At 39.1% G+C, this 115,343-nt stretch carries 81 protein-coding genes and 2 pseudogenes (2 of these 83 only partly in view); 48 read left to right on the forward strand and 35 right to left on the reverse strand.

Annotated elements, in window-relative coordinates:
• Positions 1-815 carry the 3' portion of a relaxase/mobilization nuclease domain-containing protein gene (locus tag B9Y81_RS12585; RefSeq protein WP_085537262.1) on the forward strand. Its footprint begins 517 nt before the window's first position, so 815 of the gene's 1,332 nt are visible here — the last part of the coding sequence; its start codon lies off the left edge, out of view; it ends in the stop codon at positions 813-815.
• Between the two features lie 3 nt (positions 816-818).
• Positions 819-2,774, forward strand: coding sequence for a conjugal transfer protein MobC (gene mobC / locus B9Y81_RS12590; RefSeq protein ID WP_085537263.1), 1,956 nt, complete (start codon positions 819-821; stop codon positions 2,772-2,774).
• 44 nt (positions 2,775-2,818) lie between these two features.
• Here the strand turns inward: mobC and B9Y81_RS12595 are convergent, their stop codons facing one another.
• From B9Y81_RS12595 to B9Y81_RS12630, 7 genes are all read right to left on the reverse strand, one after another.
• Entirely contained in the window at positions 2,819-3,994 is a 1,176-nt protein-coding gene (locus B9Y81_RS12595) for a site-specific integrase (protein WP_085537264.1), read from the reverse strand.
• A 363-nt stretch (positions 3,995-4,357) separates the two neighbouring features.
• Positions 4,358-5,650 carry a tyrosine--tRNA ligase gene (gene tyrS / locus B9Y81_RS12605; protein ID WP_085537265.1) on the reverse strand — a complete coding sequence of 431 codons (1,293 nt, stop codon included), beginning with the start codon at positions 5,648-5,650 and terminating at the stop codon, positions 4,358-4,360.
• A 67-nt stretch (positions 5,651-5,717) separates the two neighbouring features.
• A complete protein-coding gene (locus B9Y81_RS12610; RefSeq protein ID WP_085537266.1) occupies positions 5,718-6,356 on the reverse strand; it encodes a TatD family hydrolase in 639 nt (212 codons plus the stop codon).
• Between the two features lie 2 nt (positions 6,357-6,358).
• Entirely contained in the window at positions 6,359-6,580 is a 222-nt protein-coding gene (yidD, locus tag B9Y81_RS12615) for a membrane protein insertion efficiency factor YidD (protein WP_085537267.1), read from the reverse strand.
• A complete protein-coding gene (gene rnpA, locus B9Y81_RS12620; RefSeq protein ID WP_085537268.1) occupies positions 6,577-6,966 on the reverse strand; it encodes a ribonuclease P protein component in 390 nt (129 codons plus the stop codon). Before rnpA ends, yidD begins: the two co-directional genes overlap by 4 nt.
• Positions 6,966-7,724: a uroporphyrinogen-III synthase gene (locus tag B9Y81_RS12625; RefSeq protein ID WP_176221511.1), complete on the reverse strand. Its 759-nt coding sequence runs from the start codon at positions 7,722-7,724 to the stop codon at positions 6,966-6,968. The genes rnpA and B9Y81_RS12625 overlap by 1 nt, the downstream gene beginning before the upstream one ends.
• Positions 7,721-8,452 (reverse strand): DUF4271 domain-containing protein, encoded by a 732-nt coding sequence (locus B9Y81_RS12630; protein WP_085537270.1) that lies wholly within the window; start codon positions 8,450-8,452, stop codon positions 7,721-7,723. The genes B9Y81_RS12625 and B9Y81_RS12630 overlap by 4 nt, the downstream gene beginning before the upstream one ends.
• A 119-nt stretch (positions 8,453-8,571) precedes the next feature.
• Here B9Y81_RS12630 and nadB point away from each other — a divergent pair, with 119 nt between their 5' ends.
• From nadB to B9Y81_RS12680, 10 genes are all read left to right on the forward strand, one after another.
• Complete coding sequence (gene nadB, locus B9Y81_RS12635) at positions 8,572-10,146, forward strand: L-aspartate oxidase (RefSeq protein ID WP_085537271.1); 1,575 nt, start codon at positions 8,572-8,574, stop codon at positions 10,144-10,146.
• 82 nt (positions 10,147-10,228) lie between these two features.
• Positions 10,229-11,446 (forward strand): GNAT family N-acetyltransferase, encoded by a 1,218-nt coding sequence (locus B9Y81_RS12640; protein WP_085537272.1) that lies wholly within the window; start codon positions 10,229-10,231, stop codon positions 11,444-11,446.
• 621 nt (positions 11,447-12,067) lie between these two features.
• Positions 12,068-13,504: a Gfo/Idh/MocA family oxidoreductase gene (locus tag B9Y81_RS12645; RefSeq protein ID WP_085537273.1), complete on the forward strand. Its 1,437-nt coding sequence runs from the start codon at positions 12,068-12,070 to the stop codon at positions 13,502-13,504.
• A 313-nt stretch (positions 13,505-13,817) separates the two neighbouring features.
• The gene (locus B9Y81_RS12650) at positions 13,818-15,392 is read left to right on the forward strand and encodes a sensor histidine kinase (protein ID WP_085537274.1); all 1,575 of its coding nucleotides are present in this window, start codon (positions 13,818-13,820) and stop codon (positions 15,390-15,392) included.
• A gap of 3 nt (positions 15,393-15,395) precedes the next feature.
• Entirely contained in the window at positions 15,396-16,127 is a 732-nt protein-coding gene (gene rprY, locus B9Y81_RS12655) for a response regulator transcription factor RprY (protein ID WP_085537275.1), read from the forward strand.
• Between the two features lie 326 nt (positions 16,128-16,453).
• Entirely contained in the window at positions 16,454-17,644 is a 1,191-nt protein-coding gene (locus B9Y81_RS12660; RefSeq protein ID WP_085537776.1) for an acyloxyacyl hydrolase, read from the forward strand.
• 38 nt (positions 17,645-17,682) lie between these two features.
• Positions 17,683-18,399, forward strand: a complete 717-nt coding sequence (locus B9Y81_RS12665; RefSeq protein ID WP_085537276.1) for a glycosyltransferase family 2 protein — start codon at positions 17,683-17,685, stop codon at positions 18,397-18,399.
• A 3-nt stretch (positions 18,400-18,402) separates the two neighbouring features.
• Positions 18,403-19,899 (forward strand): glycosyltransferase family A protein, encoded by a 1,497-nt coding sequence (locus B9Y81_RS12670; protein ID WP_085537277.1) that lies wholly within the window; start codon positions 18,403-18,405, stop codon positions 19,897-19,899.
• A 183-nt stretch (positions 19,900-20,082) separates the two neighbouring features.
• Positions 20,083-20,685 carry an RNA polymerase sigma-70 factor gene (locus B9Y81_RS12675; protein WP_095996282.1) on the forward strand — a complete coding sequence of 201 codons (603 nt, stop codon included), beginning with the start codon at positions 20,083-20,085 and terminating at the stop codon, positions 20,683-20,685.
• Between the two features lie 80 nt (positions 20,686-20,765).
• Positions 20,766-22,223: a SusD/RagB family nutrient-binding outer membrane lipoprotein gene (locus tag B9Y81_RS12680; protein ID WP_085537278.1), complete on the forward strand. Its 1,458-nt coding sequence runs from the start codon at positions 20,766-20,768 to the stop codon at positions 22,221-22,223.
• Positions 22,224-22,332: 109 nt separating this feature from the next.
• Here the strand turns inward: B9Y81_RS12680 and typA are convergent, their stop codons facing one another.
• Positions 22,333-24,132, reverse strand: coding sequence for a translational GTPase TypA (gene typA, locus B9Y81_RS12685; protein WP_085537279.1), 1,800 nt, complete (start codon positions 24,130-24,132; stop codon positions 22,333-22,335).
• Positions 24,133-24,279: 147 nt separating this feature from the next.
• Between typA and rpsO the strand changes: the two genes are divergently transcribed.
• Positions 24,280-24,549 carry a 30S ribosomal protein S15 gene (gene rpsO / locus B9Y81_RS12690; protein ID WP_085537280.1) on the forward strand — a complete coding sequence of 90 codons (270 nt, stop codon included), beginning with the start codon at positions 24,280-24,282 and terminating at the stop codon, positions 24,547-24,549.
• A 227-nt stretch (positions 24,550-24,776) separates the two neighbouring features.
• Here the strand turns inward: rpsO and B9Y81_RS12695 are convergent, their stop codons facing one another.
• Positions 24,777-24,968, reverse strand: coding sequence for a hypothetical protein (locus tag B9Y81_RS12695; protein WP_085537281.1), 192 nt, complete (start codon positions 24,966-24,968; stop codon positions 24,777-24,779).
• A 223-nt stretch (positions 24,969-25,191) separates the two neighbouring features.
• On the opposite strand from B9Y81_RS12695, the gene B9Y81_RS12700 reads away from it, so the two are divergent.
• The 8 genes from B9Y81_RS12700 (at position 25,192) to B9Y81_RS12740 (ending at position 32,959) form a co-directional block, all read left to right on the forward strand.
• Entirely contained in the window at positions 25,192-25,662 is a 471-nt protein-coding gene (locus tag B9Y81_RS12700; RefSeq protein WP_085537282.1) for a hypothetical protein, read from the forward strand.
• Between the two features lie 459 nt (positions 25,663-26,121).
• The gene (porX, locus tag B9Y81_RS12710) at positions 26,122-27,672 is read left to right on the forward strand and encodes a T9SS response regulator signal transducer PorX (protein WP_085537284.1); all 1,551 of its coding nucleotides are present in this window, start codon (positions 26,122-26,124) and stop codon (positions 27,670-27,672) included.
• A gap of 28 nt (positions 27,673-27,700) precedes the next feature.
• Entirely contained in the window at positions 27,701-28,120 is a 420-nt protein-coding gene (tsaE, locus tag B9Y81_RS12715; RefSeq protein WP_085537285.1) for a tRNA (adenosine(37)-N6)-threonylcarbamoyltransferase complex ATPase subunit type 1 TsaE, read from the forward strand.
• 7 nt (positions 28,121-28,127) lie between these two features.
• Positions 28,128-28,343, forward strand: coding sequence for an immunity 17 family protein (locus tag B9Y81_RS12720; protein WP_085537286.1), 216 nt, complete (start codon positions 28,128-28,130; stop codon positions 28,341-28,343).
• A 94-nt stretch (positions 28,344-28,437) separates the two neighbouring features.
• A complete protein-coding gene (locus B9Y81_RS12725) occupies positions 28,438-29,052 on the forward strand; it encodes an SIS domain-containing protein (protein ID WP_085537287.1) in 615 nt (204 codons plus the stop codon).
• Positions 29,049-29,978 carry a carbohydrate kinase family protein gene (locus B9Y81_RS12730; RefSeq protein WP_085537288.1) on the forward strand — a complete coding sequence of 310 codons (930 nt, stop codon included), beginning with the start codon at positions 29,049-29,051 and terminating at the stop codon, positions 29,976-29,978. Before B9Y81_RS12725 ends, B9Y81_RS12730 begins: the two co-directional genes overlap by 4 nt.
• 220 nt (positions 29,979-30,198) lie before the next feature.
• Complete coding sequence (locus B9Y81_RS12735) at positions 30,199-31,104, forward strand: tyrosine-protein phosphatase (RefSeq protein ID WP_245832451.1); 906 nt, start codon at positions 30,199-30,201, stop codon at positions 31,102-31,104.
• A 124-nt stretch (positions 31,105-31,228) separates the two neighbouring features.
• Complete coding sequence (locus tag B9Y81_RS12740; protein WP_085537778.1) at positions 31,229-32,959, forward strand: DEAD/DEAH box helicase; 1,731 nt, start codon at positions 31,229-31,231, stop codon at positions 32,957-32,959.
• 111 nt (positions 32,960-33,070) lie between these two features.
• Here B9Y81_RS12740 and B9Y81_RS12745 read toward each other — a convergent pair whose 3' ends face one another.
• The 3 genes and pseudogenes from B9Y81_RS12745 to B9Y81_RS15415 all read right to left on the reverse strand — a co-directional run.
• Positions 33,071-33,385, reverse strand: coding sequence for a cupin domain-containing protein (locus B9Y81_RS12745; protein WP_085537290.1), 315 nt, complete (start codon positions 33,383-33,385; stop codon positions 33,071-33,073).
• 97 nt (positions 33,386-33,482) lie between these two features.
• Positions 33,483-34,637, reverse strand: a pseudogene (locus B9Y81_RS12750) (carboxymuconolactone decarboxylase family protein); the annotation flags it as partial.
• Positions 34,621-34,953 (reverse strand): annotated as a pseudogene (locus B9Y81_RS15415) (alpha/beta hydrolase); the annotation flags it as partial. The pseudogenes B9Y81_RS12750 and B9Y81_RS15415, both read right to left, overlap by 17 nt.
• 269 nt (positions 34,954-35,222) lie before the next feature.
• On the opposite strand from B9Y81_RS15415, the gene B9Y81_RS12755 reads away from it, so the two are divergent.
• Positions 35,223-36,167 (forward strand): helix-turn-helix domain-containing protein, encoded by a 945-nt coding sequence (locus B9Y81_RS12755; protein WP_085537291.1) that lies wholly within the window; start codon positions 35,223-35,225, stop codon positions 36,165-36,167.
• Between the two features lie 188 nt (positions 36,168-36,355).
• On the opposite strand, the gene B9Y81_RS12760 is transcribed toward B9Y81_RS12755, so the two are convergent.
• The 8 genes from B9Y81_RS12760 to B9Y81_RS12795 form a co-directional block, all read right to left on the reverse strand.
• Positions 36,356-38,488 (reverse strand): dipeptidyl-peptidase Dpp7, encoded by a 2,133-nt coding sequence (locus B9Y81_RS12760; RefSeq protein WP_085537780.1) that lies wholly within the window; start codon positions 38,486-38,488, stop codon positions 36,356-36,358.
• 42 nt (positions 38,489-38,530) lie between these two features.
• Complete coding sequence (locus B9Y81_RS12765; protein ID WP_085537292.1) at positions 38,531-40,024, reverse strand: lipopolysaccharide biosynthesis protein; 1,494 nt, start codon at positions 40,022-40,024, stop codon at positions 38,531-38,533.
• Between the two features lie 3 nt (positions 40,025-40,027).
• On the reverse strand, positions 40,028-41,053 hold the full coding sequence (gene ruvB / locus B9Y81_RS12770; protein ID WP_085537293.1) for a Holliday junction branch migration DNA helicase RuvB: 1,026 nt from the start codon (positions 41,051-41,053) through the stop codon (positions 40,028-40,030).
• A 203-nt stretch (positions 41,054-41,256) separates the two neighbouring features.
• The gene (locus B9Y81_RS12775) at positions 41,257-41,892 is read right to left on the reverse strand and encodes a ribonuclease H1 domain-containing protein (protein WP_085537294.1); all 636 of its coding nucleotides are present in this window, start codon (positions 41,890-41,892) and stop codon (positions 41,257-41,259) included.
• Between the two features lie 263 nt (positions 41,893-42,155).
• The gene (locus tag B9Y81_RS12780; protein WP_085537295.1) at positions 42,156-43,355 is read right to left on the reverse strand and encodes a glycoside hydrolase family 88 protein; all 1,200 of its coding nucleotides are present in this window, start codon (positions 43,353-43,355) and stop codon (positions 42,156-42,158) included.
• Positions 43,356-43,362: 7 nt separating this feature from the next.
• Positions 43,363-45,291, reverse strand: a complete 1,929-nt coding sequence (locus tag B9Y81_RS12785) for a heparinase II/III family protein (protein WP_085537296.1) — start codon at positions 45,289-45,291, stop codon at positions 43,363-43,365.
• A 58-nt stretch (positions 45,292-45,349) separates the two neighbouring features.
• Positions 45,350-47,077: a RagB/SusD family nutrient uptake outer membrane protein gene (locus B9Y81_RS12790; protein ID WP_085537781.1), complete on the reverse strand. Its 1,728-nt coding sequence runs from the start codon at positions 47,075-47,077 to the stop codon at positions 45,350-45,352.
• Between the two features lie 13 nt (positions 47,078-47,090).
• Positions 47,091-50,267 (reverse strand): SusC/RagA family TonB-linked outer membrane protein, encoded by a 3,177-nt coding sequence (locus tag B9Y81_RS12795; protein ID WP_085537297.1) that lies wholly within the window; start codon positions 50,265-50,267, stop codon positions 47,091-47,093.
• Between the two features lie 746 nt (positions 50,268-51,013).
• Between B9Y81_RS12795 and B9Y81_RS12805 the strand changes: the two genes are divergently transcribed.
• The 7 genes from B9Y81_RS12805 (at position 51,014) to B9Y81_RS12835 (ending at position 66,774) form a co-directional block, all read left to right on the forward strand.
• Complete coding sequence (locus B9Y81_RS12805) at positions 51,014-55,030, forward strand: hybrid sensor histidine kinase/response regulator transcription factor (RefSeq protein ID WP_085537299.1); 4,017 nt, start codon at positions 51,014-51,016, stop codon at positions 55,028-55,030.
• A gap of 84 nt (positions 55,031-55,114) precedes the next feature.
• A complete protein-coding gene (locus B9Y81_RS12810) occupies positions 55,115-55,684 on the forward strand; it encodes an RNA polymerase sigma-70 factor (protein ID WP_245832452.1) in 570 nt (189 codons plus the stop codon).
• A gap of 67 nt (positions 55,685-55,751) precedes the next feature.
• Positions 55,752-56,720 (forward strand): FecR family protein, encoded by a 969-nt coding sequence (locus B9Y81_RS12815; RefSeq protein WP_085537301.1) that lies wholly within the window; start codon positions 55,752-55,754, stop codon positions 56,718-56,720.
• Positions 56,721-56,854: 134 nt separating this feature from the next.
• A complete protein-coding gene (locus B9Y81_RS12820) occupies positions 56,855-60,205 on the forward strand; it encodes a SusC/RagA family TonB-linked outer membrane protein (RefSeq protein WP_085537302.1) in 3,351 nt (1,116 codons plus the stop codon).
• A 23-nt stretch (positions 60,206-60,228) separates the two neighbouring features.
• Complete coding sequence (locus tag B9Y81_RS12825; protein WP_085537303.1) at positions 60,229-61,716, forward strand: RagB/SusD family nutrient uptake outer membrane protein; 1,488 nt, start codon at positions 60,229-60,231, stop codon at positions 61,714-61,716.
• Between the two features lie 88 nt (positions 61,717-61,804).
• The gene (locus B9Y81_RS12830; RefSeq protein WP_085537304.1) at positions 61,805-64,810 is read left to right on the forward strand and encodes a glycosyl hydrolase family 28-related protein; all 3,006 of its coding nucleotides are present in this window, start codon (positions 61,805-61,807) and stop codon (positions 64,808-64,810) included.
• An 8-nt stretch (positions 64,811-64,818) separates the two neighbouring features.
• Positions 64,819-66,774 (forward strand): hypothetical protein, encoded by a 1,956-nt coding sequence (locus B9Y81_RS12835; protein ID WP_085537305.1) that lies wholly within the window; start codon positions 64,819-64,821, stop codon positions 66,772-66,774.
• A 70-nt stretch (positions 66,775-66,844) separates the two neighbouring features.
• Here B9Y81_RS12835 and B9Y81_RS12840 read toward each other — a convergent pair whose 3' ends face one another.
• Positions 66,845-67,432, reverse strand: coding sequence for an RNA polymerase sigma-70 factor (locus B9Y81_RS12840; protein ID WP_085537306.1), 588 nt, complete (start codon positions 67,430-67,432; stop codon positions 66,845-66,847).
• 164 nt (positions 67,433-67,596) lie between these two features.
• Here B9Y81_RS12840 and B9Y81_RS12845 point away from each other — a divergent pair, with 164 nt between their 5' ends.
• The 14 genes from B9Y81_RS12845 to B9Y81_RS12910 all read left to right on the forward strand — a co-directional run bounded on the left by B9Y81_RS12845 (position 67,597) and on the right by B9Y81_RS12910 (position 83,572).
• Complete coding sequence (locus tag B9Y81_RS12845; protein ID WP_085537307.1) at positions 67,597-68,619, forward strand: FecR family protein; 1,023 nt, start codon at positions 67,597-67,599, stop codon at positions 68,617-68,619.
• A 177-nt stretch (positions 68,620-68,796) separates the two neighbouring features.
• Positions 68,797-72,090: a TonB-dependent receptor gene (locus B9Y81_RS12850; RefSeq protein WP_217809499.1), complete on the forward strand. Its 3,294-nt coding sequence runs from the start codon at positions 68,797-68,799 to the stop codon at positions 72,088-72,090.
• 34 nt (positions 72,091-72,124) lie between these two features.
• Positions 72,125-73,585, forward strand: coding sequence for a RagB/SusD family nutrient uptake outer membrane protein (locus tag B9Y81_RS12855; protein WP_085537308.1), 1,461 nt, complete (start codon positions 72,125-72,127; stop codon positions 73,583-73,585).
• A gap of 18 nt (positions 73,586-73,603) precedes the next feature.
• Positions 73,604-74,974: an FAD-dependent oxidoreductase gene (locus tag B9Y81_RS12860; RefSeq protein WP_085537309.1), complete on the forward strand. Its 1,371-nt coding sequence runs from the start codon at positions 73,604-73,606 to the stop codon at positions 74,972-74,974.
• 196 nt (positions 74,975-75,170) lie between these two features.
• Positions 75,171-76,712, forward strand: coding sequence for an IS1634 family transposase (locus B9Y81_RS12865; protein WP_085537310.1), 1,542 nt, complete (start codon positions 75,171-75,173; stop codon positions 76,710-76,712).
• A 39-nt stretch (positions 76,713-76,751) separates the two neighbouring features.
• Entirely contained in the window at positions 76,752-77,114 is a 363-nt protein-coding gene (locus B9Y81_RS12870; protein ID WP_139822925.1) for a hypothetical protein, read from the forward strand.
• Between the two features lie 193 nt (positions 77,115-77,307).
• Complete coding sequence (locus B9Y81_RS12875; RefSeq protein ID WP_085537312.1) at positions 77,308-78,588, forward strand: acetylxylan esterase; 1,281 nt, start codon at positions 77,308-77,310, stop codon at positions 78,586-78,588.
• A 66-nt stretch (positions 78,589-78,654) separates the two neighbouring features.
• Positions 78,655-79,857 (forward strand): glycoside hydrolase family 88 protein, encoded by a 1,203-nt coding sequence (locus tag B9Y81_RS12880; RefSeq protein ID WP_085537313.1) that lies wholly within the window; start codon positions 78,655-78,657, stop codon positions 79,855-79,857.
• A gap of 19 nt (positions 79,858-79,876) precedes the next feature.
• Positions 79,877-80,719 carry a 5-dehydro-4-deoxy-D-glucuronate isomerase gene (gene kduI, locus B9Y81_RS12885; RefSeq protein ID WP_085537314.1) on the forward strand — a complete coding sequence of 281 codons (843 nt, stop codon included), beginning with the start codon at positions 79,877-79,879 and terminating at the stop codon, positions 80,717-80,719.
• Between the two features lie 36 nt (positions 80,720-80,755).
• Positions 80,756-81,670 (forward strand): TolB family protein, encoded by a 915-nt coding sequence (locus B9Y81_RS12890; RefSeq protein ID WP_085537315.1) that lies wholly within the window; start codon positions 80,756-80,758, stop codon positions 81,668-81,670.
• 131 nt (positions 81,671-81,801) lie between these two features.
• A complete protein-coding gene (locus B9Y81_RS12895; protein WP_085537316.1) occupies positions 81,802-82,254 on the forward strand; it encodes a DUF4252 domain-containing protein in 453 nt (150 codons plus the stop codon).
• Positions 82,247-82,756, forward strand: a complete 510-nt coding sequence (locus tag B9Y81_RS12900; RefSeq protein WP_085537317.1) for an RNA polymerase sigma factor — start codon at positions 82,247-82,249, stop codon at positions 82,754-82,756. Before B9Y81_RS12895 ends, B9Y81_RS12900 begins: the two co-directional genes overlap by 8 nt.
• On the forward strand, positions 82,746-83,108 hold the full coding sequence (locus B9Y81_RS12905) for a hypothetical protein (protein ID WP_085537318.1): 363 nt from the start codon (positions 82,746-82,748) through the stop codon (positions 83,106-83,108). The genes B9Y81_RS12900 and B9Y81_RS12905 overlap by 11 nt, the downstream gene beginning before the upstream one ends.
• A 2-nt stretch (positions 83,109-83,110) precedes the next feature.
• Positions 83,111-83,572 (forward strand): DUF4252 domain-containing protein, encoded by a 462-nt coding sequence (locus B9Y81_RS12910; protein WP_085537319.1) that lies wholly within the window; start codon positions 83,111-83,113, stop codon positions 83,570-83,572.
• A 116-nt stretch (positions 83,573-83,688) separates the two neighbouring features.
• On the opposite strand, the gene mutS is transcribed toward B9Y81_RS12910, so the two are convergent.
• Positions 83,689-86,292, reverse strand: a complete 2,604-nt coding sequence (mutS, locus tag B9Y81_RS12915) for a DNA mismatch repair protein MutS (RefSeq protein ID WP_394335451.1) — start codon at positions 86,290-86,292, stop codon at positions 83,689-83,691.
• A gap of 174 nt (positions 86,293-86,466) precedes the next feature.
• Between mutS and B9Y81_RS12920 the strand changes: the two genes are divergently transcribed.
• The gene (locus tag B9Y81_RS12920) at positions 86,467-88,365 is read left to right on the forward strand and encodes a RagB/SusD family nutrient uptake outer membrane protein (RefSeq protein ID WP_085537321.1); all 1,899 of its coding nucleotides are present in this window, start codon (positions 86,467-86,469) and stop codon (positions 88,363-88,365) included.
• A gap of 104 nt (positions 88,366-88,469) precedes the next feature.
• On the opposite strand, the gene B9Y81_RS12925 is transcribed toward B9Y81_RS12920, so the two are convergent.
• The 4 genes from B9Y81_RS12925 to B9Y81_RS12940 form a co-directional block, all read right to left on the reverse strand.
• Positions 88,470-90,716 (reverse strand): glycoside hydrolase family 3 N-terminal domain-containing protein, encoded by a 2,247-nt coding sequence (locus tag B9Y81_RS12925; protein ID WP_085537322.1) that lies wholly within the window; start codon positions 90,714-90,716, stop codon positions 88,470-88,472.
• A gap of 103 nt (positions 90,717-90,819) precedes the next feature.
• On the reverse strand, positions 90,820-92,400 hold the full coding sequence (locus tag B9Y81_RS12930) for a RagB/SusD family nutrient uptake outer membrane protein (RefSeq protein ID WP_085537323.1): 1,581 nt from the start codon (positions 92,398-92,400) through the stop codon (positions 90,820-90,822).
• Positions 92,401-92,420: 20 nt separating this feature from the next.
• Positions 92,421-95,567, reverse strand: a complete 3,147-nt coding sequence (locus tag B9Y81_RS12935; RefSeq protein ID WP_085537324.1) for a SusC/RagA family TonB-linked outer membrane protein — start codon at positions 95,565-95,567, stop codon at positions 92,421-92,423.
• Positions 95,568-95,718: 151 nt separating this feature from the next.
• Positions 95,719-98,604 carry a ligand-binding sensor domain-containing protein gene (locus tag B9Y81_RS12940; RefSeq protein WP_085537325.1) on the reverse strand — a complete coding sequence of 962 codons (2,886 nt, stop codon included), beginning with the start codon at positions 98,602-98,604 and terminating at the stop codon, positions 95,719-95,721.
• 436 nt (positions 98,605-99,040) lie between these two features.
• Between B9Y81_RS12940 and B9Y81_RS12950 the strand changes: the two genes are divergently transcribed.
• Both B9Y81_RS12950 and B9Y81_RS12955 read left to right on the forward strand, forming a co-directional pair.
• Entirely contained in the window at positions 99,041-99,613 is a 573-nt protein-coding gene (locus B9Y81_RS12950) for a pentapeptide repeat-containing protein (protein WP_085537327.1), read from the forward strand.
• A gap of 166 nt (positions 99,614-99,779) precedes the next feature.
• Entirely contained in the window at positions 99,780-101,441 is a 1,662-nt protein-coding gene (locus B9Y81_RS12955; protein WP_085537328.1) for an ATP-binding protein, read from the forward strand.
• Between the two features lie 239 nt (positions 101,442-101,680).
• Here the strand turns inward: B9Y81_RS12955 and B9Y81_RS12960 are convergent, their stop codons facing one another.
• Genes B9Y81_RS12960 through B9Y81_RS12970 form a run of 3 tightly spaced genes read right to left on the reverse strand, consistent with a single transcriptional unit; the run spans position 101,681 to position 105,405 of the window.
• Entirely contained in the window at positions 101,681-102,460 is a 780-nt protein-coding gene (locus B9Y81_RS12960) for a radical SAM protein (protein ID WP_085537329.1), read from the reverse strand.
• 59 nt (positions 102,461-102,519) lie between these two features.
• Positions 102,520-104,577 (reverse strand): ComEA family DNA-binding protein, encoded by a 2,058-nt coding sequence (locus B9Y81_RS12965; protein WP_085537330.1) that lies wholly within the window; start codon positions 104,575-104,577, stop codon positions 102,520-102,522.
• Positions 104,578-104,592: 15 nt separating this feature from the next.
• Positions 104,593-105,405: a PorV/PorQ family protein gene (locus tag B9Y81_RS12970; RefSeq protein ID WP_139822926.1), complete on the reverse strand. Its 813-nt coding sequence runs from the start codon at positions 105,403-105,405 to the stop codon at positions 104,593-104,595.
• A gap of 95 nt (positions 105,406-105,500) precedes the next feature.
• Here B9Y81_RS12970 and B9Y81_RS12975 point away from each other — a divergent pair, with 95 nt between their 5' ends.
• Positions 105,501-106,106 (forward strand): DUF4294 domain-containing protein, encoded by a 606-nt coding sequence (locus B9Y81_RS12975; RefSeq protein WP_085537332.1) that lies wholly within the window; start codon positions 105,501-105,503, stop codon positions 106,104-106,106.
• Here the strand turns inward: B9Y81_RS12975 and B9Y81_RS12980 are convergent.
• A complete protein-coding gene (locus tag B9Y81_RS12980; RefSeq protein WP_085537333.1) occupies positions 106,098-106,628 on the reverse strand; it encodes an RNA methyltransferase in 531 nt (176 codons plus the stop codon). The two genes, B9Y81_RS12975 and B9Y81_RS12980, sit on opposite strands and share 9 nt — an antisense overlap.
• 570 nt (positions 106,629-107,198) lie before the next feature.
• Here B9Y81_RS12980 and nadA point away from each other — a divergent pair.
• Positions 107,199-108,185 (forward strand): quinolinate synthase NadA, encoded by a 987-nt coding sequence (gene nadA, locus B9Y81_RS12985; RefSeq protein WP_085537334.1) that lies wholly within the window; start codon positions 107,199-107,201, stop codon positions 108,183-108,185.
• 147 nt (positions 108,186-108,332) lie between these two features.
• On the opposite strand, the gene porZ is transcribed toward nadA, so the two are convergent.
• From porZ to B9Y81_RS13010, 5 genes are all read right to left on the reverse strand, one after another.
• Positions 108,333-110,672, reverse strand: a complete 2,340-nt coding sequence (porZ, locus tag B9Y81_RS12990) for a type IX secretion system anionic LPS delivery protein PorZ (RefSeq protein ID WP_176221496.1) — start codon at positions 110,670-110,672, stop codon at positions 108,333-108,335.
• Between the two features lie 10 nt (positions 110,673-110,682).
• Positions 110,683-111,258: a non-canonical purine NTP diphosphatase gene (locus tag B9Y81_RS12995; RefSeq protein ID WP_085537336.1), complete on the reverse strand. Its 576-nt coding sequence runs from the start codon at positions 111,256-111,258 to the stop codon at positions 110,683-110,685.
• A 77-nt stretch (positions 111,259-111,335) separates the two neighbouring features.
• Positions 111,336-112,211 (reverse strand): YitT family protein, encoded by an 876-nt coding sequence (locus tag B9Y81_RS13000; protein WP_085537337.1) that lies wholly within the window; start codon positions 112,209-112,211, stop codon positions 111,336-111,338.
• Entirely contained in the window at positions 112,211-115,057 is a 2,847-nt protein-coding gene (gene leuS / locus B9Y81_RS13005; RefSeq protein WP_085537338.1) for a leucine--tRNA ligase, read from the reverse strand. The genes B9Y81_RS13000 and leuS overlap by 1 nt, the downstream gene beginning before the upstream one ends.
• Positions 115,058-115,295: 238 nt before the next feature.
• Positions 115,296-115,343, reverse strand: partial view of a TonB-dependent receptor gene (locus B9Y81_RS13010; protein ID WP_245832453.1) — the 3' end only. Its footprint extends 2,268 nt past the window's final position; 48 of the gene's 2,316 nt are visible here — the last part of the coding sequence; its start codon lies off the right edge, out of view; the stop codon is at positions 115,296-115,298.

Genomic DNA, 115,343 nt, shown 5'->3' on the forward strand with positions numbered 1-115,343 from the left:
GTGACCTCGCCCAACAGATAAAAAATTCAGTTGGAGCACTGATACAATCCTATAACTTCACGAGTTTTGCGGAATATAAAACACTCCTGGAACAGTTCGGATGCACTTATACTCATGTAGATGGAAGAATACCGGTTAAGGATACTGACAAATTCAAACCTATTCATGGAATATTCTATTCGGCTATCGATGAAAACAAGGGAAAAAACAGCAGGCAACTAAAATCATCCATCTTCGGAAAAGAATTCGGTTATGAAGCATTGCAGAAGAAAATCAAATCTAATGAGAAGAAATACGAAGAAGTGAAAATTAAGGAAGATAGACCTATTGAAGAACTGACTGAGAAAGAACAAAAAGAACTTAAATGGAAAAAACATCTCCAAAAACAGCAACAACAGCAAAAAAAAAGTACAGATTTCACAAGGCGGGTTATTGTTCAATGCATGTATCAATGCAAAAACAGGAGTACGGATGAATTATCAGAACTGCTAAAAAAACGAGGTGTTGACATGATACTGTTTAGAAACAAGGACAATCTGTTATATGGAGTAACCTTCATTGATCATAATACACGTTCAGTCCTTAAAGGTTCCAGACTTGGTGACGTTTTTTCAGCAAACAGATTGGCTAATTTTTTTGACAATCCGCATTTTATTATTCCTTTTCCAAACGAGAATAAAGGAAATGAATATACCCCAACAAAAGAAAAAGAAAGTCAAGAATCTATATTTGACTTTTTCTCTATGCCTGAATATGCAGACCCGGACGAAACAATTAAGCGAAAAAAGAAGAAAAAAAACAAACCTAAATTTTAAATTATGGCACAAGAAGACGACCTAAAAGCACTTGGTAAAATAGTTGATATGGCTAGGGCAGCAAGTATTATCCTACTTGTTCTGCATTGTTATTTCTATTGTTATGAATTCTTCTTATCAATCGGATTTACAAATCAGATAGTCGATTACTGTATTCGGATAATTGGGAATGTTGGATTATTTGAGAATTTCTATATCTCGAAAATCGGAAGTATATTATTTCTTATTATGACCTGTATCGCAGATCAGGGAATGAGAAGTGAAGATATAAAATGGAGTAAAATAATATCGCTATTTCTTCTCGGAATATTATTGTATTTCGGTAATGATTTTCTTCTTAGTGGTAATGATGTTAATACAGCCGGAATACTATACATGATCTCTATCGTTATAGGATATATCTTTATTCTGACTGCAGGAACATGGGCTAAAAGAATTCTGAATAATAACCTGATGAAAGATGTCTTCAACGAAGAGAACGAATCTTTTATGCAGGAAACCCGACTTATGGAAAATGAGTATTCAATCAATCTGAAAACTCATTTTACCTATCAAGGGAAAAAACTATCTGGTTGGATAAATGTTGTAAACCCTTTTCGGGCAACGATGGTTTTGGGAACACCAGGATCAGGGAAATCTTATGCCGTAATCAATCAATTCATCAAACAACAAATCGAAAAAGGGTATGCCATGTACCTGTATGATTATAAACAACCCGATCTGACGGAGATAGCATATAACCACCTGCTACAGCATGTTGATAAGTACAAGGTCAAACCGAAATTCTATATTATCAACTTTGATGATCCTTCAAAAAGCCATCGATGCAATCCGATCAATCCGACATTCATGACAGATATTTCTGATGCTTACGAAGCTGCATATATTATTTTATTAAACCTAAATAAAAGCTGGATACAGAAACAGGGAGATTTCTTTGTTGAATCTCCAATCATTCTGCTTGCAGCAATAATCTGGTATCTAAAAATCTATGATAACGGACGGTATTGTACCTTTCCGCATGCGATTGAGTTCCTGAACAAACCATACGAAGAAATATTTCCAATACTCACTTCATATCCAGAATTAGAGAATTATTTAAGTCCTTTCATGGATGCATGGAAAGGAAATGCGCAAGACCAGTTGCAGGGGCAAATCGCTTCGGCTAAAATACCATTGTCAAGGATGATAAGTCCGGCATTATACTGGGTAATGACAGGTGATGATTTTACGCTGGATATAAACAACCCGGACGAACCGAAGATACTTTGTGTCGGCAATAATCCCGACCGTCAAAATATCTATTCGGCAGCACTGGGATTGTACAACAGTAGAATTGTCAAGATGATTAATAAGAAAGGTAAACTAAAATGTGCTGTGATAGTTGACGAGCTACCAACCATCTTTTTTCGTGGGCTTGACAACCTGATCGCTACGGCCAGAAGTAATTGGGTCAGTATTTGTCTCAGTTGTCAGGATTTTAGTCAACTTATACGCGATTACGGCGACAAAGAAGCAAAAGTAATCATCAATACAATTGGCAACATTTTCTCTGGTCAGGTGATAGGAGAGACTGCTAAGATGTTGTCTGAAAGATTTGGAAAGATCCTACAGCGTAGGCAATCGATCAGCATTAATAAGAATGATAAATCAACATCAATTTCGACTCAAATGGACTCAATCATACCAGCATCTAAGATAGCAGGATTGTCACAAGGAAAATTTGTGGGAGCTGTAGCAGATAACTTTGGAGAAATCATCGAACAGAAGATTTTCCATGCTGAAATAGTTATCGATATTGAGAAAGTAAAAGCCGAAACCAAACAATATATGAAAATCCCAACAATTATTGACTTTAAGGATCAGGAAACGATGAACAATGAAATCCAAAATAATTATAGACGCGTAAAGAATGATATTTCTGATTTAGTTGAAATGGAATTTGAACGAATCAAATAATCTCTACCCTTACCTTACCCCAATAAAAGAAAAACACACAAGTTCTATTTTTCTTTTGCTGGGAATTTTTTTTCTATTAATTTGTTTCTCATCTCATTGATTGCTGTTACGCCCAACATTCGGGCGTAAAGTAGAGATTGTGTCATATTTGTATGTCCCATTATCTTAGGTATAGCCTCAATGCTTATTCCTTTATTAATCAAATACGTTCCAAATGTATGTCTTGCTGTGTGTGTGGTGACATCTTTATCTAGGCCGACTCGTTCAATTAATGTGTTTAAATAGGTATTGTATTTTTGATTACTAATAACCGGAAGATTGTAATTGTATCGCTCAGCAATCTCTTCAGCGATAGGAAGCAATAAAACGATAAAAGGAACTCCTGTTTTGTTTCTTACACCATGAATTTCTTTTTGTCCGTTGATTATTCGTATATTTCCTCTACTAAAAGAATCTAAATCGGTGTATGATAATCCTGTGAAGCATTGAAATAAAAATAAGTCTTTTACTTTTGAAAGACTTTCTTTGGTTGACCCCTTGGGGTTATATTTGATGATTTTCTGAACTTCTGATTCAATAAGATAGACTGGATCTTCAGATTTTCCCCGACGAACAGTAAAATTATCATAAGGATTTACGTCAATATATCCTATTTTAATCGCTTTATTTATATAACTCTTGAATAGAGTATGTCTCTTATATAAAGTTGGTTGAGACTTTATCGTTTTTTTTAAATGAAAATCAAATCCCTCTATATTTACATAGCTCAAATCTGAAAATGACTTGATTTTTCCAAATTCTTCTAAACGTTTAATTAATGCATAACTATGTTTTATCGAAGAGGAAGATGCATTTCGTTTTGTAAGATCGGCTTTAATAAACTCCACAATGCTCGGAGTGGAAAGATCATCTTCTTTGTTCCATTTGTCTACGTCTTCTAGAAACTGACATTTGTCCGAATAGACGAATGCTTGAATCTTGGAAAAGGTTTTATCAATACGGTTTTTTATTATCGATGCATTGCTATGTTTTATGATTGATAGCCCACCAGTACCGACAGGGGAGTATTGGCTTCTTAGAATGTATTCACCAGTACTGATGTATTTTTTCTTTCTTGAAATTTTGTCATATACTTCAATTTGTATGAGCGCTTCTTTCTTAGGTTCTCTTTTAGTAACCCCTTTCCTATCGAATATAAAACGTAAAACAAGACTGTCCATTGGTGTAGATTTTAAGATTTCTACCTCAAAAGTAGCAAAATTTTCTACCCGATTTTCTACCGAAGCCGTTTTGGGTAGAAATGAGCGTCAATATTGCCATATATTGTCATTTTCACCCATACATTGCCATACCTTTAAAACATCGTAAAAAAGGCTTATAAACAAGCGTAAAACAAGAAAAGGCAGCCTTTTGGGCTACCTTTTAACTTTATCTGTTGTTGTCTCACCAGGATTCGAACCTAGACAGACAGAACCAAAAACTGTAGTGCTACCATTACACCATGAGACAATCCGATGCTTCCTGTAAAGCGATGCAAAGGTAAGAACTATATTTTAACTTTGCAAGCATTACTATTGTTTTTCTTATTTAGCTATCAGCAGATAATAGTTTTTCTTACCGCGCTGCACCAATAAATACTTCTCGTCAAGCAGTGATTCTGCAGTAATTACAACGTCTGCTTCCGTTAGCTTCTCTTTATTTACACTTACGCCTCCGCTTTGAACAAGCTTACGCATTTCACCTTTTGATGGGAAAATTGCGGCTTTCTCGGTAAATAAATCTGATGCTTTTACTCCGGCTTTCAATTCATCCAAAGACACTTCGAATTGGGGTACGCCGTCAAAAACAGCCAGAAGTGTGTCTTCGTCCAATTTCTTCAGGGCTTCAGATGTTGCGTTTCCAAACAGGATATTAGATGCTTCTACAGCCGCGTCATAGTCTTCTAACGAATGCACCATAACGGTTATTTCTTTCGCTAAGCGCTTTTGTAGCGGACGAAGATGCGGAGCAGCAGCCTGTTCTGATTCCAAAGCTGAAATCTCTTCCTGTGTAAGGTCTGTAAATATCTTGATGTACTTTGCGGCGTCATCGTCGCTTACGTTCAACCAGAACTGATAGAACTTATACGGAGAAGTATATCTGCGATCCAGCCACACATTGCCTGATTCTGTTTTCCCAAACTTACCGCCATCTGCTTTCGTGATTAACGGACAAGTCAAAGCAAAGGCTTCACCGCCAAGCTTACGACGGATCAATTCAGTTCCTGTAGTAATATTTCCCCATTGATCGGAACCACCCATTTGCAGACGGCATCCTTCGTGTTCATACAAGAAAAGGAAATCATATCCTTGCAGCAACTGATAAGAAAATTCGGTAAACGATAATCCAACGTTAGAATCACCACTCAAGCGTTTCTTTACAGAATCTTTTGCCATCATGTAGTTTACCGTTAGGTGTTTACCGATATCACGAATAAAATTAAGGAATGAATAGTCCTTCATCCAGTCATAATTGTTCACCAATTTAGCTGCATTAGGAGCGTCTGAATCGAAGTTCAGGAATTTAGCCAATTGCTTTTTGATGCTTTCCTGATTATGGCGCAAAGTCACTTCATCCAAAAGATTACGTTCTGCGGATTTCAATGAAGGGTCGCCAATCATGCCTGTTGCACCACCAACCAAAGCGATCGGGCGATGTCCTGCGCGTTGAAAATGTTTAAGCATCATTACACTCACCAAGTGACCGATATGCAACGAATCTGCTGTCGGGTCAATCCCTACATAGGCGGATGTCATTTCTTTTTGCAACTGTTCTTCTGTACCGGGCATCATATCGTGTATCATGCCTCTCCATCTTAATTCTTCTACAAAATTCATCGTTAATATGTATTCTATGTGTTTTTTTTCTTGATTTAAGGAGCAAATGTACGACTTATTTTCCGAATCAGACAGAAAAGACTGCCTTAACGTTCTTTCTTAATGTTAAGGCTAATAAGTCAATAGACATATCTAACGCATTGGCGATATCGGCATATACTTCTTCTATAGCGATGTCTGCCTCATCTGTTTCAGGCAATACATAATCAGGCCAGGCTATGCGAAGAGCCTTCGGGTTGAACTTCATGCCGAACGAAAGGTAGAGACCTTTCCGGATAAGCTGTTCGGCCAATATATCATTTCCACGAAAACCATGTATTACCCAAGGCATTTGCGGATTCAGGTCTTTTTTTACAGCCAACAGTTCATCCCATGCTTTTACACAATGTATCACCAGTGGCTTTCTAAACGCTTCGGAGAGCTTTACCTGCTCTGTAAACACCTCTGTTTGCAATGATAGCGGGGCATCGATACTTTTGTCTAATCCGGCTTCGCCCAAAGCAATTACAGACGGATCGAACAACGCCTCTGTCAGAAGCATCAATTGTTGCTCTTTATGCTCAATATGCCACGGATGGATTCCATAAGAATAATAACAGCCGGGTAAAAAACAAAAGGAATGCCGGGTATCTACCGTTTTACTAATAATACGGATATGCTCGGAGGCAGGCTTTGCCTGATGGGTATGTATATCACAATAAATCATAATCAGGGCACCGGATCATAACCGCTGCCTCCCCAAGGGTGACAGCTAAGAATACGTTTGGTTGCAAGATAGAGACCTTTTATGGGGCCATGCTTCTTCAATGCCTGTATAGCATACGCTGAACAAGTAGGCGTATATCTGCACGAAGGAGGAGTATAAGGAGAAATGCAATACTTATAGAAATAAACCGGAGCAAGCAGTATCGCTACAAAGAAACGTTTCATTCTATATTTTCCTTCAGTAAGGCAATTGTTTTGCGCATAGCCTTCTCAATGGTGGTATGAGGATGAATTTCTTTATCCAGATAGAGAAAGGCGATCAGCAAATTTTTATTTCTGTCCTTGAGATGGGTAATCAATTCCGGCTTTTGCAGGCGATAGGCCTCTCTTACCTGCCGTTTGATCTTATTCCGCTTCACGGCTCGCTTAAACTTCTTTTTCGACACACTGATCAGGATAGAAGATGCGGCCGGCATTTCTTGCTCAACAGATAAATAGATGACCCGTAATGGAAACGCTACAAACGACTGTCCTTTTTCAAACAACAAGTCAATGTAGCGTTTCCATGACAGGCGTTCCTCTTTGGTGAGAGTAAACCTATGATCTGTCATTATTTCTTATTATCACTCAACTCTTTTTTCAAGTACAATTCCAGCGCTGCCGTCATCGACGGAGCTTCAGGAGAGGGAGCTTCCACATCCAACCTTAGGCCGGCATCTTTAACGGCTTTGGCGGTGGTTGGTCCGAAACATCCTATTTTAATATTATCTTGCTGAAAACCGGGGAAGTTTTTCAATAAGGATGTGATTCCCGACGGACTGAAGAAAACAAGCATATCATAATCGAACACTTCGTCTTTTTCAAAATCATTACTTACCGTACGATACATAACCGCCTTAGTGAAATTTATTTTTTTTGCTCCCAGCAAAATCATCAGATCATCTTTATGAACATCCGATACGGGGATAAAATATTTCTCCTTAGCATGTTTTGCTATAACGGATACAAGATCATCCACTTTTCCTGTTTGTCCAAAAAAGATCTTCCTTTTACGATAAACGATATACTTCTGAAGATAGACGGCGATTGCCTCAGTCGTACAGAAATACTTCATTGTTTCAGGAATTGCCACTCTTAACTCTTCGCACAATTGAAAGAAGTGATCGATTGCGGTACGCGCCGTGAAAATCACAGCCGTATGATCCAAAATGGAAACCTTTTGCTGTCTGAACTCTTTTGAATTTAACGGCTCTACTTTAATAAAAGGACGAAAATCTATTTCTACTCCATATTTTTCAGCAATATCAAAATAGGGTGATTTCTCAGTCGTAGGTCGGGGCTGCGATATTAAAACTTTCTTTATACTCAATGCCATAAAGTACTCATCTTGATAAAGTTATACAAATAAACCATACCTTCGTACAAAAATACCAGAGGTAAAATTTCTTGGGCGCAAAGATACAAATTTATATGCAAAAACCCTGAATTTTTTCTATAAAATATACGCATTGTCTTATATATTATCGCAAAACGACACAAAATATACAAAAACACAAACAGAAGAAAGGATAAAGAAGGATACTTACCCCAAAGGGCAGACCAAGCTACCGGCACATAAAGAGACACGCCCCAAGCGCCCATGATGGCAACATAACTGCTCCGCCATATCTTGAACTTATTCACATCCGAAAAGATCATCCCAGTTAGTTCGTACAGCACCCATTTAAAAAGAAAGAACAATAAGATTATTACAAAAAGCCCCCCTATGCAAATTAAAATATTCGGGAGCGTTAGGTCGAAATCAAGATAACCTTTATTATAGAAGAAGGAAAAAGCAAACAAGGTGCAGAGAAATAACGCTTGAAGAATCATGAAAACCCGAAAATAAAAATCGGAAACCGCCCCTTGCTTAAAAAGGCTTTGACGCTCTTTGATGTAAATCACATCGTTAAACATTTTCAAGCAGGCGCGATAGTTGAAGCGAAACACGAAGGCAAAAAGAACCAGGGCAGACAGGATCAAGGTGAATAAAAAATCATTCAGCACCTGACCGTCCCACAAACGAATCCCTACGAATCCTTCAAATAAATCCTTCATGTTTTTATCGTTCTCTTTTTCAAGCGCAAAGATATGGAAAAAAACAAGGCCGAATTTACCTGCTCTATGACGCCGAATGGTTTTAATTTCTATTTTTGCGTATCTAAAGATAGTATGTGATGGTAAAAAGATACGATTTCTTAGTTATTGGATCGGGTATAGCAGGAATGAGTTTTGCACTTAAAGTAGCCGGAAAAGGGAAAGTAGCCTTAATCTCTAAAACAAATCTGGAAGAAGCAAACACCTATTTCGCACAGGGAGGGATAGCTTCTGTTACCAACCTGATTACCGATAATTTCGAGAAACACATTAAAGACACAATGATCGCGGGCGACCAACTCAGTGATTTGGCGGCCGTGGAAAAAGTGGTTCGGGAAGCTCCCGCACAGATTGAAGAACTGATTAGCTGGGGGGTCGACTTTGATAAAGACGAGAAGGGAAATTTCGATCTGCATCGCGAAGGTGGTCATTCCGAGTTCCGCATTCTGCACCACAAAGACAATACCGGAGCCGAAATACAAGACAGCCTCATCAAAGCTGTACAAAAACACACCAACATCGATATCTACGAGAATCATTTTACGATAGAAATACTTACGCAACACCATTTAGGAGCCACCGTAACCCGGCAAACGCCAAACATTGACTGCTACGGAGCTTATGTGATGGATATGGATACAGGCAGAATAGACACATTCCTCTCCAAAATCACCCTGATGGCTACCGGTGGCATTGGGGCGGTTTACCAAACAACAACCAATCCGATGGTAGCAACCGGAGATGGCATTGCCATGGTTTACCGCGCGAAGGGCACTGTTAAGGATATGGAATTTGTACAGTTCCACCCTACGGCGCTTTATCATCCGGGAGACAGACCGTCTTTTTTGATTACTGAAGCAATGAGGGGATACGGCGGTGTGTTACGCACAAAAGACGGAAAGGAGTTTATGCAGAAATACGACGAACGCCTTTCGCTTGCGCCACGCGATATTGTTGCACGTGCAATCGACAACGAAATGAAGAACAGGGGAGACGAGCATGTTTTTCTCGATGTTACACACAAGAACGCGGACGACACAAAGAAACATTTCCCCAACATCTATAAGAGATGCCTTGAAATAGGTATAGATATCACCCGTGAATACATTCCCGTTGCTCCTGCCGCTCATTATTTATGCGGAGGCATCAAGGTAGATATGAACGCCCGTTCGTCTATCAACCGGCTATATGCCGTAGGCGAATGTGCTTGTACCGGGCTTCATGGGGGAAATCGCTTGGCCTCCAATTCGTTGATAGAGGCCGTAGTTTATGCTGACGCAGCGGCAAAACACAGTTCCACGATTATTGGAACTCTTGCCTATCAGGAAAACATACCGGCATGGAACGACGAGGGAACAAGCTCGCCCGAAGAAATGGTACTTATCACACAAAGCATCAGAGAAGTAGGACAAATAATGAGTACTTATGTGGGTATCGTTCGTTCCGATCTTCGTCTGAAACGGGCCTGGAACAGACTCGACACGATATACGAAGAAACCGAAAGTTTGTTTAAACGTTCCGTCGCCTCAAAAGACATTTGCGAACTGCGCAATATGGTAAACACCGGCTACCTGATTATGAGGCAAGCCATCGAGCGAAAAGAAAGCCGCGGTTTACATTATACGTTAGACTACCCGCCGGTTTCTAATAAATAATAAAAGCAACAGGATAATTATACCGCACGAATGACAATGGTATCAAAATAATGATACATTTGCAGAGAATTTAAAAAAGATCATGCAAGGCCATAAATTACGGGAGCAATTAGTATTAAAACCGGTAAGTGTCAAATACCTGGATCAGTATAACGAACTGTTACGTTATGTATTTCAGGTAACCAACCAGGAACTGGTAGAGAGTGGTTACGAAGACGGCGAAATAATCCGGGCAAAACGTCCGGTACTACAAAAATCGGAAGTGCTGGGTTGGTTTAACGGAGAGCGACTTATTTCTCAGATTTGCATCTATCCCTGTGTAGTAAACATACATGGCAAGCTCTTCAAGATGGGAGGACTTACCGGAGTAGGCACGTATCCCGAATACACCAATATGGGTTTGATGAACGATCTCATCAAAGTGGGCCTCAGCAAAATGCGTGAAAAGAAACAATGGATCTCTTTCCTCTACCCCTACTCTATACCTTATTATAGGAGAAAGGGTTGGGAAATCATCAACGAACATCTTACATTTATATTAAAAGACACACAGATACCCAAGTATCCGGCATTGCCGGGCTATGTAGAGCGCGTACCTATAGACGACAAGGTACTTATGGACACTTACGACCTGTTCGCCAAGACCAACCACGGCGCCATGATTCGCGAAAAACTTGAATGGGACGAATACTGGCGCTGGGAAAACGAAGACGAACGTAATGCCGCGGTTTATTACAACGGAGACAATGAACCAATGGGCTATTTGATGTATTGGATAGAAGATGACGTTTTCCACATTAAAGAAATCATCTACCTGAACCAGGAGGCGCGTAAAGGCTTATGGAACTTCATCCATGCGCACGATTCCATGATCGACAAACTGGAAGGGCATGTTTACAAAAACGAGCCTATAGCCTACTTGCTTGAAGACAGCCAGATTATTGAGTCTATCGAGCCCTATTTCATGGGAAGAATTGTAGATGTCGCCGCATTTCTGAAAGAATATCCATTTGCTACGAAAGGACGTCCGTTTCATTTTGAAGTAACCGACCCCATAGCAGAATGGAACGAAGGCGTATTTGGCATAAGTTGGTCAAAAGACGGAGCCGTACAAGTTTGCCGGGAGAAAACAGGCAGGCCGGTAAAACTAAGTATACAAACACTGACCGCTATGATGATGAGCTTTCGTCGTCCATCCTATTTTCATAAAGTAGATCATCTTCACACCGACCTCAAAACATTGAAAATGCTTGAAAATATTATCCCAAGCGAACAACCCTATTTTTCAGACTATTTTTAAGCCTTTTTACCGCCTTTTTACTACCTTCTGCACCACATTGATTATCAACACATTAAACATACTCAAAAACATAAAGGTTATTTTTTGAAAAATAAAGGATATATTTTTTTTCATATAGTAATGCAAAAAAATGCCTCCGGATTATGAGTGAATTTGTTGGGGATAACAAGCAACAAACGGATAGGATAGAACCTTTATAAAAAAACGAAACGGCTAAATTCACACCCAGCCGTTTCCACATTTAACCGTTTTAAACAAAAAGAAAAAGTTAGTTAAGGTATGAATAGTGTTTCTTTTTATAAGGGAAATCTATTTGTCCTTAAATAAAATAGAAAAACAAAGATATAATAAAATTATTATTAAACCTCGCCAGTTAGTGTTTTTTGTGATTTCATGCCCATTCTCATGCCGTTTTAGCCATAATATTCATGGTGTTTACAGCAAATTCCCCTCCTGCATTAATAATAAAATAATTCTTTATCTGCAATAGCAAAAGCGGATTGTTTGCCTATAGCATACATTTTCTTTTTTAAGAAAGGTTGATTAAGGAAAAAAATACCTATTTTCGCAAGATAGATTTGTGTTTGCGCAAACAATAATTAATCTTAATACATAGATACCATGAAATCAAGTGAAATTTCAAGACGTTTATTCCTAAAACAAGCGTTAGCTGCTTCGGCTGCAACGGCCATTCCTGCTTTCTGGACGCCAACCCAGGCAAGAACAATGCCTTCCAATCCTTTTGTAAGCGCGAATGATCGTGTTAACCTGGCCATTATCGGAGCAGGATTCCGGGGTGGTGAAATCGCGAAAGATTTTTACAACACAGGATTGTGTAACATTGTGGCACTTTGCGATGTTGACATGGGTGCACCTCATACACAGGAAATTATGAATATGTTTCCTGACGCGCCGCGCTTTCAGGACTTCCGGAAAATGTTTGACAAAATGGGCAATCAGATCGACGCTGTAACAGTAGGTGTTCCCGATCATGCCCACTTCCCTATTACTATGGAAGCAATGGCACACGGAAAGCATGTTTATGTTGAAAAACCAATGGCACGCACCTTCAACGAAGTAGAAATAATGATGAAGGGTGAAAAAAAATACGGTGTGGTAACCCAAATGGGTAATCAAGGCCACTCGGAAGCAAACTATTTCCAGTTCAAAGCCTGGAAAGAAGCAGGTATCATTAAAGATGTAACCGCGATTACGGCCCACATGAACAACTCGCGTCGCTGGCACAAATGGGATCCGAAAATCACAAAATTCCCGGCTGCCGAACCCATTCCTTCAACAATGGACTGGGACACTTGGTTAGGCGTAGTGAAGCATCATGATTATAATAAAGATTTCGTAAACGGACAATGGCGCTGCTGGTTTGATTTTGGCATGGGCGCATTGGGCGACTGGGGAGCACACATCATCGATACGGCTCACGAATTCCTCGATTTAGGTTTGCCATACGAAATCAATCCTACGTATCTGAAAGATCATAACAAGTTCTTCTTCCCCATGTCTTCTACAATCGTATTCAAATTCCCGGAAAGAGGCAATATGCCGGCGTTGGATATTACTTGGCAAGATGGGCTCGACAATATTCCTGCCGTTCCTGAAGGATATGGTGTGTCCGAAATCGACCCGAACATTCCAACCGTTGCAGGAGGAAAAATACAGCCTGCTAAACTAAACCCGGGCAAGGAAATATACTCGAAAACACTTACGTTCAAAGGTGGTTCTCATGGAAGCACATTATCAATTATTCCGGAAGAAAGAGCGAAAGACATGGCATCCAAACTGCCTGAAGTACCAAAGAGTCCGTCTAACCACTTCGCGAACTTCCTGTTGGCTTGTATGGGAAAAGAGAAAACACGCTCTCCGTTCTCAATCGCAGGTCCGCTTAGTCAGGTGTTCTGCCTTGGCGTGCTCAGTCAGCAATTAGGCGAGAAACTACTGTTCGATAGAACAACCAAACAGATAACAAACAACGCGCTGGCCAATCAACTACTCGTTGGCGAGCCTCCCCGTAAAGGTTGGGAAGAGTACTATAAGATTTAAACTCCCCGACAGCCGTTATGATTGCGAACGTAAGCGAAAATGATCTTCCACAAAACAGATCATATCGCTTCGCTCGCATTTTTGTTTTAAAATTACCTATCATCCTGAATTAAAATTTAAGAAATTCGGTCGTTCTTTGCATATCAATATTGTTAAAACGCTAATACGCTGTTTTTCATACACTATTAAGCGTTTCCATAGTCGCATGATTAGATATATTAAGAATTGACACCCCTGATTTTCACTTTTTTTGTGTAAATATTAAACTAAAATGGGCGTTATTTGTTCCATAATTAGTAGGTGAATATAAAATATGAGGAAGTCGACAGTTTGGTTACTGGCCATAGTTATGGCATTCGCATTTGCAGGACTCTTATATCTGCAGGTGACGTATGTGACGACTATTCTGAAATCAAGCAGCGAGCAATTTAGCGAAACAGTGAAAAGAAGCTTGCATCAGGTTTCAAAGAATCTGGAATTAGACGAAACCAGCAAGTATCTGGAAGACGATATCAACCGGGAGGAAAGCAGTTATATGTATCAGGATAAGTCGGACTCGAAATCCTTGTCTCAGGTAATTACCCAGGAGCAATACCAACTGCAGATACGCGACTCGAACGGATCGACCATTAATCAGACCGTGCGCCGAACACAGTTATTGGATAATCGTAAGTTCGAGCCTTTTTCTTCTTTATCCTCTTCCGCGAAATCAAGCTCGTCGACCAACAGTATTGTGAATGCCTCCAGACAATTGCAAGATATCGTTACAACGCGATACCTGTATCAGAGGGGATTAATGCATGAGTTGCTTCTGAACATCATGAACACGGCAAACTTAAAACCGATTGAAGAAAGAGTCGATTTTAAGAAACTTGATTTTTATCTGCGAACAGAATTTCTGAATAATGGTTTAGACATTCCTTATGCTTTTTTTGTTATTAATAAAGATGGGCATACGGTTTTTCAGAGCAGCGATGTACAGCCGAATCCTGCTGATATAGTTACTCAGGTGCTTTTTCCGGGAGACCCTCCTTCCAAACAGAATTATCTGAAGGTGTATTTCCCTACCAAAAGCGACTATATCGCGCAGTCGGTAACTTTTTTAGTTCCTTCGGCTATTTTCTCATTGTTATTATTGGTTACATTCGTGTTTACTATATATATCGTATTCCGTCAGAAAAAGCTTTCGGAAATGAAGAACGACTTTATCAATAATATGACACACGAGTTGAAAACGCCTGTCTCCACCATATCATTGGCGGCACAGATGCTGAAAGACTCGGATATTACGAAAAGCCCCGATGTGTTCAAGCATATCTCAGGCGTAATTAACGATGAAACCAAACGTCTTGGCTTCCTTGTTGAGAAAGTATTGCAGATGTCACTTTTCGAAAAACAGAGGGCGGCATTAAAATTGAAAGAAGTCGACGCGAATGACCTGATTGCCGGTATAGCCAATACGTTTACGCTAAAAGTAGAAAAATACGGAGGCAGCATCGATATTGACCTGCAAGCAGAAGAATCGTCTATTTACGTAGATGAAATGCACGTTACAAATGTATTGTTCAACCTCCTCGACAATGCGGTAAAATACCGCAGACCGGAAACTCCGCTGACGCTTATGGCACGGACATCCAACGAGGGAGGAAAACTTCAGATATCGATCGAAGACAATGGAATAGGGATCAAGAAGGAGTACCAAAAGAAAGTATTCGACCGCTTCTTCCGCATCCCAACGGGAAATGTACACGATGTAAAAGGTTTCGGACTGGGATTAGCCTATGTACGGAAAATCGTGGAGGAACATGGCGGTACTATACGTGCCGAAAACGGAACGGGAAATATTGGAACGAAATTTATTATTACTTTACCTCTTATAAAAAGTTAGTTTATGGATGAAAAGCTAAAAATCTTCTTTTGTGAAGACGACGAGAATTTAGGAATGCTTTTAAGAGAATACTTACAAGCAAAAGGGTATGTAACAGATCTTTTCACCGATGGTGAAGCAGGCTATAAAGGATTTACTAAAGGCAAATATGACCTTTGCGTATTAGATGTGATGATGCCGAAAAAGGATGGTTTCACTTTAGCTCAGGAGATCCGCTCGATCAATCCTGAAATTCCGGTGATCTTCCTTACCGCCAAAACAATGAAAGAAGATATTCTGGAAGGTTTCAAGATTGGCGCGGATGATTATCTGACAAAACCATTCAGCATGGAAGAGCTTTTGCTTCGTATCGAAGCGATTCTTCGCCGTGTGAAAGGTAAGAAGATGAAGGATATTCCATTCTACAAATTGGGCAACTTCATGTTCGACACACAAAAACAAACGCTGGCAATCGGCGACAAAGTAACCAAGCTGACCACAAAAGAATGTGAATTGCTTAGCTTGCTTTGCTCTCATGCCAATGAGATTCTGGAACGTAACTATGCCCTGAAAACAATTTGGGTAGACGATAACTATTTCAACGCGCGTAGTATGGACGTGTATATCACCAAACTTCGTAAGTTGTTGAAAGACGATCCGGGAATCGAAATCATCAATATCCACGGAAAAGGATACAAACTGATCACTCCGTCAGGAGAAGAGCAGGTAAAAGATGATGGTGTACAGATCCTGTAAAAGCTAAATCGGAATAAAAGGCGTGTTCACAACCACGTCATTGCAAAAAAAGACGAAGTAACAAAGCAATCCATTGTTTACGCCATGGATTGCTTTACTTTGGTCGCGACAAAGCGTGTCACCAGGGTTACACACTCAACAACAAACAAACTCATTGAATATCCGGCTAACAGCGTCCGTACATGAACTGTGAGGGAGAATATATAAAAAACAGATCGGAAACATTTTTAGTAAGGGTTTACCTTATAAGCCTACTACTATTATTCAGCATACCTTTTACCATTGGGCAGACGATTGGTCAATTATTTGCCTTTAGAGCCAACGGTATGTTTCAACCGGGAGGAGACTTCTCTCCGATCGACAGCCTCACCTGCTATATGGACTCTTTCCCTGTGTCGCGCAAATTCATCCATCAGTTTGGAGCAGAGGTCAGACCCGGCTTTATTATCCAATCCAATTCCTTTCTGAAGGGTGATAATGTGACCGGAAAAATCATGCGCAACTCCTTAGCTTCACATTTAAGGTATTCATTCCAGTCTCAACCAAACACCTGTACCGACATTATTTACGGAGGTGTATATCAAGGTCTGGGGTTAGCTTATTTCAATTTCGGAGAACCGGAACAGCTGGGAAATCCTTTTGCATTCTATTTATTTCAAGGAGCCCGTATAGCAAAACTATCTCCGCGGGCTTCGATTAACTACGAATGGAATTTTGGTGTATCCTCCGGATGGAAACCGTATGATACCTACGAGAACTCCTACAATAAGGTGATCGGATCGAAAGTTAACGCCTATATGAACATCAACATTTACCTGAACTGGATACTTTCCCGTCAGTTCGATCTGACCACAGGCGTTGATTTAACACACTTTTCAAACGGAAACACGAAATTTCCCAACGCAGGATTAAACACCTCAGGATTCAAAATCGGCTTAGTGTATAATTTCAACAGAGAAACAGAAAAACTATCCTCTTCATTCAACTACCGCATCCCCGAATTCAACCGCCATATAAGCTATGACCTGGCTCTGTTTGGCTCCTGGCGTAGAAAAGGAGTAACATTCGGCGACGTACAAGTAGCATCGCCCCATGCCTATACTGTGTTAGGCTTTAACTTCTCCCCCATGTATAACGTAGGCTATAAATCCCGCGTAGGAGTCTCCTTAGATGGCGTTTACGATGGCAGTGCAAACGCATATACCGAAGATTACATATCCGGCACCGAACAAGAGTTTTTCACACCCTCACTTAGCAAACAATTAGCCTTAGGTCTTTCAGGAAGATTTGAATACGTAATGCCCTACTTTAGCGTAAACTTAGGCTTGGGAGTAAACGTTCTCCACAAAGGCAAAGACCTAAAAGGCCTATATCAGGTACTGGCACTCAAAACAGATATCACCCGAAACACATTCCTACACATAGGCTACTGCCTGCAAAACTTTCACGACCCCAACTACCTGATGTTAGGTATCGGAATCCGATTTAATAATAGATATCCGGTTTTACGGCATTAAGACCGAAAAAGTCTACCTTTGCCTAAAATGAGTAAAAGATGAAAGAAATACAAATTATTACTCCGGTAAAAAATTCAATTGAACTTACTTTGGAGACAATAAAGGCAATCATGTCCTCCGACATAAAATGCCCTTTTACCTATACTGTATATAATGATTTCAGCACGGAAGAGAATACCCTGATTCTTGAAAATGCCTCTAAAGAATTAGGTTTCACATTGGTTAATCTTTCAGACTTAACAACAAATCCTTCGCCGAATTATTTATTAATCCTTCAGATAGCCCAAGAAAAAGCAATTCAAAAAGAAGCCGGATTACTAATTATTGAGTCGGATGTAATCGTAAAAAAACATACTATACAAAGTTTGTTTGAAGGCGCTTTAAAATCAGACCAATGCGGTATAGCCGCAGCAGTGACAGTAGACGAGGGAGAAGAAATAAACTATCCATATCTTTATGCAAAGGGGAAAGAGAATAAAGTATTTAAAACGAGAAAGCACGTTAGTTTTTGTTGCTCATTACTTACTTTAAACTTCTTGAGATGTTTTGACTTTCACGAATTAGACCCGACAAAGTCGTGGCATGACGTAACTATCTCCCATCAGTCTCTGAGCCTAAAATTCAGCAACTATCTATTTACAACTCTGACTGTTTGGCACAGACCTCATGGAAGTCGTCCTTGGAAACAGTTGAAGTATACAAACCCAATAAAATATTATTGGCAAAAATTGATTCACAAGCGCGACAAAATTTAATAAATGAATAGACAAAAAAAACTTCCCCTCGTTTCAATAGTCATTCCTGTCTATAATATGGAAAAGTATTTGGAGGCAACTTTGCAATCTGTATTCGCATCTACTTATTCAAATTATGAGATAATACTTATTGATGATAGTTCTGAAGACAATTCTTATACAATATGTAAACAATATGAAAATGAGAACGAGAATGTATTCTGTTTTAGTCAACCAAACGGAGGACCTTCCGCTGCCAGAAACAATGCGATACGTCGGGCAAAAGGGAAATATATCCTACCAGTTGATGCTGATGATCTAATTGCTTCGGATTATATCGAATTAGCTGTAAATACAATAGAAAGTGACCCTGACATAAAAGTGGTTTATTCACAAGGCTGGTTTATTGGAGACAGAACTGGTGTTTGGAAAAGACCTGCTTTTTCGTTACAATTGTTGGCCCGTAAGAACATGATCGATATCTGCGCTTTATATCGGAAAATTGATTGGGAACGTGTTGGTGGATATAACGAAGAGATAAAAAGTCGTGAAGACTGGATGTTCTGGATAGCAATACTTAAAGATGGAGGTAAGGTTATTCAATTACAGAATACCGGAATTTATTATCGCATCCGGAAAAACTCAAAACGTATTACTGATCGTGAAAATAAAAATAAAGTTATTCGCTATCTGAATGAACAACATCCAGAATTCTTTAGAAAGCATCTAAAAGGACCTTTAAGAAACAGCCGAAGTTGGTCCAAAATAATCAACACATTCGTAAATATACTACATCCTCAGAAAACAGTTATTCACACCGATTACAAAGAATTAGAGAATTTCGTATATAGTATACCTACTCTTTTCAGAAAGGGAAATGGCGAACGTATTTATAAAGGACGCAATGAACTCCGACTATTTAAAGAGGGTAAATATGATTTGGTTGTAAAGTCATATAAAAGGCCTCATCTAATTAATCAAATTGTTTATGGGTTTCTACGCAGCTCTAAAGCCGAAAGATCCTATCGCTATGGATTAATTTTATTGAAAAATGAGATAAAAACTCCTCAACCTATTGCATTCTTAACACGACGTCGTTGGTTACTTTTTAATGATAGCTATTCAGTTTCTTTAAAGTCCGAACTACCATATATCTATAATGATTTAAAAAAACGACATTTTGAAAGACAGGATGAGATTGTGGAACAAATAGCCCGTACAGCTGCATATATGCATGAAAAAGGGTTTCTTCATAAGGACTTTTCAGGAGGTAATATTCTTTTTGATGATGACAAAAAAGACATAAATGTTGAGTTAGTTGATTTAAATCGTATTTGTTTTAAAAAAGTAGGGAAAGATGACGGTTGTAAAAATTTAGAACGTCTTTCAAGCACAAACGAAATAACTTCATTAATTGGAAAAACTTATGCTATTGAAAGAGGCTATGACCCGGATTCTTTTGTGAAAAGAATGAATATATATATTAAAGCAGAAGAAGAATCACGAAAAATATCCTATTAAAAATGGATTATAACCTAATCTTATCTAAACACATTGAAAAACATGTTCTATTTTAATTAAAGGGCTTATTGGTTGTCAAAATCATCTGAATTTGCGTAAAAAAGTAAACATTTTAACACTCAATCCTATATAATATAAGAAAAAACACATATATTGCATCTGTAAATCATAGTCACTCGCTTGATGAACATTGATTCTGATCTGATTGAAAACATAAAAAAAGGAGACCGTACTGCTTTTGATGAACTTTATAAGCAGTATTATTTTTCTCTTCGTGCTTATGCCCGTTTATTGCTTTATGAAAATGAGGCTGACGATGTGGTACAGGATGTTTTTTTTAAAATATGGATAAACAGGGAACAGTTAGAGCCCTCTCTTTCTGTACGTGGCTATTTGTTGCGCTCCGTATATAACACTTCTCTTAATATTATTAAAAGGAAAAACCTACAGGAAAACTACAACAATTCGTACAGACAGAAAATCGAACGAATTGGTCAAGATCATTATTACAATCCGGATATCAACGAAACTATTACAAATCTTTTTAATGATGAATTGCGTAAAGAACTGAATAAGGCGATTGAAACTCTTCCTCCTCGCTGTAAAGAAGTTTTTACGCTTAGCTTCCTTTACGAATTTTCAGGCAAAGAAATAAGTGAAAAATTAGGTATTTCCGTAAGCACGGTTGAAAATCACATCAATAACGCGCTTAAAATTTTAAGAACTAAATTAATAACACATAAGGATGAATTGTTGGTTTTACTCTTACTCTGGCATTTTTCATGAAATATTGTATTTTTGTTTAGGTGCTCCATTGGTTTTAATTGTATTTAAAATGTAATTGAAGTCGAAAGTAAAGATGTGAAATGAGCGAGAACATAGAACATATCATCTGTTTATACCTTACGGGGGAATCCAATCCTGAAGAGGAAAAGGTTTTATATGAATGGATTAACCTTTCCAAAGAGAATGAGCAGTTATTCTTTGAGCAGATGGCGTTGTGGCGAATGAAATCTGAACTGAAAAACAGTAATGTCGCGACTTTAAATTACTCGCTTAGCAAGCTTAACGCAAGAATAAAAAAGCAGGAGAAGAAGCGTAAATACTCTCTCAACCAACGCATTATTTGGAGTAGTATCGCCGCAGCTGTTTTTATCGGTGCTATTTTTATAACGTCGTTATTTTCTACCGACCGGTTTTCGCCTCCTCTTATTACTTATTCGAATACGATGGAAGATTCTATTATGACTATTACACTTGATGATCAAACCATCGTATGGCTAAACACAAATTCTTCATTATCTGTTTCGGCTGATTTTCTTGAAAACGAACGGAAGGTTAATTTATCCGGTTGTGCATTTTTTGAAGTAGCAAAAGATTCTTTACAACCATTTATTGTTTCATCCGATCAGTTCCAGATCCGTGTTTTAGGAACCTCTTTTGGTATCAGTACGGATTATGCCGAAAATCTGAGTGAAGCTATCCTACTTGAAGGTTCGGTGCAACTCGAAAACCGGCATGGAGACAAATTGGCCTCCCTCTTTCCGGGTCAGCAAGCCTTAATTTCAAAAAACTCAAATACTATTGAAATCAATAATGTTGATGCAAGAAAACTTGCCCCTCGCGCACCATCCATGTTCGTTCCTGCTATTGACGGTGGAGATTGGCGTGGTGTACCTCCCGGATTATCCAGAACAGAAGCTAACGCCGGCATCTACAAACGGGTTAACCTACCTGAATTAGGTATTCTCGTTAAAGGTGGAGCCGCTTACAAAAGCAGACCTTACGATGTGTTCTTGTATGAAGAAGTATGTTTCCTGAAAGCAGAAGCAGCATTGCGTGGCTTTGTTGCCGGAGATGCGAAAGCAGAATATGAGAAAGGTGTAAACGCTTCTTTCTCAACATGGGGAGTAAGTAGTCAGGCCGGAGAATATCTTGCCTCAACAGCAAAAAACGAAGCCGAAACAAGTGCTAATTTCGACGATATCTCAGGAGCAGGTAATACAGCCCTTGAAAAAATCATCACACAGAAATACCTCGCGCTATTCCCGGACATGTCAATGGAAGCATGGAACGACAAGCGCCGCCTGAATCTGCCTCGTATGGATGTAGCGGCGTTCAGACATGAGCTATTCTATGACAATAATAATAAGGATATCAAGGATCCGACGAACTTTATCCGACGCGTTCAATACCCTCAGAACGAAAAAACCATCAACAAAGATGAATACAGCAAAGGCGTAGCTCTGCTGGGAGGTGAAGACAACGTAACAACATCAATCTGGTGGGATAAGAAAGCAAATTATTGCACGTCGGCAAAATAAGAGAATGATGTAGTTTTTGAGTTAATGTGATTTAGTATTAGGAGGTCGGATAGAATTAAACTCTTTCTGACCTCCTATTTTTTTTAAAGAAATGTATTATAATCCTATCTTAACTTTTAGCCTGACGCTTACGGTCGTTCTCATCAAGGAGTATTTTACGCATACGCATGTAGTGTGGCGTTATTTCCACATACTCATCCACTTTGATGTATTCCAGTGCGTCTTCCAGACTGAAAATGATGGGAGGAGCCAACGATACCTTATCATCCGAACCGGATGCACGCATGTTGGTTAGTTTTTTCGACTTAGTTACGTTTACAACCAGATCGCCTTCCTTGGAATGTTCACCTACCACCTGTCCGGCATAGATATCTTCTTGTGGAGAGATAAAGAAACGTCCGCGTGATTGCAGGTTGTTCAATGCGTAAGCAAAGGCTGTTCCTGTTTCCATAGCTATGATAGAACCGTTGTTACGGCGTTCGATATCTCCTTTCCAGGGTTGGTATTCATGAAAACGGTGAGCCATAATTGCTTCACCTGCCGACGCTGTTAAAACAGCGTTGTTTAAACCGATAATACCACGAGATGGGATAATAAATTCAAGATGCACCCGATCGTTCTTTGTTTCCATCATCGTCATTTCTCCTTTACGCTTGGTTACCATATCAATTATACGGCTTGAGCACTCTTCAGGCAAGTTGATGGTCAATTGTTCCACCGGTTCACACTTTACGCCGTCTACTTCTTTAATGATTACCTGCGGCTGTCCTACCTGCAACTCATATCCTTCACGACGCATCGTTTCGACTAATACGGAAAGGTGAAGTACTCCACGTCCAAAAACCAACCAGGAATCAGCAGAATCCGTAGGCACAACACGAAGCGCCAGGTTCTTATCCAATTCCTTCTCCAAACGTTCAAAGATATGGCGGGAAGTAACAAACTTACCGTCTTTACCAAAGAAAGGAGAGTTGTTTATTGTAAACAACATCGACATTGTCGGCTCGTCGATGGCGATGGTTGGCAGCGGTTCCGGATTGGTAACGTCGCAAATGGATTCTCCGATCTCGAATCCTTCTATACCAATCAAAGCACAGATATCTCCGGATTTAACAGAGGCAGTTTTCGCACGCCCTAATCCTTCAAACACATTGACTTCTTTAATACGAGACTTAACCATAGAGCCGTCACGTTTACACAACATCACATCCTGACCTTCCCGTAGTTCGCCACGATGTACGCGTCCAACCGCGATACGTCCTAAATATTTAGAAAAGTCTAACGAAGTAATCAACAGCTGAGGTGTTCCTTCCAAAACTTCCGGTTCGGGGATGTGTTCAATAATCGCATCTAAAAGCGAATTAATATCTTCGGCCGGTTTCTTCCAGTCGAGCGACATCCAGCCTTGTTTTGCCGAGCCGTAAATAGTAGGAAAATCCAATTGGTTTTCGGTGGCGTCCAGACTGAACATCAGGTCGAACACCATCTCCTGCACTTCCGAAGGGCGACAGTTTGGTTTATCCACCTTGTTAATAACTACAATTGGTTTCAAACCAAGCTGGATTGCCTTTTGAAGCACAAAACGCGTTTGCGGCATAGGTCCTTCAAAAGCATCTACCAACAGCAAACAACCGTCTGCCATATTTAACACCCGTTCCACTTCGCCTCCAAAGTCGGCGTGTCCCGGAGTGTCAATAATATTGATCTTATAATCCTTATACTTTATCGAAACGTTTTTTGCAAGAATAGTGATGCCTCGTTCCCTTTCGAGGTCATTATTATCTAAAAACTGGTCCGGCTCCGCTTGTCCTTCTCGAAATAACTTACCGGCTAATAACATTTTGTCAACGAGCGTTGTCTTACCATGATCAACGTGCGCGATAATCGCGATGTTTCTAATCTTTTGCATTGAGACTAATTTATTGGCGACAAATTTACAACAAAAAATCCGCATCTATAAAAAAAGGATGTGAAAGTATTGTTACTCAGAAAGAATCATTACCTTTGCACCTGCTTAAAATAATATAGTATTAATTTATTAAAGTAACACAGAATCATGTATATCGATTCAGCAAAAAAACAAGAACTCTTTGAAAAGTACGGTAAATCAACAACTGATACCGGCTCGGCAGAAAGCCAAATTGCGCTATTCTCATTCCGTATTAACCACCTGACTGGTCACTTGAGAAAGAATCAGAAAGATTTCAACACGGAGAGAGCGCTTAAAATGTTAGTTGGTAAACGTCGTCGTTTATTAGACTATCTGATCAAGGTTGATATCACAAGATATCGTGCCATCATCAAAGAATTAGGAATCAGAAAATAAAATATTTTTTATTTTTACCTTAAAAAGGACATCGCCCACAGACGATGTCCTTTTTTTATACCTCCGAAGTTGCCGCTTCTCTTTACTTTCCGCTACTCATTACGCCGGAGTCGTTATCACTGTTGTGCAGTCTTTTTTGTACGGCATTGAATTTTCGTCCGAACGAGAAATTATACGAGAAATGCACCATCAATAAGCGTGAACTCTCATTAATATAGCCTACATGCTTATAAGAGGCAAAGCGCGACCGGTTTTGTTCCGACAATAAATACCGAGTCTGTTGTTTGAAGCACAACATTGGCAAACTCCATCGGTTCCTGATTTTTTCCATCCAGAACACACCCTTTAATGTCTATTTTTTGAGCAAAAGCACCCACCACCATGCTACCGAGCAACATGATTAAAATCATTCGTTTCATAATCACGTTGTATTTTTATTGAACACTTTGCAGGGTGGCCTTTCCTGCCTTCTATCTGTAAGACGCAATAGAAAGAAAAAACGTTACACTATTTTCTGTTTTTCTTTTTTTGTTAATAAAAGTTTTCTTATTAAACCTCGCACAAGATAAACAGTCTATTTATTCAAACCCGGGATAGTAGAGAGAAGATGAATAAAGTAAAACCAACAAAAAGGTAAAAAGGATGAAAACAAAAATCATGCTCATTATAACGCTGGTAGCTGCCATGTTGGCTACTTCGTATGCGGAAGGTAGAGATTGGAAAGGCAAACCCTACAGATACGAAACAAGATTTGAAAGATCGCTGAATTACCAACAGAGAGCCGCCATAAATCAAATTGAATTATGGAAGCAGAAGGCTTCAAAGCCATTGTTTTCCAAGCTCAATAAGTTGGAGTCACGGCATAATTCGTTAATTAACAAGAGAAAGCCTAACCTAAACAAGATTAACGCAAATATTTACGAAATAGAACAGGTAAAAAGTCAATTGGCAAGGATTGAGGCGAAATCACGTGTTGATATCTTGTCTCTGTTGGACAGAAATCAAAAACGACTGTTCGCGGAGTACGAGAAAACACACAGACAATCATTCTATTCGGACAGGAGACAAGGAAGGCAGGGAAGACATGCTCATATTGCAATATGTCCGATGTAATTTATCCGGAATGATATCGATTTCAATTTCAATGCGGGTGCGTGTCTAAGGTTCTGGACACGCACTCGTTTTTTTTACATTTTAAGTTAAAAAAGGGGGTGTTTTGAGCAAAAAATACGGTTTTCATAAAATCCTGATTTTCATTATTTTAGATATAGCTGAAAATACATCCTTTATTTTTGGAAAAATAAAGGATATGTTCGGAAAAATAAAGGTTATCTTTTTAAAAACAAAGGATGCAAAAAAATACCCCTCCAATTCGAAGCGAAACGGAAATGTTAATTTTATTCTGCCGATCAACTTCTTCCTTGCCGAATTTCCATATATAATTACGGTCAACAGCTATTAATAGTTGGTAAATGCCATACGCTTTAAAGAATAACTTCGTTATAACAAAACAGATAAGCATTATATTTGTATAAACAGATTACTTTTGTAGTCACAAAACAGCAACAGGATATGGCAACAAGAAAAGACAGAATACTTTGGGCGGATGACGAAATAGATTTGTTGAAGCCGCACATTTTATTTTTGCAGGATAAAGGGTATGAAATCGTACCGGTTGTCAGCGGCATGGACGCAATAGACTGCTGCAAAGAGGAATCTTTCGATATTATTTTTTTGGACGAGAATATGCCCGGACTTAGCGGACTGGAAACGCTTGCCCAGATCAAAGAGATCAATCCGAATGTACCGGTGGTGATGGTCACGAAAAGCGAGGAAGAGAGCATTATGAACCAGGCTATCGGAAATAAAATAGCCGATTACCTGATCAAGCCTGTAAACCCCAATCAGTTATTATTATCGATTAAGAAAAACGTACACAAACAGGTGATCATTTCCGAAACTACCACGGTTGGCTATCAGCAGGAGTTCGGACGCATCGGGATGCAAATAAATGAATCGTTGAGTGCGGACGAGTGGAAAGAGTTGTATAAAAAGCTGGTGTATTGGGAGTTGGAGTTGGAAAGCAACCAGGCGCAAATGGCCGAAATGCTTTCCATGCAGAAGAAAGAAGCAAACAACGCCTTCGGAAAGTTTATTAAAAAGAATTATACGAACTGGATACGTCATCCGGAAGACCGCCCGTTGATGAGTCCGGATTTATTCAAAAAGAAGGTATTCCCATTGCTGGATGAAGGCGAAAAGGTATTTTTTATTCTTATTGATAATTTCCGGCTGGATCAGTGGAGGGTAGTCAAAGATTTACTATCCAACTACTTTACATTTGATGAAAATCTGTATTACAGCATTTTACCCACGGCTACGCAATACGCCCGAAACGCTATATTTTCCGGATTAATGCCGGCACAGATAGAAAAAATGTTTCCGAATCTTTGGGTGGACGAAGAAAGCGAGGAGGGGAAAAACCTGAACGAATCGCCTTTGATTCAGACTCAGATTGAGCGTTTCCGCAAGAAATATTCGTTCTCTTATCATAAGATAAGCGACTCTACCTACGGCGAGAAATTGCTTTCCAACATTTCATCGTTAGACAATAACCAACTCAATGTGGTAGTGCTCAACTTTGTCGATATGCTTTCGCACGCGCGCACCGAAATGAAGATGATACGTGAACTGGCACAAAGCGAAGCAGCCTACAGAAGTCTGACGCGTTCGTGGTTTCAGCATTCTACCACATTGGAATTGTTCCGCCGAATTGCCGACAAGGGATACAAGGTGGTTCTTACAACAGACCACGGAACCATCCGTGTAACCGATCCGCAAAAAGTGATAGGCGATAAAAACACCAATACGAACCTGCGTTATAAAGTAGGTAAGAATCTCAATTACAACCCCAAGGAGGTGTTCGAGATACGGCATCCGGAGGAAATAGGTCTGCCTACGCCGAACCTCAGCAGCAAATATATTTTCGCCCTGAACGAATCGTTTCTTGCCTATCCTAACAATTATAATTATTACGTGTCTTATTATAAAAACACATTCCAACATGGAGGTATTTCCATGGAAGAGATGATGATTCCGTTTATTACAATGGATCCCAAATAATACTGATTAAAAAAAATATATTCCGAATATGAATACGATAAAAATTGATCGTTTAGATGAAATCCGCAACGCGGCAAAAGATTTTATCGCGCTAATGGACGATCGAACGGTGTTTGCTTTCCGGGGCGCGATGGGCGCGGGAAAAACTACTTTTATTAAAGCCATCTGCGAGGAACTGGGCGTAGAGGATGTAATAAACAGTCCTACTTTCGCCATTATTAATGAATACCGGAGCGAACAAACGGGAGAGCTGATCTATCATTTTGACTTTTATCGCATCAACAAGTTGAGCGAGGCTGAAGAGATAGGCACATCAGACTACTTCTACAGTGGTGCGCTTTGTTTTATTGAATGGCCGGAAAAGATTGAAGAACTCCTCCCCGGTGATGTGGTGGAAGTAACCATAAGGGAAGAGGCAGACGGCACACGAACGGTAGAGATTAACTAAAAAAGATATGGGAACTTCCGAAATTGTTATTTTCTGTATATTTATTTCGCTGGGTGTGTTCTCCCTGATCGCGGCGATACGTAATTACGATTGGTATTTTAATACGCATGGTGCGGCTATGTTCATCAAATGGTTCGGACGCACAGGCGCAAGGATCTTTTACGGAACACTTGGGCTGATCCTGATCTCGTGCGGTATAGTTGGTATTTTATCCGGCCTGTAACGAAATAAGCACAATACTGTTTCGATTCGGATTAATTTAAATAATTTTGCACCAAATGCTTAATTAAACTTTAATTAAACTTAGAATAAAAGAAATGAATAAAGATATCGAGCTGATCCTTAAACAGGAGGCTGAGGCCGTTTTGAACATTCCGGTTACTCCCGATTATGAAAAAGCGGTAGAACTAATCGTTCAGCGGGTTCATAACCTTGGTGGTACATTAATTACAAGTGGAATGGGAAAGGCCGGACAAATCGCCATGAATATAGCGACAACATTCAGCTCTACCGGAACTCCTGCCTTCTTTTTACACCCCAGCGAGGCACAACACGGCGATCTTGGAATTGTACGCAAGAACGATATTATGTTGCTGATCTCTAATTCAGGAAAAACGCGCGAACTGATTGAATTGGTCGACCTGACTTTAGGCCTGACACCGGACATGAAATTCATTGTAATTACCGGCAATCCGGATAGCGAATTAGCACAAAAGTCGGATGTTTGCTTACCTACAGGCGCTCCGAAAGAAGTATGTCCGTTAGGTTTGACACCAACCACGTCGACCACCGTAATGACAGTAATCGGAGATCTGTTGGTTGTTAGCACAATGAAACAAATTCAGTTTGCGTATAAAGACTATGCCGAACGTCATCATGGCGGATATCTTGGCACAAAAAGCCGCGAACATTGTATCAATACCAGTAAATGAGAAAGGTAATCGGTATTGGGGAAACAATCCTCGATATTATTTTCAAGAACGGACAGCCGCATAAGGCCGTTCCGGGAGGATCGGTGTTTAACGGACTTATCTCTCTGGGACGAACAGGTGTACCTGTAACTTTCATCAGCGAAATCGGTAACGACCGGGTAGGTGATATTATACAGGACTTTATGAAAGAAAACAACCTGTCTACCGAGTTTATCGACCGCTTTCCGGACGGGAAAAGCCCTGTTTCACTGGCTTTTCTGAACGAAAATAATGACGCGAATTATCTATTTTATAAAGACTATCCCCAACAACGATTAGAGGTGGCTTTTCCGCAAATTAATGAAAACGACATCTTTATATTCGGTTCTTATTACGCACTTAACCCCGTACTACGGGAGCGCATGGTGGAATTTTTACAATACGCGAAAGAAAGAAAAGCCATCATTTATTACGACATCAACTTTCGTAAGGCGCACGCGCATGAAGCCATACGCCTTATGCCTACAGTATTAGACAATCTGGAATACGCCGATATCGTTAGAGGATCCGACGAAGACCTACAGAATCTGTTCGGTGTATCGGATGTTGACACTATCTATAAGGACCGGATTCAGTTCTATTGTAAACATTTCATCGAAACACAGGGAGCAGGCGTGATCAACTTATTTGCCGGGCCTGTTCGCGAACAATATTCCGTTGCCCCGATTACCCCCGTAAGCACAATTGGAGCAGGAGATAATTTCAACGCCGGCATACTCTTCGGACTGCTTAAATACAATATCTCTTTCGACGATCTGGGATGTACAGACAAAAACGTATGGGCAAAAATCATCGAATGTGGCATCCATTTTGCAACAGAGTCATGCAAAAGCTATGACAACTACGTATCCCGTGAATTTGCGGAGAAGTACGCCGGGTTGTCTTAAAATTCATTAACCCTCGCAGATGAATTGTGATAATTATTATCTTTGGTAGTATAACTCAGAAGAAATATTGATGTTGGATAGGCTGTTTTTCTTATTCGTATTTTCACTCATCTTCTCCGGATGTTCCTCCGAAAGGCCAGATATCAGCGTTGTATGCCAGCGGGACGATATCGGTAATTATGTAATAAAATGGGAGACTTATCCTCAAATGACGGGAACGATGAAGCTGTATGTAACAGATAATCCGGATCATTTCCAGAAAAGTAATCCGGTAGTCATTACAGACATAAAAGAAGGTAGGGCAACGTATATCACGAATGATAACATCACCCGTAAATACTTCCGTTTATCTTTCAACGACAAGTACAAGAAAGACGTAAGCTCTCGTGCAGTTTCAACAGAAGGAATCCAAAACCTTCGTGATTTGGGTGGATATCAGTCAAAAAACAGCAAAACCACTCATTGGGGAATGGTTTATCGCTCAGGAAAGCTAACAGAATTAAGCGAATGGGATGGGTTAAGGCTTAATAGCCTCGGAATAAAAACAATTATCGATTTGCGTTCGGAGCATGAGGCAGAAAAGTTTCCTATCCAATACGCAAACGCGAATATCATAAATATCCCTATTTCAACGGGCGATATTAGCGTTATCTTTGAAAGAATCCGGGAAAAACGGCTTCGCAAGGGAGATGGTATAATCTTTATGCAGGATCTATACCTCCAATTCGTTAAACAGCAAAGCGCGCAGTTCGGCGAAGCGCTTCGTTTATTACTGAATGAAGAGAATTATCCGGTACTGTTCAGCAGCTCATTGGGAAAAGACAGAAGCGGTTTTTTGTCGGCCTTGTTACTTCTCGCCTTAGACATACCGGAATCCACAGTCATGCAGGATTATATAGCTTCAAACGATTTTCTGAACCTGAAAAAATTTGAAGACATGGTAAAAGGATTAGATACTGAAGCACAAGAAACGATCACTCTCCTACTTACGGCAAATGAAATGTATATGGATATTGCCCTGAATAAGATTAAAAAAGAGTATGGAACCTATCAGAAATTTCTTTCCAAAGAACTTAACCTAACTGAAAAAGAGCAAGCCGAATTAAAAGAAATCATGCTATATTGATGTGAATCCGAATTAATTACGTACCTTTGCAGCTCAAAAATTTCATATATACATATAACTTCGCACTTTGAAAACATTTGAAGAATTAGGGGTTGCTTTGCCTATTTTAAAAGCAATCCAAGAAATGGGTTACGAATCGCCCATGCCGGTACAGGAAGAAGTGATTCCTTTCTTGCTGGGAGAAGACAACGACGTAATCGCATTAGCACAAACCGGAACAGGCAAAACTGCCGCATTTGGACTACCTATATTACAGAAAATTGACGTCTCTAAATATCAACCTCAGGCACTTGTATTGTGCCCCACTCGCGAACTTTGTCTGCAAATAGCAGATGATTTGAGCGAATATTCGAAATACATTGACAACCTAAGAGTACTTCCGGTTTATGGAGGCTCCAGCATCGACAGTCAGATCAGAATGCTGAAAAAAGGTGTACATATCGTCGTGGCAACCCCGGGAAGGTTATTAGACCTTATGAATCGTAAAACAGTTAATCTGAATACGATCGGGAGCGTTATTCTTGATGAAGCAGATGAAATGCTGAACATGGGATTCACCGATAGCATCAATGCTATTTTGGCCGAAGTACCTGAGACGCGCAATATGCTTCTTTTCTCGGCAACTATGCCACAAGGTATCGCTTCGATCACCCGGAAGTACATGAAGAATCCAAAAGAGATTATCATCGGGAAGAAAAACGAAGGAAACAAGAACATCCGTCACACTTATTATATGGTGCAGGCGCGTGATAAATATCTTGCACTGAAACGTATCGCGGATTATTATCCCAATATTTACGGAATCATTTTCTGCCGCACCCGTAAAGAAACACAAGAGATAGCCGACAAACTAATTCAGGATGGATATAACGCGGATTCGCTGCATGGTGAATTAAGTCAGGCGCAACGCGACTATGTGATGCAAAAATTCCGCATCAAAAACCTCCAGCTACTCGTAGCAACCGATGTTGCCGCACGTGGATTGGATGTTGAAGATTTAACGCACGTGATAAACTACGGATTGCCGGATGATGTGGAATCATACACTCACCGAAGCGGACGTACGGGACGCGCCGGAAAAACGGGTATTTCCATCTCCATTTGCCACGTAAAGGAAAAAGGCAAAATCCGGGAGATAGAACGCATTATTAATAAGACTTTCGAGAAAGGCGAAATGCCAAATGGTAAGGCTATCTGCGAAAAGCAACTTTTCAACTTGGTTGACAAGATTGAGAAGGTAAAAGTTGATGAAGAGGAAATCGAATCATTGATGCCGGCCATCTTCCGTAAACTTGAATGGTTAGAGAAAGAAGACATACTTAAGCGAGTGATTTCACTTGAATTCAACCGTATGCTCGAATATTATAAAGATGCAGACGATTTACAGATTGTAGACGAAAGAAGCAGTCGCAGAGAGGAACGCGGATCAAGAGCTGATTCAGGCGGACGCCGCAGCTCAAGTTCTGAAGAAGGATATACTCGTTTCTTCCTTAACTTCGGTAAATCGGACGGACTCTTCCCTAATCAACTTATTGAACTGATCAACAAGTGTGTGCCGGGACGTGTAAGAGTAGGAAAGATCGATTTGCGTGATAGTTTTTCATTCTTCGAAGTAGAAGAAAGCGAAGCGAAACGGGTTATGAACGGCATGAATGGCTTCGAAGTAGACGGACGTCGTATTTCTGTAGAGTTCGCTCAGGAGAAGAAAGGCAGAGGAAGCTTCGGTGGTCGTGATAGCGGAGGGTTCAGAGCCAGAAAAAGAGACGATCAAAGAAGAAAAGAACGTTTTGATTCGCGCGAACGTAGCGGTGACAAACCTTGGAGAAAAAGAACAACAGATAAAAAAGGCAGATAAATACAACTGCCGATATAAAAGATAAGTGACGCTAACCGCGCACACCAAAAAACTGCTTTACGGACAACCCGTAAAGCAGTTTTTTTATTTGCCAACTTCTTTCAAAGTCGTCTATTTATTGTAACTGTTATATTCCTCATCGGTTACAGGTTCGAGCCATACCGTAGGACCATTCTCTCTTCCGGTGATTGCCACTTGTATAAATTCGCTATCCGGACTTGCTCCGTGCCAATGAGGTATGTTGTGCGGACATTTCACGACTTCTCCTTTGCGAACAATTTCGATCGGCTTTCCCTTTTCCTGATAATAGCCTATGCCATGCAGCGCGAGTATGATTTGACCTGCCGGATGTGCGTGCCAGCTTGTGCGAGCTCCCGGTGCGAAGGTTACGCTTCCTACTGCATTTTGGTTTTCATCGTCGGGCATAATGAGGTTATTAAGCCATGCATCACCGGTGAAATTAGGACTGTCTATTTTATCCCCTCTTTCGAAAACTAATTCAGGCTGCGTTTGATCACTAACCGGTTCGTTCTTCGCCTATCTCGTCCAGCGTCTTCATGCGCTGATCGTAGGTTATCACATCGCCTAATCCTTGACGACGGGCGCGCCCCATGTCGTACATGCTGATGGTTGCAACAGCTTTGATACGGTGGTCGATTTGCGCCGCGCTTACAGAATAGCCTCCGCCTCCACAAATGCCGATAACACCGATAGCCTGTGGATTCACTCGCGCATGATTGCTGAGAAAATCAACTGCCGCACTGAAGTCTTCCACACGTGTTTCGGGCGATTCTATATAGCGCGGATATCCACCGCTTTCGCCATAGTGTGTGGCGTCAAACGCAAGGGTTATATAACCCAGTTCCGCCATTTTCTGTGCGTGCAGTCCTGAGGTCTGCTCTTTTACGCCACCAAAAGGATGACCTACCACAATAGCCGGATATTTTTTATTCACGTCAAAATTAGCCGGAAAGTACAGATTGCCTGCCACGTTGTTGTTAAATCGGTTCGGGAAGGATATTTTTTCTACACGCACGCCATTAACCATTTCAGGAGCCTTTTTGCCGGAGCTTAACCCTCTTCTTTGCAATAATTCATCGAGTACGACTTTAGCAGCTTCCGCGTTTTCTTTGCTTACGTTTACTTCAACAACAGCAATCATCTGCTGTAATTGGGCAGGAGTTACCCCTACGTTGAGCGAGAGATTCATGTGTGAGTTTAGCATTGGTTCAGCACCGCCTATACCCATCAGTACCGCGACGGTTACCATTTCACGTTGAGCATACGTCAATACATCACGCTCGAAAACATCAGCGAAAAGATGTTCTTTCAGGAATGTTTCTATTTCCGGGCTGAAACCGGCATAGCCTGCCGTGGCCCGTCCCTCGGGCGGTGTAACACCCTGAAGTTCGGATAGAATATCTTTTCCACGCGTATACTTATCCCGGCTGTCGGTAATTGGCGACGCTTCACGCCCCATGTTATCGATAATACCCGATGCTTTTCGATTTTCCAGTACGGACATAAACGTTTGCAATCCGCGTAAACTACGGGGAAATCCGCTGTAAGCATACAAATGCACCAACACTTCCTTTATCTCGTTGACGGTTAATCCGGCTTCAAGTCCCGCGATGAGTTCCGGTTTCAACCTATCCAAATCTCCCTTTGCGGAGAAAGATAGTCTGAAACCCTTCACGTCCGTCGGGCGTTGTTTCCCAGGTTTTAGACGATTGCCCTGCCCCATGCAGGAAAACAAGCGGCAATTGCCTGGCTTTGTCGGGTATCTGGTAAAACACATAAGCATGATCGCCATGATAGCTTTGTCCTTCGGGGTAAGGCTTGAAGTTATCAAAGTTTTCACCGGTATACGTACCCTCATTTTGAATTACTTTTCCGCCAACGGCAAAACTACCCTGTTCTTTCACAATAAGTAGACCGTTTCCTGTTTCTTCTTGTTTTTGATTACTTGCCGAAAAAAAAAGGGCACCTGCCATAACTACCGTCATTATTACGCCATTCTTTTGCTTCATCTCCTACAATTTTAAAAGTTTAAATTTTCAAGTTACAAACTTAAGCTGAATAATACGCACTGTAAATAGACAGATTACGGATTCATCTACCTTTTTTACTGATTCGCATAGTATAGACAATCAGCGACATACACAAATTACGTTTTCTTCTACCTTTTTTACTGATTTACAACAGCAGATGAGAAACTTTAAACAAGAAGCCCTATTTTTGTTCTATCTAAAAATCAGAAAATATGAGCGAAATATTGAATTTTGATACGATACACGATTACAATAGTTTTCTCGGAATAGAAACATGGCATCCTTTGATCAGCTCCATCGACTTCACAACAGTCACCAAAGAGTTTCATCATATCCGCAAAAGATATGGTTTCTATTTTGTTTTTCTGAAAGATGTAAAATGCGGCGATTTGATCTATGGTCGGCATACCTACGATTACCAGGAAGGTACGCTTGTGTTCATTGCTCCGGGACAAGTGGCCGGTAAAGATGATACGGGCGAAACGTTCAAAATGCAGGGCTGGGGATTATGTTTTCATCCGGACTTGCTTCGGGGAGCATTGCTTGGGCAGAAGATGAATGATTATTCCTTCTTCTCTTATGAATCGAACGAGTCCTTACACATGTCTGAACGCGAGCGACAGATTATTGTGAATTGTTTTAAGGAAATAAAAGACGAACTGACTCATTCTATCGACAAACACAGCAAATCCATCATCACGGCAAACATCGAAGTTTTTCTAAATCATTGCATGCGCTTTTATGACCGTCAGTTTATAACACGTGAGAATGTGAATAAAGACGTACTTTCAAGGTTTGAAAAACTACTGAATGGTTACTACGATTCGGAAAAACCGCAACTGATCGGCTTACCTTCGGTACAATATTTCGCGGATGAATTGCATTTTTCGGCCAATTATTTTGGAGATCTGATAAAGAAAGAAACCGGAAAATCGGCTCAGGAGTATATTCAGATAAAGGTAATAGAAAAAGCAAAAAACAAATTGTACTATCCGGACAAGTCAATAAATGAAATTGCTTACGAATTAGGATTTAAATATCCGCATCATTTCAGCAGGATGTTTAAGAAACTTGTAGGCAATTCGCCAACCGATTACAGGCTGACAAAAAAGACCCGCGAGACTCAAAAATCCGGAAATAATTCCCGCTTTTTTTAGCTAAAAACCAAGGATAAAACCTCCATTTTAAGCCATCCTGTATAGTGCTGATAATCAGCACATAAAACACCGCTAAAAACATAAAGGTTATTTTTCCAAAAATAAAGGATATATTTTTTTCGTATAGTATTATAAAAAAAGGACGCCTATTTTTCGGACGTCCTTCGTTATTTTGAGGATTGAAATGTTTATTTCACCAATTTGAGTTCTTCAATAATGCGTGGGCATTTTCCCCATTTGTCGATGATGAACAATGCGTAACGGATATCAACGGCAATACAACGTTGAAGGTCCGGTTCGAAAGCGATGTCACCGCTCATTGCTTCCCAGTTTCCATCAAATGCCAAACCAATCACACAACCGTTTTTATCGAAAACAGGACTGCCTGAGTTTCCTCCGGTGATGTCGTTGTTTGACAGGAAGCAAAGATTCATTGTTCCGTCGGCATTACCATATTGTCCGAAGTCTTTCGAGCGGATCAGATCCAGAATATCTTTCTGCACCCAAAACTCTGTGCTGTTGGGGTCTTCTTTTTCAAGAATACCTTTGTCGGTAGCATAATAATCATACCATGCCGCGTCGTAAGGGCGGTATCCGCCAATCGAACCATAGCTCAAACGCATCGTGAAGTTGGCATCCGAAGAAAGCGCTTTTTCCGGATACATTTCTTTCAGTCCGGCAAAGTATAGGCGTTCACCTTTCGCGATATCAAACTGCGATTCACCCATGAACTGCTGAAGTTCAAACAGGGAGATCATAGAAGAAAGACTCAATTCTGCCGCAGGGTCATTTTTCAATTTAGCATATTGTTTCGGGTCTTTCAACATAGTCTCTACACTTTCGTAGGTTGAAAGTTTTGTTTTCTTGAATAAGTCTGCCGCATATTTAGCGTAGTTACCCTTATATTTTTTGTCAATTTTCGGGAATACATCCGGAAGATAACGAGCCGGAACACGGTTTTTTACCTCCTGCATCATCGCTGCTAATACATGCTGGTCCAGCGTAGGCTCATAATCCTTAAAGAAACCGCGAATACGGTCTTCTAAGAAAACATTCAGCTCTTCAAGTGTAGAACCCTTCATATCAAAGCTCTGAACCATACGAGCCAGGCGAACAATTTCCGCACCACTCATAAAGGCTTCAGAAAGGTAGGTATACACCTCGCGGTATTCGTTGGTAGAAGTATATCCTTTTTCCAACAGATTCATTACATCTCCATATTCGCCTTTGCGTTCGGCATTCTCGTTTGCCCATTTTGAAAAAGCGGCTTCTTCTTCTTGCTTACGACCAATCACGTTCAGGTTAGCCAATCCACGGTTCATACCGATTGAGTTTTTCCAATAGTTTGAGCTTCCGGCATATTTTGAAGCGTACTTGATACGTACGGCATCGCTTGCGTTCATCGCGTCTTTCCAGATGGCTTGTTTTACTTCACGCACATTGATACGAGGCACATTGCTGTGACTGATGCGTTGTTGCACACCCCATGAAGAAAGGTAGCGGTCTGTGCTTCCCGGAAAACCGATCGTCATCGCATAGTCTTTATCCTGGTATCCGGCAATAGAAACTTCGGCCACGAACTTCGGCGTGTATGGTTTATTATTCTTGTCATACCCAGCCGGTTTGTTTTCTGTATTGGCATATACACGGAACACCGAGAAGTCTCCCGTATGGCGTGGCCACATCCAGTTGTCTGTATCACCACCAAATTTACCCACGGAACTGGGAGGAGCGAATGTAAGACGAACATCACGGAACACATCATATACCACTAAAAAGTATTTATTGTTATTATAAAAGGGAATCACATCGGCCGTTAAAAACTCATTTTCACCGATTGAATCACAAATAGCCTTACCGATTGAATCGGCGGCTGCTAAGCGCAAATGTTCTTCGTCGATGGATGAGATCTGTGCAAGGATACGCTCAGAAACATCAACCGTTTCACGCAGATAACGCACGGAAAGTCCCGGAACAGGCAGTTCCTCTTCTTTCGTTTGAGACACAAAACCATCCTTCAGATAGTCATGATCCACACTACTTAATTGCTGTATCGCTCCGAATCCGCAATGATGGTTTGTAAACACCAATCCTTCTTCCGATACGGTAATTCCCGTACAACCTCCTCCAAATATCACCACCGCATCGGTTATGGAAGGACCTGTTTCGCTATACAGCTGCTCGTAAGAAGGAGTAAATCCCAATTCCTTCATACGATCCAGATTCTGTTTGTTTAATTCTTTAATTACCCACATACCCTCATCGGCATGTATCTGACCAATCCCGATTAACAGTAACACTACTGCCCACAACTTCTTCATAAACATCAATTCATTTTTATATTTATACAAATTCAATAATTCTTATTTCACGAAACGCCCGATATAAGGAAGTTCTTTCAATGGTAAATCCCTTTTTATAATAAAGCTTATATATAAGACGAGTAAAATCGTACGATACCCTAAACGCAACACCTCAGATTTAATATCCGGTAACATTCCCGCCGCGAAGAACACCGCCGCCACCAGTACATAAATCGCCGCGGATTTCAAATCATAGTTAACAGGATACTTCTTTTGCCCAACAAAATAGGATAAAAACATCATCACTAAGTTGCACACAAACGATGCCCAGGCACAAGCCATAAATCCATATACGGGAACGAAAGTAAAAATGATCGCGACCGTAATTACACAACCTATAAGGGAAAAATAGGCTCCCCATTGCGTCTGATCCGTCAGTTTATACCACAAGGAAAGATTAAAATAGATACCGAAAAACAATTCGCCAAGCATAATGATAGGCACTACCTTCAGGCCGGGGTAGTATTCCGGCACAACGAAATATTTCAATATATCTAAATAGAACATCACTCCCAGAAAAATCAATAAGGCGAAGATGATAAAATATTTCATCGCCTCGGAGTAGGCCTTACGGTTGTCTTCTCCCTTATTCTTAGAAAATATAAACGGCTCGTAAGCATACCTGAATGCCTGAATGAACATCACCATCACAACCGCTATCTTAAAGCACGCGCCATAAATACCCAATTGCTCGTTGGCATAGTCTCTGTCGTCAAACAGAAATGGGAATACTATTTTATCTATCGATTGATTCAATATCCCCGCTAATCCGAGAATCAGAATAGGGAATGAATAGTTCAGCATACGTTTCAGTAAAACAAAGTCCGGTTTTATACCGACGCAGACTTTTATCTCCGGAAGAAGCAGCAGGAATGTTACTACCGATGTCACCACGTTGGCCACAAAAATATAACCAACTCCGTAATCAGGCACATAACACCAACTGATTAACGCTGGAGCATGCGCCATTAACCACGGACAAACAACCAGAAAGAGCAGGTTAAGAAAGATATTCAGAAATATGCCGAGCAACTTGATTCCGGCAAAACGGAAAGGTCGCTTCTGATAGCGTAGGTAAGCAAAAGGAATACTACTGATCGCATCCAACACAAGAATAACACCAAACATAAGAATATATTCGGGTGTTTGTATGTAGCCCAGCCAATCGCTGATAGGCGTTAGGAAAAGAACTATTCCAAGAATGAATATAAGTGAGGTAGTAGTAATACTAAACAAGGTAGTCGCGTAAACCCCTGCGGGATTTTCGTCCTCTTTGTTGATGAAACGAAAAAAGCCCGTCTCCATTCCATAAGTAAGCAACACCAACACCAAAGCTACCCAGCCATACAGGTTCGTTACAATACCATAATCGGCCGGCTCAGCAAGGACACGAACATACATCGGAACAAGCAACCAGTTCAGAAACCGCCCGATAATACTGCTTAATCCATATACGGCGGTCTCTTTCGCGAGCCGCTTTATTCCTCCTGCCATAATCTAATCGAATAAAAAGCCTTGCTCGCCCTGTCTTTTACGTCCCAGATGGGTATAAGCAAGTTCCGTAACTTCTCGCCCCCGTGGTGTGCGTTTAATAAATCCTTCTTTAATCAAGAAGGGTTCATATACCTCTTCCAATGTTCCGGGGTCTTCTCCGAGTGCTGTCGCAATCGTGGTTAATCCTACCGGACCGCCACCAAACTTATCTATAATTGTTGTTAGTAGTTTGTTGTCTACCTGATCCAATCCGTAGCGATCGATATTCAGTGCTTCAAGCGAGAAACAGGCAATTGCTTTATCAATCTCTCCATTTCCTTTTACCTGAGCAAAGTCGCGTACACGACGCAACAAAGCATTCGCGATACGAGGCGTCCCTCTACTACGGGATGCGATTTCTTTTGCCGCGCTGAGTTCACATTTGACGTTCAATATTGCCGCACTGCGAAGTACAATCTTCGTCAGGGTTTCCATGTCGTAATACTCCAGGTGCATATTGATTCCAAAACGGGCCCGCAAAGGACTGGTAAGCAATCCGCTACGGGTAGTAGCTCCTACAAGTGTAAACGGAGACAGATCAATTTGAATAGAACGCGCACTTGGTCCTTTATCAATCATAATATCGATCCGGTAATCTTCCATCGCCGAATAAAGGTATTCCTCCACAATGGGACTTAGGCGGTGTATCTCGTCAATGAAAAGCACATCGTTCTCCTCCAGTGAAGTAAGCACACCGGCCAGATCTCCGGGTTTATCGAGTACCGGACCTGAGGTAACTTTAAAGCCTACGCCCAGTTCATTTGCAATAATATTGGATAGTGTAGTTTTTCCTAATCCGGGAGGACCATGCAGAAGAACATGATCCAACGCTTCCTTACGCATACGAGCAGCCATGACAAATACTTTCAGATTTTCAACCACCTTTAACTGTCCGCTAAAGTCGAAAAAAGAAAGCGGCCGAAGTGCATTTTCGTACTCCCGTTCATTTTCCATCACTTTAGGCTCTCTTATATCGAATTCGTCATCCATTCCTCAGTATTTAACTTGCAAAGTTAATAATATACGGGATAACGTAAACACCTTACTTCCAAATAATAAATAAACCTATTCAGGAAAATTAGGAATAAATTGATCATCCGGAGCGTGCCGAAAGATATCAATTTAGGCAGGCTAAGAACCATCGGCAGGATCAGGATGAACGAAAATACATCCTGTCGGATAAAGAAATACAATTACTTTCTTCCGAAATCCGCGGGTATCTCTCCCCAGAATTCAGTTTCCCATTTTATGATCCGGGTGGTGTAGGTATTTGTGTTAAGCCATTTCTCAGCCCGTTCGATAAGTTCAAAGATAGGCTCATTAGCGGGTTCGCGTTCGAGAAGCGTTTTGCACTTTTTCTTTTGTACCCATATAATCGCGTTACGACTATCGGAGTATATCGGGAGATCACTATTTTTTTGTTTCAGGAAAGCAAGTCCATGTACAAGCGCCAGAAACTCACCAATATTATTTGTTCCCTTTTTAAACGGACCTATACGAAAAATCTCCTGCTTGGTTGCGGTATAAACACCCCGGTATTCCATATCACCCGGATTACCACTGCATGCGGCATCAACAGATAAACTATGATTGATGGGTTTGCCAACAGAAAAACGATCGGGTTTGGATTGCGCGGATTTCTGATAAGGGCGGGATTTTACATATTCATCGTGTCCTCTTTCCAAAGCAGCCACAGCCTCTTCGCGGTTCTCGAAGGATTTATACTTGGCTCCATCCTGCCCCTCAACCTGCATCTTACATTCAGCCCAGTTATCATATATCCCCGGATTGAGCCCTTTCCAAACCACGTAATACTTCCCTTTTGCCATCTCTCTTTTTACTATTTAAATACAAACTTACAAGAAAAACATGGAAGATGGGTAAAATGAGATCAGTTAGAGGTAAATCGATCGGATTAAAAGAGGGCGAATTTTCAAACATATAGTATTGCAAAAAAACACCCTCCATTTCAGCATAGAATTTGAATTGTTAATTTGTTAGACGCAACATAAGGGTCAACCGGAAATTCCACTTGACCCTTAAGTTGGCTATATAAAAGTGTTTGACTTTTACTGCATATTGGTTAATTCAATTACTGTTCTTGTTCGTTTTTTCTCTTTAACGCCTCCATAAAATAGTAGTCGGCATAGTTCAAAGGCACATCGATTTCTGCGTTGTGGGGTATGCTGCCTACGGAATGCATTAATAGAAAATGTCCGTTCTCGCCTAACTTGGCACGGTAAGCCGGTGAGGCCAACGAAAGCATCATTTTGTCGGCATACGCTTTATACGTTGCGGCGTTATCTATATGCATTGTACTAAGTTCATACAATGCGGAAGCGATACAAGTTGCTGCGGAAACATCTCTAAGTTCGTTTGGAATCTCCGGTGCATCCATATCCCAATAGGGAATCAGGTCTTCCGGCATATCGGGATGATTCTTCATAAAGTCAAAAGCTTTGACGGCCATGTCGAGGTATTTACGATCTCCGGTTTCACGATAGCACAAGGTATATCCGTAGATAGCCCATGCCTGTCCCCTACTCCATGCCGATTCGTGCGCATATCCTTGCGCGGTATGGCGGTTGCGTACTTCACCGGTAGTCAGATCGTAGTCTATCACATGATAGCAGCTGCCGTCCGGGCGAAATTGTTCCTGCATGGTACGGTCGGCATGCGATACGGCAATTTTATAGAACGAAGAGTCGCCGGTTAATTTCGTTGCATGGAAAAGAAGTTCCAGGTTCATCATATTGTCTATAATAACAGGACACTCCCAACCTCGCTCCGATTGCCAGCCTTTGTCAACGTTCCAGGACTGAATAGTGCCCGATTGTTCGCGAAAACGAGTAGATAGAGTTTGAGCCGCTTCAACGATAACCTCTTCATAGCGTTTATTGTTCGTCAATCGAAGTGCATTACCAAAGCTGGCTTCAATAATAAAACCTATGTCGTGATGCCAAAAAAGCTTCTTAGCCTCTTCTAAAGCTTCCGTATATTTTATCGCAACCGGCAGGAGTGTTTCCTCTCCGGATAACTCATACAGATACCAGACACTACCCGGAAAGAAGCCACTTCTCCAATCAGAGTACGAGCAGTAATATACCGATCCGTCTTTTTTAAGGGTAACCGGATTTAATACTTTCCCACTATTCTCAATATATTCTATTTCTTGCCCTATCTGAGCCTGTGCGAATTCAACATTTTCACGTATAAAATCATTCTCAATACTTGTTTTCTTTACGCATCCTGTCAAAACAGAGATACATAAAAATGCAACTAACCCTTTCATGTCAAAATTATTTAATCTGTTTAATTGTATAATTGTAAACCCCGGTTCTTACGGCATCCTTTGCCTTCAGAGAAATACGGTAAATCTCTTTACCCCAAACGTTAGATAAACGTGGATCGTCTAGGGTGATAGTTTCCATTGAGGCTTCAAACCGGTTTTTATCATACACCAGCCGCGCTTTCTCTCCCTTCACATGGATATCTACTGTTCCTGCCTCATCAATCTTTACCTCTCCCCATGTCATAAAGTTTAGCACATTCGGATCGGTCGTCTTGTTCAACTCGAACTTGTCGGTCACTTTCAGCTCATTCTTTCCTAAAGCATAGGAGCGAATCCACGTTTTAATACCGGCCTCTTCAGGGTAAGCCCCTGCAATGTTCGCTGAGAAAACCATACGTTTGGAGTCAAACTTAACCTCGGAGGATCTATATTCCGTACCAAATTTCTGAGAAACACCATTGATCATCGGTAAATTGTGGTAATCGCCCTGCATCGTCCAGATCGTATACCTTTCACTACTGAACGTTTGGCGCGTATAGGTACCGACACCTGCATCTATTAGTATTGGCGTTGTGTTTAAGTAAAGGGAGAACGTACCGATATCGTTATGATTATGACTTTCATTGTTGTAACCACCCTTTGCAGCTACAAAGAAACCACTCTTGTTGGTCATGTAACAAAATTCAGTTTCCGGATACCAAGAATAAGCCGGAGCTTGCGGTGCACCCTGCAATGCATTTAGTTCCGGCGCATAAAGTAAAGACTGTAACATTCTGAAAATATCACGTCCGAACGAAAATTTCTTATCGTCTTGCTGATTAAAGAAAGCGGCGTGCTGCATCATCATATCGCTGTTCACAGCCTTGCCGTAACGGTAGATAATCGGCGCATCTCCACCTCCACGGGCAGAAGCATCCGCAAAATTAACTACCCAACCATTACCAACATACGACCGCACAATGTACTCTCCCATGTTACGGATCATTGGGTTATTGAAAACCGAAACCTTTCCCCCGGTACCGTCACTCAATAGCTGAAGATAGTCATACATCTTTCCGGCAGCGTGTCCCCAATACGATGGTCCTTCTTCACAACCTCCGTCGGCATGGGTGTAATTAATAAATTTATCGACAGACAGCATCGTTCTATATACCGCCTCAGCCAGTTTATCCGTATCATTTTCCAGCAAGAGGAAACACTGAAGAACATTGAAATTACACCAGGGATTCCAATTGTTTACCATCCCGCCCGGCTTTAGGTTAAATGCCATCCACCAAAAACGATCTTCTTTCATATATGTATCCAGAATACGCTCTTGCAGCTCTGCTCTCAAACGTTCGGCTATCACGGGATTCACTTTATCAAATTCCGCATGGAAGAAATAATACGTCCAGGCCAACAACGAGCCCATATCTCCGGAGGTAAGATCAATCACATGCTCTTTATAATCCGGAAGCGAACGACCTGAATGCTGCGCGCCCAAGTGAGCAGAAAGCACCCATGAAGTCATTTCACACGAATGAAAAACGCCATTAATCAATTGGTCGGTAAAGCGTCCTTTTCCTTCGGCCAACTCTCCCAACAGCAAGTCGGCAATCGCATTATTATTCCTTCCGAACGGATCTTCCATAATACGCCTGTTGCCCGAGCGTTCATATTCGAGATAATCAGTTGCCTTCACAACCTCCCAAGGATGCGACAAAGCTTTTTCGGCACGCTCAATCAGCAAAGCCTTATTGTCGCCCAATAACTTATCCCAACCTCCCCTATCCGCATAATCAGGATAAGGCACCCACTTTTGGTTGGTGATCAAGGCAGATTTTACTTGCTCTAAATTTGCAGTCTGCTGCAACAGGTTCTTTTCGGTGTAGGCATTTGCGTGAATTGAGAAAAGCAGAACAAGTCCTAAAATACATATAGTACGTTTAACTGGCATAGTATAGAAATTTAAAGTTACGGGGGAAATATAGTCATATTTCCCCTAACTGTGATTATTAATTCCATCCCGGGTTTTGAGTAAGTTTGTCGTTCTTCTCTATTTCGGCTGAAGGTATCGGCCACAAATAGTCGCGTTCGCTGACCACACGTGTAAATAAACGCGTTCCGGTAAAGGCCAACTCATCCTTGTTAGAAAGAGTCAAAAGAAGTTTCCAACGGCGGAGATCATGGAAACGGTGTCCCTCGCCGGCCAACTCTACCGCACGTTCTTGTTTAATGCGTTCAAAAACCTGCTCTTTCGAATTAGCTTGCAGCCAGGCAGGTCCGCTGTTTAATGCAGGAAGATTAACGGACGGACGCTGACGCACCTGATTTATCAACGCTACAGCTTCTGCTTGTTTTCCGGTTTCATTATAGCATTCTGCTAACATAAGCAAAACGTCGGCATAGCGAATCAAGGGGAAATTAATCGGTGTATGTGCGCGATCGTTAATTCCGCCATCCATATCGTATTCGGCCACAAACTTACGCCACAAATAAGTATCCCATTGTTTATTGTTACGAATAAAGCCATTTGTTTCGTTTGTTCCTATCGCTACAACAAATTCACAAAGATTAGCCTTATTTGCAGTCCAACCCTTGTACTCCGTATAAGGAAGAAGCAATGAAACAGCCATACGAGAATCGCGCTTTTCATACATTGCCAGTAATTTTTCTTTACTTTCCGGATAGGCAGTCACCGTCTTCTTATCGTCAGACAGTGTAGCTCTGAAGGTTTTGTCTTTAATTTCTGCATTTTCGTTAAATCCGGGCACTATATCGTTCCAATTAAATGGCTTTCCGTCTTTATATTCATACATATCGGCAAGTCCTGTTGAAGGCATTACATTGTTCCAGCAACTTCCGAACGAAGAGCGGGATCCCATATAAAATGTCATAGGCATTCCATAATCCAACCCTACACCTCCTGCGTTTTGAATCGCAAAGATCATTTCATCACTTTGGTCTCCCTCCGGTTTAAACAGGTTTTCATAACTATCGTACAATTTATATCCGTAACCTTTTCCTGAAGGATCGTTCACTATTTCTTCAAAGTTTTTTGCCGCATCGGCAAACTGATTATTGTACAAAAGAACTTTTCCCTTTAATGCATAAGCGGCCCCTTTTGTTGCCCTTCCGTAGTTTGCATTGTCCCATTTTGCCGGCAACGCATCAATCGCCACCTGAAGATCATTAAGAATAAACTCACGGGTCTGTTCCTCTGTTGATCTTGGCTCTTTCATATCATTAAAGCTCTTATCCACTTCCCAGCTTTCGTCGTATAAAGGAACCCCTCCGAAGAAGTTCATCAAAGAGAAATAATACAGTGCTCGCATAAATTTAGCCTCGCCGATGTATTGCGCTTTTAATTCATCCGATATTTCAACAGTCTGAATATTCTGCAACACGGTGTTTGAACGAATAACACCATCATACAGCATTTTCCATTTATTTAACACCTGTCCTGTTCTGCCTGTATATGTGCCCAGGTACATATTAATATAACTCGGGTCATCATATCCTACGCCAATATCCGAAAGACAATCCAGTCCGAATGTAATACCAAACGCATTTTGGTCTTTCATCGCATTGTAAACACCCATCATGGCTTGTTTGGCGTGTCCTTCATTTTTCCAGAAAGTGCCCGTACTTACCTGATCATACGGATATCGGTCCAAATCGTAGCAACTGTTTAAACCAAATAAAAATGCTACTACAACAAGAATTACTTTATATTTTTTCATAACGTTTATACTTTTAGAATGATACATTTAAACCGATAACAGCCTGTCTCATCGTTGGATAATTTGTTTTCTCCACTTCCGGGTCCATCCCCTTATAATCCGTGAAAGTAAAGAAGTTCTCCAAACTGCCGTATATTCTCACACGTTCAATGTCAAATTTAGACAACCAGTTTTTAGGCAATGTATAACCCAACTGGATGTTCTTTATTTTGAGGTACGATTTGTTTTGCACCCACAAATCACTGTTTTGCGTATTACGGGAATCCGACGTGTACAGTAAACGGGGATACGTAGCGTCTGTACGTCCTTCAACCCATCTTCCGTCGGCAATATCCTTATTGATCTGATACCCCAAACGTACTGTAGGAGTAAAATACGGGTCATTATAAATCATCTTAACTCCCTCTACACCCTGAAATAAAACGGAGAAATCAAAACCTTTATAGGCAGCGGATAAATTTAAACCATACGTAAAATTAGGATTAGGCCCTCTGCCTACAATCTCTCTGTCATCGTCATTAATAATACCATCTCCATTTACGTCTTTATACAATAAGTCTCCCTTTTCGGGCTTTCCGTAAGCGGCAAAAGGATTTTTCTTTTTACCTGTTTGTTCGTCAATCGGAGCTTTATCTATTAACTGCTGCACAAGCGCCAGGTCTTCATCTGTTTGGATAATGCGATCGACCAGCAATACATATTGAGCATTTATAGGCAAGCCCTCTTTAATAATTTTTGCTCCGTCAAGTGAGTATTCATCTCCTTTAAAACGGGTTACTTTATTCTTTAGAAACGTAATATTTCCGTTAACAGAATAAGAGAAATCACCAATCTGATCACGCCATCCTAAAGCAAGTTCTACCCCTTTATTAATCACAACCGCGCTGTTTTGCTTCGGAATGGAAGCGTTTCCATGAACAGCGGGCGCAGGAAGATCGATCAAAATACCGTCTGTTTTTTTATGAAAATAATCAGCCGTTCCTGATAGTCTATTATTCAAAAATCCAAAATCCAACCCGATATTGGCAATCTTGGTTGTTTCCCATGTTAATGCCGCATTTGCTATTGCCGTTTGAGACAATCCCATCGCCAATGCATTGTTAAGAATATAATTTGTAGTCGAGAAAGTTGATAATGCACTATAATTTCCTTTATTCTGATCTTCGCCTCCAACAGCATTGTTGCCTAAAGAACCATAAGAACCTCTTAGTTTTAAATTACTCAGCCATGTGGTGTATGAAGCCATAAATTCTTCCTGATCAATACGCCATGCAGCAGAAACAGAAGGGAAATATCCCCATCTCTGATCCGGCAAGAAACGAGAAGAAGCATCAGCACGCATATTAATTTCCAACAGGTATTTATTATCCCAGCCCAGATTAACGCGCCCGAAGAAAGACCGCATAGCCCATTCAACACGCGTACCGGTTGCAGAAGCATCCCCTACAGCACCATTAAGAACACCTAATCCCTGATCAATCAAATCCAGTTTAGTTGCGTTAAACCATTGCCAGCTGTATTGCTCCTGACTTGCACCAAGCATTACGTTTAAATCCAGTTTTCCCAGAATGTTATTTTCATAACGGGCAACAACATCCATGAAATTTCTTTCCTGCTTCGTGTTTTTATTCGCTAAAGACGTACGACCTTGACCTTCACGAACGATGGTATTATCCTGAAAATTCCACAAATCAATAAATACCGGTTTAGTTTCTTCCTGTTCGTCTACATGCTCATAGACATACGAACCTGTTAAAGAAAATCCTTTAAAAGGTAAAAGAGTTGCAAACATACGGGCTTTTGTGTTCTTCTTTGTGAACTTGCCATACACTGAATTCAGTCTGAACAGCGGGTTGTTATTTGCCGATTGCGCATCGTCTTCCAAGTTATTCATACCGCCATAGCGACCATCAGGTGCCTGAAACACCATGCCCGGCGTTGTTCCTTGTCCAAACTTAAACAGATCTTCAATTTTGTCTGTTCCGGGTTCTGTATAGGCAATATATCCACTTAGGTTAGTTCCTACTTTCAGCCAGCTTTTCACATCGACATCCAAGTTTCCACGCAAATTATATTTTGAGTAGCCCGAATTGTCCATTACGCCGGGATCATTCACATAACCGAAAGCAGTATAGAAACGTATTTTTTCTGTTCCTCCACTCATTGAAATGTTATGATTCGTCGAAACAGAAGTATCGAAGGTCTCGTCAATCCAGTCCGTGTTTGGGTATTTCACCTGATCTCCATTCTCGTTTGTTCTCCACAAAGCAATTGTTTCTTGTTTGAATGGCGCCGGTTGGTTTGAGTTCGTGTATCCTTCATTCATCAGCTCCATGTAATTGGCATAATTGCTAACAGGAGTCATTTTCTTATCAATAGACTCAAAGGAAACATAGCCACTGTATTCGATTTTTGTCTTTCCCGATTTTCCTTGTTTAGTTGTAATCAGGATAACGCCGTTGGCTGCTCTTGAACCATAGATTGCTGCAGATGCCGCGTCTTTTAGAACAGATAGATTTTCAATATCCTGCGGATTAACACTATTGATATTCCCCTCGGTTCCATCAATAATAACTAAAGGTGCTGAATTATTCAATGTTCCTTGACCGCGAACAAGAATAGAGGAGTTGTCGCTACCCGGACGATTACTGCCGGAAGTAACATGTACACCTGCCGCCATACCTGCCAAACCGTTTGAAATATTAGTAATTGGTCTACTATCGGTAAGCTCCGACATATTAACAGATGCAACCGAACCGGACAAGTTCACTTTCTTTTGTGTACCATACGCCACGACCACTACCTCTTCCAGGTTTTGCGAATCTTCTTTTAGCTGAATTGAAAAAGAAGATTGATTGCTTACCGAAATTTTTTGTTCGACGAAGCCTATGTAGGAAACTACAATAGTAGCATTGGGAGATACACTAAGATGGAAGTTTCCGTCCAGATCAGTGATTGTTCCATTTGTAGTACCTTGCTCAACCACATTTGCTCCGATTATAGGCTCTCCCGAAGCATCCAAAATGACTCCTGAAATTTCTTTTTTTGCTTGCTGTGTTGAAAGGATACCGGGATTTGCAGACGTTGGATTTTCTCCTGCCTTCAACATAACCCACGAAGAAGATAAAGTTAATAAAGCCAATAACCATACTGTCTTCTTCACCAAACAGCGAATAATGTTATCCATCATAATAACTAATAGATTAAAAGGTTAATAAACAGATTTTACAGACAGACCTTCATGCGATCTACCGCTAATCCGAAACAAATGTAGGGCGCAGGCGGCCGCTTAACCGGCATTTTTTGTCCAAAACAAGTGCACTAATTATCCATCACTCAATTTTTAACTACTTATCCTGTCCGTTCGGTATGTTTACGCGCACAGGAAATATACAACTGTTAATGAATCGCAATTTTATTAATTCCCCAAAATGCATAGCGTCTCGCAAATTGTTTTCTTTTGTTAACCAACCGGCAAAAACCGCTAATTTTATTTAAATTAAAATCAGAAAACACGTTTTTAATCGGTAAAACGCTTCGGTTCCCTTTGCCAAATTTGCTGATGTTGAAAAAACACATAGGTATATCTTTTTAAAAATATCCTTTACTTTTTCAGAAATAACCTTTATCTTCCAAAAGACATAGTATTATGTTTTTTCTCAGAAAAATGCCCTCTGCCCAAAAGGCATAAGATCAATTCTGAGCCGTTTTTTATAAAAAACAAACCCACCCCTGCCCGCCAAATCAAAACACAGTAAAATCGCCCCGCATTGAGTCGTCAATTAACTTAACAAATAAATAATTTCATTACTTAATTTTATATATTTACAAAATATATGTTTTTGTGGCTTTTTTCGGCCTGCGTTGTATGCCTTAGCGTGTATTACCCAAAAACATCATAAGAGAAGATACAGGTTTTTTTTATCTTTGGTGACTATGAAAAAACGTCTATGGCTATTTCTATTATCTTTCGTTACAACAGTAGCATATCCTGTTTATTTTAAACATATTGGGGTGAAGGAAGGATTATCTCAACTCTCCGTTATGGGTATTTATCAGGACGAATTAGGCAGAATGTGGTTTGGCACGGAGGAAGGGTTATGTGTTTATGATGGCAACCAAGTTGTTTCTTACAAACCATCCGACCTTACAGAAAAACAGAACTATACCCATACGAATCTTTTAGGCAATATTAATTTCCCCATCACGGGAGATGGGAATGGAAATTTATTCCTTGTTTCAGACAATAAATTGTTGAGATTTGATCTGCGTACCGAACGGTTCGAATCCTTAATTTCATCTAATGTGGGCACTGTTTCTTTTTGCGAGAATCGCATTTGGATAGGGAGTAACGACTCTGTTATGGTTTGGGATGATCAAAAAAAAGGCCCGCAACATATTCTAACTATACAGAATACGCGAATCCAGCAAATTCTGGTTGATACTAAAAACAACATTTGGGTGGGTACGTTAACCGGCTTGTATCATTATTCTCCCACAGGAGAATTAAAATTAGTGATCCCCGAGGAGGATATCTACACCTTGTTTAAAGACAGTAAAAGGAATCTTTGGGTGGGCACCAGGGAAAAAGGAATGTATCTGATAAACGACGATCAGGAGATTCGGAAATTTACGCATCAGCCGGGAAACCTTAACAGTTTGTCGAGCAACTTTATCAGGTGCTTTGTTGAAGATAATACCGGAAATATATTAATCGGAACATTTAACGGACTGAATAGCTATAATCCGGAAACCAAAAATTTTTCATTGCACACAAAAAACAATTTACCCGGAGGGTTGCTTAGATCGTCCATTTTTTCTATTCTTAAAGATAATCAGGGAACGATCTGGATAGGCACGTACTATGGCGGTGTTCATTATTACAATCCGGAAATGGATATATTCACCTACTATTCTGCAAACGCCAACAACAGCGACTGTCTGAGCGATCCTTTTGTTGGAAAAATGGTAGAAGATAATAATAACAATGTTTGGATTTGCACGGAAGGAGGCGGACTGAATTTCTTCGACAGGAAAACAAAAAAAATAACACATTACCTGAGTTCGAACACGAAAAACGCTATAGCTCACAACAACTTAAAAGGAATCTGTTTTAGTCCGTCGCGAGAAAAACTCTACATTGGCACACATACAGGTGGCTTATCGATCCTTGATGTTAATAAAATGACATTTAATAATATACCGGTTATTCAGGACGAAAAAGGAGCTTTTGCCAGCAATGTGATTAATCATGTGGAGTTACTTAACGATCAATACCTGGTTTTACTCACTCGCACAAGCATTTTAAAAATGCATTTAGACTCCGGAAAATTCACTACGTTGTTTGAAGACAATAAAAACATTTACTATCCTGCTTTCCATATAGATTCGAAGAATAATATCTGGCTAACGAATAATGACTATATCGTTCGGATAAACCTGTTGGATCAAACCGACATGACGCACTACAGCAGAGCGGATTACAAGTTGGGAAATTTTCCTGTCATTTCTATCTTTGAAGACAAAGAAGGGCGGGTTTACTTTGGAACACGCGGAGGCGGATTGTTTATGCTCTACCCGCAGCAGAATTACTTTGTTCACTTTAACGCGGAACAAAACCTTTTGTTGAGCAACTATTGCTACGCTATAACGCAAGCGATAGGAGGAGCCATTGTTGTTACCGGCGAAAAGGGTGTTAGTTTATTAAATCCGGATACCGGAACACTGCGTTCGGTTGAATTGGAAACGGCCTTGCCCCTCTCCGGATTCAATTACGGATGTGGCATACTGACCTGCCGTAACGGTGAAATATTTTTTGGCGGTGTGAATGGGTTAGCGACATGTTTCGAACACGAATTGCACCTCCCTCCCAAAGAATACAAATTATATTTCTCGTCGCTATGGGTAAATAACGAAGAGGTTGTTCCCAATGCGGAAGATGGCATTATGGATAAGGTATTGCCTTTTCTGGATTCTGTCAGGTTGAAGTATTACCAGAACAACCTGAGGTTCGCTTTTACCTCCAACAACTATATAGAGACCATTACCGAAACCAAACGTGAATACATGCTTGAAGGTTTCGATACGAAATGGCAGACTTGCTATGAAAACAGCATCTCTTACACAAACCTTGATCCCGGCGAATATACTTTGTACGTCAGAGAGGTTCACCCTGCGATTCATCAGGAAACCAATATCATCAAAATGGATATCGAAATTCAGTCTCCCATATACGCGACAACAGGGGCCTATATTTTTTATATCTGCCTGATAGTAGGAAGTCTATACCTGTTTATCCGCACAAAACAAACAAAGCTACTTTTAAGCACCTCGTTAGAATATGAACGAAAAGAGAATATTCGCATAGAGGAGCTGAATAAAGAGAAGCTGCAGTTTTTCTCTAATATATCGCATGAGTTTCGTACACCATTGACCCTAATTATCTCACAAATAGAGGTGCTAATACAGAATCAAAAATTAACACCTGCTGTTTATAACAAATTAGTGAAGATATATAAGCATTCTTTTCAGATGCGGGCGTTGATTAACGAGTTGCTCGATTTCCGGAAATTGGACCAAGGTCATAACCGGCTGCAAGTTTCTGAAAACGACCTGATTGGCTTTGCACATGAAATCTATCTTTCCTTTACCGAAATAGCGGCAAAGGAAAAAATAAACTATACCTTCTCTTCTTCTTCAGAAACACTCAGGTGTTGGTTTGATCCTATCCAGATGCAGAAAGTCATATTTAATCTCATCTCGAATGCCATTAAATTTACTAAGCCTAACGGTTCCATTGAAGTATCTATCGAAGAAGCAGAAACGGAAATACGGTTAAAAATAATCGACAATGGAATAGGTATCGAAAAGCATGAGCTCCAGAAAATATTCGACCGATTTTATCAGGGTTCAAATTCAATAAAGGAAAGGGTCATGATTGGCAGTGGACTCGGGCTAACCTTAGTCAAAACAATAGTAGATCTTCATCATGGAAGTATTACCGTAGAAAGTAAACCGGGGTATGGTAGTATATTCTTCGTTAAGCTGCTGAAAGGAAAAGACCATTTCAACGACGAGATCGTAAACGAACCAGCTCTCACCTTAGACCAAATGACCTCTCCTATCGAACAAGCCGGAAACTTCAACGAACAAATAGAAGAAGACACCTCAACTACAGATGAAAGCACGGAGAAAAACACCATTCTGATCATTGAAGACAACCCGGAATTGCTTCAGCTCCTATCCTCCCTGTTCGCTCCATCATACAATGTTTTACTCGCAACGAATGGACTCGATGGACTGAATAAGGCCTATACGGAAATGCCGGATATTATCCTGAGCGATATAATTATGCCCAAAATGAATGGAACGGAACTATGTTCGCGCATCAAAAACGACATTGAAGTATGCCATATACCCCTAATTCTTTTAACAGCCCTAAACTCACCCGAACAAAACATAGAAGGATTAAGTCGTGGCGCGGAAGCCTACATCTCCAAACCTTTTGACTCAAGAATACTATTAGCACGCTGTAATAGCATAATGAGAAATCGAACATTACTTCGAGAAAAGTTTTCCGAACAAAAAACCATAGACAGTTCAACATTAGCAATAAACCCCATTGACCAGGAATTCCTTCAGAAAATTCAGGATATCATCATAGAAAAAATAACCGATGAAGAATTCGAGATTAACGAAATAGCCAAACAAATGGGACTCAGCAGAAGCTCGTTTTACGCTAAATTCAAAACACTAACAGGAATGACCCCAAACGACTTTGTATTAGACTACAAACTAAAACAAGCAGCACTATACTTAGAAGAAAACCCCAAAATGCAAATCGCCGAAATAGCATCCAGAATGGGCTTCGGCTCCGCCCGATACTTCAGCCGCTGCTTCAAAACAAAATACGGAATGAGTCCTGCGGATTATAGGGTTAAGAATAGCCGGTAATTGGGTGGTATGAAAATGTTTTGAGGAACTATATAATGTTCTAATTTTTATTTCTAAGTTTGATCACACATTAAAAATGAAATTGTGAAAAACCTGCAAAGCAATAGAGATAAGGTTTTCGAACAAGTATACCTTCAGTATTATTCCCGTATGAAACGGTTTGCCTGTAGATATGTGCTCTTTGACGAAGACGCAGAAAATATTGTTCATGATATTTTTCTGGAATTACTCGAAAGAGCAGATATCCTTTCTACGCACATGAATCTGCTTGCATTTCTTTTTACTGCAGTGAAAAACAAATGTATAGACCATTTACGCAGTCAATCGGTTAAACAACGCACCTCAGAAGAACTAAAAGAAGAATACACGATTGCTTTACAAATGAGTTTAGACTCGTTAGAAGCATTTGATATGAATCTATTCTCAGAAAATGACATTGAAACAATATTACAGAATGCGATAAACTCCCTACCTGAAAAATGTCGTGAGATATTTATACTGAGTAAAATTGAAGGCAATAAACAAAAAGTAATTGCACAGAGACTAAACATTTCGGTCAACACCGTTGAAACACAAATGGGTGTCGCCTATAAAAAACTTCGCGAAGAATTAAAAAATTATCTCCCTATTCTCTTTTTTATACTCTCACTCTAAGAAATCTTATTTTCTTTTAGCGGATTCTAAAGTGTTGTTCGTTATCTTTAATATAACTCATTAAAAAATGGACGAACAAATACATAAATATTTCCTTGGAGAATTGAGTAGTTTAGAAAAGACTCAGCTTTTTCAACAGTTGAAAGAAGAGCCTTCTTTACGAAAAAAATTCTCTGAACAACAAAACACATATGCCTTATTAGATATTTTATCTCACCAAGATGATTTTACCAAAGGACAAAAAAGTTATTCGGATTTTATCTTGAAGAAACAAAAAACAAAATTGAAAAATATACTATTCCCTGCTTTTAAATACGCTGCAGCCATTGCCTTATTGATTATTTCAACTTGGTGGTTAACATATACAATCTATCAAGACAAGTATGACGCAGCAATTAATACACTCTACGTTCCTCCCGGACAAAGAGCCTGCTTGACGTTAGATGATGGAACTACTGTATGGTTAAACGCAAAATCAACTCTCACATACCCTTCTCGCTTCTCAAAAGAAAAACGAGAGGTATCTCTTGTGGGAGAAGCCTTTTTTGACGTGTCAAAAAATCCGGATGTACCATTCGCCGTTTCTGCAAAAAATGTTACTATAAAAGTATTTGGTACAGAATTTAATGTGCAAGCTTATCCGGAAGCCGAACATATACAAACAAGTCTATTGACTGGTTCTGTAGAAATTATAAATAAAACAACCAACCAAACCTTAATGCTTCGGCCCAATCAAGAAGCCTTTGTGAAAAATGATGAGATAGCAGTTTCAGAGATTAGACAGTTTGCATATTTCCTATGGAAAGACGGTGTTTATAGTTTCGAACAAGAAACATTTGCAAGTATCATCAAAAAATTGGAGCTTTATTATGATACAAAAATCATAGTCAACAACCCTAAGATATACGACTTCGTTTACACCGGAAAATTCCGTCAACAAGACGGTATTGACGAAATATTACGAATAATTCAGAAAATACATAATTTTAAAATTGAGAGAGACCGAAAAAAAAACACAATAACATTAAGTAAATAAAGAAACAGCCTATGAAACAAACCTGATTAGTTAGCCTTAAACAAAAGACCGGCAAATGCGGGAACATCTGCCGGCCAGTGTTAAAGTAAACACAAAACTCAATTTTTTAATATTCACTTAACATTAACAAAGATATGAAAAGAAAAACTTTGTTGCGATTTTCTATGGAATGGAAAACCTTTAAAGATTATTTCAGGATTATGAAAATAACCATTTTACTCCTTTTTGTCTGTATGTCTCAGCTTATGGCACATACAGGTAGTGCCCAAAACACGGTAATACATGTGAAAGCAAACACACTGTCCGTAAAAGAACTCTTTAATGAAATAGAGAAGCAAACGGACTACCTTCTTGTCTTTAGTAATAAAGAAATAGACACCAACAACACTGTTGCTGTTAAAAATAAATCAGCTCAGATCGGGTCAATACTAAACGAAGTCTTTAATGATACGGACATCGAGTTCTTATTCGAAAACAATTATATTGTCTTCAAGAAAAAAACGGATAATCCTGTAACTCTCAAACAAGCAACCCAACAGACGGGAAAGCATATTAAAGGAGTTATTACCGATGAAAGAGGCGAGCCTATAATCGGGGCCAATATCGTTGAGAAAGGAACAACAAACGGGACAGTTACTGATCTTGATGGGAATTTTTCATTAACGATTTCAGGTTCTATTCCTCTTATTGTTTCGTATATTGGTTATAAAGAGAAAGAGATCGCTATTGATAATCAAACAATATTCAACATCAGATTGGCAGAAGATCTGCAGGCTCTTGACGAAGTTGTCGTGATTGGATATGGAACTGCAAGAAAAAGTGACCTGACAGGATCATTAACACAGGTTACCAGCGAGTCTTTTGCCGAACAGAAGGTGACTCGCGTTGACCAGGCACTACAAGGTCGTGCATCAGGAGTACAAATTTCGAATACAGCAGGTGCTCCAGGTGGCGATGTAAGAATTCGAATAAGAGGAGCAAACTCAGTATTAGGAGACAATAGCCCTCTTTTTGTCATTGATGGATTTGTTGGTGGAGACTTTAACTTACTTAATCCAAATGATATTAAATCCATTGAGATTTTAAAAGATGCCTCTTCAACTGCTATTTATGGTTCTCGCGGAGCAAATGGAGTCATCCTCATTACCACTAAGAATGGTGCAAAAGATGGAAAAATAAAAGTCAACTACTCAGGAGATGTTTCATTCTCTTCAGCTCTTAAGCAATATGATATGCTTAGTGCCGGAGAATTTGCAGAAACGGTAAACCAGCATGATAAAGCAATGGGTATTGCAAAACAGACCTTCAGTGAAGAAGAAATACAGGGATACTATAAGAATGGCGGTTTTGACTATCTGGATGCTGTTTTTCGTAATGCTGTTTCCACTCAACATCAAGTAGCTGTTTCAGGAGGTAGTGAAAAAAACCAATTTCACGTTTCAGGCAACTATCTGGACGAACAAGGCATTGTGAAGAAAAGTGGATATAAAAGATATACATTACGCGCCAATCTGAATTCTCAGGTTAATGAGAAATTTTCTTTCCGCTTCAATATGAATGTAGCTTCTTCTACAGGAACCAATAACCATTCGCGTACCGGAGCCGGTAATCCCATTGTACAAGCAATGGCCTGGGCACCAACAACAAACCCTTATGACGCAGATGGTGGATTCACTTTATCTGATCCTGTAGGTTCTATTAAGACAAATCCTCTGTCTATGATCTATGATTCAGAATATATCCGTGAAAGAACATTAGTTAACCTGATGGGAGGAGCAAGATATGAATTTTTAGAAGGATTGGCAATTGACTTTCAAGCGGCGGCCGACTTAGGTTTTTATGATACAAAATCATGGAACGGAAAATTTGCATCTAACGGACAACCCAACGCATCAAAGAATAACAGTAAATCCCGTACAATACAGACCACAACTCAATTATCATATAATAAAACGTTCAATTCTATTCATCGAATCAGTGCTGTAGCAGCCATTGAAACCCAAGAGTATAATTGGGAGTCACTCTCCGGTAATGCCTCAAATCTAAAATTTCCGGAATTAAAATATGATAATCTTGCGCAAGCAGGAACTGTTAGTGCCGGATCTGATTACTCTATGTGGTCTTTATTATCTTATCTTGGTAGGGTTAACTATTCACTTATGGATAAGTATCTCCTATCTGTATCTGTGAGACGTGATGGTTCTTCAAAGTTTGCTAAAGGGAATCAATTCAGTACTTTCCCTGCTGCTGCTTTAGCCTGGAATCTGGCAAACGAAGAATTTATCAGTAATCTGGAATTGTTCAGCCGTTTAAAACTGAGATTGAGCTGGGGCCTTACAGGTAGCCAAGCCATTTCGCCTTACGCGACACTCTCTGCATATAACACAGGGATATACTACGCCTTTGACACAAACGACAGAACTAACGGAATACAAATTGGTAATCCGGGGAACAGTAGTCTTAAATGGGAAACAACAGAACAGAAAGACTTAGGTTTTGAAATCGGTCTTTTTAATGGACGATTGAATTTTGAATTTGATTACTTTACTAAAAAGACAAAAGATCTGTTGCTTAACCAATCAGTCGCCTACTACCAGGGAGGAGGAAATATCACCGCCAATGTTGGAGATATTGAGAACAAAGGTATCGAGCTAAGTCTTGGGGGAAGCATTATTTCCACAAAAGACTGGAGCTGGGATAGTAATGTCAATTTCTCTTCTGTAAGAAATAAAGTAACAAGCTTAGGAGATGAAACTGAAATATACGAACGTATTGATATCGCGGGTCTGAATGGACAACCGGAGTTCGTGTATAAGGTGGGACAACCTCTTGGAACATTCTGGGGATTGAAATACCTGGGACCATGGCAAACTGATCAGGTGGAAGAAGCTGCTAAATACGGAGCAATACCAGGGGATGCACGTTATGAAGACCTTGATGGTAATTATTCAATAGATGGATCTGATTATCAGATTATTGGTTCCGGTATGCCTAAGTATACTCTGGGATGGAATAATACAATAACGTATAAAAAATTTACGGTAAATGCTTTCTTCCAAGGAGTATTTGGGGTTGACAAACTGAACTATACACGTTGTTTACATATGATGGCTTCAAGAGATGCAAGGCAAGCGACTTTGTCGGAAATAAAAGATAGATATATCCCCGGATCACAAGAAGATGCTTTCTTGCCGGCATGGAGCCCTACAAGTAAATGGGAACCTTCGTCTACTCTATTTATGGAAAATGCAAGCTATTTGAGGTTGAAAAACTTAAGTGTCGCGTATAATTTCAATGTGAAGAAAATCGGAGATTTTAAGCTGTCTCTGAATGCTACAAACTTATTCACAATAACGAATTATAAAGGTCTTGATCCTGAATCAAGTAATATTGGTGGCGGTGGCTCTGATATTACTCAAGGTATCGACTATGGAGCATATCCTAACTCAAGAACCTATACTGTAGGATTAGATATCACTTTCTAAATAACTTAATATACAGAAGAAATATGAAACGAAATATATTGTATTCTTTAGTTATACTATTTTTAATAACGTTCACACACTCTGGTTGTTCTGGCTTTTTGGAAGAGAACACAAGAGGCAAGGTGTTTGATAACGTCTTAAGCACACAAAATGGACTTGAGGCTGCGTTAACCGGTGCATACAGAGGCTGGGCAAACTGTTGGACATATGGTTTTAATAATGGCTGGGCAACAGAAATGACCCTTGGGGGCGACGATTTAACTTGTCCTCCTGGTACAGGTAACACACAGGAATTTGACCGTTATGACGTAAAAAACACGAACTCAAGTTCTCCTACGGTATTCTGGGGCTGCTATAAAGCCATACAAGGAGCAAATAATATTATTGACAACTACGAAGCATGTACCGGAAGTGCAAATGTAATAACACAAATAGCAGGTGAAGCCTATTTCATACGTGCCTATAGTTACTATTGGCTGGTTAGATGTCATGGGGATATTCCTCTGATGTTAAAAGCAGCTTTTGATCTCAATGACCTGAATATCCAACCTTCCACAGTTAAAGAGGTTTATACGCAAATAGAGGCAGACTTAGCAAAAGCGATAGAAATGTTGGAAGACAACAGAAGGAATAGTGAAGCAGGACGTCCAAATAAAGGATCTGCTTTAGCATTATTAGCTGAAGTTTATTTGTCTGAAGCCGGGTGGCCGCTGAAAGAAACAGAAAAATATGCATTAGCAGCCTCTACTGCAAAAGAAGTGATTGATAATAAAGCTAAATATGGTTTTGATCTGGAAAGTTCTTATGCTGTTTTATATGAAAATGATGAGACCAACTCCGGCATAAACAAAGAAGATATTTTTACTATCCCTTGTAACCGGGCAAATGGAAATACGACAAATGCAATGTATGGTTACTGGGCTTATCCGGGAGAACTGGGAGGCTGGGATGTTGTATTTTCAGAGCTTACCTTCTATAAGGAGTTTCCGGAGGGAGTAAGAAAAGATGCGACATTCGCTACAACAGTCAAAACTCAGGACGGTAACGTTTTAACATGGCAGGAGCTCAAGAATCCACGTCCATATTATAAAAAGCTTATGAAGAATGAGAAAGCTCCGGACTATTACAATTTCGCATCTTCTGTTCCTATGCGTATGCTACGCTATACACAAACAGTGTTAACTTATGCGGAAGCAAAAGCCCGTTCAGGAGGCCCGGATCAATTAGCATATGACTGCTTAAATTCAATACGCACAAGAGCGGAATTATCGACATATTCAGGATTATCAGCAGAGGAGTTCGCAAATAAATGTATTGACGAACGCGTATGGGAGTTATGCGGCGAACGCGTAAGATGGTTTGACATGGTCAGACTGGAAATCATACAGCAAGTACTAAGCAAAAGAGATCCTTCGGATAATCAGCCACTACATGCGATTACGGAGAAAAGTTACACATTCCCTATACCTCAACACGATGAGCTATTGAATGTGAATCTGAACACAAAATAATAAACGATCTATTTATTGGCTTCACCTGATCAGGATAGTATACCCATAAAGGTGAAGCCAATATCTTATCGAATTAAACTAACTACTTATGAAGAAAACTCTTTTAATACTTTTCTTTATATCAGCTCTTATCAGTTCATCGTATGCCGGATCTGAAAGCCGTTCTATTTATACAGAGAAAATGAACGATCCTGAAGCAGTTTATTTTACTCCGGAGAATTTCGGAATAACAGCAGACGGGAAAGCAGATGTTAGCGAGCCATTACAAGCAGCCATAAATCAGGTGAAAGACAGATATAATTTCGGCATCGTCTTTATCCCTGAAGGTAAGTATAGAATCAATAAGACGATATATATCCCTAAAGCAGTCCGGGTAATCGGATATGGAGAAAAGCGCCCCCAGATTATCCTTTCAAAAAACTCTCCCGGCTATCAGCAAGAAGTTACCGAGGATAAGGGAAAAGCAAACTATATGTTTTGGTTTACGGATGCCGTTGTAAGAGAAGGAAGTACTCCCAAGGATGCTAATCCGGGAACATTTTATAGCGCAATATCAAATATTGACCTGAAGATAGAAGATGGCAATCCCTATGCTGTAGGCCTAAGAACCCATTTCGCACAACATTGTTTTGTGTCCAACATGGATATACATATCGGCAAAGGCAAAGCGGGACTGTATGATGTAGGAAACATGATGGAGAATGTTCGCTTTTTTGGAGGTGAGTATGGTATTTATACCACCAAAACATCTCCAAGTTGGCAAATGATGATGCTTGATCTCTATTTTGAAGGTCAGTCAAAAGCAGCAATCAAGACACAGGAAGGAGGATTAACGATCATTCGACTTCATGCGAAGAATACTCCTGTAGTGATAGAGGTCGAACCGGAACGTTCTGATAAAATCTACATGGAAGACTGTACTTTTGAACAGATCAGAAAAGCCGGTATTATTATCAGCAATGAAGATTATTCTCCGAATCAGCTAAGCATGCAAAATATTTATTGTAACCAGGTTCCTGTGTTTGTTGAGTTCAGAGAAAGCAGCAAACAAATTGCAGGAAAAGGAAACAACTATCACGTAAAAGAATTTTCACATGGACTGCATATAAAAGATATGGCAGCAAAAGCAGAACATAAGACAATTGTGGAGATTGTTCCTCTGAGTAAAAAACCGGAGTTACCCTTATGCGATATTCCGGCTTTACCCTCAATGAAACAATGGGTGAATATACGTGACTTAGGAGCAAAAGGAGATGGAGAATCAGATGACACAGAAATTTTTCAAAAAGCCATAGAAGAACATGAGGTGATTTACATTCCTCAAGGATGGTATATTATTTCAGAACCCCTGAAGTTAAAAGATAAGACCTGCCTGATAGGTTTAAGTCCTATTTCTACACAACTAAAGCTAAAAGAAAGCACCCCGGCTTTTAGCGGTTTTGGCACACCTCAACCTCTCGTAGAAAGCTCGGTAGGAGGAAATAATATCGTAACGGGAATAGGGCTAAATACAGGTGCATATAATTATCGTGCTGTTGGATGTAAATGGATGGCAGGAGAAGGTTCATATCTTGATGATATCAAGTTCTTAGGCGTACATGGAACAATGGATAAAATTCCTGTGAGGAATCAATCCGAAACAAGGTCAACACCTAAAATAAGCACCCCCGAAGAACCTATTACTTATATGGGCATGGATAAAGCCTGGGATAATCAATACTGGAGTCTTTGGGTAACCAATAACGGAGGAGGAACAATCAAGAATATCTGGTCTGCCAGCAGCTATTCAACGAACGGTTTGTATGTTAACAACACATCAACCCCCGGACGTATCTATGCCATGTCAGTGGAACATCATGTAAGAAATGAAGTCCGCATAAAAAATGTATCTAACTGGAAATTTTACGCTTTGCAGCTTGAGGAAGAAACGAGAGAAAGCCCCGATTGCCAGCCAATAGAGTTAGAAAATTGCAATAACCTCTTTTTTGCTAATCTTTACCTGTTTCGTGTTGTCTGGATCAAAACGCCCATGCCCTATGCAATACGAACTTGGAATTGTCGTAATATTGAGTTCTATAATGTTCATAACTTTACGCAAATGCGCTTCACTATTGATCTTGTAATGTATGACATTAACACAAAACAGGACGTTCGCCCATGGGAGTTTACCCGACTGACAATAACCGGTAATGAGCCCCAAAAAACAATCTGTGAGAACAAAGACGAGGTAAAAAAATTGGCTACCGGATTCGAATATGCAGAAGGAATTACCCGGGATAGTAAGGGAAACGTTTACTTCAGTGAACAACGAATGAGACGCATATATAAGTGGGATGTTGAGACAGAGAGGCTTTCATTAATTGCTGACTTCCCTTGGGAACCGTTGTCACTGGCATGTGATACTAAAGATCAACTATTGGTCATTTTTAGATACAATCCACAACCGGGCTATCTGATAGACGGAAAGCAGGAAACAGTGAAATCTCTACCCGACGCCTCAGGTACAACTTTTAGCCATTGGGGAAATACAGGGTTTTCAATGCGTGTTTACTCAATAGATCCAAACAACCCGGAAAAGAGTATACAAGAATTACAAAAGAGGCCGATGAGCTCAGTTAATAAGATTGCAAAAGCAATCTATCCAGCCCATCGTTGGAGAGACTTACATGATTTCAATACAGTATCGACATGGATCCCGAAATCATGCTTCATCGCCACAGATAGTGTGACACTCATTCCTGAATATTATGATTTCCTTCGCTCGTCATCTGCCTTAGAAGCAATTCCGGGGCAACCGCTCTACGCATCAGATGAATACAATCGAATTACATCAAAGATGGATGTACAGAATGACGGAACACTCACAAATATTTGCAGATTTACTAATCAAGGAGAATTTGGGTCTGCTGTTGATAAAAACGGGAATGTATATATTGCTGACGGCTATATATATGTTTATAACAAAAACGCAGAGAGAATCAGAGTCATTGATATTCCTGAAAGACCAACAGCAATGGTTATTGCAGGAAAAAACAATAATACATTATTTGTAGCCGCACGTTCATCATTATATATGTATAACATTTCTAAATAATAATACTCATGAAAAAGATTTATATCAGTTTTTTATGTGCATTAGCAGTCTTTTCTTCTGTACAATGCTCATCAAATCCAAAAGATTTTAAGGTTCAGTTTGACAGCAATAAAGAAATTTCAGGAGCAAAATTTGCTCTAAAGGATATCAATCCTGATTTACCGACAGATTGGGCCTCATATAATTATGTAGTACTTGAATATAAGATAACCACTGCCCAACGTTTTCAATTAGGCTTCACCACCAATACCGGTTATAATGAACTACGCATAATGAGTTATGTCCCTAACGCATGGAATAAACTTGCCATTCCTCTAAAATATTTTACCGAATTACCTGATGCTGCAGTAGATCTGGCTGCAACATTCAACCACGCACGCTATACAGGATGGGTCAATTTAGGAGGTAAGCGTGGTCCATTACAAGGTGTGGATTCAATAGGTATTCGTATGAGGAAACCAATTGATAATCCTAGTATTGAAATCCGTTCAATAAGCCTGTCTGTAGATGATCCGGGAGATACCTATATGGAGGATAAACCTGCAGTAGATGAGTTTGGTCAATCAAATTTAGTAGAATATAAAGGAAAAGTTAACTCATTAGAACAACTGAAACAGGAATGGGCTACGGAAGAAGCTGAAATTATTGACAAAGCAGCCTATAACTATTCAAAGTATGGAGGATATAAGCAAAAACAAATAAAAGCCACTGGTTTTTTCCGTACAGAAAAGATAGATGGACGCTGGTGGTTTGTTGATCCAGAAGGTTACTTATTCCTTTCAGTAGGGATTGACTGTGTGAATAATGGTGGTGGCGGTAATGTTGTCAATATTGACAAACGTGATGGAATGTTCAAAGAACTTCCTCCAAAAGAATTAATTGAGAAATATTATCCTACAAGATACAGAAAGGAAAATAGTACTTCATACGGCATGTGGAATTTATACCGTAGATATGGTGATGATTTCAATCAAAAGGCAATAGATATGGCTATCAAACGTATGGACAAATGGGGCTTAAATACAATTGCCAATTGGTCGAGCCGGGATGTTATAAACACAAACCAAAAAGCATTCTTATTACCATTGAGCGGATTAGGAATTGCTTCTGATCTTATGGGATTATGCGATGTTTACGAGCCGGGATTTGATGCTATGATAAATAAAAGTCTGAAAGAATTTGTAGAACCTTATAAAAATAATCCATGGCTTATTGGTTACTTTATCGGAAATGAACCCGCATGGCTGGATGAAGAAGGCCGTTTGTGTTCGTTAATCCTAGAAGGAAAAGAACGTCCTATCAAAGCAGCTCTTCAAGAACACCTGAAAGTGAATGGTGATACTCCGGACAGCAGAAAGAAATTTGTATTTAAAACATTCAGAACATTCCTTACTGAAACGAATAAAGTGCTTAAAAAATATGATCCGAATCACCTGAATCTGGGCATACGTTTTGGTAATATCCTTGTCCTGGATGAAGGAATCCTAAACATATGTCGTGATGCATTTGATGTGTTAAGCTTTAATTGCTATGACTTATATCCCAATACAGAAATGTTAGATCGCGCGTTATCAATTACCGATTTACCAATGATCATCGGTGAGTATCATTTTGGAACAGTAGACAGAGGTATGGCGCAATCATTATGGCAAGTAGATTCTCAAGAAGAACGTGGCGTTGCCTATCGCTATTATACAGAAAAAGCGTATGCTCATCCAGGGTTAATTGGCACAGGCTACTTTCAATGGTGCGATCAGGATTTAACCGGACGCGGACTGGATGGAGAGAATTATAACTGTGGTATCATTGATGTAACAGACCGTCCGTATAAAGAACAGGTCGAGGCCATGATGGAAACTGCAAAACGTTTATATGAGGTTCACTCCGGAACACTAAATCCATATAACCAAGCTCCTCAAAACGCAAGAGGACATGAAGCAATTCCTGATCTATGGAATGAATAAGATTTATTTTTAAGATAGATCATCTCCCGGTACAAAAGAGTTTTTCTTCCTTGTACCGGGAGATTTTTCTTTATAAGAAAGTAAGCAGCAATATTCCCAGGGGCAAATCCATACGTTTAGAAAAATAACCTTTGATAAAACGTAAAGATTCCGAAATATGTTCCTGTACGGTTGACACGGAAATGCCTAGCTGAGAGGCAATTTCTTTATGGGATTTATGTTCTATCCGGCTCATATTGAAAATTCGTTGACGTTGAGGTGGCAGATTTTCAATAGCATCTGTTAAAATTCTTTTGTATTCGGAAAATATAAGTTCAGATTCTACGGAGTCTGTTTCAACCGGAAGTTTAAGCGCAAAAGCTTTTTTTAATTGTGATTCCACATCCATATCCCGAAAATAATTCAGTATCCGGTTTTTAGCCATTGTATATAAAAATGAAGAAATGGATAACTCCGGATCAATAAATGCACGCATTTCCCAGAAACGTATAAAAACTTCTTGTACTATATCATCACTTTCCGCCTCTGATTTCAGAAAGGAAAAGGCATAATGCCACAATCTGTCTTTATATCGAATATAAAATTCCTTAAAAGCAGACTCACTATCCTTTACTAAGGCTAGCGCTAATTCTTTATCTGACTTTGCGAAATACGACATTGCGGCTCCTTTATAATACAAGTATAAGACAATAAATTAAATAAAGTAAGGATACAAATAATTACTCTCTTCGGTTGTTAATAAATCATAAATTTAAAAAACTAACCCCTAGTTCCACTACAAAACCGTGTATTAAAGGCAAACGTAAGAAGAAATACTATTATATGGACAGAATAGACCATCAAACACATATATTATCCCTTTTGCAAAAGTATATTGAAAACAGATGCGAAGAACATGAATTAAATCTTTTATTGCATTGGCTCAAGGCTCCGGACAATCTCGAAGATTTTAATTTGATTAGCTCTTCTTTATGGAATAAGCTGGGGGAAAAGTATACTTATCCAAATGATAAACGAATTTCAGAACTCAATAATGAAGTTGAAGCTCTTCTAACAAAAATCAAAACTGAGCAAGCGACATCAAAAAAACAAAATAGTATATCCAAAAAGTTCTTCTATCGTTCTGCTGCTGTTCTACTTCTCCTAATTAGCTTAAGCCTAGGATACCTTTGGTTGAATACTACAAAAATCACAGACGATATTACCTATACAGAAATAAGTGCAATTCGAGGTGAAATTAAAGAATATACGCTGGAAGACGGTACTCATATTGTTTTGAATTCGGAAAGTAAAATAAAAATACCATCTGATTATAACAAGGAGAATAGACATGTAGAAATGATAGGTGAAGGCTTTTTCAACGTAACCTCCAATCCGGAAAAACCATTTATCATTATGAGCGGACAAACTCAAGTTAAAGTTTTAGGAACTTCATTCAATGTGAAAGCCTATTCGGAAGATAAGGTCATAGGTATAACCGTTTCCACAGGAAAAGTATTAGTTAGCATTCCTGATATAGACTTACAACTAAGGGTGTTACCAATGGAACATTTACTCGTGAATAAAGAAACGAGTAATGTGAATAAACATACTTTAGTTGAAAACAATTACACAAAATGGATTGAAGGAGTTCTCTTTTTTGACAAAGAGCCACTTAGTGAAGTAATCAAAACAATATCCCGAAAATACGAACGGAATGTTTTGCTACGCTGTAAAAATTGTAATCCCTTGATTTCCGGAAGACATGACAATAAAAGTCTGGAAGCTGTTATTGATGCGATCTGTTTCACTACAGGACTAAAACAAAAGGAAGAGGAGGGAGGATCTATAATACTCTATGAATAACCCATTAAAAAAAATGCCTATGATATAATTTCAGAAAAGATCATAAAACTGAAGCAGCAGCGCACACGGCACTACTGCTTACTTTCTTACAGCAACCTCATACAGTATTGGACCACCGGAAGAGGCTTAAGCTGAAAGTCTTAATAAATACACTATTCATTAAAACATAACAAATATATGAACTATAATCTAATATTGAGGAAAGCAATCATGCGAACTTTTTTCTCTCTGTTAATTATCGCATTGTCCGTCCCTTTTGTTTGCGCAGAGAATGCCCACGGACAAGCACTGAAAGAGAATAATATCTATTATTCAATAAAAAACAAGCACATAGCCGATGTCTTCTCTGATCTGAATAAACAAACAGGCTTCAATTTTTTCTATGACGAATCCGTTATCGAAGAGTTGAACACAATAACTATTGATGTAAAAAACAGTTCAATCGATGTCGTATTAAGTGAGCTAGCCAAAAAAACAGGGTTATCTTTTAAGAAAATAGATAACACAATTTCGGTAAGTCGTAAGACAAATACACCTGTCAATCTTATTCAACAACAAGACAAACGAATTACAGGTATCGTAACAGACGAAAAAGGCGAACCCATTATTGGTGCGAATGTTGTTGAAAAAGGAACCACAAATGGAACAATAACTGATCTTGATGGAAATTTCAGTTTCGAGATTTCCGGATCGGTCCCGCTGATTATCTCTTACATAGGATATAAAGAAAAAGAAGTAGCTTTAGAAAACCAAACAATCTTTAATATCAAATTGATAGAAGACCTTCAGGCGCTTGAAGAAGTTGTTGTGATTGGATACGGAACGGTAAAAAAGAGCGACTTGACAGGTTCTGTAAGTTCTATAAAAGGAACAGATATAAACTCATACCCATCACCAAATGTTATGCAGGCATTGTCTGGTAAAAGTACAGGCGTACAAGTAAATCAAACAACAGGTGCTCCCGGTGCAGGAATAAGCATTCGAATAAGAGGAACAAACTCAATCCAAGGAAACAATGAACCATTATATGTAATTGATGGTTTCCCAATATCCGGAAACCCAACCAATCTAAATAATGCTGATATAGAAAGTCTCGAAATATTAAAAGATGCTTCAGCTACAGCAATATATGGATCAAGAGGAGCCAATGGAGTGGTTATGATAACTACAAAGAAAGGACAGTCTGGTAAAACAAGAATCGAGTTTGAATCAAGCTATGGAACACAAAGCTTAATAAAAAAACTAGATTTAATGAACGCGAATGAATATGCGAGTTTTTACAATATTCAGCAAAAAAAAGACTCTGGTAAAGAATTCTTCACTCAAGAACAGATCGACAACTTCGGGAAAGGTTTTGATTGGCAAGATCTGATTTTCAGGACTGCTCCAATCCTTACAACAGGTCTTACGGTCAGTGGTGGTACAGATAAAACACAATTCTCCATTGCTGCACACCTATATAATCAAGATGGCATTGTAAAAGGAAGTGACTACAATAGATATTCATTGCGTACAAACATAAACCACAAGTTTAATAAGCAGTTTAGTATTAACCTAACAAGTACGTTAAGCAGACTGGAAACAGAGAGAAAAGATAGTGGCGGTGGAAATAGGGGAAGTTCTATGATTTCTGCTGCAATTTCTGCTCCCCCAACTCTTTCTCCTTATAAAGAAGATGAAGGTTACACAATACTATCGACTGCTTATCCTTTTGTCGCCACAGATATAATTAATCCTATGAACTTTATTAATGAACAAAAAAATAGTATTAAAGCAAATGTTGTTTTAGCAAATGTTGCTTTAAATTATAATCCTATTCCAGAACTAACTATAAAAATAGCTGGTGGTATTGAGAATAGAGATGATACAGAAAATGCATATAAAACTCGTAATTATATCTACTCAAATGGGGCTGCTAGCTACAAAGCAAGTCAAGCGACCAGTCTCTTAAATGAAAATACAATTAGTTATTATAAGACCTTCAATGAAAAGCACAATGTTTCTGCAGTTGCAGGGTTTACTTATCAAGATTTCACTTCAACCTATGTTAGTGGAGGTGGAAGTGGTTTCTTAAGTGATATTTTTGAAGAATATAACTTAGGAGCAGCCATGACCCCCAATGTACCTTCGTCGGGATACTCTAAATCTGTACTTTTTTCTTATCTGGCTCGTGCTAACTATAGTTTTGATAATAAATACCTATTCACCGTAAGCATTAGACGTGATGGATCATCCAAATATAGCAAAGGTAATAAATGGGGTAACTTCCCTTCCGCAGCTTTCGCTTGGAGGATTTCAGAAGAAGGCTTCCTGAAAGATAATGCTCTAATTTCTAACTTAAAGCTAAGATTGAGTTGGGGTAAAACTGGAAGTCAGGCGATCAACGCATATGCAACCTTAAACACACTTTCAGCAGGTAGAACAATTTTTGATGATGCATATCATAATACATTTGCTCCAGGAACACGTTTGCCAGGAAATTTAAAATGGGAAACAACAGTACAAACCGATTTGGGTTTTGATTTAAGTCTATTAAATAATCGAATTAACTTCAATGTCGATTATTACGTAAAAAACACAAAGGATTTGCTTAACACTGTAAAACTGCCAACCTCAATGGGGTACAATAACACGATTCGGAATGTTGGAGAAATCCAGAACAGAGGGCTTGAAATAGGTCTTAATACTCCAATTTTCACAGGAGATTTTAAATGGGATATTACTGCAAACGTGTCCATAAACAGAAATAAGGTTGTTAAGTTATATGGAGGAGAAGATATTTTAGGAGGAAATATTAATGTTGTTGTTATAAATGACAATTCTAATATATTAAAAGAGGGCCGACCTGTTGGACAGTTCTGGGGATACATAGAAGATGGTTATGATGATCAAGGACGTATTGTTTTTAAAGATCTAGATCAAAACAATGCTATAACACAAGACGATAAAACCTATATTGGAAATCCTAATCCTGATTTCATTTATGGAATTAGCTCAAGTATGAAATACAAAGATTTTGAATTTTCATTCTTCTTACAGGGGGTACAGGGTAATGATTTATTGAATGTAAGTTCAATAAATAATACGATCGATTATGGGTTTGGATTAAATATGCCAAAAGAGGTTTATTACAACCATTGGTCACCAGAAAATCAGAATGCGAAATATCCAGCTATTAGCTATAATACAACAGCAAAACTCTCTAATAGATTTATAGAAGACGGCTCTTATCTTAGAATGAAAAATATTCAACTGAACTATAGCCTGCCGGTTAGAAGGTGGAATGTCAAATGGATAAGTGATGCCTTATTATATATCAGTGCACAAAATCTATTCACCATTACAAAATACTCATGGTGGGATCCTGAGGTGAATTCATATGGAAGCGGAAACTCAACCTCTTTAGGTATTGACCATAATAGTTATCCTTCTGCAAGATCATTTACTATTGGTGCAAAAATCGGATTTTAATTTTTTATTAACTTATTTAAAACTAAGGAGTAAAATGAAATTAATAAATAACACATCAAATCACGTCCTCTATACGATCAGTAGCCTTGTCGTTCTTTCTTCCGTTTTGTTTTTCTCATGTGATGATCTATTAGAAGAAAAGCCCAAAGCGATGGTTGAAGAAACCTTTTTTACTTCAGTAGAAGAAGTTGAAACTGCCGTGAATGCTATCTATACCCCTATTCGCTCAGGCGAAGGAATGAGTGTGTACGAAGCAACATTAGAATGTAGTGCGGACTATGCTTATGGTAGAGGAAGTTGGGCTCAAATAAGTGAATACTCTGTATTCAATGACACAAATATCAACCGGGTAGCCAGGATATGGCAACAATTTTATTTAAGCATAAGAAATGCCAATCTTGTTATAAAAAACTCCCCACAAGATAAAAAATATCAGAAACTTATAGTTGAGGCCAAATACCTAAGAGCTTTCTGTTATTTTCAGCTAGCAAGAAACTGGGGAGGGGTACCAATAAGGACTGAAAAGAATATGACAGATATAGATCTGAAGAAAAGCTCTATCAATGAAGTTTATGATTTTATTCTAAAAGATCTGGAAGAAGCGGAAACTAAATTACCGGAAAAACAATCTGTTGCCGGAAGACCTACGATCTGGGCGGCAAAAACATTGTTGGCAGATGTTTACCTTGAGCTAAAGAAATATCCGGAAGCAAGAGATAAAGCAAATGAAGTAATTGCGTCCAATCATTTTTCTTTAGTTCCTGTAAAAACAGTTGAAAACTTTCAGGAAAATGTATTTGGTCCTGCTCTAATTTCTACAACTGAAGAAATTTTTTACTTAAAATATGCTCGGTTAAGCGGACAACAGAATTATATGCTGTGGATAATAAATCATGCCTCAACTGGAGTGTATAATTACGGGGGGGCCTACGCTGTATATAGCGATCTCACAAATCCAGTTTATGCAAACTGGGACGAGAACGATTTAAGAAAGAAAATGTGGGAAAACACTGAATTCGGGCTAGGTAAGACTACATTGGTTAGTACAAAGTTTGGGGATAATGAAGCTATTGACAAAAATGGAGGTGGTAATGATGATCCCATATATGGATATTCTGATATTTTATTAATCTTTGCTGAAGCTTCAGTTAAAGCTGCAAATGCTCCAACCAAAGAAGCAATGGAAGCATTAAATCAAATACGACGAAGAGCCTACGGATATAACCCCAAAGAAACCTCCACTCTGGACTATAAACATGGAAACTATACCATAGAATCTTTCATTTCCTTAGTTATGAAAGAACGATCATACGAGTTTCAAATGGAAGGTAAAAGATGGTTAGAACTTAAAAGGACCGGCAAAGCAAAAGAAATTATCAAAAAGACAAAAGGTCTCGATGTTTCTGATCATTATTTCCTTTGGCCGATTCCAATATCAGAAATGAACTACAATAAGGCATTAGATCCCAATATTGATCAGAACCCCGGATATTAATATTAACTCTAAAACAAGATGAAAAGACGTTCAGCAATTAAAACACTAGGGGCTCTCTCTTTGTTGGGTACAATCCCTGTCGCTTTACACGCAAACAGTACAAGTCATTCTAACAATAAATTAAGTTCAATTAAAACAGATATTCTTGTTGTTGGTGGAGGAACTGCGGGAGCCATTGCAGCATTACAGGCTGCCAGACTTGGAAGTAAAACCGTTCTTATTGAAAATGGGAGTCAATTGGGCGGCACAACTACTACAGGTGGAGTTTGTTTTCCTGGGTTATTCCATGCCTGGGGAAAACAGGTTATTAACGGTATAGGTTGGGAACTTATCTCTGAAACTGTTGAATTAAATAGTAGTACATTACCCAATTTCAGTATCCCTTTTGGAAAAAGACATCCCCAGCATCAGATACTTATAAATCCGGCATTATATTCTCTGCTAACTGAAGAAAAATGTATTAAGGCCGGTGTTGAAATAAGATATTATGAGACTCCTCTAAGTATTTCACGAAAAGCCAATACATGGCAAGTTGAAATCGCAGGGAAGGGTACACATCATATAATATCTGCTAAACAAATTATTGATTGTACAGGTAATGCACTTATTACTTCAATGATCGGACATAAACTATTAAGAGAAGATGAAACACAGCCAGGTTCTCTAATTTTTGAATTAGATGGATTTGATATATCCTCTCTGGATAGAACATTAATAACGAATCTCTTCCAGAGTGCAATAAATGATGGAACTCTACTATCGAAAGACGCTTATGGAGGAGTAATGGGGCTTCTAACAATAAAAAATGGATTAGCAACTCAACACGTGATGGGGGCTGATTCTACAACATCAGTCCTGCATACTAAAGCCAACATTGAAGGCAGAGCTTCTATGCTACGCATTCTTCGATTCATAAGAACTTTACCCGGATGTGAAAACGCGTACATTAAAAAAATGCAACCAGAAACGGCAATACGTGAGACATATAGAATAGATGGATTGTATAAAATAACACACGAAGATTACATCAGTGGAAAAATCTGGTACGATTCACTTTCATATTCTTATTACCCGATAGATCTACATGTAGAAGAAGGAGTTAAGCCTAAACATCTACAAGAAGGTGTAGTTGCAACTATTCCATTACGTTCTTTAATTCCCAAAGAAAGCAATAATCTTATTGTAGCCGGTAGATGTGTCTGCAGTGATCGATTAGCAAATTCAGCACTGCGCGTACAAGCGTCTTGTATGGGAATGGGGCAAGTTGCTGGCGCTACTGCCGCATTAGCATGCAAACAGAATACAACTCCTCACAAGGTTCCTCTTGAACAAATCAAGTCAACCCTAAATAAACATGGAGCAATTATTCCTAATAAAAACTTCTATTAAATAGGGCTAGTTAAAAGAGGGTATCCCGCAAACATGTTATACTTGCAGGACCCCCTCTTTTACGAATACTTACTTCATTTCCTGACTTCATCACTTTTTTGCGCCACCATATAGCGCCTTTTGATTATCAGTAAGTTATCATTAGAAATATGGTGGCTCAGGGTGGCTCAAGCTAAAAAATGAGTAATTTTGCAGTATGTATGTGCGAACGAAAAAGAATCATTCGGGTAGTATCAGTGTTGTTGTGGTAAGCAAATCCTCCGGAAAATACAAGGAGGTAAAACGTTTTGGGGTTGCAGACTCAAGAGAAGGCGTAGAACTTTTGTGCGATACCGCTCAGAAATGGATTAAAACCTATGCCGGTCAACAAGAGCTTGATTTTGATGACAACAAGGGACGAGAATTGGAAGAAACCGAACGTGTAATCAACAACATGGATGCGGTACTAATTAACGGAACCCAACTGCTGCTTGATCGCATCTATGACGATGTCGGGTTTAACCGAATACCCGATAAGATACTACGCCATCTGGTAATTGCCAGAGTATCATATCCTGCGAGTAAACTTGCTACTACAGAGTATCTTAAATCGTACTATGACGAAGATATTGACCTGAATAACATCTATCGCTACATGGACAAACTGTACAATACCCAGCAAGAGTTGGTGCAGCAGATTAGCGTAGAGCATACCTGTAAAATTTGGGGCGGCAAGATTGGATTGATGTTCTACGATGTCACTACTTTGTACTTTGAGACTGCTAAAACAGATGATCTACGAGAACCGGGCTTCTCAAAAGACGGTAAAACAGCAGAGTCACAAGTCGTACTGGGATTGCTGGTTAGCGAAGGTGGCTACCCACTATCCTATTCACTGTTCAACGGAAGCCAATATGAAGACTACACTATGATTCCAATGATAGACGACTTCAAAGAGCGTTTCTCACTTGGAAAAGACTTTATTGTAGTTGCAGACTCAGGACTGATGAACAGAACAAATGTAGATCTGCTGCGCAAGGCAGGCTACAAATATGTCATCGGAGCACGTATTAAGAGCGAGGGTTCAGACGTAAAGAAGTGGATACTAGGACAGAACAAGGAAGACAACCATTATCCCGAATACAAACGTAGCAACTCAGAACGTCTTATCCTTAGTTACTCACAGGCAAGAGCAAAGAAAGATGCTTACAATAGAGAACGAGGCATTGTCCGTCTACGCAAGGCATATAAAAGCGGCAAGCTAACCAAGCAACAGGTAAATAGACGTGGCTACAATAAATTCCTTGAAATCAGCAAGGATGTTGAAGTTGCTATCAGTCAGCAGAAGATTGCAGAGGACAGCAAGTGGGATGGCCTGAAAGGATATATTACAAACACCAACCTGAATGCTGAGAAAGTCATTGCTGAGTATAACGGATTATGGGTCGTCGAAAGAGCCTTCCGTGTATCAAAAGGTTCACTCGAGATGCGACCTATGTTTCACTTTACAGAACATAGAATAGAGGCACATGTTTGTATATGCTTTGTCGCCTATAAAGTATATAAGGAATTGGAACGAATTATCAAAGAAAAGAATATTGGAATGAGCGTAACCAAAACGCTTGAGACCGCAAAAATCATCACTACTATCAGAGTCAAGATGCCTGAGAATGGGAAGTTCTATACAAAGACATTATTCCTTACTGACAAACATCGGGCAATACAGCAACTATTTGACATCACAGATGAAGTGAAGTAATTGGGGTGGCTCATTGACGAAGTCAGGAAATATGAGAACATGATAGAATCATTCCAAAAAGAAAAATGGTTGGGTGGATTTGTCGGACTTTCAGAAAAAAAGCCATTCACATCAAATACAAAAATGTATAACCTGGCAACAGAGAATTTCAATAACCAAAATGTGCCTTTACTCCTCCCTTCCGAAAGACGTTATATCAGGAGTGAAGAACCATTTTCTTTTCAGATGAAAAACGACACACTTTTTATTCTCTTAAATTATGACAAAGTGGATGTTGTCCAAACAGGGAAAAGTTTTAAAGATGCTTTTCTAAGTGCGGTACAGAAACATTTCCCAACAATAGGGACAATACTGGAGGAAATATTTTTCAGGAAACCTCAAGTTACGATTAGCTATGATTGAGCATCTATCTATAAGAGGAGAAGAGTTCGTTAAAAATGGACAACTCGTAACTCGAGAAACAACGCTAATTTATAGTCCAAACTATCCAAAGTCAGACATAACTAAGAAATGAGGCGGAAGTAAAGAGTATTAATAAGCTGAGTTTTCAAAAATTAAGTATCTTTATCTCCCAGTTTTAAATACTTAATACACAATGAAAAAACAAACTCTAAAACTTGTGCTGTTGCTTGCGATGGCATTTATCTGCAATGGGGCTTTTGCTCAGCTTATTAAGGTAGTTGTTGCTCCTAATCATACTGATTGGGTATATAAGACCGGCGAAAAGGTTTCTTTTGACGTCTCTGTGACAAAGAATAGTATTCCTCTGAAAGGGGTGGAAATTCGCTATGAGATATCTGAAGATATGATGGATCCTCTGAAAAGTGAAACAAAGACGTTAGACAAAGGGACGCTTACGGTTAATGCCGGTAGTATGAATAAGCCGGGATTCCTTCGCTGCCGTGTATGGGCCAAGTATGACGGCAAAGAATATCCGGGATTGGCTACGGCTGCAATTAATCCGGAGTTGATTCAACCAACGGCGAAGCTTCCTTCGGACTTTGTCCAGTTCTGGGATAACGCGAAAAAAGAAGCGGCTAAGATTCCAATGGATACGCGCATGACTTTAATGCCGGAAAGGTGTACTGAGAAAGTGGATGTTTATCAGGTAAGCGTACAAAATTATGAACCGGGAGCACGTCTTTATGGTATTGTTTGTATCCCTAAAGGAGAAGGGAAGTATCCAGCTGTATTGAAAGTTCCCGGAGCAGGCATTCGTCCTTATTCAGGCGATATCACTAATGCAGAGCGTGGTTATATTACTTTCGAAATTGGAATACACGGTATTCCGGTTAATTTACCAGCCGGTATCTACGATGATTTGAGAGCCGGAGCACTTAGAAACTACAATAACTTCAATCTGGAAGATAAAGATAAGTATTATTACAAACGGGTTTATCTGGGATGTGTTAGAGCGGTAGATTATATCTATTCACTACCTCAGTTCGACGGCAATAATCTGGTTGTACAAGGCGGAAGTCAAGGGGGAGCACTTTCTATCGTTGCTGCAGGGTTGGATAATCGTATTAAAGGGTTAGCGGCATTTTATCCGGCACTTTGCGACCTGACGGGTTATCTGCATGGTCGTGCCGGCGGATGGCCTCACATGTTCAAGGATAAGTCGAATAACATACCGGCAAAGATAGAGACATCTTATTATTATGATGTGGTGAACTTTGCCCGGCAGATTAAGGTTCCTGGATTCTATTCTTTAGGATATAATGATATGGTATGCCCTCCTACTTCCATGTATTCCGCGTTAAACATGATTTCAGCACCGAAGGAGTATCTTATCGTTGAGGAAATCGGTCATTATACTTACCCGGAACAATGGGAAAAAGCTTGGTTATGGATAGACAAACTTATTAAAAAGTAAGCAGATACGCTTTTCAGTATCGCAGAAATTAAGTATGTTTGCGAGAACACCTTTAAAGTACAGAAAATGAGAAAACAGTTCATTTTAGGATTATTCATTCCCGCTTTACTTTTGTCTTCCTGTAATGCAGATCAGCAGGAATCCATCTCAGCGGTTTTAGAACGAGGGTTAACTCGTTCTACCGAGCAAGCTTTGTTGATGGCCAAAGAATTGGAAGGACAGGAGGGAAAACTCCCTAAGACCATTAATAAGGAGGGGAATCTGGAAACCAGTACCTATAGTTGGTGGTGCAGCGGTTTTTTCCCCGGAGAACTTTGGTACTTATACGAAAATAATCCGACCGAAGAATTGAAGAAATATGCAGAGCTATTTACCGATCGCGTAGAGCCGGCTAAGAATCTGACCAATACACATGACTTGGGATTCATGATCAACTGTAGTTTTGGCAATGGCTATCGTATCACTAAAAACCCGGCTTATAAAGACATCATGATAACGGGAGCTAATTCATTAGCTACACGCTATAATCCGACAATCGGAGTTATCCGTTCCTGGGATTTCAATAAAGACGTTTGGCAATTTCCTGTTATTATTGACAATATGATGAATCTGGAATTCTTCACCTGGGCATCACGCGCCACCGGAGATTCCAGATTTAAAGAAATGGCGTTATCACACGCGGACAAGACCATCCAGCATCATTTCCGCAAAGATAATAGCTCTTATCATGTGGTTTCTTACGACACCATAACCGGTGTTCCGCACAAAAAACAAACACATCAGGGATTAGCCGATGAATCGGCATGGGCAAGAGGTCAGGCATGGGCCTTATATGGCTACACCATGATGTATCGTGAAACAGCTGAACCGATCTATCTGGAACAGGCTCGTTGCATTGCTCAGTTTATAATGAACCATCCGAATTTGCCGGAAGACAAAATTCCTTATTGGGATTTTGACGACCCTAAGATTCCGGATGTTCCCCGCGATGCTTCTGCTGCCGCGATCATAGCTTCCGCACTTATTGAGTTAAGTCAAATGGATAACGGACAATTCGGGAAAGATTGTCTTACGCTGGCTGAACAACAGCTACGATCATTAACTTCTCCGGATTATCTTGCCGAAAAGGGTACCAATCGATTCTTTGTTTTGATGCATTCTACCGGACATTTGCCGGGTAATTCTGAAGTGGATGTGCCGTTGAGTTATGCGGATTATTATTATGTAGAAGCTTTGCTTCGCATGAAAAAAGTAATTGGAGGTAAATAAATAAAAGAAAGGTATTAAGATGAAAACAAATTATGAATTACGTTATGCGGCTCATCCTGAAGACGCTAAATCATACGACACACAACGTCTGCGTAAAGATTTTTTAGTGGAAAAATTATTTAGTACAGACGAAGTGAATATGGTTTATTCCATGTACGACCGATTGGTTGTAGGTGGTGCTATGCCTGTAAAAGAAAAGCTGCATTTAGAAGCAATCGACCCGCTGAAACAACCCGTTTTCCTGTGCCGTCGCGAGTTAGGTATTTTCAATGTAGGTGGAGCAGGAACTGTATATATCGGTGATGAGAAATTTGAATTAAACTATAAGGAAGCCTTATATTTAGGTTCCGGCGAACGTGAAGTCTATTTTGAGAGTAAAGATGCTCAAAAACCAGCGTTATTCTACTTTAATTCGGCTTGTGCGCACCGCAATTATCCGGATAAAAAAGTGACAAAGGCAGACGCCGAAGTAATGGAATTGGGTACTTTAGAAACATCCAATCACCGAAACATCAATAAGATGATCGTGAACCAAGTGCTACCAACTTGCCAATTGCAAATGGGTATGACGGAGCTTGCCCCGGGAAGCGTATGGAACACAATGCCTGCACATATCCACTCACGCCGAATGGAGGCTTACTTCTATTTTGAAGTTCCCGAAGGTCAGGCCGTGTGTCACTTTATGGGCGAACCAACTGAAACACGCCATATCTGGATGAAAGGCAATCAGGCTGTTCTTTCACCCGAATGGTCTATACACTCAGCTGCCGCAACCTCAAACTATACCTTTATCTGGGGTATGGCCGGAGAAAATCTGGATTACGGCGATCAGGACTTCTTCAAAATTGACGAGTTGAGATAAGTAATTATAGTAATCACCATTTGTAATGATCCGGTAATGAGAACTTATTTATTTTTGATCATTATTCTTATAGGACAAGTACCTGTTTATGCACAAAATGAACAAGTTATAAGCGTACTTGAAGTACTGGACATTACAAATGGTGAACGTAAAATCATCAAAGAATTTCCGTTCCTGATAGAAGCACCTAATTGGACACAGGATGGCAAATGGTTAATTTATAACAGTAACGGGAAATTATACCGGGTATCTCCGGAAGGACCTTCTGAACAGGAAGTAATCAATACTGATTTTGCGACACGGTGTAACAACGACCATGTACTGTCGTTTGATGGAAAACAAATAGCGATCAGTCATGGAACAAAAGAAGATGGCAGATCTCGGATTTACACCCTACCGATTAATGGAGGAATTCCTCAGTTGATAACGCCTATGGGGCCAAGCTATCTACATGGATGGAGTCCGGATGGTAAATACCTCACCTATTGTGCCGAAAGAAACGGAAACTACGATATTTATATCATCCCTGCTACAGGAGGTGAAGAAATACGTCTTACCGCAGCCGAAGGTCTGGACGATGGTCCGGAATACTCTCCCTGCGGCAAGTATATCTGGTTTAACTCCGTAAGAAGCGGGCTCATGCAAATCTGGCGAATGAACGCGGAGGGAACAAACCAAACTCAAATGACTTTTGACGAAAACCGTAATGCCTGGTTTCCACACATCTCCCCTGATGGACGAACAGTCATCTTTCTTACCTATAACAAAGGTGATCTTGAGCCTCATCAACACCTCGCTAATAAGAACGTAGAACTTCGCGTCATGCCCGCAACTGGAGGCGAACCTCAGACAATAGCGACCCTCTTCGGCGGACAAGGAACTATCAACGTAAATTCCTGGGCACCGGATAGTAAACGGATTGCTTTTGTTAGTTATAAGCTTGTTAAGTAACCGTTGTTATATTTTTTCTAAAAATTATTGCTCTACTTTTGTAACAAACAAATATCCTGTTCCGTCTTGTAAATAGAACACAGTTAATAGCGCGATTAACAGACGGATTATTAATAAAAAAATGTACAGGAATGAAAACTAAATATGTAGTAATCATATTAATTGCTTTGTTTACACAAACAGGGCTTGCACAAGATCGGATCGATCAATTATTCAATGATTTTTCAAAAGAAAAGAATGTTAGCCGCGTATCATTAGGGAGCATAAGTATGAAACTGGCCAGCCTGGTTACAGATGTAATGGGCGTTGAAGGAATTGAGGTTTTGTCGTTAAATGAATGTAGTAATTCAGTCAAAGAGAACTTCCACTCAGCGTTGAAGAAATTCAAAGATTCAGGATATGAAACAATGGTTACGTCAAATGAAAACAATAGCCGGACACGTGTTCTGGTAAAGATGAAAGAAGACATCATTCAGGAACTTGTTGTTTTCACCTCTGGAGAGAGTAATGCCTTGATTCGAATTAAAGGAAAGATAAAAGCATCCGACATTGACGCATTGGTAAAAAAACACAAGAATGGATGACGAAAGCTTCAAACAGAAGTTCTTACCTCTGCATCCGAAACTATACCGGATCGCATTCGCCCTGACGAGTAATACGCAAGATGCGGAAGATATTCTACAGGAAGCGTATTGCAAACTCTGGGATAAACGAAAAGAGTTAATGAGCATAGAAAATCACGAAGCCTTTTGTGTTACCTTAGTACGGAATATGTGTCTTGATCTTCTTCGGTCTGCCGCTTATAAGAATAAGGGAGAGGATATAAATGAAACAACAAGTATTAATTGTACTTCTCCGGAAACAGAATTAATCGAACAAAATAGCATAGAGATTATAAACAAGATTATAAATAAGCTTCCGGAGAACCAACGACAAATCGTCAGATTACGTAGCATTGATAACTGCTCGTCTGAGGAAGTAGAACAAATTACCGGTCTAAGCGCCATAAACGTAAGAGTATTGCTTTCCCGAGCAAGGAAAACGATTCGTGAACAATTTGAAAAAGTAATGAGCTATGAACAATAAGAAAAAAGATAAATATTGGGGAGAGATTCCACTACCGGATGGTCTTGAGGCTCGACTGGAAAAATCTTTAGATATACACATTGCCAAAAGCAGAAAGATCAGCCTCAGGCGGACGCTCTATAAGGTATCCGGTATAGCTGCTGCGATATTGCTATGCATCGGAATCACATTCTATCAGAACCCATCGGGAACCACCACCGACACTTATAAAGATCCTCAGGAAGCGGCCCTTGTTGCAAGTGAGGCACTTGCCTTCCTTTCCTCTAACCTGAATATAGGAATGGAACAGGTTTCGGACGCCCAAAAAGATATTCAGGAGGTAAATGAAATACTAAACAATCAATTAAAATAAAGATGAAATCAAGATATATTTTTATACTCATCGCACTGCTCTATACGAGCTTTGCTTTCGCACAAAAAGCATTATTCGACAAGTTTGCGGATATGGACAACGTTCAATCCGTTTATATCTCAAAAGCCATGTTTCAGATGATGCCCAATATAGAAACAAACGGGCTTAACCTAATGAACATGAAGGGCAAGGTAGAATGTCTTCAGATACTCAACACGGAAAACAAAGAAAAAGCAGATATGATGCGCAAAGAATTTTCCAGTCTGATAAACAAACAACACGAGGAGTTGATGCGTGTGAAAGACGGAAAAACAAACGCTACGTTTTATGCGAAGCAAAAAGGAGACCTGATCAGTGAATTAATTATGCTTGCCAACACCGAACGGGGCTTCAGCGTTATACAGTTATTGGGCAACTTTACCCTGAAGGATATTCAGGATATTACCTCGGCAGTGGGCAAGTAACCCACTGCACTGATATTCAGCAGTATATACATGCCTAAAAACATAAAGGTTATTTTTCGAAAAATAAAGGATATTTTTTCAAAAATAAAGGTTATGTTTTTTTTTATATAGTAATGTTATTTTCCTGTGATGATTTTTCGTATTTCGTTCAGTTTATTCAGTGCTTCCAATGGCGTAAGATTATTCACATCTATGTTCTTTATCTCATCGCGTACAGCACTCAGAACGGGGTCGTCTAACTGGAAGAAATTTAGTTGATAGCCTTCTGCTCCCGAAGCAATATTTTTTACAGATTTGCTTTTTATACCCTCTTTACTTTTCACCCCTTCCTGGCGGTTATCCGTTTCCAATTGCTTGAGTATTTCATTAGAGCGTTTCACGATACTCTTCGGCATTCCGGCCATTTTAGCCACATGGATACCAAAGCTATGTTCGCTGCCGCCGGGAACCAACTTACGAAGGAAAATTACTTTATTACTGATCTCTTTTACAGAAACATTAAAATTCTTTATCCGTTTGAAGGATCGTTCCATCTCGTTCAACTCATGATAGTGTGTCGCGAAAAGCGTTTTCGCATGTAATCCCGGATGTTCGTGGATGTATTCAACAATCGCCCAGGCAATTGAAATACCATCATAAGTACTTGTTCCACGTCCTAATTCGTCAAACAGCACCAAACTACGCGCCGAAAGGTTATTAATAATGTCGGAGGCTTCGCTCATTTCAACCATAAATGTAGATTCGCCCACGGAAATATTATCCGATGCACCTACACGGGTGAATATCTTATCAACCAACCCGATTCGACAACTCTCCGCCGGAACAAAGCTACCGATCTGTGCCAACAAGGTGATCAGTGCGGTTTGACGGAGCAAGGCTGATTTACCGGCCATATTAGGACCTGTAATAATAATGATCTGTTGCTTTTCGGAATCTAAATAAACATCGTTATCAATATAGGGTTCGTCGAGTGGTAATTGTTTTTCTATCACCGGATGCCTTCCGGCCTTGATATCGATTATATCGGATTCATCTACTATGGGTCGTATGTATTTGTTAGACTGTGCTACCTTGGCAAATGAAAGCAGACAGTCTAACCGGGCAATCAGGTTCGCGTTCATCTGAATCGGAGAAATATATTCCATTAAACAAAGCACCAGTTCGTTAAATATCCGCGCTTCCAATGCCAGTATTTTCTCTTCCGCGCCAAGAATCTTTTCTTCGTATTCTTTTAGTTCTTCCGTAATGTAGCGCTCAGCGTTCACCAAGGTTTGCTTGCGTATCCATTCTGCCGGAACTTTATCTTTATGTGTGTTGCGCACTTCAATATAGTAGCCAAACACATTGTTAAACGCGATTTTCAAACTGGTAATTCCCGTACGTTCGCACTCCCGTTGTTGTATTTTAAGCAGGTAGTCTTTCCCTGAATAGGCAATTGCGCGAAGTTGGTCTAATTCCTCATTAACCCCCTTGGCAATCACACTACCTTTATTCAACAAGGTAGGCGGATCGGGTTTAAGCTCTCTTTCTATCCGATCGCGTATTGAGGCACAAATATTCAGTTGCTCGCCAATGCGTTCCAAACTTGGTTCGCTACTTGCCTCGCAAGCCGCTTTGATCGGTTCTATCGCTCTTAAGGCCACTTTGAGTTGCACCACTTCACGCGGCGAAACCCTTCCTACAGCTACCTTAGAAATAATGCGTTCCAAATCCCCGATCTGTCCTAATTGCGTATCCAGCAGTTCTTTCATTTCAGGATGGCGAAAGAAATACTCCACCACATCCTGCCGGTCATGGATCGGTTTTACATCTTTCAGCGGAAAGAGCATCCAACGCCTCAACATACGCGATCCCATGGGCGAAACCGTACGGTCAATTATATTCAGTAAACTCTTGCCATCTTCGTTCATCGTATCCACAATCTCAAGACTACGAACCGTAAACTTATCCAACCTCACATAACGATCTTCCTCAATACGCGAAAGAGCCGTAATATGTGATATATGATTGTGTTGTGTTAAATCCAGATAATGAAGGATTGCTCCGGAAGCGACAACACCCAGTTTGAGGTGCTGCACACCGAAGCCTTTCAGATTCTTTGTTTCAAAATGCTTTAATAAACGCTCTTCGGCTGTTTCGGAAGTAAAAACCCAATCCTCCAACTCGAATGTAAAAAAGCGAGAGCCAAAACACTCCTCAAAATGTTTCCGGTTTTTCCGTTCCACCAATACTTCTTTAGGAGAGAAATTATTTAACAGCTTATCAACATAGTCGGTTGTTCCCTCTGCCGTTAAAAATTCGCCCGTCGAGATATCCAGAAAAGCGATTCCGCAAGTATTTTTACCAAAATGAACAGAAGCAAGGAAATTATTTTCTTTGTGGTTCAGCACATTATCGTTGATGGAAACACCCGGCGTTACCAATTCGGTTACACCGCGTTTAACCAATTTCTTAGTCATCTTAGGATCTTCCAGCTGATCGCAGATGGCCACACGCTTACCGGCGCGAACCAACTTCGGCAGATAAGTATCCAAAGCATGATGCGGAAAACCGGCCATCTCCACGTATTGAGCAGCACCGTTGGCTCGTTTAGTTTGCGTAATGCCTAAAATCTCAGATCCGATAACAGCATCATCCCCATACAATTCATAGAAATCTCCTACCCGAAACAGCAATAACGCATCCGGATGCTTTGCCTTAATCTCAAAAAACTGCTTCATCAAAGGAGTCTCAACGATCTTTCCCACGTTCTTTTTCTTTTAGTATTTAGTAATACAAACTTAGCGAAAAATCACGAAGTAGTAAGATACTTACTATTATTCGATCCTATTTTCCTTATTCGAAAAACAATCTTATATTTGTTATAAATATCAAAATCTTCAAAATAATTATGTATGAAAGGTGCAATTTTTACTATTATTTTATTTATTTTCTTCATGTCTTGTGACAAAGATGAATCAAAGGATATAGTCAGACCGGTGTCAAAGGAAAATATTCAGGGAAAAACTGAAAAGGGACCATTTGTAACGGGCTCAAAAGTAACTCTCTACGAACTTGATGCTCAGTTAAGACAGACAGGAAAAAACATTTTCACGACCGAAACGACTGATGATATCGGAAGTTTCACTTTTGATAGTAAAATGGAGTTATCAAGTCAGTTTGTCGAAGTTGAGATAAATGGTTATTTCTTTAATGAATACAAGAATAGTTTATCTGATTCGCAGATAAAACTGAATGCTATTACAGATGTTTCGGGAAGAAACAAGATAAACGTCAACATCCTAACTCATCTGGAATATAAGCGAATTAAAAAACTTGTTGCAGGTGGTGTTAATTTTTCAAATGCAAAAAAACAGGCTAAGACCGAGCTTCTTAAAAGCTTTCGCATCAATGAAGAATTTCAAAATCCAGAAGATATCAGCTTCTTTGATGGGACAAATGCCTCAACGGCTCTTTTAGCAATTTCCGCAATACTTTTGGAAGGAAAGAAAGAGAGTGAATTTTCGCAGTTCATATCCATGATCAGTAATAATTTCTCAGAAAATGGAACTATAGATAATAAAGAGCTAATTGATGAGATAAAGTATAGTAGCAATAATGTGAATCAAACTGATGTCAAAAACAACCTCGTAAAGTATTACAAGGAAAAGGGACACACCCTAAATATTGGCGAATTATGGAAATACATAGATTATAACGGAGATGGCATTTTGGATGAAGATGACTTAAATATAAGTCCAAATGGTTCACTTACACCTGAATCATTCTTCGATAAAGAGGAAAATACCAACGCTATAATTACAAGTTTATATAGCAACGCATTCGCTTACTATCAATCAATTATATTTTTAGATGCTGTTCGGTCTAACAATAAAGATAGTGATATTAAGAACCTGATAAATCCATACAACGATAATATTTCTAAAGCATACGTAAACGGCTACCGAACAATTTCAGGATGTAATAATATAATAGAAGGATTGGAGAGTTTATCAAGTAATTATCCTCCTGATTACGATATAAATCCATATCTGGCAACAGCAAAGGGATTTAGAGCACTACTGTATGTAGATTTAGTTCAACATTGGGGAGATATGCCTTTTATTACACAAAGACCAACAATGGACAACTTGTATATACCTCGTATAGATAAAGAAACGATATATACTTTCTTAGAAAAAGACCTTAAAGGGGTAAAAGATCACCTTCCGAATGAAGTTTATAACTATGCCAATCCATTTCTCCCGGCCTCTTTGATTGATGCTATTTTAGCAACAATTGCTTTGGAAAGAGGTAAAGATGCTTCTGTCTATTTAGATAACATCATTAACTGTGGTATTTATAAATTAGAAAGTAAATCCGTCGATATCTATAACACACTAAACGCAGAAACAATCTTTGGATTAAGAACCGAACAAAGCGAAGTTCCTTTCTCTACAGATTTTAAGAAAGGCATATACCACCCTATTATTCGGTATTCCGGTGTTTTTTTGAAATATGCAGAAACAGCATTAAAAAAAGGAGATACATCGAACGCTATTGGATTTATTAATACAGTTCGCTCCGCGAAAGGATTAACAGTTATTTCTTCAGGGAGTGATGTCGCTAAAAGTATTGCAAATACATGGAAAGATATTTACGGCCAGGATTACGGCTATTTTGTACTACTGAAACGCCTGAATTTGGCCATAAAGGAATTGGGAATCTCTTCACATATGCAACTGCTTCCAATTCCGGGGAGAGAACTAAATCTTAACCCTGAGATGACCCAAAATCCTGGATATACATTTTAATAAGCAACTTGATTGCTTAGAATAAAAGGAAGATAATTTTAAAAAGCCGCCTCGATGAAGTTTATTCATCAAGGCGGCTTTATAACCCAAACAATAGAATAAGATTATTCTACAACGAAAGCTGTCTTCAAGCCTTCCTGACTATTTGGACCTACCCACAACTTAAATTCACCGGCCTCCACTACATAATTCATATCTAAATTATAATAAGCGAGTTTTTCCATAGGTAATGTGAAGGTCACGGTTTTTGTTTCTCCTGCCTTTAGAGGAACGCGAGTAAAATCTTTTAACTCTTTCACTGGACGAGTAACCGATCCGAAGCAATCCTGTACATAGAGTTGTGCAATTTCAGTGGCGTCATACTTTCCTGTATTCGTAATATCGGTCATTACAGTTAACGATTCCGTAGTTTTTAATTTATCTGCCGAAATACGAAGGTTCGTATAGCTGAACGTACTGTAAGATAGTCCGTATCCAAAAGGATAAAGCGGATCAAAACCTGCATCTAAGTGGAAAGAGGTATTACCCAGCGATGTTTGTCCTGCTTCTAAAGGAATATCTTGCAACATGGTTTCGTTGCCTTGGTAAGGTCTTCCTGTGTTATTGTGGCTATGATACATCGGTATCTGCCCTACTACTTTAGGGAATGTTACCGGAAGTTTTCCGCTTGGAACTGCTTTTCCAAACAACAGATCGGCAATAGCCGGTCCACCCATTGTTCCGGGATGAAAGTTATACAAAACGGCTTCAGACACCTCAGCATCACGTCCGATAGTTAACGGGCGACCCGCCATAACAACTGTCACTACCGGCTTGCCTGTTTTAGCTACAGCAGCGATCAACTCATTCTGAGCTCCCTGAAGATCCAGGTTTGTCAGTGAATGAGCTTCTCCGGAGAGGATAGACTCTTCACCGACAAAAGCCAGAACAACATCCGCATTGCGGGCTGCATTAACCGCGGCAGCTATACCTTCCGTACGCATATCGCGGCTGTATGCTGTTCCGGGAGCATAAAGTATGCGCACTTTGTCGCCATATTCCGCTTGCAAAGCTTTCAATGGTGTTTGGGTATAATTCTTATCGCCATCAAATATCCAGGTACCTAACTGGTCGTGTGGCGCATCGGCCATAGGACCGACTACCGCGATTGTTTTAATTGATTCATTAAGTGGTAAAATTTCGTTGTCGTTTTTAAGCAATATTGCTGATTGAACAGCCGCTTCTTTTGCCTTCAGCAAATGCTCTTCGGCATACAATACCGAAGAGGCTGAAATATCGACATAAGGATTTTCGAATAAACCCAATTTTATCTTGATACGCAGAATATTACGAACAGCATCGTCGATAGTCTGCATCGTGATCTTTTTCTCATTTAAAAGTTCTTTTACGTAAGCAACATACGTACCGCTAACCATATCCATATCTACTCCGGCATTGATCGCTTTCATGGCTGCTTCTTTTCCGTCCTTAGCAAAACCGTGATTTATCATTTCACTAACCGACGCCCAATCCGAAACAACAAAACCAGTAAAGCCCCATTCTTTACGGAGCACCTGATCCAGGATAAACCGGTTGCCGGTTGAAGGAACACCATCATTATCATTGAACGAAGTCATAAATGTAGCAGCACCGGCATCCACCGCCGCTTTGAATGGAGGAAGATATACATTGCGCAGTGTTCGCTCGGGAATAAAGGTAGAGTTATAGTCTTTTCCGCTTTCGGCAGCTCCATAACCCACAAAATGTTTCGGACAAGCCGCAATCGAAGTCGGGTCATTCAAATTATCCCCCTGAAAGCCGTCGATCATGGCAACTCCCAAAACAGAAGTCAGATAAGTATCTTCTCCCAGACTCTCGGCAATACGTCCCCAACGCGGATCACGGGCAATATCAATCATCGGAGCAAAAGTCCAACGTACGCCTTGCGAAGCAGCCTCAACAGCAGCTACACGGGCTCCTTCTTTTACTAATTCAGGATTAAAAGAGGCGGCTTGACCAAGCGGGATAGGAAATATGGTTTTAAACCCATGAATCACATCACGCCCTACAATCAAAGGAATCTTCATCCTTGTTTCTTCCATAGCGATTTGTTGAAGCGCGTTGATCGCCTCAGGATCTACCAGATTCAAAACCGAGCCTATTTCGCCCTTCTTCACTAAGTCAACAATTTGAGACAAATCTTCAGGAGGACTGATCTGGTTCATCTGACCGATTTTCTCCTCTAAAGTCATTTCTTTCAATAGAGTCTCTATGTTGCGATCTACATTCGATGATGCGTCTCCCGGTGTAGATTGGCAAGATACCAGAGGAAGCATAATCAAATACGCAGAAATTATCTTTATAAACTTCATATTATATATTGTATTAAGAACTTTCTTTAGAGAAAAAGACGGATATTTCACTGCTCAAATAACAAGTGTATTCAGCTTGTGAAATATCCTTTATATATAGAGATTAATACGAGTTCTGAACTAACGTACCATTTGCTGCCTCAATTTCACCTTGAGGAATCGGTAGGTATTTCTTACTTTCTGTCCATTGAATACGTTCGGGAATAGCTTGTCCACCATAAGTCAGTGTTTCTTTCTTTTGAAGAACCACACCGGCTCCCGGTTTAAGAACAGATGGTGCTTGTCCGGAACGAACAAGGTCAAAGTAACGTTTTCCTTCACCTACAAACTCCACACGGCGTTCTTTAATAAGATTATCCTTTGTTACAGCAACAGAAGGCAGTCCTGCACGTTCACGCACGCGATCAAAACAAGTTTTTGCATAACCTGCGTCACCGGTTTCTAATGCCAGTTCAGCAGCATTAAGTAACGTTTCCGCGAAACGATACAGGTGAAGATTATTTTCCCAGTTCAAAGCAGAAGCGGCAACACTTCCGTCTGTTCCTCCCGGACGAGGAAGGTATTTACGTAAAAAGAAACCTGTATTCTGATAACGACCTCCATAAGATACCGTAATTCCTTCAGCAGCCTTTTCTTTGATGTACTTATCCATGTTAAGAATAGCTACATCACGACGCAGGTCTCCAGCTTCAAAAGCATCATATCCTTCTTTCGAAACAGCACCAAAGCCCCAGCCTCCTACAAAGTCCGGACTTCCGGATAAACCATCCACTCCAATCATCTCAGGAAATACTGTACCTCCAGTAAGGATTGATTCAGCACTTCCCCAGTCACGCTTACCACCTTTTGATGTGTAATTAACATCTAAAATGATCTCTTCGTTCCATTCTTTGTCTGTCGAATAAAGATCATCGTAGTTAGTTACAAGATTATATTTATTCGAATCTATGATCTCTTTCATGTAGGCTAATGCTTTCGGATAACGGCTCTGATCTTTCTGATACATTACATAATCGGCATAGATCATAGCAACGGCAGCTTGCGTCATACGACCGGCCCATTCATCCGGTTGTTTCATCAGGAAGATTTTGCTGTCAAGCACTTCTTCCAACTCTACAACCATTTTGGCATATAGATCGTCGGCCTTCAATTGTTCGGCGATATAAGGGAATGTCAGGTTTTCTTCGTAGAATGGAATGTTGCCCCAAAATTTCCACAAAGTAAGATAATACCATGAACGCAAAGCGCGACCTTCAGCGATAAAAAGGTTTTTATCCGCTTCTGAAAGATCTGATGCTTTCGCATTATCGATTAAACGTATAGACCGGTTAATACCCGAATAACTTGCCGACCATGCACCGTCAATATTATTACGAGGATCGGCTTTGTATTGAGAAATCAGGTGAATCTGTGACTGGTCTGTAGTACTACCACCGCCTACATATAAGTCATCACCCATTACGTCGCAAACCAAACTCAGAGGAGCCCAGCCACTATAGTAATCATACCATTTCATAGGGTCGTAAGCAGCTACGGCAGATTCCATTATACGGGCTTTAGTGGTATAATATCCATCAATACCCAAACTGCTTGAGGGCTCAACGGACAGGAAATCGTCACCACAAGATGTCGCGCCAAGAATTAAAGCAAGAGCGCCGAGACTATATATTTTGAACTTTTTCATCGTCTATTAGAATTAAGTTTTTAGAAATTAAGATTCAGACCAACAGTAAACGTACGAGCTTGCGGATAATAACCACGGTCGATACCATTGGAGGCATCAGCATTTATTTCAGGATCAAAACCTTTGTATCCCGTCAGCGTAAGCAGATTTTCTGCAGATACATAGAAACGAAGTCGCTCTACAAAGAATTTCTGTGTAAGATTATTCGGTAATGTATACCCTAACTGAATGTTTTTGATACGGGCATACGATCCGTTATGTACATATAAATCTGAAATACGCCAGTTATCGTTATTGTTTGTCCATGAGAAACGAGGCAATGAATTAGATGTGCCTTCGCCATGCCAGCGATTCATAAATTCTTGTGGAAGATTAACATAACGAACGTCGAGGCGACGGGTTACATCTAATATTTCTTGTCCTAAAGCACCGGAGATCAACATACTGAAATCAAAACTCTTATAGGAAGCATTCAGGTTCAAACCAAATGTCCAGTCAGGAGTTCCTTTACCAATCATACCTTTATCATCATCACTTATCACGCCATCATTATTTGCATCTACAAAAATAACGTCGCCTTCTTGAGCATTAGGTTGTAGTTTTTCGCCTTTATCGTTTACGTAAGCGTCAACCTGAGCTTTATTTTGGAATACTCCGTTTGTTGTATACCCATAAAAGTAAGGGTATGGCAATCCGTTTTCCGCACGAGATACATTACCGATCTGGTGTACGTGGTCCTTCATTTCAAAACCATCAGAGTTTCCAAGATTTATCAGTTCGTTCTTTAGGTAACTTAAATTGCCGGATACGCCGAAAGTCCAGTCGTTTCTTTTCAATTTGTAACCCAGTTCGAATTCAACTCCTTCGTTTTTCATTGTTCCCACATTACCCCATGGTCTGGCTTCTCCTAAATAAGCAGGGATACTCATTTCTTTCAACATGCCGTTTGTTTTCTTATAGAAATAGTCAACAGAGAAAGTCAAGGAATTGCTAAGGAATCCAAAATCAAGACCTGCATTATATTGTTCGGATTCTTCCCATTTTAAATCAGGGTTAGGTGTGCCCGACGGTTTACTACCTAAGATAATAGATTGATGATCCGGATTACCGAACACATAATTATTATTCAGTGCTACATTCGCTGTATAACGGAATACACCAATGTTTTCATTCCCATTTTTACCCCACGACAAACGAACTTTTGTAGCCGTCAACCAATCCGGTCTGTTCTCCATAAAATTTTCATTCGTAAGATTCCATCCTAAAGAAACAGAGGGGAATGTTGCCCATTTGTTATTCGGACCAAAATTTGACGATCCATCTCTACGTACAGTAACCTGCAACATATAACGTTCGTCGTAGTTATAGCTTATACGACCAAAGTAAGACGCCAGTGTGGATGGGTCGAACGCGCTTCCCCAAGCATTACGTTTACCGTCTGATTGCAGACCGGTTGTAAAGTCAAGATTTGCTTTATCAGGATCATAAGCAACCAGATCTTGCGCGTTACCGCCCAGCCTACGTCCGGTGTATTCTTTAGCAGACTGTCCTAACACTACTGCAAAAGAGTGAGCTCCGATGTTTTTGTCATACGTCAACACATTTTCAATTTGCCAGGTATACCCACGGTTCATACGTGAAGTAACGGATGACTTATCATTATTCGCGTTTTTATTCAAATAGTAAGGGTGATTCCATTCGTCTTCTCCCCAGAAAGCAAGATCGGAACCCCAGGATATTTTATATCTCAGATTATCCCAAATACCCAACTCGGCAGATAATGTAGCGATTATTTTATCGGAATTATTCTTTTTTCCGGGCAAAGAAAGATCAGCCAGCGGATTTGCAAGCTCATTCATATCACCACTTGGGATAGTTAATAATTTACCTGTTCTTTTATCCCGTATAGGTTCGCCATATTTACTGTAATCATAACGGTCGGAATAATCCGTATTCTCATCAGCATAGACAGCCATTGTCGGATCCATGAAAACAGCACTTCCCAGAGGAGAACCGGTTAAACTACCTGCCGTAACACCAATGCTGTTTATACGTGAATAGGTAGCATTCATGGTTACCTTCATATCCTTTAACCAATTACGGTGTGCCGACTCGTCAAACAAAGTATAGATCGTATTGCTTCGAAGTGCAAATCGCTCATAGTTTGATTTGTCATAATTACCCCCGATAATACCATCCTGACTATAGTAGCCGGCAGATAGGTAGTAATTTATTTTTTCGGAAGCACCACTTATACTTAACTGATGATTCTGTACCGGAGCGTTGTCATTAAATAAAACATCTTGCCAGTTTGTACCGATCCCTAAAGAATTCACATTTGAATAGATTGGATTTTCACCCGCGTAAGCGGCGGCCTCATTCATTATTGTGCCGTACTGGGTAGCATTCAGCATATCACGCTTTTTCCATGGATTCTGTATACCATAAGAAAAGTCGTACGTTACTTTTGTTCTGCCAAGAGTTCCTCGCTTTGTTGTAACAATAACTACACCATTAGCCGCACGCGCACCATAAACAGCACCCGAGGCAGCATCTTTCAGCACTTCAATACTCGCGATATCATTCGGATTGATGTTGTCGATTCCACCATCAACCGGCATACCATCTACGATGTAAAGAGGATCTGTATTGTTAATAGTTCCCGTACCGCGGATACGCACTTTCGAGCTTGCGCCCGGTTGTCCGTTTGTTGTGGTTACTTGTACCCCTGCGGCAAGTCCTTTAAGCGCATCTTCTACACGAACAGGAGAAACCTTTTCCAGATCATCACCGGAAACTTTACTGATTGCAGCTGTTACTACGCTCTTTTTCTGCACACCGTAGCCAATCACTACAACTTCATCAAGTAACTCCGTATCTTCATGGAGAATAATCGCCATTGGCTTAGAAGCATCCGCCACTACTTCCAACGGTTTAAAGCCGATATAAGAAATTACCAAGACACTTTTATCCGGAGCGGATAAGAAGAACTGACCATCTATATCGGTCATCGTTCCGTTTGTGGTTCCTTTGACCACTACGTTTACTCCAGGTAACGGAAAATTATCCGACCCTGATAGTATCTCACCTTTAATCTGTACATTTTGCGCTTGCACAGTAAAAGCAGTACAAAGCAATGTAATTGCCACTAATAAGAGATTTCTCATAAATAATTAATTTAAGTATTGACATTTTGATACCATGCAAACATAGACCCATTGATGTCAAAATGGGAGAAATCTACTTATTCTCGGATACGCTAATTAAGAAATATTAATACGTCAAACATACGTCTTCAATTACTCAATGCGTTAGTTATTAAAGATTTATATTATTTAAATAGTCGATAAGATTATCTTCACGATTCAGATCCAGTTTCTTTCGTAACCTATAACGAAGAGTTTCTACGCCACGTACAGACAGGTTTAATAACGGGGCGATTTCTTTTGACGAGAGATCCATTTTCAAGTAAGTACACATTTTAAGTTCACTCACACTCAGATCCGGGTGTTTTATCCGTAGTTTGTTTATAAATTTATTATGAACCAGGTCGAACTGTTCTTCAAACTTTTTCAACATATCGTCTGACTGTATATTTGAGTCGATCTGATTATTCAGTGAAACAATCATACGTTTTGGCCTTACAAAAGCGTCTCCTTTCATCTCACCCATAACTTTATAAAGCTCATTTTTTATATCGATCAAAATCTCGTTCTTTCTTGAAAGATTGATCATCAGATTGGCCATTTCCTGACTTTTATGCTTCAGTTCCTGCTCCAGATTTTCATTTTTCAATTCCACAATTTCTTGTTCTTTCCGCAGATCTTCTTTCATAAACTGCTGTTCCATAAGCATTATCTCATGCTCTTTTTCGGCTAATTCTTTTTTCTTCCGGCGTATGATACGTTGCTCGTCCAACCGATAAAGCAACCAAACAAGTAAGAGGAATAGCAAACAATACACAACCCAGGCATAAATGGAGCGATACCAAGGAGGAAGAATTGTAAACGAGAATTTTGTGGTTGCTACGTTGCCGTTTGTATGAAAAGCCTCCACCTCAAACGTGTAGTTTCCTTCGCGAAGATGATTATATTCTTTTACCGTTGAAGAGGTATAAGCAGACCACAGTGGATCCGGTGTTAATCTATATCGAAACTTCACCGGTTTATCCTGTCCAAATGAACGTATATCGTAAGCAATTCTTAGCGCATTATTTTTATAACTGATCTCAGGAAAAATACTCTTGTTCAAATAACTGTCTTCATAAATCAACGAGTCATTCGGATAAGTAACAAATACATTCTTGATATACAGGTCATTTTTTTCTATTTGTGAGGGATAGGCCGTGTTAAGCAAGGCGAAACCATGTTCATTGGGAATGATAATAAGCGAATCGCTTATCACATCAATCGTTTCATAATGGCGGATAAAGTCCACCTTGGAACGAGAAAAAGAATAAGTAGCAGGATTGGATAAAACCCCCGACGCATTTAAAGCCGATGTTTGAATTCCCTTTAAAGACAGAGAATAGAGCCTATCTCCCCTTTCTGATAAAACGGTTGTTCCATCTATTAACACATCATTGAATTCTTTAGATTCAACAATTTTGTCTGTTTTACTATCATAAGAATAGAATCCGGAATCTGTTGTAAAATAAATATTGTTTTTAATCCGGTAAGCATAAAGGTTGGTTACAGAAGCAAAACCATCTTTTTTCATATACGTGCGAGACTCCTTAATTTTATATTTCAGCGTGTCCAGTACAATTCGCTCCATCCCGTCATTGAGTTTCCTAACCCATAAAACTTCAGGAGATTCAAAGACTACATTTTTCGGCCACATATTTATTTCCGGCAATTGTTGCATCACGCCCCATTTTCCATCCTTCTTTTGGAGTAAATAAAAGCTATCATAAGTACTTATCCAGCATTTATCCGGATCTGTTTCATGAGGAGTAAAATGAATAGCTCCCCTTAATCCGGGTATCTGGTCCGCTTTATTTCCAGTAATAATAAACAACCCTTTGTCATGCATACAAAAAATCTCATTATTATAGGTAACTAAGCTCCAAACTTGCCCGGTTAAATCGGAAATAAGCTTCAAATCAACACCTTTGTCGGTAAAACGCACAGGCCATTCAGCAGAAAACAGTCCCCTGTTTGTTCCCAGATATATTTTCCCGCCTTCAATCAAGGAAACATATCCTGCCCCTTTTGAATTCGGATAAGTATAAAGGTTAGACAGCGGTGAATCAATCGACACAAAATCAATCCCATTATCAAGTCCCAGCCAGATATTCTGCTGTTTATCGAAGAAAAGAGAAAGAACAGTATTGTTTTGCAGCCCATTATCTTCATTATAGTACTGCGCTGAAAAATCCTTCCTGTCCAACAATAAAAGCCCCTTATGAATGGTACCTATTCCCAGATAATCAGCTGAAACATCCATCGAGAAAAGCTCATTCTCCCTGATAAAAGCTTCATGCCCGGTTATTAACGGTTTGATTTCGTTGTCCTCAAAAAGAAAAAGACCATCTAATGCCGTTGCAAATAAAGTTCCTTTCCCATACGAAATAATACTTCGTATCGTTTTTTCTTTCAGCATATCTCCACCCGGAAGAGACAACAACGTATTGCCCACAAGTATTTTAATCCCATCAAACGTGCCTAAAAAAAGAACATTCTTCACCAACGCGGAACAATCAATTTTATAATCCGTTTCAATAAGTGTAAATTCATCCTCAATTTGCTTAATGATATGACGATCCGAAACATAATACATAATATTATCCACCTCATAAATTCCCCAGTATCCCCGGGATATACCATGCTCACGTGTAAACGCTTCAGAAAGTTCTTTATAAATCAGTTGCCCCTTGGCATCCGGTTCAAGATAACCAAATTCACTTTCACCACCAATATAGATTCGGTTTTGTTTTTTTGAGATATGAACAGAACGAACATCCGTTTGGTTGTTCAACTGAAAAAGCTTCCAATCACTTCCATTATACTCCAGCAAACCATTTTTATTGGCGAAATAAAAATAATCATCATCGTAACTACTTATCTGCCAGGTTTGTTGCCCTCGTCCATACAGTTCCTTCTTAAAATTAGTGATAAAATGATTCCACTGTCCACTTGCCTTAGTTGAAAACCAAAGACTAAACAGCAATAAAATAATAATTTTATAAAGAAAACGCGTCATTATTAATCAGGTTAAGAAACAAATATTAAGTATTTTTTGACATTTAATCTTTTTTCATTCCGGTACAAAACAAGGATTGAAAAGTCAACACTCAAAAATGCATACTATTATCAAAAAAAATATATCCTTTATTTTTTCAAAAATAACCTTTATTTTCGGAAAAATAACCTTTATGTTTTTACACCCTTTATATTCATTGATTTTCAACACATTTTAAAACGCCGTTTTTTAGCCTAAAAACGCTCCTCTTTGTCATTCCGGCCGAAGCGGAGAAATCTCTGCAAGGGGCACAATGATACCACTCAAAACGGCATGAGATTTTTCGACATACACTTCTTCCGGAAAATCGGCTGATTCCAAAATAAAAGATACATTTTTTGATTCTTACAAGTTATGTTGATACCTTTCCGGCCTATATCAAAACAAACAATTTAGCATGCCGGGAGCTTATATACATGACGAGATTTTTGAAAGAGAGGATTTTACGCTGACTGCGTTGGAAAAAGGAGAATATGAGAGCTGTGCTTTTAACGGCTGTAATTTTGCTGAATATAATCTTTCGGGCTTTAATTTTATAAACTGTGCGTTTACTGATTGCAATTTGAGTTTAGCAAAACTGGATAAAACGGCATTTCAGGATGTAGTATTCACAGGTTGCAAGATGTTAGGGCTTCAATTCGATATGTGTAACGAATTCAGCCTTTCTTTTTCATTTAATAACTGCTTATTGAATCATTCCGTTTTCTACAAAAGAAAAATAAAGAAAACCTCATTCCTGAACTCGCAATTAAGAGAAGTGGATTTCACTGAAGCCGACCTGAGCAATTCGGTTTTTGACAACTGCGACCTATTAGGAGCTACTTTTGAATTCACAAACCTTGAAAAAGCCGACCTCCGCACGGCCTATAATTTTACCCTTGATCCGGAAGGAAACCGCATCAAAAAAGCAGCCTTTTCACTCAGCGGACTCCCCGGACTCTTAAACAAATACGAACTGAATATTGATTAACTATATCGGATCATTAGTTTGTATTTTGTATAAATAACTATATTTTATGTGTTAGAGGTTTAAAATGAACATGTCTACTATTCCTATCTGGTCTTAAAAAAGATTTTTCCTATTGCTGGTTTTGTGAAAAATAAACATATTTGCATGAAATACACCAGAAAAAATTATGAATAATACTACATTAAAAGAGATACTCGATCATCTCCTGGCTATGGATGCCGAAACAGAACTTGTGGAATTCAAAGAAGCTAAAAACACATTCGATTTCAACAAATTAGGCCAATACTTTTCTGCTCTTTCCAACGAGGCTAACTTAAAAAGAAAGTCGACAGCATGGCTTGTTTTTGGTGTAGAAAATAAAGAACATGCAATTGTAGGAACTAAATTCCGTTCACAACGAAAAGATTTAGACCATTTGAAAGGTGAAATTGCGAACAAAACCACTAACCGAATTACATTTGTTGAAATACACGAAAAGGAAACCTTACAAGGACGCGTAATTTTATTTGAAATACCACCTGCCCCTAAAGGTATTCCTGTTGCTTTCAGCGGTCATTACTATGGAAGAGACGGGGAAGAGTTGGTCCCACTTAATTTGGAGGAAATTGAACGAATCCGTAGTCAAGCAAACCAAATTGACTGGAGTGCACAAATCATTGAAGATGCAACCATCAATGATTTAGATAAGAATGCAATTAAACTGGCCCGAAAGAACTACAAAAGTAAACATGCGGATAAAAAGGCGGAAGTAGATCAGTGGGATGATATTACTTTTTTAAACAAAGCAAAAATAACATTAAAAGGAAAGATAACCAGGACGGCTATTATACTTTTAGGTAAGGATGAATCTGAGCATTATATTAACCCGTCAGAAGCTAAAATCAGATGGATTTTGAAAGATGATAAGGGAATAGAGAAAGATTACCTGATTGTTAGCTGTCCTTTTTTATTAGCTGTTGACAAAGTATACAATAAGATACGAAACCTCAAATATAGATATCTACAGGAAGGAACGCTCTTTCCGGAAGAGATGGATCAGTATGAACCATTTTCTATCCGAGAAGCAATAAACAACTGCATTGCCCATCAAGATTATACAAAGCGCGGAAGAATTAACGTTGTGGAAATGCCTGATCAGCTGGTTTTTACTAATCTTGGAGAATTTATCCCAGGATCTATAGAAAGCGTTATACAGGAAGATGCACCAGAGGAACTTTATAGAAACCAATTTCTAGTAACTGCTATGTTGAATCTGAAAATGGTTGATACTATAGGAAGTGGTATCCGAAAAATGTTTAACTATCAAAGAGATCGTCTTTTCCCTATGCCAGAATACGATTTATCAAACGGACGGGTTTCGCTTACATTGATAGGAAAAGTAATAAACGAAAACTTTGCCCGACTTTTGACTCAACGCAAAGATTTATCCTTAAGTGATGTAATGTTATTAGACCGGATACAAAAGAAAAAAATGATTACCCGGGAAGACGAAAAAACACTTCGTCAAAAAAAGCTGATTGAAGGACGCCGTCCCAACTATTTTCTAAGTATTGATGCCGCACAGAAGCTGGAACATAAAGCTGATTATTCTAAGAATAAAGCATTTGATAAACAGTACTACCTTGATTTTATATTAAAAGCAATCAATGAACATAATAGTATGACCAGAGCGGAAATAGATGAGTTGCTATGGGATAAATTACCTCAATGGATGAACGACATACAACGGAAAAACAAAGTAATGAATTTGCTAACTGAACTAAGGAGTGATAAAAAAATTGAAAATATAGGAACAACTTTTAATTCAAATTGGATACTTAAAAAATAATTTAAGAGACCTCTAAGAGATATTTAAGAGAGTTTTAAGAAACCTCCTAAGAATAAATCCTCTGAGATAGGCTTTTACAAAATATTTTAAGAGACCTCTAAAAAGTTTTAGGATAAACAGAAAATATAAAATTACCTATACACCTCTCCATTTTGTTTAGGGTGCAGCAAAAATCCAATTGATTTAATTCTGTAAAATATTCTTGTAGAAGCCTTAAAAAACCACTATTTGTAAAGTTATCAATAAGACACCGAAACATCAAACCCTTCTTTTCGGGCACGATCGGCAATGGCATCTAATTCTTCTTTGGTTGCTTTTTTAAGTTCTTTTACAGGAGTCTCGCGCTCAACGGTATAAATCATAACCTGACGAGGTTTGATTTCTTTTAAGGCATTGATCCATCCGGATATCTCTTCTTCTGTCATGTTGCTTACGGATTCTCCTTTGTGTTCTCCGTTCAGGAACATGGTTTGTATAGTCAGGTTGCCTTCGAAAATTTTTAGGTTTTCTACTAACCATTCATAGGTGAATGAAGGTGAATAGGGGGCGTTCAGTTGTTGTATACGACTGTCGAGTACGGAGTCAAGCTTCAATATTCTGTCATCAACCTTGAGTAAGGCGTCGAATACAGATTTCCGTTTTATCATTGTGGCGTTCGACAAGACTGCTATTTTGGCTTTTGGAAAATAGTTGTTTCGCAGTTCAACCGTATCATCTATTATACCGGCAAATTGTGGGTGCATGGTGGGTTCACCGTTTCCGGCAAAAGTAATTACATCCGGAACTGTTCCTTCTGCTTGCATTGCCAATAAGGTTTCTTCTAATTGTTTTTTTGCCTCTTCTCGTGTTGGAAGGCGTGTGGTTGTTTTGCGTTCATCGTTTAATCCGCATTCACAATAAATGCAGTCAAACGAACAAAACTTTCCGTCGGGAGGAAGCAGATTCATACCTAAGGAAACACCAAGACGACGGCTTTTAACCGGACCAAATACTATTTTATCAAAAAGAATTGTAGACATATGCTGAGTTGTTTTACAATAATCGCTTGCAAATGTAACAATATCTCTGCCTTGTGTGTTTAGAATTTCCACCGAAGAACTAAATTAAGGTCTGTTTTATCACTACCTTCTATTTCTTCCAAATCAGTGCCAATCTTATCCCGATCGATATAATGAGTTGATGCTAACTTTAGCGCAAGCATTAGCCGGCGTGATATATCATACCGAAGTGAACAAGCCATTCGTAGGCCTTGTCCGTAGAAAGAGGGTTTGTAATAAACGTATAAAGGCGTCCGTTCAAACGAGCTAATTACAACGGATGAATTATCTGTATCGAAATAAGCGACATAAATATCCGCTTTTAACTTTCCTTTGTCCGGCTGAAAAGAAACAGCTTCTCCTATCATCCAGCCTTTATCCGTACCCGAAGATTCCTTGCTATACCCTACCCCATCCAATGAAGTTCGGAAACTCCAGTTATTAACCTTACGCGTAAACTGAAAACGAAGTCTATGCAATTCAAATTCTCCTATCCGTATATTTTTATCAACAGTTATATTCTTTTCCGTTTGCTTATAACGGTAGCGAAGCGAGAACGTATTATTCCTTCCGTTGTTATGCTCTATCTGAGTCATATATTCTTTTCCTGAAGACGGCGCATCAACGCCGTATCTAAGCCATGGAAAGCGAAATACATCCACGTATGCCGATAGTTTCCAGTAAGGAATAGGTGTTAATTGCATTCCAATATAAACACCTTCTTCATTTTGAACCGTTGAATTTTGCCCGAAGGCATTCCCATAAAATGCCTGATAGCTTTTACCGTAATTCCTGTACAACAATAGAAAAGAAGCATACGAAACCGGTTGTATCTGTACTCCATTTAAAGTAGCCATCGCCTTATTTGCAGAGATAGCTGTTTCACCATAAAATTTTACAGCTCCTTTTCTGAACATATAATCAACACTCATATTTGTATTCTCTTCACCCCGAAAATAATAAAGGTTGTAAGGTTTCACTTCCGGTTCATAACGTTTTCCTCCGAAAGAATGATGAAGAGCGGTAAAACCTATAGATATATTTTCAGACGCATAACGCAAATTACCTCCGAGCGTACGTATCTTTACTTGATTACGTTTATCCCAATCCCGTTGTAATCGATGTAGCCCGTCTGTTTTCAATGAAGTAATCAACAAGCTGTCTGCTGATCCGTCAACATTTCTATCCGAATAAAAAACACTCACTTCCACATCCTTCAAAGCAAGCGTTGCCCCTACCCCACGAAAAAAATCATATTCGTTTGTTGAATAATGTCTGCGGAATCCGTTATTTCTTCTTTCTGCCTGCGAAAGAATAGCACTGCGAGACGGAGAATAATCATGACTTGCTACTAATCCTTGTCCGAAAGCCATTTTATAATCTCCTACAACTAATGTTTTCAACCATTTCATCCCCTTTATCAACAAGTGAAAAGAGTAGTAATCATACCCTTTATGCATTTTATTCATAAAAGGTTCTCCCGCATCCTTCTCTGCTACTATCCCGAACTGAACACGTTCATCATACTGATAAGAATACCTAATTGAATTATAGAAGTCTTCACCTGCATATTTTCTATTCGGAAAATGCGACAAAATACTATCCGGAACAGGTTTATATCCTTTTTTTTGTTGAAAACATTTATCATACCTCATATACAATTCATTACGTCCGTACTTCAACAAGTTATCCACAGTTATTGAACGCTTATCAACACCTGAATCATGGATATAAACAAAAGGAAGTAGTAGTTCAAGTGTTTGAAAATCCAATCCTTCCACATTTTTAAGTTCATATACAGAAAGCATCTTTCCATACTTTTCCCGATAAGTTAATAAACTACTTATCTGCCTGTCTGTCAGGAATGGTAAACGTTTTAATTGAGCTTCTGTAAGTGTGTTTAGTTCAAACGGATTATCCGCAATTGCAGATAGTTCTTCATACAAGTTTTCCATCGATTCTTCGCTTAATTCTTCCTGTTGATTGTCAATATACTCCTTCCACTTATCAACAATAAAGGAAGACTGAGCAACAGCAACATAACAAGTTTTTAAACAGAATATAAACAGAATAAGAAAGGTTATTAACAAGTGCTTCATAGTTACAAGTATTAGTTAGAAAGAACAGGATAGTGCTACACCCGGACAAACGCCTAATTGGCTATGATAGTTTGCCGCTACATCAATACGAAAGGAAGCAACCATTACACCTGCTCCAAAGGCGGGAACTATAGGATTTGTTTGCAGACCTGTTCGAATATAAAATTGATCGTAAGCCGTATATTCCAGTCCCATGTTATAACGAAGATGCGAACGGTCATCATAACTTGTTGATACAGCTATTAACATGCTGTTAATAAACCTCCATTGAAAACCTGCCTGAACAGAATAATAATTAAAGTCTTCAATATGAATACTTTCATCATCAAGTCTTACAGACGGTAAATCTGTTATCGACAATCCTATCAACAGGTTTTCATCAGGTTTGAACAAGATACCAACATCCGTAGAAACCTTTTTAGCTTCTTCTTCATACAATTCTGTCTGCAATAGAGCGTATTGCGCGCTTATTCCGATGATCCATTTAGAAGACAACGCCTTAGATAAAGCCAGACGAAACATAGTTTCCCGGTATTTGTTATATCCAAAAGTAGAAATGTGAACAGCGAAAGGAAGGGGTAAATCCGGATTTCCATAAATAACGGAAGCAGATGACAATTCTTTTAACTGGTATTTGTTATAGTAGTTAATATCAATGAATTGTTTTGTTGATAAACTTAAACAAGCTGAGTTAAATACAACAGAATGGGTTACTCCGTTTCCGCCCATTCCTAAAGAGCGGATATCAGCAGACCGAAGATTGGACTGGGCAAAAGAAGAACAACTAAAAACACACAATACGACCATGCAGGCCATTAATTTCTTCATAAATTAAGGTATCTGGTAAAATAAGGCGCAAAAATAGTCAAATTATGTATTATTCATTATTTTAACAGGCAAATCCATTATTTTTGCTGCTTTCTATGATGAAGATAAGAGCATACATTACATTGTTTTTATTCATTTTATATTGTGCTTCATTATCAGCTCAATCTATTAAAATGAATGTACTCCCGAAAGATCACTACAAAGCTTATGTGGATGGTTCGGATACGGTGGCTGTTGTAAGTCTTCGAGACATATATGTTTTTCCGGAAATAAAATTTAAAAACAAAAAAGAACAGCAAAAATATACCAAATTGGTAAGAGACGTTAAACGAACACTCCCCTATGCAAAAATGGTTTACGAAACTTTAATCGAAACCTATGAGTATATGGAAACCTTACCTACTGAAAAAGAAAGACAGGATCATCTGAAAAGAATGGAAAAAGAACTATTCAAAGAATATAAACCGGAGCTTAAAAAACTTACTTTCTCTCAAGGCAAACTACTTATTAAACTGATAGACAGAGAATGCAATCAATCCAGTTATAATTTATTGAAAGCCTATCTGGGTAGCTTCAGAGCCGGATTCTGGAATATATTTGCCGGTATGTTCGGGGCAAGTCTCAAAACCGAATATAATCCACACGGAAGTGACGCTATGACGGAACGGGTTGTTGTATTGGTTGAAAACGGTTTAATCTGACAACTTACAGAAGAAATCCCAAATTACGATTCCGGCCGTAACCGATACATTCAGCGAATGCTTTGTACCAAACTGAGGTATTTCAATACAAAAATCAGCGTTATCAACAACTGCTTGCTGTACTCCTTTTACTTCGTTTCCTAAAATTACAGCATACTTTTTATCCTTGTTTATCTGTAGTTTATCAAGCATAATACTTCCTTTGGCCTGTTCTATAGTACATACCGTATAACCGGCATTCTTTAACTTATCAACAGCCTCTAATGTATCTTTAAAATAAAGCCAATCTACTGTTTCTTCCGCACCTAAAGCCGTTTTATGTATTTCCGCATGCGGAGGACATGCCGTGATGCCGCATAAATAAACTGCATTTACAATAAAAGCATCCGAAGTACGAAACACAGAACCCACATTGTTCAGGCTTCTAACATTATCGAGTACTACAATTAGCGGTATTTTAGCTGATTTTTTAAATTCTTCAGGTGAAAGACGATTTAATTCCGTTATTTTAAGCTTTCGCATAACCCGTTTATTTTTTATAGAACTGCAAAAATAAACCTTTATTTCCATTTAATCAGCAGTTAATAACCTATTGATAAAAGGTGAATAGAAATTGAAAAATACTTCTTGCTTTCTATTACTAAATCTATATATGAAACCGCTTATCATTTTTACAATAGAAAGAATAACTAATTTATCATTCTGTATTAACTGGGGTTTTGCACCATAAAAAAGAATAAACAGCCATCTGTTTATACAGTTTATATCTTATCAACAACAAAATCAAAACTAATACTAAAACACTTATTTACAGTAACTAAACACCATGATAACTTGTTTATATACTACTGATAAGTATATTCAAAATATTAATAAAGAAATAAACAACAGTATTGAAGTATATTTATCAATAGTATTAACCGTACATCATAATCATATTTTAATTTTTAAAGTTTTAATTAAATAAGAATATAAATATAAGATGTTGAAAACCGATGTATGAAGAATTTGTGGACGCAGGAAAGAAGTAAGAAAAGAAAGACTAACTTTGCGTTAGGTAATTCATCTAAGTATAATAAACGAATAAGAACTATGACACAGAAATTATCAGCAGGTTATATCAACGTTCCTGTTCCGAAAGATATAGATATTAAATCAGAAATAAATAGATTGAGGAAAGAAAAAAATGCGGTTATCTTGGCGCACTATTATCAAACGGGCGATTTACAAGATATAGCGGATTTTGTTGGAGATAGTCTTGCCCTCGCACAATGGGCTGCTAAAACCGAAGCTGATATTATTGTATTATGTGGTGTTCATTTTATGGGTGAAACAGCCAAAATAATTTGTCCGGATAAAAAGGTATTGGTACCCGATCTGAATGCCGGCTGTTCCTTAGCAGATAGTTGTCCGGCTGATCAATTTAGTGCATTTGTAAAGCAACACCCGGATCATACGGTTATTTCTTATGTAAACACTACAGCTGCGGTTAAAGCCGTAACAGATGTGGTTGTAACGTCTACAAACGCAAAGCAAATAGTAGACAGTTTTCCGGCTGATGCGAAGATTATTTTCGGTCCGGATCGTAACTTAGGAAATTACATTAACAGTATCACCGGAAGAAACATGCTTTTATGGGATGGAGCCTGTCATGTACACGAACAATTTTCATTGGAAAAGATACTTGCTTTAAAAAAAGAATATCCCGAAGCGGAAATAATAACACATCCCGAATGTAAACAACCTATTATACAGGTGTCAGACTTTGTAGGATCGACTGCCGCATTGTTAAGGCATACTATCGAGTCGGATAAAAAACAATTCATTGTAGCGACCGAAAGCGGTATAATTCATAAAATGCAAAAAAGCAGTCCTGCTAAGCAATTTATTCCTGCCCCACCAAACGATAGTACCTGTGCTTGCAACGAATGTAGCTTTATGCGTTTAAACACGATGGAAAAGCTATATAATTGTCTTAAATATGAACTTCCCGAAATATTTGTAGATGAAACTGTCCAAAAAGAAGCGATAAAACCTATTCGTCGTATGCTTGATTTATCCGCTAAATTAGGGCTGTAACAGTCTGTTTTTTTGTTTTTCTTAAAGCATTGAAAATCAATAGATATAAAGGTGTAAAAAACATAAAGGTTATTTTCTGAAAAATAACCTTTATATTTGAAAAAATAACCTTTATATTTTTTATTATATTACTATGTGGTAAAAAGCTTATTTTACAACCATTATTTTTGTAGCTACGCTTTCATTACCATCCGCATTGGAAGCAATAACTAAATAAATACCTGTTGCTACTCTACTGCCTTTGTGATTGCGGCAATTCCATATCATTTGTCCTCCTACTGATTTAGCCTGATAGATAAGGTTTCCGCTAATATCGGTGATTTTAACATTAGAATCAGTCATAAGTCCGGTTATTGTTACTTTATCATGATCTTCCGGACGAACAGGATTAGGATAGGCGGATACTTCGGAGTAATTATCCTTACCTTCACTTCCTTCGCTCATAAAGGATACTAATCCGTTATTTGTGCCTATAAATACTTCTCCTGTTAATTGGTTAATAGCCAAACTGGTAATTTTATTGGATGGAAGAGGTGAATTTTCTGTTGTGAAATTATAAACGGTTTCCGTACCGTCTTCATTAACAAGAAAAACACCGGTAGATTCCGTACCAATCCATTTACGATTACCTCCATCCACAGCAATGGTATTAACTTGTTCGTTATTGAGGAAAATATAGTTTCCTCCTTCATTTTGTCGGATAATCTGATTAAAATAAAATCTGCTCGGATTTTCCAGAGCATTGGCGGGAACAGGTGTGTATACAGGACCTTTGTTGGTTCCTACCCATACATTTCCTTTTTTATCTTCTACCATACAGCGGAAAGTACTTGCACCAATGCTATTTCCATCCGCGGTTATCAGGTTGCTTACGTAAACAGACTCACTCCCTTCTTCTGATAAATTATTATCCTTAAATATAAATAATCCGGGATTTGCATCGATATTATAAGGAAGATTAAGCCATTTATGATCTTTGGATGTAATCATAATTTTATCCATTCTGTCAGAATTTTTGAATACTCCCTTAAAAGCGAAGGTAACCCACGTACCATCTGGTTTTAAAACCTTAATAGGTGCATTATTAGGAGAAGGATTAGTTATCCATAGATTATTATTTTTATCAACCGCAAGACCTGATATACGTATATAGCCATATTTATTGCTTATACTGGCAGTTTCTAATTGACTGTTATCTATATTAAAAACTTTTACTTCTTCTCCTTTTATTTCTAAAAGACCATTTCCGTAACTGCCGATGTAATAAGTTACAGGATCGGTATCGATACAGGCAATTGATGTAAAATCTTTCGGAGCTTTGTAGTAATTACTTGGTCCGTATTGAACCTTACTTTCATCAAAATTAAACCAGTTTCCATCTTCGTATATTGAAAAAATACCTAAGTTTTGAAAACTATTAGCTAAGAAACCACCTTTTACCGTAAGCAGTTGATTTTTATAGGTGGTCATATACCAATGTGTATTATCCCGTGGACCTTCTTTATTTAATTCAGAAAGAATTATGTCATAACTTCCGGAATTATTCTTCTTTATTCCTTTCATTATAGTAGATCCTGTAGCTACCCAGAAAATATTCGGATCTTTTAAAGAAGTAATGTCATTTATTGTATCCGTAATTTTATCCGGATTTGCAAACGAAGAAAACAGATAAGCTTTGGTTTTTGAATGAGCTATTAATTTTCCATTTTCAACTTTTAAATTTTCTATGGTATTGTCAGTAAGAAGCGTATGGATAGTGGCGTTATTATCCATGCGATAGATATTTCTTACTTTATTATTCTTGCTTAGGAAACATAAATTATTATTGAACACAACACTTTTAATGATTGTATCCGTGCTGTTTGGTAGAGAAGGATTATAGGAACTCCAATTTGTGATGTCAACTAAATTTGAATTTATTGAACCTTTATAAAGACCATTAATTGTTGTGGCATATAATTCATTATTAAATAAGGAAACAGAATATACTGCATTATTAATAATGCGGTATGTATCTTTTATTTCCTTTTTATTCATATCCAATGCAATAACTCCGAATTGCATGGATAAATAGGCTATATCATCAAAAATATCAATGTTGTTAACATCTTTGATGATAAAGGATGAATTGTTGAGTAAATGGCTGATATTATATACACTTCCATTTTCACTCATCAAATCTATATTTCCGTTCTTATATACTATAATTAAACTGTTCGTTTTCGGGTTATAAGCTATATTGGTAATCGCATTATCACTTAAACCCGTCTGACGGGAATAATAAATTACACTGTTATCTGTTTTATTGTAACTTAATAAAGATCCGTTGGTTACTACATAAACTAAGTTATTTCCTTCAGCTATTTTGGTACTGTTGTAATAAGCTAAATGTGTTCGGAAACTATTTTCAAAATCTACATCATTTTGCGCTTGTGTTAACGAAATAAGCGTAAAGAGTGATAGTGTTATATATAGTATACTTTTCATACAATTATATTTAAAGAGTAGAAAGATAATCATTTAATTTTCGAACAGCTTCTGCCCGGTGACTGATATTATTTTTAATATGATCTCCTAATTCAGCAAATGTTTGTGTATATCCTTCAGGGATAAACACCGGATCATAGCCAAAACCGTTCTCTCCTTTCTTTTCTCTGCCTATTTCGCCATGAACTATACCTTCAAATAGTTTGGTTTCATCTTTCGTTACAAGTGCTATAACGGTACGAAAACGAGCTTTTCTGTTATCTTTATCGTTCAGTTCAGAAAGGAGTTTTTTCATATTACCTTCAGAATCGTGTGCTATTCCTGCGTATCGGGCGGAATATACGCCTGGAGCATTATTTAAGGCGGCTACTTCCAGTCCGGTATCGTCGGCAAAGCAATCCAAACCGAATTTATTTTTGATATAGTTTGCCTTTAATAGTGCATTGCCTTCTAAAGTAGTTGCTGTTTCAGCTATATCATCATGACAGCCTATTTCTTCCAGACTTACTATTTCTATTTTACCTGCAACGATTTTTTTTACTTCGTCAAGTTTGTGTTTATTATTGGTAGCGAAAACTATCTTCATATTTTTATGGATAAAAAAAAGCACTTCTTTTACGCTATAATAACGTATGGAAGTGCTTTAAATTGTTTTATGTTTGCTTATGTTTTAATCTGATCAAATCCCTCACCGTAAACACCTCTTACCACACTTTGCGAGATAAACGCGTTAGGATCTACGTCTTTCACTAACCGGAAAATGGTTAATGATTCCGATTTTCTGGCTACTAAGACTATTACTTTCATTGAATTCTTAGAATACCCCCCCTGTCCTTCAAGGAAGGTGCATCCTCTTTCCGTATCTCTTATTATTCTTTCGGCTATTTCTTCGTGTTTTTGAGAGAAAATAAGGAATTGAACGGATTGTCTGTTACTGTTTATAATCATATCCAGCACATAATTGCTAACTCCCATTTCTACGAAACCAAATACAATTTTTTCAATGTTATGGAACAACATGTAAGAAGATCCTATGATGAAGAAATCACAGAATAATAAGGCCGTTCCTATAGAAACATTTTTGTACTTGTTTACTATGGCGGCAATAATATCGGTTCCTCCCGTACTTCCGTTCACCGAAAATATCAAACCAAGTCCCGATCCACATAAAGCACCACCTATAAGAATAGACATGAACGGTTCGCCCTCAATGATGGGTTGTCCGGCTAAAACCCATTCAAAGAACGACAAAGAAAGCGAAAGCGAAATAACCCCGACTATTGTTTTTATCAGAAACTTAAAGCCTAAAATTTTAAAGGCAATAACCAACAAGACACTGTTTAATGCAAAATAAGAAATAGATACAGGTATGGAAGTAGCGAAATAGATAATTGCACATATACCGCTAACTCCTCCCGTAACAATCTCATTTGACAGGATAAAGGCATTAAAACCAAATCCGTATAAAAGGGTACCTAAAATAATAATCAGATAATCCTGTGTGTGATTATATAGTTTTACGATATGGTTATTTTTCATCAAAAAACAATATTAACAATTTTCTGAGGTACTACAATTACTTTTTTAGGTGTTTTACCTGCCAACCATTTATCGGAATTTTCATGTGTTAAAGCTGCTTTTTCGACTTCCTCTTTGGGCATATCTGCCGGAAGATCGATATTAAATCTTGCTTTTCCGTTAAATGAAATAGCATAGGTAACCACGTCTTCTTTCAAGTATTCCTCATTACATTCCGGCCATTCAGCATCACAAATTGTTGTTGTATTTCCTAATACATGCCACAATTCTTCCGCCATGTGAGGAGCAAAAGGAGCAAGCAAGATAATGAATTGTTCCAATATCTCACGCTTGTTGCATTTTAAACTACCTAATTCATTAATACATATCATGAAAGCACTAATAGATGTATTGAACGAAAAATGTTCGATATCAAAAGTTACTTTCTTGATTAGTTTATGCAGTGATTTCAATTCCTGGGCAGAAGCCGGTTCGTTTGAAACTTGTAATGTTTCCGTATTTCCATAGAACAAGCCCAACAACTTCTTTAAGAAACGATGTACACCATCAATACCATTTGTATCCCAAGGTTTTGATTGCTCTAACGGACCGAGGAACATTTCATATAAACGAAGTGTATCAGCACCGTATTTTTCAACGATCATATCCGGATTTACAACGTTAAACATTGATTTAGACATTTTTTCAATGGCCCATCCGCAGATATATTTACCATTTTCGAGTAGTTCCTCGTCGAATTCAGCCGTTTTGTATTGCGGATTCCAATTACGGAATGCTTCTATATCAAGAATATCATTGCTTACAATATTTACATCCACATGAAGCGGTGTTACTTCGTAGTTATCTTTCAGATTTAGTGAAACGAATTTATTCGTTCCGTTTATGCGATAAACAAAGTTAGAACGCCCTTGAATCATTCCCTGATTGATCAGTTTTTTGAACGGTTCTTCTTCGCAGGTAAGCGCAATGTCATAAAGAAACTTATTCCAGAAACGGCTGTAAATAAGATGACCGGTAGCATGTTCGGTACCTCCAATATACAAGTCTACGTTACGCCAATATTTATTAACCTTACGAGAAACTAACTCCTTTTGGTTTACCGGGTCCATATAACGCAGATAATATGCAGAAGATCCGGCGAATCCCGGCATGGTATTCAACTCTAATTGAAAGATTGTTTTATTGTCGATCAGTGAGGTGCTTACTACTTTGCCGTTTACAGTATCCCATGCCCAATTTGCCGCGCGTCCTAAAGGAGGTTCGCCTGTTTCGGTAGGCAGGAATTTATCTACTTCAGGCAATTCCAGCGGAAGTTTATCTTCCGGCAGCATTTGTGGTAAGCCATTCTCGTCATAATAAACAGGAAATGGTTCGCCCCAATAACGCTGGCGACTGAATATCGCATCACGTAAGCGGAAATTAGTTTTTACTTTACCTAATTTTTTCTCCTCTATGAATATTTTTGTTTTAGCTATAGCTTCGGGAACGCTTAATCCGTTCAATACCAATCCGCCTTCTATCTCTTTACCTATCACTGGAGAATTCATCATAATACCTTCCTTGGCATCAAAGCTTTCCTCAGAAATATCGCATCCTTCGATAAGCGGTACGATAGGCAGATTAAAATGTTTAGCAAAAGCATAGTCACGACTATCATGAGCAGGAACAGCCATGATGGCTCCTGTTCCATATCCGGCCAATACATAATCACTAATCCAAACAGGAATGGCTTCGTTTGTTAACGGATTGATAGCGTATGCACCCGAAAATACCCCGGTTACCCGACGATCTGCTATACGTTCGCGCTCCGTTTTTTTCTTTGTAGCATCAATATAGCGATCTACTTCGGCGCGTTGTTCTGCTGTTGTTAAAGAATCGACCAATTCACTTTCCGGAGCCAACACCATGAATGTTACACCGAAAACAGTATCGGCACGAGTCGTGAATATAGTAAATTCAACATCCGAATCTTTTGCCTTGAAAACCATTTCGGCACCCTCACTCCTACCGATCCAGTTGCGTTGTGTTTCTTTTAACGAATCTGTCCAGTCTATCTTATCCAGTCCGTCTAACAACCGTTGCGCATAAGCAGATACGCGCAAACACCACTGCCTCATCACACGCTGTTCAACCGGATAACCTCCACGTTCAGACAATCCGTTTATAACTTCATCGTTTGCCAAAACAGTACCAAGTGCCGGACACCAGTTTACTCTCGTATCACCCAGATAAGCAATACGATAGTTTAATAATATTTTTTGCTTCTCAACATCATTTTTTTGTTTCCATTCCGAAGCGGTAAATTCTAATTCTTCACCACAAGCCACGCGCAAACCCTGTGTTCCGTTTTGTTCAAAAGCGATAACCAGGTTTTCAATCGGCATAGCCCCATTTTTATCATAACAATAAAAACTATTAAACATGCGGATAAATGCCCACTGTGTCCATTTATAATAAACAGGTTCACAGGTGCGAATCTCACGATCCCAGTCATACGAGAAACCTATTTTATCCATTTGCTCACGATAACGGCGGATGTTATCCCTCGTCGTTACTTCAGGATGTTGCCCTGTTTGAATAGCGTATTGTTCAGCCGGCAATCCGTAAGCATCATATCCCATCGGATGAAGTACATTGAAGCCCTGGAGTCGCTTAAAACGTGAATAAATATCGGAAGCAATATAACCAAGCGGGTGTCCTACATGTAGTCCGGCTCCCGAAGGATAAGGGAACATATCGAGTATATAAAATTTTGGTTTGCTTTCATCCTCTACTACTTTATAGACCTGATTGTCTATCCAGTTTTTTCTCCATTTTTGTTCAATCTCTCTGAAATTATATTCCATGACTTCAATCTTAAATATATGAATTTGTTATTTGTTCAAAACAAATATCTATCTCTTTGATATAGTGTGCAAAAATACAAAAAAAAGAGATGTGGAGACATGAAGAAGAATAAAGTCTTATCGAATACTTTATCTTATATAAAGATAATCAAATATATTGCACCTTTATGAACATCGATTCCCTTCCAAAAACAGGAAAAGCAATATTTTATGCAGGAGATGTGATTTAGGTAGCTATTTATTTCTTTCCGGATAAAATTCCTGAATCTAAATCTTGATTATTTAC

The organism is Massilibacteroides vaginae (genome assembly GCF_900178525.1).
GTDB classification, from domain to species: Bacteria; Bacteroidota; Bacteroidia; order Bacteroidales; family Tannerellaceae; genus Massilibacteroides; species Massilibacteroides vaginae.

Bases quoted from the DNA above. Each gene is read 5' to 3' on its own strand.
- mobC (WP_085537263.1), top strand. From the start codon at position 819: ATGGCACAAGAAGACGACCTAAAAGCACTTGGTAAAATAGTTGATATG.
- B9Y81_RS12595 (WP_085537264.1), bottom strand. From the start codon at position 3,994: ATGGACAGTCTTGTTTTACGTTTTATATTCGATAGGAAAGGGGTTACT.
- tyrS (WP_085537265.1), bottom strand. From the start codon at position 5,650: ATGAATTTTGTAGAAGAATTAAGATGGAGAGGCATGATACACGATATG.
- B9Y81_RS12610 (WP_085537266.1), bottom strand. From the start codon at position 6,356: ATGATTTATTGTGATATACATACCCATCAGGCAAAGCCTGCCTCCGAG.
- yidD (WP_085537267.1), bottom strand. From the start codon at position 6,580: ATGAAACGTTTCTTTGTAGCGATACTGCTTGCTCCGGTTTATTTCTAT.
- rnpA (WP_085537268.1), bottom strand. From the start codon at position 6,966: ATGACAGATCATAGGTTTACTCTCACCAAAGAGGAACGCCTGTCATGG.
- B9Y81_RS12630 (WP_085537270.1), bottom strand. From the start codon at position 8,452: ATGAAGGATTTATTTGAAGGATTCGTAGGGATTCGTTTGTGGGACGGT.
- nadB (WP_085537271.1), top strand. From the start codon at position 8,572: ATGGTAAAAAGATACGATTTCTTAGTTATTGGATCGGGTATAGCAGGA.
- B9Y81_RS12640 (WP_085537272.1), top strand. From the start codon at position 10,229: ATGCAAGGCCATAAATTACGGGAGCAATTAGTATTAAAACCGGTAAGT.
- B9Y81_RS12645 (WP_085537273.1), top strand. From the start codon at position 12,068: ATGAAATCAAGTGAAATTTCAAGACGTTTATTCCTAAAACAAGCGTTA.
- B9Y81_RS12650 (WP_085537274.1), top strand. From the start codon at position 13,818: ATGAGGAAGTCGACAGTTTGGTTACTGGCCATAGTTATGGCATTCGCA.
- rprY (WP_085537275.1), top strand. From the start codon at position 15,396: ATGGATGAAAAGCTAAAAATCTTCTTTTGTGAAGACGACGAGAATTTA.
- B9Y81_RS12660 (WP_085537776.1), top strand. From the start codon at position 16,454: ATGTTTCAACCGGGAGGAGACTTCTCTCCGATCGACAGCCTCACCTGC.
- B9Y81_RS12665 (WP_085537276.1), top strand. From the start codon at position 17,683: ATGAAAGAAATACAAATTATTACTCCGGTAAAAAATTCAATTGAACTT.
- B9Y81_RS12670 (WP_085537277.1), top strand. From the start codon at position 18,403: ATGAATAGACAAAAAAAACTTCCCCTCGTTTCAATAGTCATTCCTGTC.
- B9Y81_RS12675 (WP_095996282.1), top strand. From the start codon at position 20,083: ATGAACATTGATTCTGATCTGATTGAAAACATAAAAAAAGGAGACCGT.
- B9Y81_RS12680 (WP_085537278.1), top strand. From the start codon at position 20,766: ATGAGCGAGAACATAGAACATATCATCTGTTTATACCTTACGGGGGAA.
- typA (WP_085537279.1), bottom strand. From the start codon at position 24,132: ATGCAAAAGATTAGAAACATCGCGATTATCGCGCACGTTGATCATGGT.
- rpsO (WP_085537280.1), top strand. From the start codon at position 24,280: ATGTATATCGATTCAGCAAAAAAACAAGAACTCTTTGAAAAGTACGGT.
- B9Y81_RS12695 (WP_085537281.1), bottom strand. From the start codon at position 24,968: ATGAAACGAATGATTTTAATCATGTTGCTCGGTAGCATGGTGGTGGGT.
- B9Y81_RS12700 (WP_085537282.1), top strand. From the start codon at position 25,192: ATGAAAACAAAAATCATGCTCATTATAACGCTGGTAGCTGCCATGTTG.
- porX (WP_085537284.1), top strand. From the start codon at position 26,122: ATGGCAACAAGAAAAGACAGAATACTTTGGGCGGATGACGAAATAGAT.
- tsaE (WP_085537285.1), top strand. From the start codon at position 27,701: ATGAATACGATAAAAATTGATCGTTTAGATGAAATCCGCAACGCGGCA.
- B9Y81_RS12720 (WP_085537286.1), top strand. From the start codon at position 28,128: ATGGGAACTTCCGAAATTGTTATTTTCTGTATATTTATTTCGCTGGGT.
- B9Y81_RS12725 (WP_085537287.1), top strand. From the start codon at position 28,438: ATGAATAAAGATATCGAGCTGATCCTTAAACAGGAGGCTGAGGCCGTT.
- B9Y81_RS12730 (WP_085537288.1), top strand. From the start codon at position 29,049: ATGAGAAAGGTAATCGGTATTGGGGAAACAATCCTCGATATTATTTTC.
- B9Y81_RS12735 (WP_245832451.1), top strand. From the start codon at position 30,199: ATGAAGCTGTATGTAACAGATAATCCGGATCATTTCCAGAAAAGTAAT.
- B9Y81_RS12740 (WP_085537778.1), top strand. From the start codon at position 31,229: ATGGGTTACGAATCGCCCATGCCGGTACAGGAAGAAGTGATTCCTTTC.
- B9Y81_RS12745 (WP_085537290.1), bottom strand. From the start codon at position 33,385: ATGCCCGACGATGAAAACCAAAATGCAGTAGGAAGCGTAACCTTCGCA.
- B9Y81_RS12755 (WP_085537291.1), top strand. From the start codon at position 35,223: ATGAGCGAAATATTGAATTTTGATACGATACACGATTACAATAGTTTT.
- B9Y81_RS12760 (WP_085537780.1), bottom strand. From the start codon at position 38,488: ATGAAGAAGTTGTGGGCAGTAGTGTTACTGTTAATCGGGATTGGTCAG.
- B9Y81_RS12765 (WP_085537292.1), bottom strand. From the start codon at position 40,024: ATGGCAGGAGGAATAAAGCGGCTCGCGAAAGAGACCGCCGTATATGGA.
- ruvB (WP_085537293.1), bottom strand. From the start codon at position 41,053: ATGGATGACGAATTCGATATAAGAGAGCCTAAAGTGATGGAAAATGAA.
- B9Y81_RS12775 (WP_085537294.1), bottom strand. From the start codon at position 41,892: ATGGCAAAAGGGAAGTATTACGTGGTTTGGAAAGGGCTCAATCCGGGG.
- B9Y81_RS12780 (WP_085537295.1), bottom strand. From the start codon at position 43,355: ATGAAAGGGTTAGTTGCATTTTTATGTATCTCTGTTTTGACAGGATGC.
- B9Y81_RS12785 (WP_085537296.1), bottom strand. From the start codon at position 45,291: ATGCCAGTTAAACGTACTATATGTATTTTAGGACTTGTTCTGCTTTTC.
- B9Y81_RS12790 (WP_085537781.1), bottom strand. From the start codon at position 47,077: ATGAAAAAATATAAAGTAATTCTTGTTGTAGTAGCATTTTTATTTGGT.
- B9Y81_RS12795 (WP_085537297.1), bottom strand. From the start codon at position 50,267: ATGATGGATAACATTATTCGCTGTTTGGTGAAGAAGACAGTATGGTTA.
- B9Y81_RS12805 (WP_085537299.1), top strand. From the start codon at position 51,014: ATGAAAAAACGTCTATGGCTATTTCTATTATCTTTCGTTACAACAGTA.
- B9Y81_RS12815 (WP_085537301.1), top strand. From the start codon at position 55,752: ATGGACGAACAAATACATAAATATTTCCTTGGAGAATTGAGTAGTTTA.
- B9Y81_RS12820 (WP_085537302.1), top strand. From the start codon at position 56,855: ATGAAAAGAAAAACTTTGTTGCGATTTTCTATGGAATGGAAAACCTTT.
- B9Y81_RS12825 (WP_085537303.1), top strand. From the start codon at position 60,229: ATGAAACGAAATATATTGTATTCTTTAGTTATACTATTTTTAATAACG.
- B9Y81_RS12830 (WP_085537304.1), top strand. From the start codon at position 61,805: ATGAAGAAAACTCTTTTAATACTTTTCTTTATATCAGCTCTTATCAGT.
- B9Y81_RS12835 (WP_085537305.1), top strand. From the start codon at position 64,819: ATGAAAAAGATTTATATCAGTTTTTTATGTGCATTAGCAGTCTTTTCT.
- B9Y81_RS12840 (WP_085537306.1), bottom strand. From the start codon at position 67,432: ATGTCGTATTTCGCAAAGTCAGATAAAGAATTAGCGCTAGCCTTAGTA.
- B9Y81_RS12845 (WP_085537307.1), top strand. From the start codon at position 67,597: ATGGACAGAATAGACCATCAAACACATATATTATCCCTTTTGCAAAAG.
- B9Y81_RS12850 (WP_217809499.1), top strand. From the start codon at position 68,797: ATGAACTATAATCTAATATTGAGGAAAGCAATCATGCGAACTTTTTTC.
- B9Y81_RS12855 (WP_085537308.1), top strand. From the start codon at position 72,125: ATGAAATTAATAAATAACACATCAAATCACGTCCTCTATACGATCAGT.
- B9Y81_RS12860 (WP_085537309.1), top strand. From the start codon at position 73,604: ATGAAAAGACGTTCAGCAATTAAAACACTAGGGGCTCTCTCTTTGTTG.
- B9Y81_RS12865 (WP_085537310.1), top strand. From the start codon at position 75,171: ATGTATGTGCGAACGAAAAAGAATCATTCGGGTAGTATCAGTGTTGTT.
- B9Y81_RS12870 (WP_139822925.1), top strand. From the start codon at position 76,752: ATGATAGAATCATTCCAAAAAGAAAAATGGTTGGGTGGATTTGTCGGA.
- B9Y81_RS12875 (WP_085537312.1), top strand. From the start codon at position 77,308: ATGAAAAAACAAACTCTAAAACTTGTGCTGTTGCTTGCGATGGCATTT.
- B9Y81_RS12880 (WP_085537313.1), top strand. From the start codon at position 78,655: ATGAGAAAACAGTTCATTTTAGGATTATTCATTCCCGCTTTACTTTTG.
- kduI (WP_085537314.1), top strand. From the start codon at position 79,877: ATGAAAACAAATTATGAATTACGTTATGCGGCTCATCCTGAAGACGCT.
- B9Y81_RS12890 (WP_085537315.1), top strand. From the start codon at position 80,756: ATGAGAACTTATTTATTTTTGATCATTATTCTTATAGGACAAGTACCT.
- B9Y81_RS12895 (WP_085537316.1), top strand. From the start codon at position 81,802: ATGAAAACTAAATATGTAGTAATCATATTAATTGCTTTGTTTACACAA.
- B9Y81_RS12900 (WP_085537317.1), top strand. From the start codon at position 82,247: ATGGATGACGAAAGCTTCAAACAGAAGTTCTTACCTCTGCATCCGAAA.
- B9Y81_RS12905 (WP_085537318.1), top strand. From the start codon at position 82,746: ATGAACAATAAGAAAAAAGATAAATATTGGGGAGAGATTCCACTACCG.
- B9Y81_RS12910 (WP_085537319.1), top strand. From the start codon at position 83,111: ATGAAATCAAGATATATTTTTATACTCATCGCACTGCTCTATACGAGC.
- mutS (WP_394335451.1), bottom strand. From the start codon at position 86,292: ATGAAGCAGTTTTTTGAGATTAAGGCAAAGCATCCGGATGCGTTATTG.
- B9Y81_RS12920 (WP_085537321.1), top strand. From the start codon at position 86,467: ATGAAAGGTGCAATTTTTACTATTATTTTATTTATTTTCTTCATGTCT.
- B9Y81_RS12925 (WP_085537322.1), bottom strand. From the start codon at position 90,716: ATGAAGTTTATAAAGATAATTTCTGCGTATTTGATTATGCTTCCTCTG.
- B9Y81_RS12930 (WP_085537323.1), bottom strand. From the start codon at position 92,400: ATGAAAAAGTTCAAAATATATAGTCTCGGCGCTCTTGCTTTAATTCTT.
- B9Y81_RS12935 (WP_085537324.1), bottom strand. From the start codon at position 95,567: ATGAGAAATCTCTTATTAGTGGCAATTACATTGCTTTGTACTGCTTTT.
- B9Y81_RS12940 (WP_085537325.1), bottom strand. From the start codon at position 98,604: ATGACGCGTTTTCTTTATAAAATTATTATTTTATTGCTGTTTAGTCTT.
- B9Y81_RS12950 (WP_085537327.1), top strand. From the start codon at position 99,041: ATGCCGGGAGCTTATATACATGACGAGATTTTTGAAAGAGAGGATTTT.
- B9Y81_RS12955 (WP_085537328.1), top strand. From the start codon at position 99,780: ATGAATAATACTACATTAAAAGAGATACTCGATCATCTCCTGGCTATG.
- B9Y81_RS12960 (WP_085537329.1), bottom strand. From the start codon at position 102,460: ATGTCTACAATTCTTTTTGATAAAATAGTATTTGGTCCGGTTAAAAGC.
- B9Y81_RS12965 (WP_085537330.1), bottom strand. From the start codon at position 104,577: ATGAAGCACTTGTTAATAACCTTTCTTATTCTGTTTATATTCTGTTTA.
- B9Y81_RS12970 (WP_139822926.1), bottom strand. From the start codon at position 105,405: ATGAAGAAATTAATGGCCTGCATGGTCGTATTGTGTGTTTTTAGTTGT.
- B9Y81_RS12975 (WP_085537332.1), top strand. From the start codon at position 105,501: ATGATGAAGATAAGAGCATACATTACATTGTTTTTATTCATTTTATAT.
- B9Y81_RS12980 (WP_085537333.1), bottom strand. From the start codon at position 106,628: ATGCGAAAGCTTAAAATAACGGAATTAAATCGTCTTTCACCTGAAGAA.
- nadA (WP_085537334.1), top strand. From the start codon at position 107,199: ATGACACAGAAATTATCAGCAGGTTATATCAACGTTCCTGTTCCGAAA.
- porZ (WP_176221496.1), bottom strand. From the start codon at position 110,672: ATGAAAAGTATACTATATATAACACTATCACTCTTTACGCTTATTTCG.
- B9Y81_RS12995 (WP_085537336.1), bottom strand. From the start codon at position 111,258: ATGAAGATAGTTTTCGCTACCAATAATAAACACAAACTTGACGAAGTA.
- B9Y81_RS13000 (WP_085537337.1), bottom strand. From the start codon at position 112,211: ATGAAAAATAACCATATCGTAAAACTATATAATCACACACAGGATTAT.
- leuS (WP_085537338.1), bottom strand. From the start codon at position 115,057: ATGGAATATAATTTCAGAGAGATTGAACAAAAATGGAGAAAAAACTGG.